General features: G+C 70.4%; 109 protein-coding genes and 7 pseudogenes (1 of these 116 cut by a window edge). 49 read left to right on the top strand and 67 right to left on the bottom strand.

Features of this window, described 5'->3' with window-relative positions:
* On the top strand, window positions 1-129 hold the end of the coding sequence (locus G4G93_RS07770; RefSeq protein ID WP_165082841.1) for a tautomerase family protein. It extends 252 nt beyond the left edge of the window; only the last 129 of its 381 coding nucleotides appear in the window; its start codon lies off the left edge, out of view; its stop codon occupies window positions 127-129.
* A 180-nt stretch (window positions 130-309) separates the two neighbouring features.
* Here the strand turns inward: G4G93_RS07770 and G4G93_RS07765 are convergent, their stop codons facing one another.
* Window positions 310-2,181, bottom strand: coding sequence for a sigma-54-dependent Fis family transcriptional regulator (locus tag G4G93_RS07765; RefSeq protein WP_165082839.1), 1,872 nt, complete (start codon window positions 2,179-2,181; stop codon window positions 310-312).
* A gap of 272 nt (window positions 2,182-2,453) precedes the next feature.
* Here G4G93_RS07765 and adh point away from each other — a divergent pair, with 272 nt between their 5' ends.
* The 4 genes from adh to glp all read left to right on the top strand — a co-directional run bounded on the left by adh (window position 2,454) and on the right by glp (window position 6,277).
* Window positions 2,454-3,977 carry an aldehyde dehydrogenase gene (gene adh, locus G4G93_RS07760; RefSeq protein ID WP_165082837.1) on the top strand — a complete coding sequence of 508 codons (1,524 nt, stop codon included), beginning with the start codon at window positions 2,454-2,456 and terminating at the stop codon, window positions 3,975-3,977.
* Between the two features lie 122 nt (window positions 3,978-4,099).
* Entirely contained in the window at window positions 4,100-4,465 is a 366-nt protein-coding gene (locus G4G93_RS07755; RefSeq protein WP_165082835.1) for a DUF779 domain-containing protein, read from the top strand.
* Window positions 4,466-4,526: 61 nt separating this feature from the next.
* Entirely contained in the window at window positions 4,527-5,045 is a 519-nt protein-coding gene (gene moaC / locus G4G93_RS07750) for a cyclic pyranopterin monophosphate synthase MoaC (protein ID WP_165082833.1), read from the top strand.
* Window positions 5,042-6,277, top strand: coding sequence for a gephyrin-like molybdotransferase Glp (gene glp / locus G4G93_RS07745; protein ID WP_165082831.1), 1,236 nt, complete (start codon window positions 5,042-5,044; stop codon window positions 6,275-6,277). Before moaC ends, glp begins: the two co-directional genes overlap by 4 nt.
* A gap of 33 nt (window positions 6,278-6,310) precedes the next feature.
* Here glp and G4G93_RS07740 read toward each other — a convergent pair whose 3' ends face one another.
* A complete protein-coding gene (locus G4G93_RS07740) occupies window positions 6,311-6,607 on the bottom strand; it encodes a hypothetical protein (RefSeq protein WP_312891790.1) in 297 nt (98 codons plus the stop codon).
* 373 nt (window positions 6,608-6,980) lie between these two features.
* Between G4G93_RS07740 and G4G93_RS07735 the strand changes: the two genes are divergently transcribed.
* From G4G93_RS07735 to G4G93_RS07725, 3 genes are all read left to right on the top strand, one after another.
* Complete coding sequence (locus G4G93_RS07735) at window positions 6,981-7,244, top strand: NepR family anti-sigma factor (protein WP_165082829.1); 264 nt, start codon at window positions 6,981-6,983, stop codon at window positions 7,242-7,244.
* Between the two features lie 8 nt (window positions 7,245-7,252).
* Window positions 7,253-7,798, top strand: a complete 546-nt coding sequence (locus G4G93_RS07730; RefSeq protein ID WP_165083220.1) for a sigma-70 family RNA polymerase sigma factor — start codon at window positions 7,253-7,255, stop codon at window positions 7,796-7,798.
* A gap of 179 nt (window positions 7,799-7,977) precedes the next feature.
* A complete protein-coding gene (locus G4G93_RS07725) occupies window positions 7,978-8,214 on the top strand; it encodes a hypothetical protein (protein WP_165082718.1) in 237 nt (78 codons plus the stop codon).
* Window positions 8,215-8,358: 144 nt separating this feature from the next.
* Here the strand turns inward: G4G93_RS07725 and G4G93_RS07720 are convergent, their stop codons facing one another.
* From G4G93_RS07720 to G4G93_RS07685, 8 genes are all read right to left on the bottom strand, one after another.
* Window positions 8,359-11,445, bottom strand: a complete 3,087-nt coding sequence (locus G4G93_RS07720) for a glycosyltransferase (protein ID WP_165082827.1) — start codon at window positions 11,443-11,445, stop codon at window positions 8,359-8,361.
* A gap of 98 nt (window positions 11,446-11,543) precedes the next feature.
* Window positions 11,544-12,539 (bottom strand): alpha/beta fold hydrolase, encoded by a 996-nt coding sequence (locus G4G93_RS07715; protein ID WP_165082825.1) that lies wholly within the window; start codon window positions 12,537-12,539, stop codon window positions 11,544-11,546.
* Window positions 12,540-12,892: 353 nt separating this feature from the next.
* Window positions 12,893-13,309 (bottom strand): CsbD family protein, encoded by a 417-nt coding sequence (locus G4G93_RS07710; protein ID WP_165082823.1) that lies wholly within the window; start codon window positions 13,307-13,309, stop codon window positions 12,893-12,895.
* Between the two features lie 64 nt (window positions 13,310-13,373).
* Window positions 13,374-13,577: a CsbD family protein gene (locus tag G4G93_RS07705; protein ID WP_165082821.1), complete on the bottom strand. Its 204-nt coding sequence runs from the start codon at window positions 13,575-13,577 to the stop codon at window positions 13,374-13,376.
* Window positions 13,578-13,649: 72 nt separating this feature from the next.
* Window positions 13,650-14,564 (bottom strand): PhnA-like protein, encoded by a 915-nt coding sequence (locus G4G93_RS07700; RefSeq protein ID WP_165082819.1) that lies wholly within the window; start codon window positions 14,562-14,564, stop codon window positions 13,650-13,652.
* A 138-nt stretch (window positions 14,565-14,702) separates the two neighbouring features.
* Window positions 14,703-15,104 (bottom strand): CsbD family protein, encoded by a 402-nt coding sequence (locus G4G93_RS07695; RefSeq protein WP_165082817.1) that lies wholly within the window; start codon window positions 15,102-15,104, stop codon window positions 14,703-14,705.
* 68 nt (window positions 15,105-15,172) lie between these two features.
* Window positions 15,173-15,331: a CsbD family protein gene (locus G4G93_RS07690; protein WP_165082815.1), complete on the bottom strand. Its 159-nt coding sequence runs from the start codon at window positions 15,329-15,331 to the stop codon at window positions 15,173-15,175.
* Window positions 15,332-15,426: 95 nt separating this feature from the next.
* Window positions 15,427-16,887 carry a helix-turn-helix transcriptional regulator gene (locus G4G93_RS07685; RefSeq protein WP_165082813.1) on the bottom strand — a complete coding sequence of 487 codons (1,461 nt, stop codon included), beginning with the start codon at window positions 16,885-16,887 and terminating at the stop codon, window positions 15,427-15,429.
* A gap of 264 nt (window positions 16,888-17,151) precedes the next feature.
* On the opposite strand from G4G93_RS07685, the gene G4G93_RS07680 reads away from it, so the two are divergent.
* The 4 genes from G4G93_RS07680 (at window position 17,152) to G4G93_RS07665 (ending at window position 19,239) form a co-directional block, all read left to right on the top strand.
* A complete protein-coding gene (locus tag G4G93_RS07680) occupies window positions 17,152-17,838 on the top strand; it encodes a sigma-70 family RNA polymerase sigma factor (protein ID WP_312891787.1) in 687 nt (228 codons plus the stop codon).
* 158 nt (window positions 17,839-17,996) lie between these two features.
* On the top strand, window positions 17,997-18,422 hold the full coding sequence (locus tag G4G93_RS07675) for a hypothetical protein (protein WP_165082811.1): 426 nt from the start codon (window positions 17,997-17,999) through the stop codon (window positions 18,420-18,422).
* 143 nt (window positions 18,423-18,565) lie between these two features.
* Entirely contained in the window at window positions 18,566-18,787 is a 222-nt protein-coding gene (locus G4G93_RS07670; protein WP_165082809.1) for a hypothetical protein, read from the top strand.
* 122 nt (window positions 18,788-18,909) lie between these two features.
* Window positions 18,910-19,239, top strand: coding sequence for a hypothetical protein (locus G4G93_RS07665; protein ID WP_165082807.1), 330 nt, complete (start codon window positions 18,910-18,912; stop codon window positions 19,237-19,239).
* 315 nt (window positions 19,240-19,554) lie between these two features.
* Here the strand turns inward: G4G93_RS07665 and G4G93_RS07660 are convergent, their stop codons facing one another.
* The 9 genes from G4G93_RS07660 to G4G93_RS07620 form a co-directional block, all read right to left on the bottom strand.
* Complete coding sequence (locus tag G4G93_RS07660) at window positions 19,555-21,987, bottom strand: PAS domain S-box protein (RefSeq protein WP_206289611.1); 2,433 nt, start codon at window positions 21,985-21,987, stop codon at window positions 19,555-19,557.
* A gap of 131 nt (window positions 21,988-22,118) precedes the next feature.
* Window positions 22,119-22,913 carry an IclR family transcriptional regulator gene (locus G4G93_RS07655; protein WP_165082805.1) on the bottom strand — a complete coding sequence of 265 codons (795 nt, stop codon included), beginning with the start codon at window positions 22,911-22,913 and terminating at the stop codon, window positions 22,119-22,121.
* A 25-nt stretch (window positions 22,914-22,938) separates the two neighbouring features.
* Window positions 22,939-23,685 carry an SDR family NAD(P)-dependent oxidoreductase gene (locus G4G93_RS07650; RefSeq protein WP_165082803.1) on the bottom strand — a complete coding sequence of 249 codons (747 nt, stop codon included), beginning with the start codon at window positions 23,683-23,685 and terminating at the stop codon, window positions 22,939-22,941.
* The gene (locus tag G4G93_RS07645; RefSeq protein ID WP_165082801.1) at window positions 23,682-23,948 is read right to left on the bottom strand and encodes a hypothetical protein; all 267 of its coding nucleotides are present in this window, start codon (window positions 23,946-23,948) and stop codon (window positions 23,682-23,684) included. The genes G4G93_RS07650 and G4G93_RS07645 overlap by 4 nt, the downstream gene beginning before the upstream one ends.
* Window positions 23,949-24,138: 190 nt before the next feature.
* Window positions 24,139-24,696 (bottom strand): 2,4'-dihydroxyacetophenone dioxygenase family protein, encoded by a 558-nt coding sequence (locus tag G4G93_RS07640; protein WP_165082799.1) that lies wholly within the window; start codon window positions 24,694-24,696, stop codon window positions 24,139-24,141.
* Window positions 24,697-25,034: 338 nt separating this feature from the next.
* On the bottom strand, window positions 25,035-25,805 hold the full coding sequence (locus tag G4G93_RS07635; RefSeq protein WP_395413692.1) for a Crp/Fnr family transcriptional regulator: 771 nt from the start codon (window positions 25,803-25,805) through the stop codon (window positions 25,035-25,037).
* A gap of 800 nt (window positions 25,806-26,605) precedes the next feature.
* Window positions 26,606-27,430: a NepR family anti-sigma factor gene (locus G4G93_RS07630; protein ID WP_165082795.1), complete on the bottom strand. Its 825-nt coding sequence runs from the start codon at window positions 27,428-27,430 to the stop codon at window positions 26,606-26,608.
* Between the two features lie 566 nt (window positions 27,431-27,996).
* A complete protein-coding gene (locus tag G4G93_RS07625; protein WP_165082793.1) occupies window positions 27,997-28,368 on the bottom strand; it encodes a CsbD family protein in 372 nt (123 codons plus the stop codon).
* Window positions 28,369-28,482: 114 nt separating this feature from the next.
* Window positions 28,483-28,686 carry a CsbD family protein gene (locus tag G4G93_RS07620; RefSeq protein ID WP_048430992.1) on the bottom strand — a complete coding sequence of 68 codons (204 nt, stop codon included), beginning with the start codon at window positions 28,684-28,686 and terminating at the stop codon, window positions 28,483-28,485.
* 168 nt (window positions 28,687-28,854) lie between these two features.
* Between G4G93_RS07620 and G4G93_RS07615 the strand changes: the two genes are divergently transcribed.
* Window positions 28,855-30,102, top strand: a complete 1,248-nt coding sequence (locus G4G93_RS07615) for an Hsp70 family protein (RefSeq protein ID WP_165082791.1) — start codon at window positions 28,855-28,857, stop codon at window positions 30,100-30,102.
* 119 nt (window positions 30,103-30,221) lie between these two features.
* Here the strand turns inward: G4G93_RS07615 and G4G93_RS07610 are convergent, their stop codons facing one another.
* From G4G93_RS07610 to G4G93_RS07585, 6 genes are all read right to left on the bottom strand, one after another.
* Entirely contained in the window at window positions 30,222-31,142 is a 921-nt protein-coding gene (locus G4G93_RS07610) for a MurR/RpiR family transcriptional regulator (RefSeq protein WP_165082789.1), read from the bottom strand.
* Complete coding sequence (locus tag G4G93_RS07605; protein ID WP_395411382.1) at window positions 31,142-32,116, bottom strand: ABC transporter ATP-binding protein; 975 nt, start codon at window positions 32,114-32,116, stop codon at window positions 31,142-31,144. Before G4G93_RS07605 ends, G4G93_RS07610 begins: the two co-directional genes overlap by 1 nt.
* Window positions 32,113-33,114, bottom strand: a complete 1,002-nt coding sequence (locus tag G4G93_RS07600) for an ABC transporter ATP-binding protein (RefSeq protein ID WP_165082784.1) — start codon at window positions 33,112-33,114, stop codon at window positions 32,113-32,115. Before G4G93_RS07600 ends, G4G93_RS07605 begins: the two co-directional genes overlap by 4 nt.
* A 16-nt stretch (window positions 33,115-33,130) precedes the next feature.
* A complete protein-coding gene (locus G4G93_RS07595) occupies window positions 33,131-34,024 on the bottom strand; it encodes an ABC transporter permease (RefSeq protein WP_165082781.1) in 894 nt (297 codons plus the stop codon).
* Window positions 34,021-34,962, bottom strand: a complete 942-nt coding sequence (locus tag G4G93_RS07590) for an ABC transporter permease (RefSeq protein WP_165082779.1) — start codon at window positions 34,960-34,962, stop codon at window positions 34,021-34,023. Before G4G93_RS07590 ends, G4G93_RS07595 begins: the two co-directional genes overlap by 4 nt.
* 136 nt (window positions 34,963-35,098) lie before the next feature.
* Window positions 35,099-36,670, bottom strand: a complete 1,572-nt coding sequence (locus G4G93_RS07585; RefSeq protein ID WP_165082777.1) for an ABC transporter substrate-binding protein — start codon at window positions 36,668-36,670, stop codon at window positions 35,099-35,101.
* A gap of 176 nt (window positions 36,671-36,846) precedes the next feature.
* Between G4G93_RS07585 and G4G93_RS07580 the strand changes: the two genes are divergently transcribed.
* The 6 genes and pseudogenes from G4G93_RS07580 (at window position 36,847) to G4G93_RS07555 (ending at window position 43,956) form a co-directional block, all read left to right on the top strand.
* On the top strand, window positions 36,847-37,983 hold the full coding sequence (locus G4G93_RS07580) for an amidohydrolase/deacetylase family metallohydrolase (protein WP_165082775.1): 1,137 nt from the start codon (window positions 36,847-36,849) through the stop codon (window positions 37,981-37,983).
* A gap of 11 nt (window positions 37,984-37,994) precedes the next feature.
* Window positions 37,995-38,456 carry a RidA family protein gene (locus tag G4G93_RS07575; RefSeq protein WP_165082773.1) on the top strand — a complete coding sequence of 154 codons (462 nt, stop codon included), beginning with the start codon at window positions 37,995-37,997 and terminating at the stop codon, window positions 38,454-38,456.
* A gap of 1,208 nt (window positions 38,457-39,664) precedes the next feature.
* On the top strand, window positions 39,665-40,018 hold the full coding sequence (locus G4G93_RS07570; protein WP_099956066.1) for a hypothetical protein: 354 nt from the start codon (window positions 39,665-39,667) through the stop codon (window positions 40,016-40,018).
* Between the two features lie 306 nt (window positions 40,019-40,324).
* A pseudogene (locus G4G93_RS07565) lies at window positions 40,325-41,190 on the top strand (IS5 family transposase).
* A gap of 250 nt (window positions 41,191-41,440) precedes the next feature.
* The gene (locus tag G4G93_RS07560) at window positions 41,441-42,823 is read left to right on the top strand and encodes a transposase (protein WP_099956064.1); all 1,383 of its coding nucleotides are present in this window, start codon (window positions 41,441-41,443) and stop codon (window positions 42,821-42,823) included.
* 659 nt (window positions 42,824-43,482) lie between these two features.
* Window positions 43,483-43,956 (top strand): hypothetical protein, encoded by a 474-nt coding sequence (locus tag G4G93_RS07555; RefSeq protein ID WP_165082771.1) that lies wholly within the window; start codon window positions 43,483-43,485, stop codon window positions 43,954-43,956.
* Window positions 43,957-44,218: 262 nt separating this feature from the next.
* On the opposite strand, the gene G4G93_RS07550 is transcribed toward G4G93_RS07555, so the two are convergent.
* Genes G4G93_RS07550 through G4G93_RS07540 form a run of 3 tightly spaced genes read right to left on the bottom strand, consistent with a single transcriptional unit; the run spans window position 44,219 to window position 45,705 of the window.
* Window positions 44,219-44,797 carry a hypothetical protein gene (locus tag G4G93_RS07550; RefSeq protein ID WP_165082769.1) on the bottom strand — a complete coding sequence of 193 codons (579 nt, stop codon included), beginning with the start codon at window positions 44,795-44,797 and terminating at the stop codon, window positions 44,219-44,221.
* Window positions 44,794-45,201, bottom strand: a complete 408-nt coding sequence (locus G4G93_RS07545; protein WP_099956062.1) for a hypothetical protein — start codon at window positions 45,199-45,201, stop codon at window positions 44,794-44,796. The genes G4G93_RS07550 and G4G93_RS07545 overlap by 4 nt, the downstream gene beginning before the upstream one ends.
* A gap of 3 nt (window positions 45,202-45,204) precedes the next feature.
* Entirely contained in the window at window positions 45,205-45,705 is a 501-nt protein-coding gene (locus G4G93_RS07540) for a hypothetical protein (RefSeq protein WP_099956061.1), read from the bottom strand.
* 161 nt (window positions 45,706-45,866) lie between these two features.
* Between G4G93_RS07540 and G4G93_RS07535 the strand changes: the two genes are divergently transcribed.
* From G4G93_RS07535 to G4G93_RS07490, 10 genes are all read left to right on the top strand, one after another.
* A complete protein-coding gene (locus G4G93_RS07535) occupies window positions 45,867-46,769 on the top strand; it encodes a hypothetical protein (RefSeq protein WP_099956060.1) in 903 nt (300 codons plus the stop codon).
* A gap of 11 nt (window positions 46,770-46,780) precedes the next feature.
* A complete protein-coding gene (locus G4G93_RS07530; RefSeq protein ID WP_099956059.1) occupies window positions 46,781-47,032 on the top strand; it encodes a hypothetical protein in 252 nt (83 codons plus the stop codon).
* 108 nt (window positions 47,033-47,140) lie between these two features.
* Window positions 47,141-47,623, top strand: coding sequence for a hypothetical protein (locus tag G4G93_RS07525; protein ID WP_099956058.1), 483 nt, complete (start codon window positions 47,141-47,143; stop codon window positions 47,621-47,623).
* Between the two features lie 92 nt (window positions 47,624-47,715).
* Entirely contained in the window at window positions 47,716-48,255 is a 540-nt protein-coding gene (locus G4G93_RS07520; protein ID WP_244936416.1) for a hypothetical protein, read from the top strand.
* Window positions 48,256-48,328: 73 nt separating this feature from the next.
* On the top strand, window positions 48,329-49,948 hold the full coding sequence (locus G4G93_RS07515; protein ID WP_099956057.1) for an AAA family ATPase: 1,620 nt from the start codon (window positions 48,329-48,331) through the stop codon (window positions 49,946-49,948).
* 12 nt (window positions 49,949-49,960) lie between these two features.
* Window positions 49,961-50,206, top strand: coding sequence for a hypothetical protein (locus G4G93_RS07510; protein WP_099956056.1), 246 nt, complete (start codon window positions 49,961-49,963; stop codon window positions 50,204-50,206).
* Window positions 50,203-50,541 carry a hypothetical protein gene (locus G4G93_RS07505; RefSeq protein ID WP_099956055.1) on the top strand — a complete coding sequence of 113 codons (339 nt, stop codon included), beginning with the start codon at window positions 50,203-50,205 and terminating at the stop codon, window positions 50,539-50,541. Before G4G93_RS07510 ends, G4G93_RS07505 begins: the two co-directional genes overlap by 4 nt.
* Complete coding sequence (locus G4G93_RS07500; RefSeq protein ID WP_099956054.1) at window positions 50,523-50,933, top strand: hypothetical protein; 411 nt, start codon at window positions 50,523-50,525, stop codon at window positions 50,931-50,933. The genes G4G93_RS07505 and G4G93_RS07500 overlap by 19 nt, the downstream gene beginning before the upstream one ends.
* Before the next feature lie 19 nt (window positions 50,934-50,952).
* Window positions 50,953-51,471: a hypothetical protein gene (locus G4G93_RS07495; RefSeq protein ID WP_165082767.1), complete on the top strand. Its 519-nt coding sequence runs from the start codon at window positions 50,953-50,955 to the stop codon at window positions 51,469-51,471.
* A 542-nt stretch (window positions 51,472-52,013) separates the two neighbouring features.
* Window positions 52,014-54,197, top strand: a complete 2,184-nt coding sequence (locus G4G93_RS07490; RefSeq protein ID WP_099956052.1) for a hypothetical protein — start codon at window positions 52,014-52,016, stop codon at window positions 54,195-54,197.
* Between the two features lie 246 nt (window positions 54,198-54,443).
* On the opposite strand, the gene G4G93_RS07485 is transcribed toward G4G93_RS07490, so the two are convergent.
* The 5 genes and pseudogenes from G4G93_RS07485 to G4G93_RS07465 all read right to left on the bottom strand — a co-directional run bounded on the left by G4G93_RS07485 (window position 54,444) and on the right by G4G93_RS07465 (window position 59,849).
* Window positions 54,444-55,511, bottom strand: coding sequence for a Cj0069 family protein (locus G4G93_RS07485; protein WP_099956051.1), 1,068 nt, complete (start codon window positions 55,509-55,511; stop codon window positions 54,444-54,446).
* A gap of 5 nt (window positions 55,512-55,516) precedes the next feature.
* Window positions 55,517-56,473 (bottom strand): annotated as a pseudogene (locus G4G93_RS07480) (DUF1259 domain-containing protein).
* A 382-nt stretch (window positions 56,474-56,855) separates the two neighbouring features.
* Window positions 56,856-58,265: pseudogene (chrA, locus tag G4G93_RS07475) on the bottom strand (chromate efflux transporter).
* Window positions 58,266-58,267: 2 nt separating this feature from the next.
* A pseudogene (locus G4G93_RS07470) lies at window positions 58,268-58,414 on the bottom strand (sulfurtransferase); the annotation flags it as partial.
* 517 nt (window positions 58,415-58,931) lie between these two features.
* On the bottom strand, window positions 58,932-59,849 hold the full coding sequence (locus tag G4G93_RS07465; RefSeq protein ID WP_164712506.1) for a hypothetical protein: 918 nt from the start codon (window positions 59,847-59,849) through the stop codon (window positions 58,932-58,934).
* Between G4G93_RS07465 and G4G93_RS36720 the strand changes: the two genes are divergently transcribed.
* A complete protein-coding gene (locus G4G93_RS36720; protein WP_395411361.1) occupies window positions 59,839-60,153 on the top strand; it encodes a transposase in 315 nt (104 codons plus the stop codon). The two genes, G4G93_RS07465 and G4G93_RS36720, sit on opposite strands and share 11 nt — an antisense overlap.
* Window positions 60,054-60,677 carry an RNA-guided endonuclease InsQ/TnpB family protein gene (locus G4G93_RS36715; protein WP_123834466.1) on the top strand — a complete coding sequence of 208 codons (624 nt, stop codon included), beginning with the start codon at window positions 60,054-60,056 and terminating at the stop codon, window positions 60,675-60,677. Before G4G93_RS36720 ends, G4G93_RS36715 begins: the two co-directional genes overlap by 100 nt.
* On the opposite strand, the gene G4G93_RS07450 is transcribed toward G4G93_RS36715, so the two are convergent.
* The 14 genes and pseudogenes from G4G93_RS07450 to G4G93_RS07385 form a co-directional block, all read right to left on the bottom strand.
* The gene (locus tag G4G93_RS07450; protein ID WP_099956047.1) at window positions 60,613-61,392 is read right to left on the bottom strand and encodes a hypothetical protein; all 780 of its coding nucleotides are present in this window, start codon (window positions 61,390-61,392) and stop codon (window positions 60,613-60,615) included. The two genes, G4G93_RS36715 and G4G93_RS07450, sit on opposite strands and share 65 nt — an antisense overlap.
* A 30-nt stretch (window positions 61,393-61,422) precedes the next feature.
* Window positions 61,423-62,205, bottom strand: a complete 783-nt coding sequence (locus tag G4G93_RS07445) for a hypothetical protein (protein WP_099956046.1) — start codon at window positions 62,203-62,205, stop codon at window positions 61,423-61,425.
* Between the two features lie 29 nt (window positions 62,206-62,234).
* The gene (locus G4G93_RS07440; RefSeq protein ID WP_099956045.1) at window positions 62,235-62,642 is read right to left on the bottom strand and encodes a histidine kinase; all 408 of its coding nucleotides are present in this window, start codon (window positions 62,640-62,642) and stop codon (window positions 62,235-62,237) included.
* Window positions 62,643-62,710: 68 nt separating this feature from the next.
* Window positions 62,711-63,487, bottom strand: coding sequence for a hypothetical protein (locus G4G93_RS07435; protein ID WP_099956044.1), 777 nt, complete (start codon window positions 63,485-63,487; stop codon window positions 62,711-62,713).
* 92 nt (window positions 63,488-63,579) lie between these two features.
* Complete coding sequence (locus G4G93_RS07430) at window positions 63,580-64,875, bottom strand: sensor histidine kinase (RefSeq protein ID WP_099956043.1); 1,296 nt, start codon at window positions 64,873-64,875, stop codon at window positions 63,580-63,582.
* Window positions 64,872-65,531 carry a response regulator transcription factor gene (locus G4G93_RS07425; protein WP_099956042.1) on the bottom strand — a complete coding sequence of 220 codons (660 nt, stop codon included), beginning with the start codon at window positions 65,529-65,531 and terminating at the stop codon, window positions 64,872-64,874. Before G4G93_RS07425 ends, G4G93_RS07430 begins: the two co-directional genes overlap by 4 nt.
* Before the next feature lie 67 nt (window positions 65,532-65,598).
* Window positions 65,599-66,036: an EamA family transporter gene (locus tag G4G93_RS07420; RefSeq protein ID WP_165082764.1), complete on the bottom strand. Its 438-nt coding sequence runs from the start codon at window positions 66,034-66,036 to the stop codon at window positions 65,599-65,601.
* 130 nt (window positions 66,037-66,166) lie between these two features.
* Window positions 66,167-66,806, bottom strand: a pseudogene (locus G4G93_RS07415) (MFS transporter); the annotation flags it as partial.
* Between the two features lie 151 nt (window positions 66,807-66,957).
* Window positions 66,958-67,236, bottom strand: a complete 279-nt coding sequence (locus G4G93_RS07410) for a hypothetical protein (RefSeq protein WP_165082762.1) — start codon at window positions 67,234-67,236, stop codon at window positions 66,958-66,960.
* 225 nt (window positions 67,237-67,461) lie between these two features.
* Entirely contained in the window at window positions 67,462-68,379 is a 918-nt protein-coding gene (locus G4G93_RS07405; protein WP_165082760.1) for a cation diffusion facilitator family transporter, read from the bottom strand.
* A gap of 40 nt (window positions 68,380-68,419) precedes the next feature.
* Complete coding sequence (locus G4G93_RS07400; RefSeq protein ID WP_165082758.1) at window positions 68,420-68,977, bottom strand: threonyl-trna synthetase; 558 nt, start codon at window positions 68,975-68,977, stop codon at window positions 68,420-68,422.
* A 5-nt stretch (window positions 68,978-68,982) separates the two neighbouring features.
* Window positions 68,983-72,231, bottom strand: a complete 3,249-nt coding sequence (locus tag G4G93_RS07395) for an efflux RND transporter permease subunit (RefSeq protein WP_091887227.1) — start codon at window positions 72,229-72,231, stop codon at window positions 68,983-68,985.
* Window positions 72,232-72,242: 11 nt separating this feature from the next.
* Entirely contained in the window at window positions 72,243-73,595 is a 1,353-nt protein-coding gene (locus G4G93_RS07390) for an efflux RND transporter periplasmic adaptor subunit (protein ID WP_165082756.1), read from the bottom strand.
* Between the two features lie 120 nt (window positions 73,596-73,715).
* Entirely contained in the window at window positions 73,716-74,087 is a 372-nt protein-coding gene (locus G4G93_RS07385; RefSeq protein WP_165082754.1) for a hypothetical protein, read from the bottom strand.
* A 230-nt stretch (window positions 74,088-74,317) separates the two neighbouring features.
* On the opposite strand from G4G93_RS07385, the gene G4G93_RS07380 reads away from it, so the two are divergent.
* Together G4G93_RS07380 and G4G93_RS07375 are read left to right on the top strand one after the other, a co-directional pair.
* The gene (locus tag G4G93_RS07380; RefSeq protein ID WP_165082752.1) at window positions 74,318-74,548 is read left to right on the top strand and encodes a hypothetical protein; all 231 of its coding nucleotides are present in this window, start codon (window positions 74,318-74,320) and stop codon (window positions 74,546-74,548) included.
* Between the two features lie 172 nt (window positions 74,549-74,720).
* Complete coding sequence (locus tag G4G93_RS07375) at window positions 74,721-74,972, top strand: hypothetical protein (RefSeq protein WP_060850467.1); 252 nt, start codon at window positions 74,721-74,723, stop codon at window positions 74,970-74,972.
* 169 nt (window positions 74,973-75,141) lie between these two features.
* On the opposite strand, the gene G4G93_RS07370 is transcribed toward G4G93_RS07375, so the two are convergent.
* From G4G93_RS07370 to G4G93_RS07345, 6 genes are all read right to left on the bottom strand, one after another.
* Window positions 75,142-75,405: a hypothetical protein gene (locus G4G93_RS07370; RefSeq protein ID WP_165082750.1), complete on the bottom strand. Its 264-nt coding sequence runs from the start codon at window positions 75,403-75,405 to the stop codon at window positions 75,142-75,144.
* Window positions 75,406-75,504: 99 nt separating this feature from the next.
* On the bottom strand, window positions 75,505-76,839 hold the full coding sequence (locus G4G93_RS07365) for an ATP-binding protein (protein WP_165082748.1): 1,335 nt from the start codon (window positions 76,837-76,839) through the stop codon (window positions 75,505-75,507).
* Window positions 76,836-77,582, bottom strand: coding sequence for a response regulator transcription factor (locus G4G93_RS07360; RefSeq protein ID WP_165082746.1), 747 nt, complete (start codon window positions 77,580-77,582; stop codon window positions 76,836-76,838). The genes G4G93_RS07365 and G4G93_RS07360 overlap by 4 nt, the downstream gene beginning before the upstream one ends.
* A gap of 12 nt (window positions 77,583-77,594) precedes the next feature.
* The gene (locus G4G93_RS07355) at window positions 77,595-78,281 is read right to left on the bottom strand and encodes a transporter (protein ID WP_091887245.1); all 687 of its coding nucleotides are present in this window, start codon (window positions 78,279-78,281) and stop codon (window positions 77,595-77,597) included.
* 7 nt (window positions 78,282-78,288) lie between these two features.
* Entirely contained in the window at window positions 78,289-79,275 is a 987-nt protein-coding gene (locus tag G4G93_RS07350; protein WP_165082744.1) for a cation diffusion facilitator family transporter, read from the bottom strand.
* A 47-nt stretch (window positions 79,276-79,322) separates the two neighbouring features.
* Entirely contained in the window at window positions 79,323-80,072 is a 750-nt protein-coding gene (locus G4G93_RS07345) for a cation transporter (protein WP_165082742.1), read from the bottom strand.
* 66 nt (window positions 80,073-80,138) lie between these two features.
* Between G4G93_RS07345 and G4G93_RS07340 the strand changes: the two genes are divergently transcribed.
* Window positions 80,139-80,558 (top strand): MerR family transcriptional regulator, encoded by a 420-nt coding sequence (locus tag G4G93_RS07340; RefSeq protein ID WP_165082740.1) that lies wholly within the window; start codon window positions 80,139-80,141, stop codon window positions 80,556-80,558.
* A 21-nt stretch (window positions 80,559-80,579) separates the two neighbouring features.
* On the opposite strand, the pseudogene G4G93_RS07335 reads toward G4G93_RS07340, so the two are convergent.
* Both G4G93_RS07335 and G4G93_RS35780 read right to left on the bottom strand, forming a co-directional pair.
* Window positions 80,580-80,951, bottom strand: a pseudogene (locus tag G4G93_RS07335) (YnfA family protein).
* A gap of 100 nt (window positions 80,952-81,051) precedes the next feature.
* Window positions 81,052-81,192 (bottom strand): annotated as a pseudogene (locus G4G93_RS35780) (DUF1289 domain-containing protein); the annotation flags it as partial.
* An 87-nt stretch (window positions 81,193-81,279) separates the two neighbouring features.
* On the opposite strand from G4G93_RS35780, the gene G4G93_RS07325 reads away from it, so the two are divergent.
* Window positions 81,280-81,558: a metal/formaldehyde-sensitive transcriptional repressor gene (locus G4G93_RS07325; protein ID WP_091887251.1), complete on the top strand. Its 279-nt coding sequence runs from the start codon at window positions 81,280-81,282 to the stop codon at window positions 81,556-81,558.
* A gap of 31 nt (window positions 81,559-81,589) precedes the next feature.
* Here the strand turns inward: G4G93_RS07325 and G4G93_RS07320 are convergent, their stop codons facing one another.
* Complete coding sequence (locus G4G93_RS07320) at window positions 81,590-82,801, bottom strand: RNA-guided endonuclease TnpB family protein (RefSeq protein ID WP_165082738.1); 1,212 nt, start codon at window positions 82,799-82,801, stop codon at window positions 81,590-81,592.
* 36 nt (window positions 82,802-82,837) lie between these two features.
* Between G4G93_RS07320 and tnpA the strand changes: the two genes are divergently transcribed.
* Window positions 82,838-83,269, top strand: coding sequence for an IS200/IS605 family transposase (tnpA, locus tag G4G93_RS07315; RefSeq protein WP_165082736.1), 432 nt, complete (start codon window positions 82,838-82,840; stop codon window positions 83,267-83,269).
* 500 nt (window positions 83,270-83,769) lie between these two features.
* On the opposite strand, the gene G4G93_RS07310 is transcribed toward tnpA, so the two are convergent.
* Both G4G93_RS07310 and G4G93_RS07305 read right to left on the bottom strand, forming a co-directional pair.
* Window positions 83,770-84,363 carry a hypothetical protein gene (locus tag G4G93_RS07310; protein ID WP_091887253.1) on the bottom strand — a complete coding sequence of 198 codons (594 nt, stop codon included), beginning with the start codon at window positions 84,361-84,363 and terminating at the stop codon, window positions 83,770-83,772.
* Window positions 84,364-84,370: 7 nt separating this feature from the next.
* Window positions 84,371-84,898: a hypothetical protein gene (locus G4G93_RS07305; RefSeq protein ID WP_165082734.1), complete on the bottom strand. Its 528-nt coding sequence runs from the start codon at window positions 84,896-84,898 to the stop codon at window positions 84,371-84,373.
* A gap of 204 nt (window positions 84,899-85,102) precedes the next feature.
* Here G4G93_RS07305 and G4G93_RS07300 point away from each other — a divergent pair, with 204 nt between their 5' ends.
* The gene (locus G4G93_RS07300) at window positions 85,103-86,254 is read left to right on the top strand and encodes a nucleoside triphosphate pyrophosphohydrolase family protein (RefSeq protein WP_165082732.1); all 1,152 of its coding nucleotides are present in this window, start codon (window positions 85,103-85,105) and stop codon (window positions 86,252-86,254) included.
* Complete coding sequence (locus tag G4G93_RS07295; RefSeq protein ID WP_165082730.1) at window positions 86,251-86,919, top strand: uracil-DNA glycosylase; 669 nt, start codon at window positions 86,251-86,253, stop codon at window positions 86,917-86,919. The genes G4G93_RS07300 and G4G93_RS07295 overlap by 4 nt, the downstream gene beginning before the upstream one ends.
* Window positions 86,920-87,404: 485 nt before the next feature.
* Here G4G93_RS07295 and G4G93_RS07290 read toward each other — a convergent pair whose 3' ends face one another.
* Entirely contained in the window at window positions 87,405-87,914 is a 510-nt protein-coding gene (locus G4G93_RS07290; RefSeq protein ID WP_206289610.1) for a MerR family transcriptional regulator, read from the bottom strand.
* Window positions 87,915-88,044: 130 nt separating this feature from the next.
* Between G4G93_RS07290 and G4G93_RS07285 the strand changes: the two genes are divergently transcribed.
* A complete protein-coding gene (locus G4G93_RS07285; RefSeq protein ID WP_164712504.1) occupies window positions 88,045-88,692 on the top strand; it encodes a class I SAM-dependent methyltransferase in 648 nt (215 codons plus the stop codon).
* 610 nt (window positions 88,693-89,302) lie between these two features.
* Here the strand turns inward: G4G93_RS07285 and G4G93_RS07280 are convergent.
* The 3 genes from G4G93_RS07280 to G4G93_RS07270 all read right to left on the bottom strand — a co-directional run bounded on the left by G4G93_RS07280 (window position 89,303) and on the right by G4G93_RS07270 (window position 92,311).
* Entirely contained in the window at window positions 89,303-90,151 is an 849-nt protein-coding gene (locus G4G93_RS07280) for a transporter (protein ID WP_099956036.1), read from the bottom strand.
* 29 nt (window positions 90,152-90,180) lie between these two features.
* Window positions 90,181-91,542, bottom strand: a complete 1,362-nt coding sequence (locus G4G93_RS07275; RefSeq protein WP_165082726.1) for a hypothetical protein — start codon at window positions 91,540-91,542, stop codon at window positions 90,181-90,183.
* A 466-nt stretch (window positions 91,543-92,008) separates the two neighbouring features.
* Complete coding sequence (locus tag G4G93_RS07270; RefSeq protein ID WP_165082724.1) at window positions 92,009-92,311, bottom strand: metal-sensitive transcriptional regulator; 303 nt, start codon at window positions 92,309-92,311, stop codon at window positions 92,009-92,011.
* Window positions 92,312-92,473: 162 nt separating this feature from the next.
* Between G4G93_RS07270 and G4G93_RS07265 the strand changes: the two genes are divergently transcribed.
* The 10 genes from G4G93_RS07265 (at window position 92,474) to G4G93_RS07220 (ending at window position 104,709) form a co-directional block, all read left to right on the top strand.
* Window positions 92,474-92,806 (top strand): four-helix bundle copper-binding protein, encoded by a 333-nt coding sequence (locus tag G4G93_RS07265; RefSeq protein ID WP_091887265.1) that lies wholly within the window; start codon window positions 92,474-92,476, stop codon window positions 92,804-92,806.
* 930 nt (window positions 92,807-93,736) lie between these two features.
* On the top strand, window positions 93,737-95,029 hold the full coding sequence (locus G4G93_RS07260) for a type II restriction endonuclease (RefSeq protein ID WP_099956035.1): 1,293 nt from the start codon (window positions 93,737-93,739) through the stop codon (window positions 95,027-95,029).
* A 558-nt stretch (window positions 95,030-95,587) separates the two neighbouring features.
* Entirely contained in the window at window positions 95,588-97,015 is a 1,428-nt protein-coding gene (locus tag G4G93_RS07255; RefSeq protein ID WP_099956034.1) for a calcium-binding protein, read from the top strand.
* 424 nt (window positions 97,016-97,439) lie between these two features.
* A complete protein-coding gene (locus G4G93_RS07250) occupies window positions 97,440-97,784 on the top strand; it encodes an NADH-quinone oxidoreductase subunit A (protein ID WP_091887272.1) in 345 nt (114 codons plus the stop codon).
* An 8-nt stretch (window positions 97,785-97,792) separates the two neighbouring features.
* Window positions 97,793-98,677, top strand: coding sequence for an NADH-quinone oxidoreductase subunit H (locus tag G4G93_RS07245; protein WP_236012532.1), 885 nt, complete (start codon window positions 97,793-97,795; stop codon window positions 98,675-98,677).
* Complete coding sequence (locus G4G93_RS07240; protein WP_091887277.1) at window positions 98,674-99,612, top strand: NADH-quinone oxidoreductase subunit J; 939 nt, start codon at window positions 98,674-98,676, stop codon at window positions 99,610-99,612. Before G4G93_RS07245 ends, G4G93_RS07240 begins: the two co-directional genes overlap by 4 nt.
* Complete coding sequence (gene nuoK / locus G4G93_RS07235; protein ID WP_060850433.1) at window positions 99,609-99,920, top strand: NADH-quinone oxidoreductase subunit NuoK; 312 nt, start codon at window positions 99,609-99,611, stop codon at window positions 99,918-99,920. Before G4G93_RS07240 ends, nuoK begins: the two co-directional genes overlap by 4 nt.
* On the top strand, window positions 99,917-101,767 hold the full coding sequence (locus G4G93_RS07230; RefSeq protein ID WP_091887279.1) for an NADH-quinone oxidoreductase subunit L: 1,851 nt from the start codon (window positions 99,917-99,919) through the stop codon (window positions 101,765-101,767). Before nuoK ends, G4G93_RS07230 begins: the two co-directional genes overlap by 4 nt.
* A 15-nt stretch (window positions 101,768-101,782) precedes the next feature.
* Window positions 101,783-103,258, top strand: coding sequence for a NuoM family protein (locus G4G93_RS07225; protein WP_091887281.1), 1,476 nt, complete (start codon window positions 101,783-101,785; stop codon window positions 103,256-103,258).
* Window positions 103,255-104,709: an NADH-quinone oxidoreductase subunit N gene (locus tag G4G93_RS07220; RefSeq protein WP_091887283.1), complete on the top strand. Its 1,455-nt coding sequence runs from the start codon at window positions 103,255-103,257 to the stop codon at window positions 104,707-104,709. The genes G4G93_RS07225 and G4G93_RS07220 overlap by 4 nt, the downstream gene beginning before the upstream one ends.
* Window positions 104,710-104,830: 121 nt before the next feature.
* Here G4G93_RS07220 and G4G93_RS07215 read toward each other — a convergent pair whose 3' ends face one another.
* The 5 genes from G4G93_RS07215 to G4G93_RS07195 all read right to left on the bottom strand — a co-directional run.
* Window positions 104,831-106,120 (bottom strand): multidrug ABC transporter ATPase, encoded by a 1,290-nt coding sequence (locus G4G93_RS07215; protein WP_091887284.1) that lies wholly within the window; start codon window positions 106,118-106,120, stop codon window positions 104,831-104,833.
* A 262-nt stretch (window positions 106,121-106,382) separates the two neighbouring features.
* Window positions 106,383-107,198, bottom strand: coding sequence for an aminoglycoside adenylyltransferase domain-containing protein (locus G4G93_RS07210; RefSeq protein ID WP_175540102.1), 816 nt, complete (start codon window positions 107,196-107,198; stop codon window positions 106,383-106,385).
* 135 nt (window positions 107,199-107,333) lie between these two features.
* Window positions 107,334-109,694 carry a heavy metal translocating P-type ATPase gene (locus tag G4G93_RS07205; RefSeq protein WP_099956033.1) on the bottom strand — a complete coding sequence of 787 codons (2,361 nt, stop codon included), beginning with the start codon at window positions 109,692-109,694 and terminating at the stop codon, window positions 107,334-107,336.
* 82 nt (window positions 109,695-109,776) lie between these two features.
* The gene (locus G4G93_RS07200) at window positions 109,777-110,310 is read right to left on the bottom strand and encodes a lytic transglycosylase domain-containing protein (RefSeq protein ID WP_395411332.1); all 534 of its coding nucleotides are present in this window, start codon (window positions 110,308-110,310) and stop codon (window positions 109,777-109,779) included.
* Between the two features lie 388 nt (window positions 110,311-110,698).
* Window positions 110,699-111,049: hypothetical protein (locus G4G93_RS07195; protein ID WP_409513819.1), on the bottom strand; the 351-nt coding region annotated here is incomplete at its 5' end.

Raw genomic sequence — 111,049 nt, 5'->3', positions numbered from 1 at the left:
CTGTACCGCCGAATCGTCGAAAATCTTGGTGCGAATCCCGGACTACGTGAGGAGGATGTGTTCATCAACATCGTCGAGGGTGCCAGGGAGAACTGGTCCCTCGGTCGCGGCCTTGCGCAATATGCGTAATACCGACGGCCGTTGAAAACGACTTTTGGTATTGGTCTCGAATTTTCGACGCCCCGCCTCTGGCTCGGGGCTGGAATTCGAGATGGCTTACTAAGGACCCTGTCGATCTCGGGCCTGCCCGAGATCGAATAGATGCATCAGCATCTCGGTCCGTTAGTATAAGGCGAATCGAAGAGAGGGCTAGGCCGTTGCCCGCTCCGTCAGGCACCGCCGATACAGCGTGCTCCTGCTGATCCCGAGGCTGCGCGCCGCCCGGCTGACATTGCCGCCATGGGCGGCCAACGCCGCCCGCATCGCCTCCTGCGCGAGGGTGTCGAGGCGGCCGGCCTCTTCTCGCTCCCGCCGGGGCGCCGGGGCGGGCACGGGGCGGCAGGCCACTCCCTCGGGCAGGTCCTCCGGCCCCAGCACCTCCCCCGCCTCGGCCAAAGCCGCCAGCGCCTTCAGGCACGCCGCGAGCTGGCGCAGGTTGCCGGGCCAGGCGGCCTCGGCGAGCGCCGCTTCGCAGGCCGGCGACAGGGTCACGGCGCGGGACGGGCCGTCGGAGCGGGCCCACAGGCCGCGCACCAGGGCGAGGCGGTCCGGCCGCTCGCGAAGAGCCGGCAGCCGCACCCGGTAGGGGGCGATGCGGTAGAAGAGGTCGGCCCGAAAGGCGCCGTCCTCGACCATGCGGGACAGGTCGCGGTGGGTGGCGCAGATCAGGGCGAAATCGACCGGGATCGGGCGGGTGCCGCCGACGGGCAGCACCTCGCGCTCCTGCAGGGCCCGCAGCAGGCGCGATTGCAGGGCGAGCGGCATGTCGCCGATCTCGTCGAGGAAGAGCAGGCCTCCTTCCGCCTGGCGCAGCAGGCCCTTGGCGCCGTGGCGCGCCGCCCCCGTGAAGGCGCCGGGCTCGTAGCCGAACAGCTCGGCCTCGATCAGCGTCTCGGGCAGCGCCGCGCAATTCACCGCCACGAAGGCTTTTTGCGAACGCGCGCAGGCCGCGTGGGCGGCGCGGGAAAACACCTCCTTGCCGGTGCCCGTCTCGCCCTCGACCACCACCGGGATGCCGGCATCGATCAGCCGTACGGCCCGGGCGAGAAGCTTTTCGGAGGTGGGATCGAGGATCGGTGCGTCGGGATCCGGCGCTTCGGGGGGCTGGCGGGTCGGCTCGGCCGGCAGCCGGCGCCGCATCGGCGCCGGCGCGCCCTGGAGCCGGCCGAAGAGCGGCGCGCCGCCGGCATCCGTCAGGGAGAGCGGTCCGGGCGCGAGGCCGCCGCCATGGCTGCCCGCGTGCTCGGCGCCGAGGTCGCCCCAGGACAGGCCGAGCAGCGCCAGCCCGTGCCGGTTGGCGCCGACGAGGCGACGGCCCTCGAAGACCAGCACGCCCTCGCGCGGGGTGCCGAGGAGCCCCGCGTCGCGGTGGAGCCGCAGCACCTCGCAGCCGGCCGGCACCGTCTCGAACAGGCGATGCTCGATGGCGGCGACCGCGAGCCCGACGAGGCCGAGGGCGTGGCCCTGGTGGATCGCCGCCGGTCCCGTCAGGTCGAGGACGCCCAGCACCGTGCCGTCCGGGCCGAGGATCGGCATCGCCGCGCAGCTCAGGATGCGGTGCGGCTCGAAGTAATGCTCGGACCCCCGCACCTCGACCGGGCGACGCTCGATCAGCGCCGTGCCGATGGCGTTGGTGCCGGTCAGGCTCTCGTTCCAGGGCACGCCGGGGCGGAGCGCGACCTGCGCGGCGCGGCCGGCGAAGGAATCGCTGCCGAGGGTGTCGAGGATCAGCCCGTCGGCATCGGTGAGGATGACCAGGCTCCCGGTCGCCCGCGCCTCGGCGTGCAGCGCCTCGATCTCGGGCCGGCAGCGTTGGCGCAGGGCCTCGCTGCGGTCGAAGGCGGCCCGCATCTCGACGGCACTCAGCGGCTCGACCCTGGGGCGCTGCCCGAAATCGAGCCCGAGGGCGGCGCAGCGCTCCCAGGAGCGCAGGATCGGCGGCGGCGGCTCCGCCGCCCCCGGCCCGAAGGCCTGACGTCGCGCGGCGAGCAAGGTGCGGGGCGTGGTCACACGGCTCTGCATGCGCGGCTCGCCTCCCTGTGTGCCGACGCCCGGGCGGGGTGTCGCTGTTTGCGACAAGTGTCGCAGGTGTCGCGCGCCGGATCCAGCGCGGCGGCGGCCGGGCGGGGGCGGAATTTGGTCGAAGGCCGCAGGGCGGGGCGGCGAAACCCGATCGCGATCAAGGGCTTGCCGGAATCCGGCCGGCCCCGGGGCGGGGATCGTCCCCCGGCTGGCACGCTGGCTGCCGAGTGATTGCCGCCACGCCCCGCGAACGGGATCAGTGGGAGGAACGCATGAACAAGCCGGAAATCTTCGCCGAGGCCAAGACCAAGTCGCCGTTCTCGGCCCGCTACGACAACTTCATCGGCGGCCAGTGGGTGGCGCCGGTGGCGGGCCGTTACTTCGAGAACACATCGCCGATCACCGGCGGCGTGATCTGCGAGGTCGCCCGCTCGGACGCGCAGGACATCGAGCGGGCGCTCGACGCCGCCCACGCCGCCAAGGAGGCCTGGGGCCGCACGGCGCCGGCCGAGCGCGCCCGCATCCTGCTCAAGATCGCCGACCGGATGGAGGACAACCTCGACCTGATCGCGCTCGCCGAGACCTGGGACAACGGCAAGCCGATCCGCGAGACCACCCACGCCGACATCCCGCTCGCCATCGACCATTTCCGCTATTTCGCCGGCTGCGTCCGGGCGCAGGAGGGCTCGCTCTCGGAGATCGACCACGACACCGTGGCGTATCACTTCCACGAGCCGCTCGGGGTCGTCGGCCAGATCATCCCGTGGAACTTCCCGATCCTGATGGCGGTCTGGAAGCTGGCGCCGGCGCTCGCCGCCGGCAATTGCGTGGTGCTCAAGCCCGCCGAGCAGACCCCGGCCTCGGTGCTGCTGCTCGCCGAGCTGATCGGCGACCTGCTGCCGCCGGGCGTGCTCAACATCGTCAACGGCTTCGGCCTGGAAGCGGGCAAGCCGCTCGCCTCCTCGCCCCGCATCGCCAAGATCGCGTTCACCGGCGAGACGACCACCGGTCGCCTCATCATGCAATACGCCTCGCAGAACCTGATCCCGGTGACGCTGGAGCTGGGCGGCAAGTCGCCGAACATCTTCTTCTCGGACGTGGCGGCCGAGGACGACGACTTCCTCGACAAGGCGCTCGAGGGCTTCACCATGTTCGCCCTCAACCAGGGCGAGGTCTGCACCTGCCCGAGCCGGGCGCTGGTGCACGAATCGATCTACGACCGCTTCATGGAGCGGGCGATCAAGCGCGTCGAGGCGATCACCCAGGGCTCGCCGCTCGATCCCGCCACGATGATCGGCGCCCAGGCCTCCTCCGAGCAGCTGGAGAAGATCCTCAGCTACGTCGATATCGGCAAGCAGGAGGGCGCCGAATGCCTGACGGGCGGCGCCCGCGCCGTGAAGGAGGGCGAGCTCGCCGGCGGCTACTACATGCAGCCGACGGTGTTCCGCGGCCATAACCGGATGCGGATCTTCCAGGAGGAGATCTTCGGCCCGGTCCTGTCGGTCACGACCTTCAAGGACGATGCGGAGGCGCTCTCCATCGCCAACGACACCCTCTACGGCCTCGGCGCCGGGGTGTGGACCCGCGACGGCAGCCGCGCCTACCGCTTCGGCCGGGCGATCCAGGCCGGGCGCGTCTGGACCAACTGCTACCACGCCTATCCGGCCCATGCCGCCTTCGGCGGCTACAAGCAGTCCGGCATCGGCCGCGAGACCCACAAGATGATGCTGGATCATTACCAGCAGACCAAGAACCTGCTGGTCAGCTACTCGCCGAAGAAGCTCGGGTTCTTCTAAAAGACCTGAGAAACGATGCAGGCGCGGGATCCCCTCTCCCGCACCGGGGAGGGGAGACCCGCGCCGATATCGTCATGGTCATTCTCTCATCGCTCCGCGTCTCCTCGCGCCAAGGACGCCCCATGACCGTACCCCCACCCCGCGTCGCCGCCACCCCGGCCGCCCTCGACCTGATCGCGAGCTTGCGCGCCACGCACGGCGCGATCCTGTTCCATCAATCCGGCGGCTGCTGCGACGGCTCGGCGCCGATGTGCTTTGCCGTCGGCGATTTCCTCATCGGCGACGGCGACGTGCATCTCGGGGCGATCGGCGGGGCGGAGTTCTACATCGGTGCTCCGCAATACGAGGTCTGGAAGCATACCCAGCTCATCGTCGACGTGGTGCCGGGCCGCGGCGGCATGTTCTCGCTGGAGAACGGCTCCGGGCACCGCTTCCTCCTGCGCTCGCGGGTGTTCAGCGAGGCCGAGCGCGCGGTCCTGACGGCGTGAGGCCGTGGCGGGGCCGGCTCGCCCCGTGCTAAGCGCGGGGCAGTTCACCCGGAGCCAGGCCATGCCGACCCTGACCCATCTCGACGCCGCCGGCGCCGCCAACATGGTCGACGTCACCGACAAGGCCGCGACCGACCGCGCCGCCCGCGCCGAGGGCCTGGTGGTGATGAACCGCGAGACCCTGCGGCTGATCCGCGAGGGCGACGCCAAGAAGGGCGACGTGCTCGGCACCGCGCGGCTCGCCGGCATCATGGCGGCCAAGCGCACCCACGAGCTGATCCCGCTCTGCCACCCGCTGCTCCTGACCAAGGTGCGGGTCGAGTGCGAGCCCGACGAGACCCTGCCGGGGATCCGGATCACCGCGGAGGTGCGGGTGCAGGGCCCGACCGGGGTCGAGATGGAGGCGCTGACCGCCGTCTCGGTGGCGTGCCTCACCGTCTACGACATGGTCAAGGCGGCCGACCGCTTCATGCGGGTCGAGGGAATCCGGCTCCTGCACAAGAGCGGCGGCCGCTCGGGCGTGTGGCAGGCGGATCCCCAAATGGATCCCCGCGCGGAGTCCCCGGAGGCGGGCCGGTGAGCGCGCTCCTCCCCGTCTCCGAGGCGCTGGCGCGCATCCTGGCGGGCGCGACGCCCGTCGAGCCCGAGACCGTCGCGATCACGAAAGCCGCCGGCCGCACCCTGGCCGAGGACGTGCGGGCCCTGCGCACCCAGCCGCCCTTCGCCACCTCGGCGATGGACGGCTACGCCGTGCGCGCCGCCGACGTCGCCGGGGCCTCGCCCGAGGCGCCGGTCCGGCTCACCGTCACCGCCACCAGCGCCGCCGGCCACGGCGCGAGCGGGCCGGTGGGGCCCGGCGAGGCGATCCGCATCTTCACCGGCGCGCCGCTGCCCGAGGGCGCCGACACGGTGGTGATCCAGGAGGATACCGACCGCGAGGGCGACGCGGTGCTGGCGAAGGCCGGCAACCCGCCGGGCCGCCACATCCGCGGCAGCGGCCTCGATTTCCGCGAGGGCGACCGGCTGCTGGGCGCCGGCGAGCGCCTCGACGGCTGGCGGGTGGCGCTGGCCGCCGCCGGCGGCCATCCCACCCTCAGCGTCCGGCGCCGGCCCCGCGTCGCGGTGCTCGCCACCGGCGACGAGCTGGTGCGCCCGGGCGAGCCGGCTGCCTGGGACCAGATCGTCGCCTCGAACGGGCTGGCGCTCGCCGCCATGGCCGAGGAGGCCGGGGCCGAGGCGATCGATCTCGGCATCGCGGGCGACAGCTTCGCGGCCCTCGAGGCGGCGATCACCCGCGCCCGCGATGCCGAGGCCGACCTTCTCGTGACGCTCGGCGGGGCCTCGGTCGGCGACCACGACCTCGTCCAGTCGGCGCTCGGCCGGCAGGGGCTCGATCTCGGCTTCTGGCGCATCGCGCTCCGGCCCGGCAAGCCGCTGATGCACGGCCGCCTCGGGCCGATGGCGGTGCTGGGGCTGCCCGGCAACCCGGTCTCGTCGGTGGTCTGCGGACTGCTCTTCGTCCAGCCGCTGATCCGGGCGCTGCTGGGCGATCCCGAGGCCGGGGCCGACCGCAGCGAGCCTGGGTTGCTCGGGCGCGACCTGCCGGCCAATGACGGCCGCCAGGACTACATGCGCGCCGCCCTCGACACCGCCCCGGACCGGCTCCCGGTCGTCCACCCGGCCGAGCGCCAGGATTCCTCGATGCTCTCGGTGCTCGCCCGCTCCGAGGCGCTGCTGATCCGCACGCCCCACGCGCCGGCGGCCCGGGCCGGCGATCCCTGCCGCATCCTGCGGCTCGACAGGGGACTGTAGCCGGTCCCCTGCGGCCTCGTCGCGCGTCCGCGGTCAGTCGTCCGACGGCTTGCCGCCGGTCTTGCGGTCATAGGCGGTGATCGCCGCCCGGCACTGGGGCGAGAGCCTGGCGCGGTTGCGCGCGAAGCAGCGCTCGACCTCCGGGCTGTCCGGGTCGGCCCCGGCGCAGAGCTTGAAGTAGTCGCCGGCACAATTCATCTGCAGGCCCTGATCGTCCCGCTGGGCGAGGGCCGGCGTCACCGCCAGGATCGTCAGGAAGGCCGCGGTGGCGGCGGGCGCACGAAGCGACTTCGGGTTCAAAGCGTCATCCCCGCTGGAGAAGAGAACCACCTAGGTTAGGTGTCCCGGGCCGGCGGACAAGCGCGGCCAGGTCACACAGGCGAGGGGAGTCGCGCAGGGGGTGGACGCGCGCCGGCCGGACCCCGCATCGCTTGCCTCGCGAACCGTGGATCCCGGGCGGTCCCGCGGAGGTTCCGACCGAGGGCGAATGAGCGTGCGATGCGATCTGGTATAGTCAAGCTGGTGCTATACCGCCGCGCTCGGATTAAAGTTCGCTGAATACCGTTTTCAGATCGCATTAAAATCCACGGCTTTATTGCGGCGCCAACGAAGCAAGAGGCGGCTCACGATCGGGCGCGCCGCGGCTCCGGCAGGCATTCCGTCCGCCGGGGCGCGGCCCCGTCAGCCGCGAGGCAAGGCGGCGATGCGCGACGACGAGATCGACACCGACGCTCCGGCCGGACCGGAGCCGAGATCCCGCGGGCGGCCCGACGCCCGGGGCGAGCTCGATGCCGGCACCCGGCGCCGCCTCGGCCGGGCGTTGCGCGCCCACTATGCCGACCTTCTGAGCGCTCCGGTGCCCGAGCGCTTCGCCGCGCTCATCGCCGGGCTGGAAGCCGCATCGGCGGCGGACGCCGCCCCGGCCGAGAGCCCCGACGCCACCCCCGGATTGGAGGATGCGCGATGACCGGCATGATGAAACCTGTCGATCCCGAGATGCGCGTCCTGCTGCTGGGCGCGATCCCGGCGTTACGCGCCTTCGCGTTCTCGCTGACCCGCGACCTCGACCGAAGCGACGACCTGGTGCAGGAGACCCTGGTGCGGGCCTGGACCAAGGCCGACAGCTTCACCCCCGGCACCAACCTCTACGCCTGGCTGTTCACCATCCTGCGCAACCTGTTCTACTCCGAGCAGCGCAAGCGTAGGCGCGAGGTCGAGGATGCCGACGGGGTGATGGCCGGTCGCCTCACCGCCCTGCCGGACCAGGAGGCGCGGGTCGAGCTCTCGGCGTTCCAGGAGGCGCTGAGCACCCTGCCGGCGAGCCAGCGCGAGGCGCTGGTGCTGGTGGGGGCGCAGAACTTCACCTACGAGGAGGCGGCCGAGATCTGCGGCGTCGCCGTCGGCACGATCAAGAGCCGGGTCAGCCGGGCCCGGGTCCGCCTGATCGAGCTACTCGGCATGACCGGTCCGGACGACATCGGCAGCGACGGCGCGACGCTCGCGGCCATGAGCCATCTCTGATGGGCCACCCGTGTTGGGGCGCGGGCGGCCCGGGATGGGGCGGCGCGGGCCGCGCCGCCCCATCCCGATGCCGCAGCCCTGGAACCGTCCTTCGCCCCACGGGGTTTCGATGACCCAGCGGTAAACCGGCCCCGCCGCCGGCCGCGCCGCGCCGCCGTCGCGTGATGGAGTTGGTCCCGATGCCCCGCCCCTACGAAACCGTCGCGGACGCGATCCGCACCGCCCGCGCCATCGTGATGCAGGAAGGCAGCGCCCTCGCCGTGGCGGCGCGGGCCGGGGACGACGCCGCGGTCGATGCCGCGAGCTGCGACCTCGTCAGCCGCATCGCCCAGGCGATCCTCGACGCCGAGACCGAGGCCATGGCCCGCGCCCTCGTGGCGAGCGACGCCGTCCCGATGCGGCGGCTGAGTGCGTGAGGCCGCGGCCGCGACGCTTACCCGTTCTCGGCGACGCTGGCACCCTCCGACACCACCCCGGGGTTCCGCTGAGCGGCCCCGGGATGAGGGGGAGAGGTTGAGCTGTGACAGCCGGATCAATCCGCTCCGGCGATCCGCTCCGTCCTACGGACCCGCGCCCGTCACCCCCGCCCCCGCGGCGATCGCCGCCTCGTAGGCCGCGAGGCTCGGGGCCGTCGCCGGCAGGGCCGGGATCGCCACGTCGGCGAGCTGGCCGCGGGCGGCCACGAGCGCGTCGAGCAGGAGCGCGGTGTCGCGGGTGAACGGCAGCACGAGGCCGCCGCCGTCGGTGCGGATGCGCTCGGCCGGGGCGCCGGTGTCGAGGGCGACGACCGGGTAGCCGGCCGACCACGCCTCCGACAGCACGTAGGAATAGGTCTCGGGCCAGACGCTCGACAGGAACACGTAGTCCGGATCGGCCTCGGCGAGCAGGCGCGGCAGCTCCTCCGGACGGTACGCGCCGGTCACCGTCAGGGTGCCGAGCCCCTCGATCCGCTTCCGGTCGGCGACGCTGCCGATCACCGTGAAGGCGATTGGCCGGCGTTCCCGGGCCGCCCGCTCGGCCAAGGCCACGACGAGCTCGAAGCCCTTATGGGTGCCGATGCCGCCGACCAGCGCCACCCGGACGGCGCCCTTGCGCGGCCGGCGCGGCCGCCCGGGGGCGGCGTCCGGCGCGACGTCCGGATGCGGCACCACCGCGATGCCGGTGAGGCCGAGGCGGCGGGCGTAGCGCGCCGCGGTGTCGTGCGAGGGCGCGACGAGGTGCCGGGCGCCGCGCAGGATGCGCTCGTTCGTCGCCAGCCAGCCGTCGAGGCCACCGCCCATGAGCGCGTTCTGGTCGCCGTAATCGTAGGTGACCCCTCGCGTCGTGCAGTGGCGGCAGACGTCCGGCGGCGGCTCCTCGCAGTAGAAGTCGCGCCCGTCGACCAGGTGCACCTTCGGACAGTACCATTGGTAGTCGTGGAGCGTGACGACGTAGGGCCAGCGGCCGGAGAGCAGCCGGTCGAGGAAGGCCGAGTCGTAGCCGAAGCGCGCATCGAGATGGAGGTCGACGGCGACGCCCCGCGCCTCCAGCGCCTCGAGGAGCCCGAACAGTTCGTCCGGCTGCAGGGACAGGCGCGCGCCGGCGGCGTCGAGGGCGAGCGTCAGGTCGCTCGTCGGGCTCCCGGCCAAAGCCGGTGCGAGGGTGCCGATCTCGTGGTCCGGCGCCCGGGCGAGGCCGGCGACCTGATCGACGTAGCGCGCCGCGCCGCCGCCGAGCCCGTGGCCGACATGCAGGGTCAGGCGCCGCAGGCGCCCGGCGAGCAGGTCGCCGAGGACGGCGTTGCGCAGCGGGCGCAGCGGGTCGGCGGCGATGAAGGCGTCGACCTCGTCCTGGTACTCGGGATACAGGGCGACGAGCCGGTCGTGGTTGTGCTCCAGGATCGCCAGCCGCTCGGTCTTGCCGAACGAGACCGAGCCCTCGTGCTCGACGTAGGTGTCGGTGGCGGCGACGTGGATCCAGCCGAGGTCTCGGGCCGTCAGGCACCAATCGACCTCCTCGCAATAGCCCCGGCCCCATTCGGGCGAGAGCGCGCCGACCTCGTCGAGGGCCTGCCGGTTCAGGTAGAGGCAGAAGCCGACCCCCGTCGGCAGCGTGACGGGCAGCGGTGCCGCCGCTTCGAGGGCGGCGTCGATCGCCGCCGGCCCGAGGCCGAGGAGGGGCGCTTGCGCCTCCGGCATGCCCGGGAAGCCCAGGATGGTGGCGTTGTTCGACAGCGGCGTGGCGCTGGCGATGCCGGGCCCGCGGTGGCAGGCGCGGGCCAGCTTCTCCAGCGCGCGGGGCGCCAGCACCGTGTCGGCATTGACGAGGACGCAATCCTCACCCGGCTCCAGCAGGGCGAGGCCGCCATTGACCGTGCCGATGAAGCCGAGATTCTCGCGGTTGCGCAGGACCGTCAGGCCCGGATGCCCGGCCGCCGCGAGGTCGTCGAGGTACCGGGTGACCTCCCGGTCCGGCGAGGCGTCGTCGATCACGAGCGCCCGCATCCGGCCGGGGCTGAGCTGCGGCAGGAGCGAGGCGAGGCAGGCCTTGAGGTCGGACAGCCCGTTATAGACCGGCACGATCGCGCAGGCCGGGGGCGGCGTGCGGCCGGTCTCGGGAAGCGGCTCGGGCGCCGCCGGCTCGGCGACGACGAGGCGCGCGCCACCGCCGGGCCGGACCGCCGCGACGAGCCGGTCGCGCAGGGCCCGGCGCTCGCCGAGCGACGCCGACGGCGCGTTGGGCAGCAGCAGTGCGCGGGCCTCGGCCCGGGCGAGCTCGATAGTGCCGCGCAGGTGGCCGATCACCTCGCCCGCGCCGACCGGGCCGACCGCCAGGTCGGTGCCCGGCTTGAGGAGCCCGGGCGGGAAGGCGAAGGCTGCCGAGCGGCGGCCGAACCGCTCCAGCAGGTCGGAGCGCGGATGGGTCTCGACCTGCGCCACCTCCCGGCCGTTGCGGACCGCCCGGATGGTGGTCGGCCGGTCCGGCCCGGCGGCGTCGAACACCCAGCCGGTCACGCGGCTCGGCGCCTCGACGTGGAGGCTGGCGCGCAGCCGCGGGGCGTAGGCCCCCAGGCTGACGACGGTATCCCCGGCCCGCACGCCGATCGTGTGGGGCTGCCCGTCGAGGGCCCAGGCCGGCAGGGTGAGGCGGAAGCCGTTCCAGCCGCCCTCGCGCCCGCCGAAGCGCAGCTCCGGCCGGTAGATCCCGGGCCGGACCGGATCGCCCTCCAGGCCGTCGACGACGAGGTGCACGGCCGGCAGCGGCGCGGACGACAGCGACGAGACCCAGCCCGCCAGCACGCCGCCGACGATGCCGTCGAGGTGGATCGCGTGATGGCCCGGTCCGATCGCGATCCGCTGCTGCTCGGCGCGGCCCGGCTCGGTCACCGTCAGCCGCAAGCTCGCGGTCGTGTCGAACAGGGCCGGATCGAGGGGCGCGTGGAGGTAGGGGGTGCCGTCCTCCATGAAGCGGCGGTCGAAGGAGAGATCGTGCTCGCGCTCCCCGCCCTGGGCCAGGGTGAGCCCGGCCGCGTCCGGATCGGCCTCCGGATTGAGGGCGACCAGGATGCCGCAATTGTAGGCCCGGGCCCAGGCGACCGGGCCCGGGGGGGGCACGAACCACTGGCGCCCCGTCTCGGCGAGGCGCCGCGCGCGTTTGAGGATCGTCACGTCGCTATTGACCGCACACAGGAGGGAGCCGCCGGCGCTGGCCGGAGGCCTTTCTTCCTCCTAGCCGAGACCGGGGCCGTCTGCGAAGAACCGCGGCGTCACAGCGACGACCATCTTTCGCAGGGGGCGGCGGCGATGGCGGCGAGCACCCTGCCGGGGGCGATCTGGTGCAGCATGTGGCCAGCCCCTTCGACCGCGACGAGGCGGCTGCCCGGGATGCGGTGATGGAGCGCCACCGCCTGGTCGGCATGGGAGAGCAGGCGGTCGCCGGTGCCGGACAGGATCGTCACCGGCATCCGCAGCTCGGCGTAATGCGGCCGGAGCGCGAAGGCGTCCGGCACCAGCAACGCCGATTCCGCCGCCGCGCTGCGCAACTGCGTGGGCCGCAGCACCATCTCGACCGGGAAGTCGCGGGCGAAGCGCTCCGGCACCGGGGCCGGGCCGAACAGGCGATCGAGGATCCGCGGCCAGAGGAGCCGGCTCGCCACCGGCGCGATCGTGTGGCTGAGGAGGTCGCCGAGGCCCGGCAGGGCTTGCGGGCCGAAGAGCAGGCCGTCGATCCGGGGCGAGGGGAAGTAGTAGCCGGATTCGAGGATGAGCGCCCGCACCCGCGCCGGGTCCTGGAGCGCCAGCGCGATCGCCACCTGCGCGCCCCAGGAATGGCCGAGCACGACGGCGTCCACCACCCCGAGGCTGTGCAGGGCGCCGCGGATCAGCCCGGCCTGCATCGCCGGCGTCCAGATCCGGCTGCGCGGCCGTTCGCTGTAGCCGAAGCCCGGCCGGTCGATCGCGATGACCCGGTGCGTCTCGGCCGCCCGGTCGACGAGGCCGCTGACGAGCCAGTCCTGAATCAGGCTGCCATTGCCGTGCAGCAGCACCAGCGCCGGCCCGCTTCCGCGCTCGAAGACGTGCAGCCTAGTGCCGCCGACCTCGACGAAGCGCCCGACCGGCGGCGTCGCCCGTTCCGCCGCACGGGCGCGGCGGCCATTCTCGATCGCGCCGGCCCCCAGCAGGGCTGCCCCCGCCAGGGCGAGGCCGGCGGCCGGGGAGAGGGTGGGCGAGGACGGGGTGGGAGAGTGGGGCTGTGCCGTCATGTTGGCACAACCGCGGGGGAGGGGGGATGGTTCGGTGGAAGCGGACGGGCAAGCCGCCGTCCGTTCGTGTCAGGCGTCCGAGGAGATGGACGATACGGCTCGGAACAAGGGCGTGGGATCCTCTCTCCCACAGCTTGCAGCGGTACCGGGCAAGCCCGGCCTTGCCTGGAGAGGGGAGACCCGCGCCTCGCAGGGCCTCGGTCGGATCTCCCCGGCCCGGATCAGTACGTCCGGCCCGGCCGCGGACGGGAGCCGCGCCGGCTCAGATAGGCGATCAGCTTCGGCAGGACGAAGAGGGTGAAGATTTTGCGCAGCATCAGCAGGTCTCCTGTCGGGTCGGGTCGGCGCGGTGGTCAGCGCGAGCGGCGGATGAGCCAGCCCGCCGCGAAGGCGAGGGCGGCCAGGCCGATGAGGGTGTTGGTGCGGTGCCCCTCGGCATAACGCACGGCCTGCCGGCCGTATGCCTGCCCGCGGCGATGGACCGCGCGGGCGGCGTGGCGCCCGTCCTCGGCGAGGGCGTCGGCCCGCTTGCGGGCGATCTTCGCCGCTTCCCCGGCCCGCTCGCGGGCCTCGTGGGCGAGGTGGCGGCCGTCGTCGAGGAGGTCGTCCGCCTGGTCGCGGGCGCGGCCATAGGCGTACTGCGCGCCGCCGGCGACCTGGTTGGCGGCACCGCGCACCTGCCTGACGGGGTCTCCGGTCAGGCCGCCGAGGGCGGTCTGGACGCGGCCCTTCAGGTGACGCGACGCGCCACGGAACTGATCCCGGTTCATGCTGTCCTCCTGAGTTCTCGGGACGAAGGGGCGGCGGGACGGCCCCGCCGCCGTGACACGGGCCTTAGCGGCGGCCCGTGAGGGTGTCGGCGACGCTCTTCGCGCCGTCCTTGACCTCGCCGACGGTGCGCTGGGCCTCGCCCTTCAGCTCCTGGGCCTTGCCCTCGGCGACGAGGCGGTCGTTGCCGGTGACCTGGCCGAGGCCCTGCTTGACGTTGCCGACGGCCTCGTTGGCGATGCCCTTGAGCTTGTCGGTGGTGCTGCTCATCGAAATCTCTCCTTGGTTCGAGGGGGATCGGAGAAGGGGGCTCCCACCCGGAGGCGGGAGCCGGCTTTCGCCTCAGACGCGGCGGGCGGTGTAGTCGGCGCCGACCAGCTTCGGGGCGCCGAGGCGGCCGCCGAAGAACGCGGCGGCGGCACCGAGCAGCAGGGCGATCGCGGCGTAGAAGGCACCCTGCGTCGCGGCCGACTTGGCGGCGACCGTCGCGGCCTCGGCCTTCTGCTTGGCGGTGGCGACCGCCTGCTGGTACTGCTTCTGGTACTCGTCGATCTGCGCCTTGGCCTGGTCGGGCGAGATGTTCTGGGCCTTGGCCAGCGCGTCGGCGGCGCGGGTCTTGGCCTGCTCCTGCTGGGCGGCGTCACCGGTCAGCACGGCGCGCACGGCGGCCACCGCGGCGTCGCGGGCGGCCTGCGGGTCCTGGCCGGCGGCCTGCTGGCGCACCTTGTCCTCGATGCCCTCGAGCGGGTTCTGGACCTTCGACAGCGACGGGGCCGCGGCCTGGGCGGCGGTCTGCACCGTGCCGCCGACGAGGTTGCCGGCGCTGCCGAGCGCGCTCGACACGGTGCTCAGCGTGCCGCCGACGAGGCCGCTCGCCGCCGAGGTGATCAGGTAGATCACCACCAGGGTCGTCACCGCCCAGGAGACGAGCCCGTGCAGGGCGGCCGCGCCGGGCAGCGGCTTGCCGGAGAGCCGGCCCGCGATGGCGCCGCCGACGAGGGAGGCGACGATGCCGGAGATCACGAACCACAGGCCTGCGCCCATCGACACGGTCGAGGCGGCCGGGTTGTCGCCGGCATTCACGCCGACCGAGGACAGGCCGACGCCGACGCCGACGAGGTTGAGGATCACCTGCGTCACCAGGGCGGTCACGGCGCCGGCGAAGATGGCGCCCCAGGAGACCTGGTTGAGCAGGACCGCGCGGGTATCGGCCTGGGCCGTGGCTGCGAGCGGGGAGATGGGGGTCTGGAGGGTCACGTCGTTACTCCGGGTCGTTCAGGTATCGTAGGGTCTGTCGCGGAGTGGATCCTGGGCGGGACGGTCCCGGCTCCCGGCGCTCTCCTGCGCCGGGGCCGGGATGCGCGGTGTCCGTCCGCGCCGGGATCGGCTGCGCGGTCAGTCGCGGTTGGCGTTGACGAGGAGGCCGACGCCGAAGCCGACGAGGCCGGCGATCACCAGCGAGGCGAGCGGGTACTCGGCGACCTGATGGCTGACCTGGCGGGTGCCGCGGCGCAGGTAGTGGCTGCCGCGCTCGTAGGCGTCCTCGGCGTAGTCCCGGGCGTCCTCGGCGTAATCCTGAGCCCGATCGGCGGCGTGGCCCGCGTAGTCCTGGGCCCGATCCGCGGCGTGGCGGACGGAGTCCTTGGCCTGGCCGTAGGCGTTCTCCGCCGCGCCCTGCGCCTCGCGGAAGCGGCCCTCGGCGGAATCGCGGTGCGAGCCGGTCAGGTCGCCGACGGCGCCCTGGATCTTGCCGCCGAGCTCGCGGGCGGCGCCGGTGAGGCGATCGGTGTCGGCCATGGGAAGTCTCCTTCGTGTTCGTGGGGAGGATGCGGCGCCCCGCGCGGGGCGCCGGTTGACGTGTCGCGTCAGTCCTCGCGAGGCCCGGTCCCCCGTGGGGGTTTCGCCTCGTCCTTCTGACGCCGGCCCTCGGTCTCGACCCGGACGTCGCCGGTGAGCTTGCCGATGGCCTCCTTCACCGAGCCCTTGACCTGCTCGGTGGAAGTCTTTGGCGCGCGCTTGGTCATGAGCACCTCGTGACGACTGAGAAAACTCCGACCGACGCGAAAATGTGAGCCCTTCTCTCGTATTCAATGGTAGGAAAATACCGGTATGCTGAAATTCAGCTACCAGAAGACTGAAGCGGGAACCCGTGCTCGCGGCCCCACAGGATCACCTCCGTGCGGCGGTGCACGCCGAGCTTGCGGTAGAGGGCAGCGCCGTGGTTGCGCACCGTGTTGCGCGACAGGCCGAGCTTGCGGGCGATGCCGTCGTCGTCGAGCCCGCTGCAGATCAGGTTGAGGATCTGCCGCTCGCGCAGCGTCAGGTCGGGCACCGCGGCGCCCGGCGCCTCGCGGCCCGGCCGACGCAGGTTGGCGAGTTTCTCGATCAGGCCGCGGCTGAACCACGAGGTGTCGGCCATCACCGTCTCGATCGCGTCGAACAGCTCGCGCTCGGTGTGCTTGCGCTCGGTGATGTCCTGCAGGACCAGCAGCATGAACTCCGCGTCGTTGATGGTGACGCGCTCGGCCGAGACCAGGCAGTCGAGGTCGGCGCCTTTCTCGTGGCGCAGGCACACTTCCAGCCCGAGCACGTAGCCGGTGCGTGTCAAAGCCGCCTCGAAGCGCCGGCGCTGCTCGTCCGAGACCCAGAGCCCGAACTCGACCGGCGTGCGGCCGACCACCCGGTCCTCGCCGAAGCCGAAGACCCGGCCGAAGGCCTCGTTGACGCTGGTGACCTGGAAATCCTCGGCCCGGGCCAGCATCGTCGGGACCGGCGTGAGCCGGAACGCCTTGGCGAAGCGCTCCTCGCTCTGGCGCAGGGCCGTCTCGGCCTTCCGCCGCAATTCCAGGTCGGCGAAGGTGAACAGCATGCAGGGCTCGTCACCCATCTCCATCGGCTGGCCGGCGACGATGACGAAGCGGCCGGCGCCGTCGGGGAGCTCGAGCCGCGCCTCCATCTGCGGGATCGTGCCGCCCTCATTGAGCCGCGACACCGCGAGGTCGCGGTTGCGGGCATTGGCCAGCACGTCGACCTCGTAGACGCTGCGGCCGATCACGGCGTCGCGGGTGTAGCCGGTCATCTCGAGGAAGCCGGCATTGACCTTGACATGGCGCAGGTCGGAGAGCCGGGTGATGACGGCCGGGGCCGGGTTGGCGTTGAAGGTGCGCTCGAAGCGCTCCTCGGCCTCGAACTGGTCCGACACGTCCTTGAGGATCAGCGCCAGGCAGCTCGGCTTGCCCTCTCGGTCGGTGGCGACGAGGCTGCGCAGGGAGTGGACGAAGCCGACATCCGGCTTGTCGGTCCGCGTCACCTCGACCACCACGTCGTGGAAGCGCTCGCCGGCGACAACCCGCTCGATCGGGTAGTTCTCCGGCGCCCGGTGGTTGCGGTAGCGCAGCGCGAAGCGCTCCCGGTAGGCGTCGACCGTCGGGCCGATCTCGTCCAGGCTCTCGGCCCCGTGCATCGCCAGGGCGGCCTCGTTGGCGTAGGCGATGGTCTGGTCGGGCTCGACCAGGATCACGCCTTCGCTGAGGCCGGCGATGATCTGCCGGAGTTCATGCCTGTCGACGCCTGCTGTCACGGCTCGCGCAGTCCCTTCACGCTCGGCGGGCCGCCGGGATGGCGGCCTCGTCGCCGCCTCTCGGGCAGCGGAGCACAAACGGATCGCGCGCTAACGGGTTCCCGCGCGCCGGCGAGATTCACCGGTAAAATCGTATCATTGACGTAATTGGCAGCGACCAGAAATAAGTCGCACCATCGCCAGACCGGCGCGTTGCCCCACGGGATCAGCCTGTTAGGGCAATCGGTCTAATCCGAATTGAGTACCGTATGCGGGCCTCCTTCCGTGCGAACAGACGACGAGCTGCGCGAACCGGCCGCCGCATCGGACGCGGTCATCGCCCTGATGCGCTCGCATCTCGGCCACCTCCTGCGGCAGCACTATGCCGAGGTCGTCGATCTCGATGCCGGCTCGCGCCTCCGCCAGGTCCTCGCCCGGCTGACCCGGGCCCTCGATGCCGCCGAGGCCGGGCACGAAGTGTCGGCCGGCTTCAAGGCCGAACTCATCGACGCGGTGCCGCGGCTGCGCCGCTACGCCCAGTCGCTGGCCCAGCACGGTGCCGATGCTGACGACCTGGTCCAGCACACGCTGCTCAAGGCCTGGGAGCACCGGCGCCAGTTTGTTCCCGGCTCGAACCTCCCGGCCTGGCTGTTCACGATCCTGCGCAACGGCTTCTTCAACGGCCGCCGCAAGCACCGCCTGGAGGTGCCCGATCCCGACGGCGCCCACGCCGCCGGCCTCGCCAGCGCCGCCGAGCAGGAACACAAGGCCGGCTTGCGCGACCTGCAGGCAGCCCTCGACCGGCTCGAACCGGCGCATCGCGAGGCCCTGGTGCTGGTTGCCGTCGAGGGCATGACCTACGAGGCCGCCGCCGGCGTGATCGGCTGCCCTGCCGGTACCGTGAAGAGCCGGGTCAGCCGCGCCCGCGACCGGCTGGCCCTGGACCTCGACCACGCCTTCGGCGGCGTCTGACCGCGCATTCCCGTCCTTCTCATCCCCCCGATAGCCCGGTCCGGGCTTCCCCATCGTTCCGGCGCTATCCCCCGAAGCGTCCGGAACGGTCGCGGGCCGGGCACGGCACGGCTTCCCCCGTCCGTGCCCGGTCCCGTCGCTGCCGTACAGAGGAGACCATGACCCAGTTCCGCCGACAGGCCATCGCACCGATCCACGGCCTCGCGCAGCGTTTCGGGTTCGGGCCGATTCTCGGGTTCGCCTTGGCTGCTCCCGCCTTGGCCGCTCCCGCCGTGGCGGCCCCGGCGGCGAACCGCTTCGACGGCGCCTGGTCGGTGGTCGCGACGGCCGAGTCCGGGAGCTGTACCGGCCCCTACCGGTACCCGATCGTGATTCGGGACGGCATCGTCGACGATGCCGGGGGTAGCGGCGTCGACGCCTCCGGGCGGGCCGGGCCGGACGGCCGCATCGCCGGCACGATCCGCAGCGGGCTCGCCAGCGTCGCGGTCACCGGCCGCCTCCGCGGCGGCGCGGGCAGTGGGCGCTGGAGCCTGTCCGGGATCAGTCCCTGCGCCGGGCGCTGGACCGCCCGGCGCACGAGCTGACGGATCCTGTCGCATCATCCCGTCCAGTCGCCGCGGGCGCTTGTCGACTCCTTAACCATCCGACTTGAGCATTCGGTGCCGCCGATGCTCCGGTTCCGGGACGCGGGCGCGAGCAGGACGCCGCCCGGGCGCGAGGTCCACCGATGCCGGCATACCGATTGCGTGGGGCGGTCCGCGCCCCGGACGGAGAGATCGGCCCCCCGCTGATCGACGAGGTCATCACCGCCGCGGACCGGGCGGAGGCGGTGCGCCTCGCCAATGCCCGCGAGACGACGCCGCCGGACGAGCAGGTGAACGCCCTCTGGCTGGTCGACGAGAGCGACAACCTCGTCTGGTCGCTGCGCCTCGCCGACCGCGAGGGGTAGAGTTCGGCAAGCCGCCACTTCGGCATGCGTCGGACCCGCTCCGAAATAGGCAATCTCCTCCCTCTTGGCTTCCAGGCCGACCCCATGGATGCTTGGGCGGCGGAGCAACAGGGCGCGGGAGAATGCTGGACCAGCTCAAGGAGCCGACGACGGTCGGCGAGCCTCCCCGTCATATCCTTCCTGCCGCCAGCACGATGATCGGCATCAGCACGACGCTGATTGGGCTCGTGAAGCTGTTCGAGACGCACGATGGGCCGAGCCACGTGGATCAGTGCGCGGGTGTCGCGGCGGTGCTCTTCCTGTTCAGCGCCGTCACATCCCACGTCTCGGTCCGCGTGGAGAAGCGGACGAGGCTGACCCGGCTGCTCGAGCAGATCGCCGACAACCTGTTTCCGATCGGCCTCGTCACCATCACGGGCATCGCGGTGTTCTTCGCGTACGAGATGATCTGAGGACAAGATGGTCCTCGTGCGCCGGCGCACCACGAAAAGATTCGCCTCGCCGCACAACACACGCACGCAATCACCGACGGGTAAGAGCTCGCGCAACGCCGGCTGAATGCAGTCGCCCGGGAGGCTCGCATGGTCACGTCGAACCAGTTCCGCCGCATGGCCGTCGCCGCTTTCGTTCTCGGCCCGGCGCTGGCACCGGTGCTCAACCCGCTGCTGCCCTGATCGGGCGGCGCCACCGTTGCCGGGTCGCGCGGTCCGGCGAGGGTACGGCCACGACCGGATGCCACGGCTCGACCTTCGTCGTCGCGACGGGGTCTAACCCCGCCGCGCCCGTTCCCGTCCCGCCTCGATGATCGAGCGGATCCGGGCGGCCATGGTCTCGATGGAGAAGGGCTTGGTCAGGACCGCCATGCCGGGGCTCAAGGTTCCGTTGCCGAGGATCGCGGTCTCGGCGTAGCCGGTGATCAGCAGCACCTTGAGGTCCGACCGGGTCTCCCGCGCGGCTTCCGCCATCTGGCGGCCGTTCATGCCGCCGGGCAGGCCGACATCGGTCACCAGGAGGTCGATCTGCACGTCGGAGCGCAGCACGCGCAGGCCCGCCGCGCTGTCGCCGGCCTCGATCGCCGTGTAGCCGAGATCGTCCAGGATGTCGGTGACGAGCATCCGCACGGTCGGCTCGTCGTCGACCACCAGCACGGTCGCGCCCTCGTCCGAGCGCGGCAGGTCGAGGACGGTGCCGCCCTCGCGCTCCTCCGGCACCGCGCCGACGTGGCGCGGCAGGTAGAGGCTGACCGCGGTGCCTTCGCCGACGCGCGAGGCGATGCGCACCTGCCCTCCGGATTGCTGCGCGAAGCCGTAGATCATCGACAGGCCGAGGCCCGTGCCCGCGCCGATCGGCTTCGTGGTGAAGAACGGCTCGAACACCCGGGCGATCACCTCGGGCGGCATGCCGGTGCCGGTATCGGTGACGCGCAGGCGCAGGTACTCGCCCACCGGCATGTCGTGGCGGCGGGCGGCCCCCGCGTCGATCGTCCGGTTCGCGGTCTCGACCGTGATGCGGCCGCCGTCGGGCATCGCGTCGCGGGCGTTGAGGCAGAGGTTGAGCAGCGCGTTCTCGAGCTGCGAGGGGTCGACCAGGGCCGGCCAGGCGCCGGGACCGCCGATCACCTCGATGGCGATGCCGGGGCCGACGGTGCGCTGGACGAGCTCCTGCATGTCCCGCACCAGCCGGTCGACGTCGGTCGGCCGCGGGTCGAGGGTCTGGCGCCGCGAGAAGGCGAGCAGGCGGTGGGTCAGCGCCGCGGCGCGCTTGGCCGCCCCTTGCGCCGCCGCCATGTAGCGCTCGACGTCCTTGAAGCGGCCTTGGCTCATCCGGGTCTGCATCAGGTCGAGCGAGCCCGAGATGCCGGCGAGCAGGTTGTTGAAGTCGTGGGCGAGGCCGCCGGTGAGCTGGCCCACCGCCTCCATCTTCTGCGACTGGCGCAGGGCCTCCTGGGTCGCCGCGAGTTCCGTCTCCGCCCGCAGCCGGTCGGAGATGTCCTTGGCGAAGTGGAAGGCGCCGATCACCCGGCCGCTGCCGTCGCGCAGCGGCGAGTACGAGACCTCCCAGGCGGGCTTCGCCAGGTCGGGATCGCCGAACTCCTCGGTCACCGTGTAGGTTTCGCCGGTGAGCGCCCGGGCCATGAAGCCGCGCATCACCGGTGCCTGGTCCGGCGGGAAGAGATCGGGGAACACCTCGCCGATCTGCACGCGATGGCCGAAGATCCGGTAGAACTCGTCGCTGTGGGCCTGGTTGAAGGCGATGAGCCGGTAGGCGGTGTCGAAGGCGCAGATCGGGTCGGCGCTCGACTGGATGATGTCGCCGTAGAGGCGCAGCTCCGCCGTGCGGTCGGCGACCTGCCGGCCCAGCGAGACGGTGAGATCGTGCGAGGCAGCCTCGGCCCGCTTGCGCTCGGTGATGTCTGTGGCGGCGCCGTACCATTCGGTGATGCGGCCCTCCCCGTCGAGCACCGGCACGGCGCGGGACGAGGCCCAGCCGACCGAGCCGTCGGCGAGATGGACCCGGTGCTCCAGGCTGTAGGAGGTCTTGGTACGGATCGCGCGCTCGATCTCGGCCCGCAGGGCCGGCCGGTCCTCGGCCGGGATGTAGGTCTCGATCCAGTCGGAGGACGCCGAGGTCGTGTCGGCCAGGAAGTTGCCGCCGGAGAGCTGGTACAGCCGGCTCCAGTCGGCGCTGATCCGGTAGCGCACCTCGGAGGACGAGCGCACCAGGGCGTCGAGCATCTGCTCGCGCCGGCGCAAGGCCTCGCCGAGGTTGTGCAGGTGCTCGCGCTCCAGCGTGACGTCGAACTGCGAGGCGAAGAAATAGGTGAGCGCACCGTCCTCGTCGAAGACCGGCGAGATCAGCAGGCGGTTCCAGAACCGTTCGCCGTTCTTCTTGTGGTTGAGAAGCTCGATCTCGATCGCCACGCGCCGCTCGATCGCGTCGCGGATCTTCGCCACGTCGGCGCGGTCGGTCTCCGGCCCCTGCAGGAAGCGGCAATTCCGGCCCATGATCTCGGCGCGGGTATAGCCGGTCAGCTTGGTGAAGGCGGCGTTGGCGAAGATGATCGGGTTGTCGGACTGGCTCGGGTCGGTGATCAGCATCGGCATCCGCGTCGCGCGCACGGCGGCGGCGAAGGGATCGTGGCTCGGGGAGAGGCGGCCGATCTCGGCGTCGATCCGGTCGGTTTCGCGGCGATCAGTCACTGTCCGTCGCCCTCACTCGCGATCGTCCGGCGGCAGGCTCCCGCCGCCCCGGCCGCGCCCTACCACAGCGTGACAGGTTCGTGCACGATCCTGTTCGTGCTGCGGCGATCCGCGCGCGGCGCGCCATGCGGTCAGCCGGCACCCGCGACGACCCGCGCCACGCCCCCGGCGCAGGCCGTCATCGCCCGCAGGACCGTCTCGGGGGACAGCGTCTCGAACCGGTAGCGCGGCAGGCTGACGCTGATGCAGCCGAGCACCCGGCCGCGCGCCCCGCGGAGCGCCATGCCGTAGCAGCAGATGTCGAGCTCGTTCTCCTGCAGGTCGAGGGAATGGCCGCGTTCCCGCGTCTCGACGACCGCGCGGCGCAGGGCTTCGGGGTCGGTGAGGCTGTGGGGCGTTCGCACCGGCAGGGTCAGCCGGGCGAGGAGGGCGTCGAGCTCCGGCTCGGGCAGGGTCGCGAGCCAGGCCTTGCCGACGGCGCTGGTATGCAGGGCCACCCGGGTGCCGATGCGCGAGGCCATCCGCACGGTGCGGTGGCTCTCGAGCTTGTCGATATAGACCATCTCGCCGTGATCCGGCACCGCGAGGTGGACCGTCTCGTCGAGGTCGTCGCGCAGCCGCGCCAGGGGCTCCCGTGCCGCCTGGCGCAGGAGCGAGCCGTCGAAGGCACGGAAGGCCAGGCTGACGAGGCGCGGGCCGAGGCGCAGCACCCCGTCCTCGTCGGTCACGAGGCCTTCCGCCGCGAGCGCCGCCGCGATCCGGTGCACGGTCGGCCGCGGCAGGGCCGTGCGTTTCGCCAGCCCGGCGACCGTCGCCGCCTCGGGCGCGTCGGCCACCGCCTGCAGCACCCGCATGAACTTGCCGAAGGCGGCGGTGCCGGGGATCTCGGGGCGCAGCCCCGTCGGGTCGGCATCGTCTGGGCCCATGCGGCGGCCGATCCTCTTCGCGGGGTCAGGCGACGAGGTAGCCGCCGTCGACCGGCAGCACCACCCCGGTCATGAAGGCGGCGGCCGGGCTCACCAGGAAGGCCACCGCCGCCGCCACGTCCGAAGGAAGGCCCCAGCGGCCCAGCGGCGTGCGCGCCAGGATCGGGCCGGCCCGGGCGGGGTCGTCCTGCAGGGCTTGCGTGAGCGGCGTGGCGATCCAGCCCGGCGCCACCGCGTTCACCCGGATCCCGTCGGGAGCGTACGCGATGGCGAGGGATTTCGTCAGCTGCGCCACGCCGCCCTTGCTGGCGCTGTAGGCCGGCACCAGGCCGCCGCCGAAGAACGACAGCATCGAGGCGGTGTTGACGATGGTGCCGCCGGTCTCCGCCAGCTTCGGGCGGGCGGCGGCGCAGACCCGCATCGTGCCGGTGAGGTTGACCGCCAGCACCTCCTCGAACACCTCCGGCCGGTGCTCGTCGCCGCGCCGGATGATGCCGGCGCAGTTGACCACGATGTCGAGCCGGTCGCAGGCGCCGACGAGCGCGGAGACGGCATCCCCGTCGGTGACGTCGAGCTCGTGGGCGGTGAGCGCGAGGCCGTCGGGGATCGCGCAGGACGCGGCCCCGATCCCGGCGGCGATCACCCGGGCGCCGAGCCGGGCCAGGCCCTCCGCGATGCCGGCACCGATGCCGGAGGTGCCCCCCGTGACCAGGGCGGTGCGGCCGGCGAGCAGGCGAGGCGCGAAGGTACCGGCGAAGGTCTCGCAGGTCATGCCGTGCGCTCCGTCGGGATCAGGGTCTCGCCGCCGTCCAGCGGCTTGCCCACCGGCCGGTCGAGGAGCGCGCCGACCGTCAGTTGCGAGACGGCGGAGGCCGGCAGGACGGCTGAGAGCAGCCGGCCCATCCCGGCGGGCGAGAGTGCCGAACGGTCGAGGTCGTCGATGATCCCCGCCGTCGGGAAGGCGACGGCAACCCGCTGGATCCGGCGCGGGCGCGATGATTTGGCGAGCGATGATCTGGAGAGTGATGCGTTCATGAGTGGTGGTGTGCCGGACGCCATCGCGCTCCGGTCCTCCCGATTGTCATCAAGGCAGGGATTGGCGAGGTCGAACCGGCGGCTCCGCAGCGCTCCAGCGTCGTTCCGGGCTCCCCCGCACGGCACGGAATGACACGGAGGGTGAAAGCGTCGTCGAGCTGATCGCTATGGACCCGGATCGTCGATTTTCTCACCGGATGAACTGATCGACGTAATCCGCCCCCAGCCCGACCGCCTCGTAATGCGCCCGGCACAGGTCGATCTTGGTGAACACGTCCTCGTAGCCGGTATGCCGGCCCCACGGGTCGACGTAGTACATGCAGCCGTTGACCTGGAAATAGGTGATCATCTCCTCGACGCCCTCGTCGACCACGAGGGTGTGGGTCTCGCCCGGCGGCTCGAAGGCGTAGGCGCCTTCGCTCGCGACCCAGTCGTGCTCGAGGTAGCGCCAGCTGCCCTTGAGCACGAAGGCGTGGACCGGGCCGGGATGGCGGTGGCGGCTGAGAATGCCGGCCTTGCGGACCTTGAGGAGATTCATCCAGTAGCCGGCCGAGACGTTCAGGCAGAGCGGCCGGAACCACACGCTGTCGGCTTGGGGCACCCAGATCCGGTCGTCCTCGGGGATCGCCGGCGCCACCACCAGGTCGGGCCGGATCTCCGCCGGTTGCGGCCGCTGGTAGGGCATGCGCCGCAAGGTCGTGGCGTCGAGGCCGGCGACCGGGTCGTCCGCCGACGGGGCGCTCGTCATGGTATCCTCCCGATGTCCATATCATGGACTTATTGTCCGTCATGTGGATGGTCTTCGAAGGACGGCGCAGAGTCAAACCGTGGCTGCCGCATGTCAGCGTTGCAGCGGGACCCGCTCCGTTGCAGGGCTCGCCGGCATCGGGCATGTCGTCGCCGCATCGCCGGGCTGAGTTCCCCACGCGTTTCGGCCCCGTGCGTTTTCCAGGTTGATGGCTCGGCGAGTTGCGACCCACCGGCTCGCGCGGTGTGGACATCAGCGTCGCTCGAGCGTGCGGAGCCGAGCTCCGCCGTCGCGGTCTGACGATACGCTTTTGCGGAAGGGATCTTCCGGCGATGGTATCACTCGTGCCGTTGCGTCGGGTCGACGGCCACGATGGCGCCGTTCTCGGCGTAGACCGCCCCGAGCACGTTGCGGAAATGGTTCCGGACCTTGCCGTAGCACTCGCAGGCCGAGTGCTCGGCCTTGGTCCGGTCGAGGATGGTGATCTGGCCGCGGCGCACCGCGATCAGGCCGCGGCGCTGCAGCGCGCCGAGCACGCCGGTGAGGTAGGTGCGGCGCACGCCGAGCATCTCGGCCAGCATCTCCTGCGTCACCGGCAGGACCGGCGTGCCGAGCCGGTCCTGGAAAGTCAGCAGCCAGCGCAGGCAGCGCTCCTCGATCGGGTGGACGGCGTTGCAGGCCACCGATTGCAGCACCTGGGCGAGCAGGCAGTCCGAGTAGCGGACGAACAGGTCGCGCAAGGCTGGCGAGGCGGCCCGTGCCCGGGTCAGCCGCTCGGCGTCGAGGCGCAGCACGGCGCCGGTGACCTGCACCACCGCCTCGCTGAAGGCCGGCAGGTAGCCGTGGCTGACGACGCCCCCCACGGCGCCCTCGTGCCCCACCGTCGCGGTCTCGACCATGCGCCCGTCGCGCATGCGCGAGACCAGGGTCACGGTGGTCTGGTTCAGCGGGAAGGTGACGTGCGACACGTCCTCCCCGGCACGGAACAGCACGGTGCCGCGGACCCGGTGCCCGCGCTCCAGGTAGGGCGCCAGCAGGGCGCGGTCGTTCATATCGAGGGCCTCGAGCAGGAGGTTGCCCTCGAAAAGGCCGGTTTCTGGGGACCGCAACTCGTCCGGCGCATTCAAGGTCGTCGTCTCCGGAAAGCGGGGACTCGTCGCGGCAGATCCGGCCGGAGGGTGGCGGCCGCCCCGACGGCTGCCGAGCGCCGCGTGGGACATGGGATGGCACTTTTCGCGCCGTGCACCCTCGCAACCGGAGCGAGGCCTAATTTGATCTAACGGTTACGCACCGCGGTGTCTGTCCTGTTTCTGACATTGTGAGGCAGATTCAGGCCTATCCCGCATGGCCGAGTGCATGATCTCACTCGGCATTATATACTGCCCCCTACTATGTCATCATTCGAACTCATACAACTCTGTATCATTCTACTGGTGCAGGGGTCATCAACAATGTCTACTCTGCCTGTGCTTTTCCTCGAGCCGGCGGTAGGAACATCGTGACGATCTCTTATCAGGAAGTGGATTGCGCAATTGTGAGGCAGGTCGCAACAGATCGGGAGCATAGGAACGGGATCCGATCGTCGACAGCCTACCGTAGGGCAGTCGACCTCTACGGAGGTATGCGATCGACATTCCCAATCCGACCCGCCATCGTCAAGGTGCTTGACACTTACGCGAGAAATTAATTGACTTAAAGTAAGTGGCGCGCGGGCGGTGCGCTGCCAGATAGATCGAGCGCGCCAATCGATCTCGTGCAATTCAGACGAAGCGCAAAGGATTGCCTGCGTCCAATTCGCGCGCTGGCGCATCCGTGTGGATCGATATGCCGGCCCGTCCCGGGTCGGCTCCGGCAGGGCTCACGCGGGGGGCGACGCGGGCGTTCTCCGCCGACGGCGCCCGGCGCAACCTCAGCTGTCGAGTGCGAGAGCTCCGGAATGTCCCATCACCGAGCGGGTGAGCCGGTCGGCCCCGAGTTCCCCGCCGCTGTAACCCAGAAGCTCGGCGAGCTTGTCGCGGGCGCGGCAGACCCGGCTCTTCACCGTGCCGACCTTGCACTGCATCAGCGCGGCGGCGTCCTCGTAGGAGAGGTCGCCGACCGCGACGAGCATCAGGGCCTCGCGCTGCTCGGCCACCAGCTTGTTGAGCGCCGCCTGGAGATCCTGCACGTCGAGCCGGTCGCCCTGGTTGGGGGCGGAGGTCAGGCGGGCCGAGTACACGCCCTCGCCGTCCTCGACCTCCCGCGCACGCTTGCGGTGCTCCGAGTAGAAGGCGTTGCGCATGATCGTGAACAGCCAGGCGCTGAGATTGGTGCCGGCCTCGAACCGGTCGCGGTTCTGCCAGGCCTTCAGCATCGTGTCCTGCACCAGGTCGTCGGCGCGGACCGGGTTGGCGGTCAGGGTCAGGGCGAAGCGGCGCAACGCCGGCGCCGCTGCGAGCAGGTCCTCGCGGAACCGGTCCTTCTTCGGCGCGCCCATGATGGCGAGCGCCTGCTCGAGTCGCGCGAGCAGGTCGGCGAAGGCGGTGGGAGCCGGCTCCTCGGCGACCGCCGCGTAGTGGGCGCGCAGTCGCTCGCCGAGATGCTCCTGCACCGACAGGGGCAGGGCGGGGGCGGTCAGCGGCAGGGCGGGCCGGCCGCTCGCGCCCGGCGACGCGGCCCCGTGGGAGGCGATCTGGACGGAAGCAGTCTCGGCCGTGGCGGCGTCCGGTGGACCGGGGGGCGTGCTCTGGGTCATCAGGTCGTTCGGCTGGCGCGGGGATCGCGCCAAGCTAGACCATAAGCCACCCGGAGGCGAGGGCGAACCCGCTCCTCCAGCGGAAGAGCAATGATAGGCTTATGCGGTGTCGTGCAGGGTTGTGCCTCGCCGAGGGTCTCCCGCGCGGGATCGCACGGCCCTTTCCCCGGGCGGGCGGTCGCATGCCTCGACGACGGTCATGCACTCCTGGTCATACGCGGCAGATGAGCATGGCACGCGACGACTCATGCACCAATGAGTGCGGGAGAGTCCGCGTCGCGGGGCTGCATGGCACGCCCGAGCCAAGTGCAGGTCGAAACGGTCGCGACCGCTCCTCTGGCAGGCATCGATCACCATGTCGGCCGTCACGCTCGTCCCAGGGCTCGATCGCCGTGACTATCGCGAATGAGCGGCGGCCGGGTGATCTTTCGCTCAAGTCCGGCGCCCAAGCCCCGTTCGCCCACGGCCCGTTCGCCCAAGCCCTGCTCGCCCTCTCGCGGGATGAACGGCCACCCGGGTCGCGGCATGGCCGCCGCGGCCCGGGTGCGGCACGCTCCGGCACCGCGTCAGCGGCGGCCCTTCAGCAGCCAGCCGGCCAGGAAGGCGAGGCCGGCGACGGCCAGCACCGTCTCGGTCGGATGCGATTCGGCGCGGCGCAGGGCGGCGCGGCCGCGGTGATGCGCCTCGTCGTAGACCTCGCGGCCGCGGGCATAGGCGTGGCGGCCGCGCGTCTCGATCTGGTGGGCGAGGGCGGCGCCGTCATGCGTCAGCTCCTCGGCGACGCGGCGGCCGCGGCCATAGGCGTACTGAGCCCCGCCGACGACCTGGTTCAGCGCGCCCTCCGCCTGCGGCCGGACGCGCCCCGTCACGGCGCCGAACGCGGTCTGCCCGCGGCCCTTGATGTGGCGCAGGCCGCCCTCGATCTGGTCCCTGTTCATCGTGGTCTTCCGTCTCCGTTCGGCAAAAGAAAAAGCCGGCCTCCCGCATGAGGTGCAGGGGGACCGGCCCGATCGTTCGCTGGAGCGGGCCGGCGCGGCCGGCCCGCGCGCGGATCAGAGCTTGCTCTTCACCGTGTCGGCGGCGTTCTTGATGCCGTCCTTCACGTCGCCGGTGGTCTTCTGGGCCTCGCCCTTCAGCTCCTGGGCCTTGCCCTCGGCCTGCAGCTTGTCGTTGCCGGTGGCGCTGCCGATGCCCTGCTTGATGTTGCCGACCGCCTCGTTGGCGAGGCCCTTGATCTTGTCGGTGGTGCTGCTCATGGGAAGCTCCTCGTCTCGTGCAGTTCATCGCCTGCTCAGGTCTGACGAACCGCCGAAACGGCGCATTGTTCCGCTGCGACAGAGACCCTGCCCGGTTTCCGGGCTGGACCGCAGGGGAGGAACCCGCTAGGTCGCGCGCCCTCCCTTCAGCTCCGGCAGAGATTCGGCATGGCGGCCTGCGGCCTCGATTTCGGCACATCGAACACCACCCTCGGATTGACCGGGGCCGACGGGCTCGCGCTGGCGCGGCTGGAGGGCGAGGCGGTCACGATCCCGAGCGCGATCTTCTTCCCGCCCGTCGGCGACGAGGCGATCGGCCGGGCCGCCATGGCGGCCTATGTCGAGGGCACGCCCGGCCGGCTGATGCGCAGCCTGAAATCGGTGCTCGGCTCGTCGCTCCTGGAGGAGACGACCCCGGTCGGTCGCCGTCGGCTGTCGTTCCGGGCGGTGATCGCCCGCTACCTCGCCGCCGTGAAGGCCCGGGCGGAGGAGGAGGCGGGCGAGCCCCTGACCCGGGTGGTGCACGGCCGCCCGGTCCACTTCGTCGACGGCGATCCGGAAGGCGACCGCCGGGCCGAGGACGCGCTCGCCGCCATCGCCCGGGAGGTCGGCTTCGCCGAGGTGTCGTTCCAGTACGAGCCGATCGCCGCGGCGCTCGACTACGAGCGCGGGCTCGCCCGCGAGGAGGTGGCGCTGATCGCCGATATCGGCGGCGGCACCTCGGACTTCTCGGTGGTGCGCCTGAGCCCCGAGCGCCACCGGGCGGTGGAGCGGGCCGGCGACATCCTGGCCAATGACGGCGTCCGGATCGGCGGCACCGATTTCGACCGCACCCTCAGCGTCGGCGAGGTGATGCCGCTGCTCGGGCTCGGCAGCCCGATGCGCCGTCCGGGCCTCGATGTGCCCTCGGCCTATTACCACGACCTCGCCACCTGGTCGCAGATCAACCGGCTCTACGACGGCAAGACCCTGCGCGAGCTACGCTCCCTGCGCCGCGAGGTGGCGCGCCCCGAACTGATCGACCGCCTCGCCGCGGTGATCGAGGCCGAGCGCGGCCACACCCTGGCGATGGAGGTCGAGGACGCCAAGATCGCCCTGTCGGAGGTCGACCGGATCGGCCTGCCCCTCGGCTGGGTCGAGCCCGGCCTCACGGCCGAGATCGGCCGCCCCGACCTCGCCCGCCACTCCGCCGACCTCGCCCGGCGCATCGGCGCCTGCATCACGCGCTGCCTGCGCGAGGCCGGGGTGGCGCCGGACGGGATCGACGCCCTGTTCCTCACCGGCGGCTCGACCCGCCTCGCCCCGGTCCGCGCCGCCATCCTGGCGACGGCGCCGGAGGCCCGGGTGGTCGAGGGCGACACCTTCGGCTCGGTCGGCCTCGGGCTGACGGTCGAGGCGGCGCGGCGCTACGGGTGAGCGGGATCGCGGAACAGGGGGCCGGGGGCGGCGGCTCCTCGTGAGCCTCGCCCATTCCCGGCCGGCCGAGAGCCTGTCGTCGGTCTCTCCTCCGAGGAGGCCGTCGACGGGCGGCCCCGCTATGCTCCGCCCAGACTCGGCGCGTCGTCGCTGTCCAGCTGCTCGTTCTGCAGGAGGTCGTGCACGGCGGCGAGGCGGCGGGCGGCGCCGTCGCCGAGGGTGAGGCCGAGGCGCACGCTCAGGATCTCGATCACGATGATCTGCGCGATGATCGCGTCGGTGCCGACCCGCATCGTCGCGTCGCCCGGCACGTCCACCGCCAGCAGGATGTCGGCGGCCCGGTGCAGGGGCGTGCCGGTGCGGGTGATCGCCACCACCGTGGCGCCGGCCCGGCGCGCCACCGCGACGGTGCGCAGGAGCGCCGGCATGCGCCCGACATAGGAGATCGCCACCAGCACGTCGCCCGCCCCCAGGCACGAGGCCGCGGTCAGCTGGAGATGGGCGTCGGCGAAGGAGTTCGACGGGATGCCGAGCCGGAATAGGCGGGCGTGCAGGTCGTGGGCGAGGAAGTGCGAGGTCGCGCCGGTGCCGGCGGTGTCGACGCGCCCGGCCGCGCGGATCGCCGCCACCGCCGCCTCGATCCGGTCGGGGTCGAGGCCCGATTGCCACTCGGCCAGCATCGAGGTCACGCTGCCGACGACGTTGCGCACCACCTCCCCGGGGGCGTCGGTCGGCCGGACGCTGCGGTGGACGTAGGGCGTGCCGAGCGCCAGCGAGCCGGCGAGCTTCAGCTTCATGTCGCGCACGCCCTCGCAGCCGACGGCGCGGGCGAAGCGCACGATGGTCGGCGCGCTCACCCCGGCCCGCTCGGCGAGCAGCTCGACCCCGGTCTGGACCGCCCATTCGGGGTCGGCCACGATCATCCGGGCGATCCGGGCCTGGGTCTCGGGCAGCCCGTCGAGGGTGTCGCGAAGGCTGCGCAGCAGGTCGGAGGAGGACGCGGGCTCCGCCCCGCGGGTGTCCGGCGCCGCCTCCGCCATCACGCCGCCTCCCGCATCTCGGAGGCGTCGCGGAGGCAGGCGAAGCGGTGCCCGTCCCCGGCCTCGCGCAGCGGCGGGACTCCGTGCGCGCAGGCCTCGACGGCGAGCGGGCAGCGGGTGCGGAAGACGCAGCCCGACGGCGGCGCGATCGGGCTCGGGATGTCGCCCTTGAGCAGTCGCGCGATGCGGGCTGCGTCCGGATCGGCCTTCGGCGAGGCGGCGAGCAGCGCCCGCGTGTAGGGGTGACGCGGGCGCGCCGTCACCTCGGCGGTCGGCCCGATCTCCATGACGCGGCCGAGATAAAGCACCACCACCCGGTCGCAGAGTAGTTCGACCACGTCGAGGTCGTGCGAGATGAACAGCATCGCGAGGTTGAGCCGCGCCCGCAGGTCCTGGAGCAGGTTGAGCACCTGGGCCTGGACCGAGACGTCGAGGGCCGAGACCGGCTCGTCGGCGACGATCAGCGTCGGCTCGACGGCGAGCGCCCGGGCGATGCCGATGCGCTGGCGCTGGCCGCCGGAGAATTCGTGCGGGAAGCGGTCGAGATGCTCCGGCGGCAGGCCGACGAGGTCGAGGAGTTCGGCCATGCGCTCGCGGCGCCGGCCCCGGGCGAGGCCGTGCGCATCCAGCGCCTCGCCGAGGATGCCGGAGACCCGCAGGCGCGGGTTGAGGCTGGCATAGGGATCCTGGAAGATCATCTGCGCCCGGCGGCGCAGGGGCTTCAGGCGGCGCTCCGGCAGCGTCGAGACGTCCGCGCCGTCGAACCGGATCGTGCCGGCGGTCGGGTCGACGAGGCGCAGCGCCAGCCGCCCGATGGTCGACTTGCCGGAGCCCGATTCGCCGACGAGCCCGACGACCTCGCCGGGGGACACCGTGAAGCTCACCTCCTCCACCGCCCGCACCTGGGCCGGCGGGCGCCCGAAGCGCTTGGTCAGGCCTTCGACGGCCAGGATCGGCGCGTTGGGGATGCTCACATCTCCCTCCAGAACAGGCAGCGGGCGGCGCGGTCGGCGGCGATCGCCTCGAGCGGCGGCGGGGCGGTGCGGCATTCCTCGCGCACCCGCTCGCAGCGGGGCGAGAAGGCGCAGGCGTCGCGGATCGCCGCCGCCCGCCCGAGGCTGCCGGGAATCGAGCGGACGTGGCGGCGCCCGTCCGGGCCGCGGGCGGCCCGCGCCGGCAGCGACGCGAGCAGGCCGGCCGTGTAGGGATGGCGCGGATGGCGGAAGAGGTCGCCCACCGGCCCGGTCTCGACGATGCGGCCGGCATACATCACCGCCACCCGGTCGGCGATCTCCGCCACCACGCCGAGATTGTGTGTGATGAACAGGACCCCCATCCCGGTCTCGCGCCGCAGCCGGTCGATCAGCGCCAGGATCTGGGCCTGGATCGTCACGTCGAGGGCGGTCGTCGGCTCGTCGGCGATGAGGAGGCGCGGGTTGCACGCCATGGCCAGCGCGATCATCACCCGCTGGCGCATCCCGCCCGACATCTGGTGCGGGTAATCGTGCAGGCGCTTGGCGGCGGCCGGGATCTCGACCAGCTCCAGCATCTCCTGCGCCCGGCGCAGGGCCGCGCGCCGGTCGAGCTTCAGGTGGAGCCGCACCGATTCGGCGATCTGCTCCCCGGCGGTGAGCACCGGGTTGAGGCTCGTCATCGGCTCCTGGAAGATCATGGCGATCTCGGCGCCGCGTAAGCGCCGCACCCGGTCGGGCGGTGCCGCGGCGAGGTCGATCGTCTCGCCGGCCTTGCCCCGATAGAGGATGCGGCCCTTCGCGACCCGGCCGGCCGGGCGGGGCAGCAGCCCCATCACGGCGAGGCTCGTCACCGACTTGCCGGAGCCGGATTCGCCGACGAGCGCCACGGTCTCGGCCTGAGCGATCGCCACGTCGACCCCGGTCACGGGGGCGACCTCGCCGTCCTCGGTACTGAAGCGGACCTCGAGGCCCTCGATCGAGAGGAGCGGCTCGGTCATCTTGAGGGCTTTCGCATCACAAAGCCTTCCGCAGCTTCGGGTCGAGCATGTCGCGCAGGCCGTCGCCGAGGATCTGGAGCGAGAGGGCCGAGAGCACGATGGCGAGGCCCGGATAGAGGACGGTCCAGAAGGCCCGGTCGGCATATTGCTGGCCGGACGCGATCATGGTGCCCCAGGTCGGGATCTCCGGCGGCACGCCGGCGCCGAGGAACGACAGGCCGGCCTCGGCCAGGACCGCGTAGGCGAAGATGAAGGTCGCCTGGATGAGGATCGGCGAGGCGACGTTCAGCAGGATGTGCACCGTCAGGATCCGCGGCGTGCCGACGCCCAGCGCCCGGGCCGCCTCGACGAAGGGCAGCTCGCGCACGACCAGGGTCGAGGCGCGCACCACCCGCACCACCCGCGGCGTGTAGACGATGGCGAGCGCCAGCACGACGTTGCCGGCCGACGCCCCCAGCACCGCGACGAGGAAGATCGCGAGCAGGATGTCGGGGAGCGCCATCAGGGCGTCGACCACCCGCATGATCGGGCCGTCGAGCCGGCGGTCGTAGCCGGCCAGGATCCCGAACAGGGTGCCGGTGAGGCAGGAGGCGAGCACCACCGAGAACCCGATCCCGAGCGAGGCCCGGGCGCCGTAGATGATCCGCGAGAGCACGTCGCGGCCGAGCTCGTCCGTCCCGAGCCAATGCTCCGCCGAGGGCGGGCGCAGGCGGCGCACCACCCGCATCGCCCCCGGATCGAAGGGCGAGACCCACGGGGCGGCGAGCGCCACGATCACGATCGCGAGCAGCACCAGGGCGGCCAGCAGCACGAGCTTGCGCCGAAACAGGCGGCGCAGGAACAGGAGGGCGGGGGCGGACCGGGACGCCGTCCCGGGTGGGGCCACGGTGCCGGTCACGGGGCTGGTCATGCGGTCACCCGGGGATCGACGAGGCGGTAGATGACGTCGACCGCGAGGTTGATGAGGACGTAGAGGCCCGCCACCAGGACGAGCGCCCCCTGGATGACCGGATAGTCGCGCCGCAGCACCGCCGAGACCACGAGGTTGCCGATGCCGGGCAGGCCGAACACCGTCTCGGTGACGATGGCGCCGCCGATCAGGAGCGCGACCGTCAGGCCGAGCACCGTCACGATCGGCACCAGCGCCGTCCCGAAGCCGTGGCGCAGGACCACTCGGCTCTCCGGCAGGCCCTTGGAGCGGGCGGTGCGCACGTAGTCGTTCGACAGCACGTCGAGCATCGAGGCGCGGGTGAAGCGGGTGATCAGCGCCGAGTTGACGATGCCGAGGACGAGGGACGGCAGGACGAGGTGTTCCAGGCGTTCGCCGAGGCTCGCGCCGGGCGCGCCGTAGCCCGCCACCGGGAACCAGCCGAGGCGCACCGCGAAGAGCTGGATCAGGATCAGGCCGAGCCAGAAGCTCGGCACGTTGGCGGCCAGCAGCGCCAGCCCGCTCACCACCTGATCGACCGCGCGCCCGCGCCAGACCGCCGAGACGATGCCCGCCGGCACGCCGACGAGGGTCGCGATCGTGACCGAGAACAGGGCGAGGAAGAAGGTCGGCTCGGCCCGGTCCCACAACACCGTGGTCACCGGCTGCTGCAGGAAGATCGAGCGGCCGAAATTGCCGGTGGCGATCTCCTTCAGCCATAAGCCGAACTGGACGAGGACCGGCCGGTCGAGGCCGAAGGTCGTCCGCAGGCGCGCGACGTCCTCCGGCGAGGCCTGGTCGCCCAGCATGATGGCGGCCGGGTCGCCGGGGGCGAGCCGGGTGAGGAAGAACACCAGGGTGGCGACCAGGAACAGCACCACCAGGAGGCCGCCGAGCCGGCGGGCGAGAGAGATCCACATCGGGCTGCCGCCTTTGTTCGATTCGACCGACGGAGGTGACATCCTCCATCGTCGTTCCGGGCTCCGCTGCGCGGCTCCGGAACGACGCGGCGGGTGTCAGGGCCGCTTGAGCCGATAAACGGCTCTCACCGCCGCCTTACGCCCCCTCGACGTTCCAGAAGGCCGGCCACGGCATCGGCGCGAAGCCCTTGAGCTTGCCCGAGAGGCCGGACAGGGCCGCGAAGTTGCCGACCCGGATATACGGGACCTCTTTATAGATGACCTCCTGCACCGGCCCCCACAGCGCGCCGCGCTTCGCGGGATCGGTCTCGGCGTTGAAGGCGGTGAGCGCGGCCTTCTTCGCCGGCGTGTCCCACCAGCCCGGGGCGCCGTCGCCGAGCTGCGGCGGCGTCAGCATCGGTTCCGGCAGGAAGGCCGAGTGCGTGATGTAGACGTCCCACAGGGCCGGATCGGCGCGGCGGGCGACCAGGGTCGCCCAGTCGACCACGTCGAGGGTCACCTTGAAGCCCGCGGCGCGCAGCTCCTCGGCCATGACGAGCGCGATGCGGTTGTGGAAATCGTACTGCTTCGAGTTGAGGATGCGGATCGGCGTGCCGTCGTAGCGGGCTTCCGCCAGCAGCGCCTTGGCGCCCTTGTCGTCGCCCTTGTCGTAGGCCTGGGTGCCGGCGGTGGAATAGAAGGGCGAGCCCTTCGGGAAGTGGCTGCCGGTCGCCTCGAAGAATTTCTCCTCGCCGAAGGCCGCCATCAGCAGCTCGGTGTCGCTCAAGGCCATCTGGAGCGCCTGGCGCACCTTGAGGTTGGCGCAGGGGCCCTGCCTGGTGTTCAGCACGAGGTAGGGGAAGCCGAACGGCATCGTCAGCACCGGCTTCACGCCCGGGCTCTTGGCGATGCGCCCGTTGCTCTCCACCGGCAGCTGGTCGGCGAAGTGGTACTGGCCGGCGACGACGCCCTCGACCCGGGTGTTGGCGTTCGGCACCGGGATGAAGCGCAGCTCCGGGATCGCGGCGGTGCGGCGCCCGGCATAGCCGCTCGGGGCCTCGCTGCGGGCGGCGTAAGAGTCGTGCCGGGTCAGCACCACGAACTGGTCGGGCCGGCGCTCCTTGAACCGGTAGGGGCCGGTGCCGACCAACTCGACGAGCGGGTTGGCGATCGCCTCCCGGGCCATGATGGCGGCGAGGCCAGAGGGCAGGGCGAGATGGGCCAGCAGCGCCGGGTTGACCGCCTTGAGGACGATCTCGACGGTGTGCGGGCCCTTCGCCGAGAGGCTTGCCAGCCCGGCGGCGATGCCCCGGCCGCGGGGCGTCATCTCCATCCAGCGCTTGAGCGAGGCGACCACGTCCTCCGCGTCGAGCGCCCGGCCGTTGTGGAGCGGCACGCCCTCGCGCAGGGCGATCGTGTAGGTCTTCCCGTCCGGGCTGATCGTCGGCAGGGACGCGGCCAGCATCGGCTGGACGGTCCAGTTCGCGTCGAACGTGTAGAGCGTCTCGAACACGTGCTGCATGATCGTGGCGACGAGGTCGGCCGTCGAGGTCATCGGGTCGAGGGATTGCGGCTCGCCCACCATCGCCAGGTTGACGCTGCCCATGGCGCCCCCTCCGGCGCCGCCGCCCTGTGCGAGGGCCCGCACCGGCACCAGCGGCCCGAGCGCGAGGCCGGTGGCGAGGGCGCGGCGGGTCAGGCCGGCGCGCGGGCGGTCGGTGGGGGCCATAAACGTCTCCTGCGATGCACTTTCTGTAAAATTATTTCACGTCGCAGGTGGGCGTCAAGCGGTCGGATCGCCGTCATCGCGACATAGGCTGGTTCGGAGTTGCGCCCTTCGCAGTGCTTGTGTAAATTTCTTTCGCAAATCCGACAGCCAGCAGATCCCGACAGCCAGCAGATTCCATGACCTTCGATCTCGTGCTCGCGGGCGGCCGCGTCGTCGACCCGTCCCAGTCCATCGACCGCGTCGCCGACGTCGCCTTCGCGGACGGCAAGGTGGCGGCCGTCGGCGAGGGCCTCCGCTCCTCCGCCCGGACGGTGCACGACTGCACCGGCCGCCTCGTCACCCCGGGTCTCATCGACCTGCACACCCACGTCTACTGGGGCGGCACGTCGCTCGGGGTCGACGCGCCGGCGCTCGCCCGGTCGAGCGCGGTGACGACCTTCGTCGATACCGGCAGCGCCGGCCCGGGCAACTTCCCGGGCTTTCGCCGCCACGTCGTCGAGCCGTCGCCGGTGCGTATCATCCCGCTGATGAGCGTGTCGTTCGCGGGCATCTACGCCTTCTCCAAGCGGGTGAATGTCGGCGAGAGCGGCGACCAGCGGCTCCTTTCGGCGCCCGCCGCCCTCGAGGTGGCGCTCGCGAACCGCGACGTGCTCGGCGGCCTCAAGGTCCGGGTCGGCCGCAATGCCGGCGGCACGTCGGGCATCGTGCCCCTCGACATCGCCCGGCAGGTCGCGGACGCGGCCGGCATGATGCTGATGGTCCATATCGACGAGCCGCCGCCGACGCTGGCCGACGTCCTGGAGCGGCTGCGCCCGGGCGATATCCTGACCCATGCCTTCCGGCCCTTCCCGAACACCCCGGTGACCGCCGACGGCCGGGTGCGCCCCGAGGTGCTGGAGGCCCGCGCCCGCGGCGTGGTGTTCGATATCGGCCACGGCATGGGCTCCTTCGCCTTCTCGGTCGGCCGCACGATGCTGGAGAACGGCTTCCTGCCGGACTGCATCTCGTCCGACGTGCACGCGCTGTGCATCGAGGGGCCGGCCTTCGACCTCCTGACCACGATGTCGAAGTTCCTCTGCCTCGGCATGCCGCTCGACGAGGTGATCCGCGCGGCCACCGACAACCCGGCTCGGGCGCTCACCCGCGCCGATCTCGGCACGTTCCGGGTCGGGGCGGCGGGCGATGCCTCGGTCCTGTCCCTCGAGACGGGCCGCTTCGACTACGTCGATTCGACCGGGGTGCATCTGTCCGGCGAGCAACGCCTGTCGGCCGCCGCGACGATCATCGACGGCGCCGTCTTCCACGCCCACTGAAGGACCGACTGATGACCCCCGAACAGAAGCTCGCCGAGCTCGGCCTGACCCTGCCCCAGGTGCCGGTGCCGGTCGCCAATTACGTGCCGTTCCGCATCGTCGGCGACCTGCTCTACCTCTCGGGCCAGGGCCCGAAGCGCCCCGACGGCACCTACCGCCCCGGCCGCCTCGGCCGCGACGCCACGATCGAGGAGGGCTACGCCGACGCGCAGCTCGCCGGCCTGCAGCTCCTGGCGGTCGCCAAGGCGGCCCTCGGCGACCTGTCGCGGATCGAGGCGGTGGTGAAGCTCTTGGGCATGGTCAATGCCGAGCCCGACTTCGCCGATCACCCGAAGGTCATCAACGGCTGCTCGGACCTCCTGGTGAATGTGCTGGGCGAGGCCGGCCGCCACGCCCGCTCGGCGGTCGGCATGGGCTCGCTGCCCAACGCCATGACGGTCGAGGTCGAGGCGATCCTCCAGATCGCGCCCTGACCCTTCGCGACGGGCGCCCCCGGAGGAGAGGCGCCCCTCGCCGGACCCCTGTGGACGACCGGCGAGGGGCCTGCTACCACCCTGACCGGCCAGGCCCCGTAGCTCAGCTGGATAGAGCAGCCGCCTTCTAAGCGGCTGATTGCAGGCTCCGCCGGACCCTTTTCCCCCTACGCGGAGCCGCCGCCGGACCGGCGGCCAAGCCCAACTCGGACGGCATTCGGACGGCCGGAACCGCGCCACAGGGCGCTCGGACGGCGTTGGGTGGCGTTTGGGGCGGTGGGCTAGCGGGACGTCGATTCGAGGGCGATCTTCGCTGCCGGCAGGTCCGGGCGCAGGCGAGGGCCGAGGCCCCTAGCGAACGTCGTGAGGCTTGTCGGGACCCCCTACGCCCACGGGCTGAGGCACCCAGCATAAGACACCGGCCACCCATGCCGTCGACCGCCAGCGTCAGGATCCCCGGCAGCCGCCTTGTCCGGCCGGGGCACCTCAAGGGCGGGAGCGCCGCGGCGGCGCCCGGGGACGTTCGCGAGCCCCTCGTCGCCTCTGTGTCGAACTCCGGCGCCCCCGCGCGAAGGATAGGTGGTGACCCTCCGGAGGCCGCCATGCCCGCCAACGCCTACCTCTCAGCCTGACCTCGCTCTCCCGGACGCGGCCGCATGCCGTCCCCGACGACGTGCGGGGATTCCGCCGCGAGGACCCCGCCGGCCGGTGCGCGGCCTGCCGCCACCATGCCCGCATCGAGGGACCGGCGCCGGCGACGCGCTACACGGGGGAGGCCGCGGTCGCGGACGTCTGCCTGGCGTTCCGGCGTGAGCTTCTCGTCGCCCGGCCGACGACGCGGCGGTGCGGGCGGTTCGAGGCGTTGCCGGCGCCCGCACTCCTTAACGGGGTCCGCCCGCACGGGGCGGGGGCGGACGGCCCGGGGCGCCGTCGAGGCCGCCGTCCATGAAAAAATCTGCGCCCTCAAAAGTTAACGTCGGGCCTCGGGCGGGGCGCCAGAATGTATTTTATACGAGTCATTTCGGAGAACGGACCGAGAACATGACTTACACAGAAGGCATTAATTCTTGGGATTTTATGGACTGCATTAATATTTCCAAGTGGTAAACGCAGATTATTGAGCATTGCGTCGAATTTTATGAAATCTATTCAACTAAACGTGATGCGCCCGTCGGCACGATATCATCATCAAGGGACGGGGGAGCACGATGCAGCGGACTATCCTGAAGGGCATGACCGAGGCCGAGATGGCCAAGCACATCGCCGAGGGCATCGAAAACCGCATGGCCATCGACGCCGCGCCGGACCGCACGGCCAAGCTGGCCGAGATCATCGCCCGCGGGGATCTCGTTTGGGCTGTTTGGCCCGAGACGGACAAGAGGAAGCCGAAGATCGCCGGCCACGCCCTCGCCTTGCTGAAGGGACGTCCCATTCTGAAGTACATGTCGGATAACAAGTCCAGCGGATACTTGGAGCAGATCACCATCATGCTCAACAGCCATTCGTCCGCGTGCGGGGCCTGCGGCCTGTACGGTGACGAGGCCGAGCCCAAGGCGTCTTAATCGGCCTTGGCCTTCCCCGCCCGCCGCTCGGCATCCCGCCGGGCGTAGCGGGCGCCCGCCTCGGCGGCATCGCGAGGCGGCCCCTCCTGACAGGGGGCCGCCTCGCGCAGCGTTTGGGCGAACCGCGGCGCGAAGGGGGGATGACCGGTCGGGGCGGCGGCCTCACAATTCCCCTCCGTCCTGCCCAGCGAACCCCCGACATTCAGGCGGACATGGGTGATGCCTGTTTACGCCCACACCACGTACACCCCGATATAAGAGTCCGTTGGGAAAGGGTGACAACAGTATATTTCAAGGTTATGCGGAATGGCAGCACGTCGTGAATGGCTTGATGGCTCGACCGTGGCTTGGACCAAAGAGAACAGGGCGCGGTACGATCGCCGCAATTAGAGATATCCGAGTGATTTGACACCCGACGAATGGCGCGAATTGGAACCCCTCCTGCCCGTCGCTCAAAGGATCGGCCGGCCACGGACCTACAGTCTTCAGGAGGTCATCAATGGCATCCTCTACGTGCAGCGGTACGGCATCCCATGGGATGCTTTGCCCAAAGATCTACCGCCGTCCAGCATCTGTTATGACTACTGGACTACTGGCGAGTTCTGGTCGATGGCGGCCATCTGGAACGCATCAATCATCATCTCGTGATGCGTGACCGTGAGAAAGACGGGCGCGAGGCCAGCCCGACACTCGCGATCATCGATGCTCAGTCGGTCAAGTGCGATGCCCCCCAAGGCGAGCGCGGCTATGACGCGGGCAAGAAAGTGTTCGGCCGCAAGCGACACCTGGTGGTCGACAGCGGCGGGCGTCTGTTGGCCGTCAGTGTGACACCGGCCAACGTCCAGGATCAGGATGGAGGCCTCGCCTTGGTCAAGCGTCTGGTGCGCCTTTATCCCTGGGTGGAGACCATTGTCGTCGATGGCGGGTACAAGAAACGGTTCATTGATGCCGTTCAATCCGGGTTGAGGCGTGCGGTCGAGGTCGTCCTTCGACCGGAGGGGGCGAAGGGCTTTGTTCTTCTGCCAAAGCGGTGGAAGGTCGAGCAGAGCATAGGTGCTCTCACGGGCTCGCGGCGCCTCAAGACGGACTACGAAACGTTCCTCCATGTCTCGGCAGGTGCGATGCTGTTCGCATCAATCGGCCGACTCCTCGCGTCAATTACTATGGATTAATTCTTTCCTAACGGACTCTAAGGATAGCTGCTCTCCCGAGAGGCTATCGATCCCAACCTAGAGGGGGAGCTTGCGACATCGCTCCGGAGTTTGCCGCGTGCTGTGTTGACCCGTGCTTTTGACCCAAAGCGGCTCCTCGCAAGCTCTGTCGGGAATGTCCGGTCGCGAGTAGATTGTGTTGAAAAACTCGGCTGTTGCGGCGGCGGGTGCGGGGTGATTCACTCTCGTTGTGAGGCGAGGATTGACGCAGATGATGGGTCCGCGGCAGGTCGAGCAGGGCGCTCTGTTCTACGAGTTCTCCCTCGATACACACGTTCCAGCCGATCACCTCCTGCGCGCCATCGACCGCTTCGTCGACTTGAGCAACCTGCGGCGGGACCTGGCGCCCTTCTATGCCTCAACGGGCCGGCCCTCGATCGACCCCGAGCTCATGATCCGCATGCTGCTCATCGGCTACTGCCTCGGCATACGCTCCGAGCGACGGTTGTGCGAGGAGGTCCACCTCAACCTTGCTTATCGCTGGTTCTGCCGGCTCGGCCTTGACGGCCGGGTGCCGGACCACTCGACGTTCTCGAAGAACCGGCACGGTCGGTTCCGTGACAGCGATCTGCTGCGCGAGGTGTTCGAGGTCACCGTGCAACGCTGCATCGAGGAGGGGCTCGTCGGGGGCGAGGGTTTTGCGGTCGATGCCAGCCTGATCCGGGCCGATGCCAACAAGCAGCGCTCTGCCGACGCCTCGGAGACCGTTGACTGGACCGATCTCGCCCGGACCCGCCGGTCAGTGCGCGAGTACCTCGACACCCTCGACGAAGCCGCCTGGGGAGCAGCGAGCGAGACCCAGCCGAAGTTTGTCTCCCGCTCCGACCCGGCGGCGCAGTGGACGGGCGCGCTGAAAGGTCATGCCTTCTTTGCCTACGCCACCAACTACCTGATCGACCTCGACCACGCCGTGATCGTCGATGTCGAGGCCAGCCGCGCCATCCGGCAGGCGGAAGTCGGGGCAGCCCGCACCATGATCGCGCGGACGCAAGATCGCTTTGGGCTGTGGCCAGCCCGGCTTGCGGCCGACAGTGCCTACGGGTCGGCTGAGCACCTCGCTTGGCTCGTGCACGAGCGCGGGATCGAGCCGCACATCCCGGTCTTCGACAAGTCCGAGCGCCGCGATGGCACCTTCAGCCGGTCAGCCTTCAGCTACGACCCTGCAGCTGATGCCTACACCTGCCCAGCTGGCCATCAGTTGCGGCCACGCCAGAAGGTCTATCGGACGCCGTTCCCGCTCGTCGATGACGATGGGATGATGCGCTACCGGGCGAGCCAGCGCGACTGCGAGCCCTGCACGCTGAAGCCGCGATGCTGCCCCAACACACCCGCCCGCAAGGTCCCACGCTCGATCCATGAAGGCGCCCGGCAGATGGCGCGCGACATCTGCGCCTCGGACGAGGGCCGCACCTCACGGCGTGAGCGCAAGAAGGTCGAGATGTTGTTTGCCCACCTCAAGCGGATCCTGAAGCTGGATCGGCTTCGGCTGCGGGGACCGAACGGCGCTCGGGACGAGTTCCACCTCGCCGCAGCAGCCCAGAACCTCCGGAAGCTCGCTAAGCTGATCCCGCTCCAGCAGCTGAGCCCGGCCTGATCGGCCGGGACCGCCCCCACGTGGGAGCGGTCTGCTCAGCCGATTGGTGCCCGATCCAGATCGGCCGCGAGTTTTTCAACAAAATCGGCGCGAAGCCGAAACAGGCGATGGTGAACTCCCGTGCCTTTCGGGCTGCCATGGCGACTCCTCCGAAGGCTCGCATGGGGCAAATGACCCTGTTCCGCTGCGATAACGTCACGGTCATCGTGCGGCGGCTGATTTCACGGATAGACAGGGGAGGGGAACCGATACCAATCAGAGAAGATAGGCTGACGGACTACGACCCGCTGCCTCTCAGGGAAGGGGAGGGGACAGTGGGCCGGTCGCGTCAACATCTGATTTTATTAGCTGGCAGGATGCTGCGCAGCCTACAATCCCCGCTCTGGAATAAAGCCTGCTCGGATCTGCTTAGGTATAGCTGGCCAGTGTGCGTACCAGGCGCCAAAAGCGCACTCTCGGCCGCCATAGGCGGCCCGGCATAGCCGAGCTATTTGCTTACCGGTCAGGCGCCCGCGCTGCATAAGCGCATCGGCTACAGCCTTGATAGCAGCGGCCCCCGGCTTAGACTGAACAAGGGCGGTGGCCCTTGCTTGGGACAGCTGTAAGATCTCCCGCTGTTCTTCGTGTGGCAAATCCCAGGCATCGACCAGAAACTGGGCATGTTTCATGTCCTGTATGCCGCCTGCCAACATACAGGCGCTTACCGACGCATGTCGGTAGTGTGCTTCAGCTATAAAGCCTGCGAAGCAATTAACAAGCTCCATATCTCGGTTGATGGCACGGAGATAATCGGCGCGATCCTGCTCCTCTGCAGATCCTGCGGTCGGTATACGCCCATACGGATAACCGTGGATATCATATCCCTCGACTATACCCTCGCAGCCGACGACTACTATGCCCTTACGATTTTTAAAGACCTTGCCGGCGCGAACCTCGTCAACGGTAAGGACCAAGGCGCGATCCGTTTTATGTCCGAAATACCATCGCGCAAGCGCGTGTCCGGCTTCGTGATGGCAGGTCAACCGGCGACGACCTTTCGTCCTTACCATTCGCCTAAATGCTCCTCGCGGGTGGCGTTCCGGCGCATGCGGAATGAGATGCCCTTGCTTCAACATCATATCGGAGCAACTTAAGCCTGCGTAGATGGATTTGGCACCCCTTGATTTGTTGATTATGGTAAATGTCTTATCAGCAGCACTGAATACCAAATTTGTTGCCGCTTGCTTTGCTGCCGTGAGTACATGTTGAGTCGTGAATGCGTTTCTGTTGAAATTTTATTTATAGTATCGGTCAACATCTAATTTAGCGGCGATACTGTGGTTGAAGAAAGGGGCCCTTCCCGGTGATGGACGGCGCGGCGTCCTCAAAGGGCTCGCGGGTGACACGGTCCACCGGTCAGGTTCTCTCGTTAGGGTAGGCGAGCGCACGGCCGGCGGCCGCGAGGATGGCGCAGGGCTCCCGGTGAGGGCCGTCGGCATGGGGCAGTTCTTCGTGCCAGCCGACCTCGGCCACGCCGTCCCGGGGCCATTCCCTGAGGAGGCGCTCGCCGTCGGGGCCGCCGTAGTCCGGGCCGACGGAGGCGTGCCCGAACCGCGCGCAGGAACCCGAGACGAGGAAGAAGCCGGGCAGCGTGCGGGCGACGAAGGCCCGGGCGGCATCGAGGCTGGTGATGTAGGGCGGGACGTCGCGCAGGGCGGTGGCGCTGTCGCGTATGCATCCGCCGTGCGCCAGGACCTCCAGGACCGCGTCGAGGACAAAGGCGGCGGTCTCGTCGCTCGCCGGGGCCACGAGCTCGATCTCGACGCGGCGGAGGTCGCTGGCGCGGCAGGCGCGCGCGGTCGCGGCCGCCTCGCCCCCGGAGAGGGCGAGGCCGACGAACAGGTCGTCGTTGGCAGCGCCCCGGGCGGTCTCGGGATTCCCGCGGGCCAGGAGCGCGCGGTACTGCTCGATGGCGGGGAAAGCGACGACGTTCACGGGCGGCTCCGTGCGCGCTCGGCGGCTCGGCGCTGCTGACGGGTCACTTTGTCGGTGGACGGATATGGGCGCTGACGATCCAGCCGTGCAGCAAATGCCCTCGCGTCGGCCGCGATGCCCGCCACCCATTCCGGTTCTGACGCCGGGGGCGGTCCCTTCGTCGCGGTCGCCCGGAACATGGCGGCCAGCTCGGGCGTGCACAGGAAGACGGCCTGTCCGTCGAGGAGCCAGCCGCTCGGCGTCGCGGTCATCTCACGGCTCCGGACGCGGGCGCCGCGGCGAAGCTGCGCCAGGGCCGCCTGGTCCTCGCAGTAGATGCCCGGCCGCAGCGCGTCGGCGCGGATCTCGCCGTCGGCGTCGCGGTCGGCGGCGGTCCAGCCGGGCTTGTGCCAGAAGGTGCCCATGGCTCAGGCCCCCAGCGGAAGCATGGCGGGGCGGCCGCCGATGGCCGAGGCAGCGGCGATGAAGGACCAGTAGACGCGGGTCGCCTCGTCGGCCGGCACGCCGGCGGCGGGCGTCAGGACGACGTCGGGGCGGGAGCCGAACGTCAGGACGACGGCGAAGCGCTGCTCGGGCTCCGCCTGTGCGGCGGCCTCGGGCTCGTCCTCGACGATGCCGAGGCAGAGGCTCTCGACGATGCTGTTAAGCTGGACCTTGAACCATTGGCGGTCACGCCGGACCCGCTCGAACGCGGTCAGCTTCTCCGGCGCTACCTTCCTCGGGATGTCGACGTCGAAACGCGCCCTGGCTCCGTCGTTGCGCGTCGCCGCGAGGGCAAATCCCGCCTCGTCGGAGCGCTCGATCTCCAGGAGGAAGCAGTAGCCGGCCCTCTTAAGGAGGGCGTCCTCCGCCGCGTTGAACGCGGCTTTGATGAAGGTCTCGTCCGGAACCCGAATGCCCGCGCCCATGTCCGCCTCGCGAATCCGCCACTCAGGGGAGGCTATCGATTCGCGACGCGAGGGACCTACCGGCCCGGCGGAGGGGACCTTGACGGCAGGTTAATGTCGCCCTACAAACGACATTGCGACGACGGCTTAGCCGCGTCATCCACGACGAGCGGGATCGAACCATGGCCACAGCCACCATACAGACGCAGCGCGTCGACCTTTCCGCGCTTTTCCGCGACGCCTGGCGCCTCGCGCGTGCCGGCGCCATTGCATCGGCGTGCTCGGTGCGCCTCTGCCTCGGCAACGGCCTCCGTATGGCCTGGGCCCGCGCCCGCGCCGCCCTGGCGCGCCGCGCTGCCGCCGCCGCTCTCCGCGAGCTCATCGCGGATAACGACCGCCTCATGCTGGAGACCCAGTCCGAGATCGACGCCGGGTGGGGGATTTTCGCTCCCTCGCCTGAGGAACTCCGCGCCCAACTCGCCCGCCTCCACGACCATGGCATTGCCATGCGGGACGAGCTCGCCGAGCTCGAAGGCGCCGCAGCGGCCCCGCAGCAGGCCGACGGCGGCGCGCCGGAGCCCGTCGAGCCGTCCGCGCCCGCTCCGGTGCAGCTATGCCTCATCGCGCATATCGCGAGCCTGCCGCCAGTGCCCCCGGCGCAGCGCGTCATTGAGGAGGCTCGCGAGGCCGAGCCCACGCCGGTCGTCCCGCAGCCCGAGCCCGCCCCGGCTCCCGAGCCTGACCTGTCCACCGTCGAGGGACTCGCTGCCGTCCTAGTTGGACGGCGGGTCGTCATGCCCCTCATGGGGTGGGACGCTCCTTACGAGGTCACCGGCGTCGAGCGATGGGAGTCCAATGACGGGAAGCTGGTCCGCGACTACGTGAACCTGGATGTCACCGGGGTGAAGCCGAGCAAGGGACCGGTGAAGCTCTACGTCGACCGTAAGGGCTGCGGTCGCGGACCGTTCCTCGACACGAAGGCGGGTCGAGCCTACTGGGCCTACGGCTTTTTGTGCAACAGCGGAAGCAAGCACTGCAACGCGGACGCTATCGTCCGCGAGATCCTCGCTCCCATCGCTCTTTGAGGGAGGCGGTCATGACGACCAAGATCTCTTTCGACAACGACTACTACACATACGACGACGGCCTGCGCCTCATGACCGAGGGCGAGGTCCGCTACAATGGGCGCTTCGTCTGCCGCGTCGGCGTCTACCGCCGCAGCGAGTACGACCGGGCCTACGTCCGCGAGGCCACGGTCCTCGTCCCGACCGGGCCGACCGCCCGCTCGATGACGGCCGAGAAGCTCCGCACCGCGGTCGAGCGCCGGCTCGACGCCATCGACGCCTAAGCGCGACGCTGCCTTCTCCCCCGTCGTAGCCCGGCGGGGGAGCGGGGAGCGCCGACGAGCACTCCGTCGCCACGGTTTCCGGGCGTCCTGACGAGAGGGATCACGACAATGAGCCAACTTGATACCGCCCTGCTCACCGTGCAGCAGGCCGAGACCGTGTGGTGCCCCGAGGCCCGCAGCCCCGACACCGAGCAGGCCGATACGCCAGTTGCCGGGGTCAACCGCACGTTCAGGGGAGGCGCGGACAGCGGCTCCACCTGCCTCGGCGATTTCTGCGCCTTCTGGCGTTGGCACGACAGCGGCAGGCGCCACCAGGCGCATCTCGCCCGGGTGAAGGCCAAGTGGATCGAGGACGCGGTGATCGGCATCGGCGCCGGCGGGCATGAGACGGTCGGCGGCGCGTGGGGAGGGATGCCCGGGGATAACCGGGACTGGCACCTCGATGAGGACGAGGGCGAGTGGTACCTGCCGGCCCCCTCGCTTCCGCCCCGGGGCTACTGCGGCAAGGCGGGGCATCCCCGTCAGGCAGCGCTCATCGAGATGCAGACAGAGCTCCTGCAGCACCAGCTCAACGAGGCCCGCCGGGCCTGAGGTCCCTCGCTCCCGCGAGTGCTAACATCCGAGGGGCGGTCCTGACCGGGGCCGCCCCTCATCGATTCCCACCCCCCGCAGGATTTCCCGCCGTGAAGATCGTCTTGAAGCCCATGCCCCAGCCCGACGACGGCGTCTGCATCGGGACGCTCGACGGCGTCCCCCTGACGTATCGGGACCAAGACCTCTACGCAGGAGAACGCCACGTCACGATGGCGGAGGTTGGATCCGCCTTCGTCGATGCCGTCAACGAGGCGGCGACAGCAGTGCTCGGCCATGAGTGGGTCTCGTCGCTCGCCCGCCTAATGCAACTCAACAAGAGGACGACGAGCCGGGACCGCATCGCGAAATTCGGACTCCCCGAATACGTCTGTCTCTTCCTCGGCCAGGCCGCCGCGCATTCCCATCCCCGCGCCCTCGGGCATGCGCTCATGTGCGTCGAAGAGATCCAGGAAGCGAATACTGTCGAGCGCTATCACACAGGTCGACCGTCGCAGATCGACATCATCGGCCGGGACATGGACGCGAAGGAAACGCTGCGGCGTGCCCTGGCCGCCGTCGACGAAGTGCTCGCCGAGCGCGAGGCATTCCGGTTGGGGAAACGGAGCTCGTCGTCGTTAACTAGCGAGTAAGACATGCCGGGGTACACCGGCGTTTGAACTGCGCGCCCACGGCATCCGGGGCGTACGGCCATGGAGACCGATCATGACGAGCACCCCCCTTGATGAGGGGGCGCGGGCTTGCGCCGTCGAGAGATATCTCTCGGGCGAAGCCGAGGCGCCCCGCCGCGGCAGCTTCCCGTTCGCGCCTGCCGCCCTCCTTCTCGCCGCCCGCTACGGCCGGCACATCCCTTCGCTCCGGAACGCGGCCGCGTTCGGCGAGGACATCCGCGTCGTCGGCATCTACCGCGCCCTGCGGTTGTCGTTCGATTCGTACGCCCATGACGTGAAGCGGGACCGTCGGGAAGCCGAGCAAACTCTGGCCGTCCAGGTCTGCGCGGCGTTCGACACCGTCACCGGCTGGCTGCGCGAGAGCAGTTTCTCCGCAGATTTCGGTTTCGACTACTCGGACGAGCAACAGGACGTCGACGAGCACCTCCGCCTGCTCGCGGGCGTCCTGGCGCTCTGCCTCTGGGAATGCGGCCATCCTCCGGCGCGCGAGTACATCCGCGGGCTGCTGCCGGACCTGCTCGGCGGGCCCGACGGGTACCGCTATGTCCGGGCGAGCGTTGGCATGGCCGAGGACGTCCACGCCGCGCTAGATTGGAGGCCCGGCCGCGGGGCGATGGGGGCCTTGCTGATCACGCTCGCCCGCGGCGGCCGCCTCGTCGGGGACGCGTCCCGGGGGGCGCCCGAGACCGAGCCGGCATTGGTGACTGAGGCCCGCGAGAAGGCCGCCGCGAAGGTGGCGAAGACGGCGCTGGAGACGGGGCCGAGCTTGCTGGTGCTGGCCGGCGTCGAGCATTTGCCGGGCCTGGCGAAGGCGGGCGAGAGCCGGCCCGGCGGGGCGACGGGTTCGACGCCGAGGAACGAATGGGCCCCGATTGCCGGCCGGCGGCTCCGCCTGGTCCCTGTCCCGGACCTCGCCGCGGCGCGGGCGACGCTCGCCGCCGAGTTCCCGGACGACACGGCGGTCATCGACGCGATCCTTCGACCGCTCGCCGGGCGGGCCTTCGTCGCCATCCCGCCGACGCTGCTGCTGGGGCCGCCCGGCACCGGCAAGAGCCGTTTCGCCCGGCGGCTCGGCGAGGTTCTCGGGCTGAACGTCACGGTCTACGGGTGCGCCGGGGTCAGCGATTCCTCGTTCATCGGCACGTCGAGGCAGTGGTCGACCGGCCGCGCCTGCGTGCCCCTGCAGGCCATCCGGCGGGCCGAGGCTGCGAGCGTCCTCGTCGTCCTCGACGAGCTCTCCCGCGCCGGGACGCGAGCGGACAACGGCAAGCTCGTCGACGGCGTCCTAGCCCTGACCGAACGGGAGACCGCGCGGGCGTACCAGGACCCCTACCTCGAATGCCCGGTGGATCTCAGCGCCGTCTCCTACATCGCGACGGCGAACACCCGCGTCGGCCTCGACGCGGCGCTGCTCTCGCGGTTCCGGGTGCTGGAGATGGGGCCGCGCACGTCTGCCTCGCTCCCGGCCCTAACGCGCGCGATCTTCGCGGACATCCGGGCCGAGCGCGGCCTCGACGACGCGTGGCTGCCCGGACCCGATCCGGAGGAGGAAGCCGTCCTCGCCGCGCATTGGCGGGACGGCAGCGTGCGGACGCTCCGTCAGCTCGCCGAGGGAATCGTCGCCGCGCGCGACGCCCTCGCGACGCGCATGTGACGGGAGGCGACTATGTGCTGCCCCTCCGCCCGCCTCGACACCGTCCCGTCCGAGATCTCCGACGCGGCCGCACGCATCCAGGCTCTCTGGGAGTCCGGCCGCGTCTGCCCGCACACCGGCCGCGGCCTGCGGGACCGCGTCCTCGAAGCAGGCCGCCTCGCCGCGGCCGGGCACGTGTCGGCCGACGACGCCCGCCGCGTGGCCTACGAGGCCGAGAACGTCGCGGCGGCGTTCGGCCCGCTCCGGAGGGCGTCATGACCGTCGACGTCTACTGGAACCGGCGCCTGCGCCCGCGCGCGTGGTCCGTCCGGGATGGCGGCCGCGTCTCCCGGTACGTCCGGGAGATCACCCTCATGAACGTGCGCTTCGTCGTCCATCCCGCCGCCGTCGCCCGCGTGCAGCGCCTGCGCCAGCGCGCCGTCTGCGCCTACGCCAGGGGGATTCCCTGCGAGGCCCCCCGGTACCCGTCGGCCATCCGCGTGCGCTTCGACCCCTACGACGGCCCCCACTTCGTCACCCCGGACGGCTTCGTCGTCCTGAAGGCTTCCCTCGTCCACTTCCTGGAGAACGGCCAATGCTACGCGGTGCTCTGATCCTCGCCCTGGCGCTCGCCGCGGCCCCGGCCGCCGCGGTGGAGCCCGCCCGTTTCCCGCAGCCCGACGACCGGTGGCTCTACGACGTGCGTGTGCCCGCCGGACCCCACAGGGTGCGGTTCTCCCGCGTCGACGCGGTCCCCGGGCCGGCGCAGGGCTGGCGCGTGACGGTGACGTGCGGCCTCATCGACACGCGCACGGACCGCGAGACGACGCAGCTCACCGCACGCGGCGAGGCTGGCCGCGGGCGCATGGTCGCCATTGGCGGCGGGTGGGATTCGCCTAAGCCGGGCGCGAGCTTCATCATCGACGAGCGCACCGAGGCGCGGAAGAGCCAGTTCACCGACGCGCGCTGCGCCTCCGGACCGGGCGACCTTTCATCCGGCGACTGACCCCCCATGCAGGTGACCTATGACTAAGATCCCTTTCCCAAAGCTTCCCGGCCCCGACCCGTACACGGGGTTCGATACGACAGACCTAAAGACTAGACAGCGCATCGCTGGATTGCAGAAACTTCGCAATTATCTCTATGACCTGTGCGTCAAGGAAATGCACCCCCGCGATGGGTATGCCATCATGGAGCTCGTTGATAAGCGCATCGCAGTCTTAGAGGATCTCGACCGCGAGGAGCAGGAGGCCGCCGCGTACTGCACGTATGCGCGCCCGGAGGACCATGCCGATTTAATGGCGGATCTCCCCGCTGCTGGCGAACGCCTGCACGCTGCCTGGGAGGCTGGGCTTCTGCCGGACTTTATGGGGCGCGGCGGCAGAAAGATTATGCTGCAATTCCAGGATGCCCTCAGGCGGGGCGTGCTGACGGTGTGGAAGGTTGACGATCTGCGGCGCTGGATTGCCGAGATTGACGAAGCATACGCTCGCATCCCCGCCAAGGGTTCCAAGATGTCGACGAAGACCATGCAAGAAGGTTGACATGGCTTGCAGCTTGCGCCTGCCGCAGGGCACCCCACGAGTCGTCGACGCATCCCCCAGGCAACATCCGAAAGGCCAATCGACGGCGGGGGCGTGACAACCTGAACCAGAGCTCTTCCAAGAGAAACGGGGTCCCCTGTGCGGATGGGTCTATATAAGGGTCGGGGCGAAATTGGTCCTTTCGGGGCGGCGGGGTTCCGGTTTTCGTACCGGTGCCTCATCAGGCCACGCAGGAGGTGGGCTTGGCAACTGGCGTGACAACTCGAACAGGGATGTTGACGAGGGGAGCGGGGCGCCTTGTGCGGATGGGTCTATATAAGGGTCGGGATAAGGCATGGTCGGTCGGAGACCCGCGGGTCGGGGTTGCCCCTGTCCGGTTCCGTCTAGCCTCGCGGCGAGGCGCTCCGGCGACCCGGCGTGACAACCTCGAACCCCGAAAACCTGCTCTTTGCGAAGACGAAATACGTGTCTCAGAGTTGTGGTGTGCGGATCGGTTCATATAATGGTCGGTGGGGAATGGTCCCCGGAGCCCCGTCCTCTCCGTGTCGGCGTCAACCGAGATCTTCGAAACTCTTCGCCGTGAGGCCGCGGGCTTCACGCGCCACGTCCACCGGACGACGGGCGCGCCGGTCACGCCCCAGGCCGTGACGATGTTCCTTGGCGAGGCCGTGAAGCGGTACGTGTCCGCCGGTGGCGTTTCCGAGTTGACCGACGCGGTCATCGCGGACACGTGCCGCAGCATCGCCGCGTTCTCCGTCCGCCAGCCGGTGCGGGTCTACAGCGACGCGCGTCAGAGGCTTTTCCGGGCGATATGCCCGAAGGCGAAGGCATGGGCCACGGCGAACCTTCGTGCCCAGTGTGCGGCAGGACGGGACGTGCAGGTCGTGGAGGTCGACCGCGTCGGGCTCGGGGCCTACGTCGAGCGCGAGACCACTGCCTTCGTGGCGGTCCCCGGGCAGGCGTGCAGCGACAAGGAGCGCGAGGCCGTTTGCGCTGCACTGACCAAGTACTTCGGGCGGATGAAGCCGGGCCAACAACGCCCGGTCGTCCGTCCGAACCGGACGACCGCAGGGATGCAGGAGACGTCCTACCAGGTTGAGACCGTCGTGGGCTACGAGGACGCCTTGGCGGCGGAAGACGGGAGGGCGGCCCGCCTACTCTCTATCGATGCCATCCTGGCCCGGTTGCAGTCGGACCACATCGTCATGTCGGGCGGAACGACGCCCGAAGGCTTGATCGATGTAACGACAATGGTGGGCTTGAAGGGCGTCACGCGGGCATCGGTCCGCGGCGCCGTCGAGCGCCTAAGGGGCCAGCCCCGCCGCACCGCCGCCATCGACCGCCTGAACCCCACCGCCAGGGACCTGGCCGGCGCCCTCGAAGCTGAGCTTCCGCAAGGGCACGTCTCGGTCGTGGAGGTCGACGCCGTCTGCCAGAAGCTGTGGGCACCGTCGCGGACGCCGGAGGGACGTCGCCAGCACGTCCGCCGCCTGCGCGTCGCCGCCGAGGCCATCGAGACCGCCGACGTCGGCCTGCACATCGCCGTAGTCGGATCGCACGTCGTCGTCGGGCGCGGCCGCCGACTCCCCGAGGCCGAGGAGCTCAAGGGCTTCGTCGACAGGGCCGTCGCGCACCGGCGCGGAAGGAAGGGCGTCACCGTCCTGTCCCGCGGCCTCGTGCCGTCCCGGCAGGGACTGTGGGGCACGGTCGAGGGCGAGGTCGCCAAGAGCGTGTGCCGCGTCTCCGCGTCCCAGGCAGGTCACGACGACGTTTGGACCACCCTCGCCGCCGTCGGCAAGACCGGGGCAGCGCAAGATTTTTCGACGGTCTGGGATGCCGCCGGCGAGCCCGTCCAGGCCGATTCCCTCGTCCTCGCTGACGCGGTCGAGAAGGCGGCGCGGAGCGACGTCTACGGACGGCTCTCGAAACAGGCGCAAAGCGGTGTCGATCTCGTCCGCACCGTCGTCAACCACGCTCGCGAGGTCGGGCTCGATCAGGCCTGGGCGCTCTATGCCGCCAAGGGCGAAATGGCCGCCCGCCTCCGCGATACGCGGCACGCCGGTGCACGCGAGCGTATCCGTCGCATCGGGGCGGCGCTCAGCAAGGCCCCGTGTGTCGAGGCATGGGAAGCGGCGATTTTGGTCGATGCCTACGCATCCCGGCCTGGTCGTCGCCACCGCCATCCGGTCGTCGTCATGCCCCGCGCCCCCAAACCCGTCGCCGCCCCGGCGCCCGCCCCCAAGCCCCAGTTCTACCCAACATACGTCGCGGACGCGGTCCTCAGCCTTGAGATGGCGGAGGAGGTCTCAATGCACTGGTCCCGGAACCGGGTGAGGGAGGCGTTCCGCGCCCTCCACTCGGTCTACCTGGGCTACGACGTCGAAGACACGAAGCTCGTCGTTCTCGACGACCTGCCGCGCCCTTCAACAGTCGAAGAGGTCACCGAGGGCATGCGGCGCATCCTGCGTTGGTGGAAGGCCTCCGAGTTCGTCATGGTGGCGCGCGTCGACCAGGACCTGCATGGCGCCATACAGGCAGCCATCATGGCCGCCGGCCTTGCCCTGCGCGAGCACGGCGCCTGCGCCCTCTACCATGCCGCCAGCACGCTTTCGACGATCTGCATCTACTCCTCCAGCGTGGAGGCCCTGCAGGGCCTGCCGCGCCGCCTGTCGCACATCCAGCAGCACCTGCGCTGGTCGCTCGCGCAGGCTCCCTCGGCGGCCTGATGCCCCAATGGGGGTTGTCCGCTGCATGACGGGGCAGCCCCGATGCCGGAGCCATGCGCCTCGCCACAGCCTTCCTCGACGCGCTCCCAGCCGCTACTGCCACATGGCGACCCGATGCCATCGTCAGCACCTATTCCCCGTTCCAGCCGATGTAGGCGCCTTGGGGGACCGTGGCTGCCTCTTGCCTTTCTCGATGCAGAGGGGTCTGCCACCGTGGAGCCCCCTTGTCCTGCTCGCCCGCGAGCCTCAAGGGTTGGGAGCATGCAGCATCGCCTTGGACCGGCCGGCGCGGGCCTCGGTCAGTCGTCGCAACGTCGTCGTAGCGAGGGCGTCGTGCGCCTCGTCGGGGATGGGGTACACCGAGCTCGCGTTGATCTCGCAGAGCACGTAGGTGTCCTCGCCGGCCGCATCCTTCGGCCCGAGCAGGAAGTCGGCGTCCCAGACGGCCGGCAGGTCGTCCGGCCCCAACACCAGCCGTTCCGCCATCTCGGGTATCCACGCCGCTTCCATCAGGCCGCGCAGGCGCTGGAACCGACCGTCGTCCGGTCCCGAGTAGAGGCGTGGCGGCGCGCGCCCGTGCTCCGGCGGGGCGAGCGCGGTCACGTGCTGGGCACCGAATCCCGCGACCCGCGTGCCGCTCACGTAGCAGCGGACCATCCCCTCCAGGTGCCGCGCCTGGAACGGCTGGTCCACGAGGGTGCCGCCGGCCCCGAAGTCGGCGGCGCGCTCGGCCAGGAACGCGTCGAGCGTCACCGTGCGCCGGGTCCGGTCGCGCGCTTCCTGTGCCAGGACGTCGGGGCCCGCGGCGCGCTCGACCTTCCAGACGCCGATGCCGCCGTTGCCGCGGCTGCGCTTCAACACCCGCGGCCCCTCGGCCACGCGCCCGGGAAACCCCGCCGCGAGGGCGGCTTGGCTCGCGTAGAGGTGCGTGTCCGTCCCCCAGCCCATCTCCCGCGTCCGGACCAGCACCTCCTTGGTGCCGATCCGGTCGACCACGTCAGGGTGGCCGCTGACCAGGACGCAGGCGGCGGCCACCTCCCGCAGCACAGCGTCCAGGGCGGCGCGGCCCTCGCCGGTGTCCTCCGCCACCGGGTTCACCCAGACCAGCGCCGCGTCCGTCGTCAGGAGCTGGGCCCGGAAGGCGTCGGCCTGCCCCTCGGCCCAGACGGCGGGCTCGGCGGCGAGCCCGTGCCGCTTTAGGGCGGCGAAGACCGCCGCGAACCGGCTGGTCTCGGGGCGAGCCTCGGCGCGGGCCTGCGCATCGCCCCGCCAGACGACTGCGACCTTGAAGGGAGGGGAGCCGGAGTTCGCCATCCGCGTCAGCCCTTCGCAACCTTCACTCGGTCGAGGGCGTCCCGCAGGCCCTTGGCCAGCTTGCCCGTGTCGTCGTTCGCTCAGAAGTGCATGAAGAACAGCCGCGGCTCGTCGTCGAGCATGTGGTTGTGCAGCGCCGTCACCTCGATGCCGCTCGCCCGCAGCGCCTTGATCACCGGGTTCACCTCGTCGGCGGTGAGCACGAAGTCGCCGGTGACGGCCGCCTTGCCGCCGCCGGTCGGCTGGAAGTTGATGGCGATGGCCGATCCCATGGCCTCGGGGACCACCATGCCATGGTCCTTCGGCGTCTCGGACCGCGGCACGCTCACGGCGTAGACGCCGCCGTTGACCTTGCCCTTGCGCCCGATGGCAGCGTCGATGGCAACGGTGTCGAGGTCCGGGTCCGGCGCGGTCGCCTTCGCCGGCACCGGTCCCTCGCCGGCCGAGGCCGGTTCAGTTTTCCCGGAAGGCGGGGAGCCGCCTGCGGTCTCGCCGCCGATGGGTGTCCGGCTGGCCCCGAGCGCCCCGGCCAGGACCGTGGCGAGCTTGCCGGGCTCGCCGTGCCCCGAGACGTGCATGTAGAGGGTGCTCGGCGAGGCCCGCAGCAGGTGGTTGTGAATGGCGGTGATCTCGACCCCGTTCTCGACGAGGCGCCTCATCACCGGGCTCACCTCGTCCTCGGTCAGGACGAGGTCGCCCATCACCATCACCTCGTTCCCGCCCCCGTGCCGCACGAAGGCGAGCCAGGAATCCAGGGCGAAGGACGGTTTTAGTTGCATACCGTCGAGGGTGACGTTCAGGTCGGGCCGGGGCAGGCCGACGCAGTAGACCCCGCCCGGCATGGCGATGCCGGGCTTGCCGAGCCCGGTGGCGATGGCGTTTTGCCAGGGTTCGCCCGCCGACGCGGCGAACGCGAGCGAGACCGTGCCCAGCACGGCGAGGGATGCAAGCAAGCGGCGCATGGTTGTCTCCTCTCTGGGTTTCGCGTTCCCCAGCGCCGGCTGGCCGGCGCCTGCAGCACACCCTCCTCGGGCAAGGTCCCTTCGCCGTGCCTTAATTCGATGCAGTCCCCGGCCATCCAGACCTCAACGCAGGGCTGGCTATCGAGGCAGAGCCCGTCGCCGTCGATCCGCCACCGCGCGGCGCGGGTCCGCCCGAGCGACACCACGCGCAAGCCGCCTCGCTCGAAGGCATAGGCCCAGTGCACGTCGTCCGTGACCTCCTTGCCGACGAGACGAGCCCGGATCTCGGAGCCGGACAAGCGCCGGAACGTCTCGCCGGCGAACGCCGGGCCTTCCATGACGACGAGTATGACGGCCAAAGCAGTGACGCGTCCGGCGCCCATCAGACCAACCCCGCCAGGTGCAGGGCCACTCCGGCCACGGCGCAGGCCGCTAACGTTGGGACCATGCCGACCTTGAAGCGGAACACCGCCAGCACCGCCGCGGCCGCCAGGGCGAGCGCCCACGGGTTCAGGCTCGACGGCACCGGCACGTCGAACCGGATCGGCCCGGTCGTGAACGGCCGGGTCTCGGCGAAGGCGGTGTGCAGGGCGAACCAGACCGCGAGGTTGAGGATCACGCCGACAGCCGCCGCGGTGATGGCCGAGAGCGCGCCGGCCAAGGCCCGGTTGCCGCGCAGGCGCTCGACGTAAGGGGCGCCGACGAAGATCCAGAGGAAGCAGGGCGCGAAGGTCACCCAGGTGGTCAGCAGACCGCCCAAGGTCCCGGCAAGCAGGGGCGGCATCACGCCCGGGGACCGCTAGGCGGCAAGGAATCCCACGAACTGCGTGACCATGATGAGCGGGCCTGGTGTGGTCTCGGCCATGCCGAGGCCATCCAGCATCTCGCCGGGCTTGAGCCAGCCGTAGTGCTCCACCGCCTGCTGGGCGACGTAGGAGAGCACCGCGTAGGCGCCCCCGAAGGTCACCATCGCCATCTTGGAGAAGAACACCGCGACCTGGGCGAAGACGTCGTCCGAGCCGAGGGCGAGCAGGATGGCCGCGACGGGAACCAGCCAGATCGCTCCCCAGACGAGTAGCATCCGCAAGGTGTGCCCGGCGGCGGCCCGCTCTCGGGGGAGTTCGTGGTCGTCGAGCAGGAAGGGGCCCGCCACCGCCTTGCCGCCGGCCCCGTGCCCGCCGGCCTTGAACTGCGGCAGGCCGGCCCGGCCGCCGAGGTAGCCGATGACCCCGGCCGTCAGCACGATCAGCGGGAACGGCACGCCGATGAAGAAGATGCCCACGAACGCGGCAGCCGCGAGCTCGACCATGACGGGGGCCCTAAGCGCGCGCTTGCCGATGCGTATCACGGCCTGGAGCACGATGGCGAGCACCGCCGCCTTCAGACCGAAGAACAGGCCGGCGACGAGGCCGACGTTGCCGTAGAGCGCATAGACCCAACTCAGCGCCATGATGGCGAGGACGCCCGGTAGGACGAACAGGCCGCCGGCGACGAGGCCGCCGCGGGTGCCGTGCATCAGCCAGCCCACGTAGGTCGCAAGTTGCTGCGCCTCCGGCCCCGGCAGGAGGGTGCAGAAAGTCAGGGCGTGCAGGAAGCGGTTCTCTGAGATCCAGCGCCTCTCCTCGACGAGGACGCGGTGCATCACCGCGATCTGCCCGGCCGGGCCGCCGAAGGAGAGCGCGGCGATGCGGGCCCAGACCGGCAAGGCTTGCGCCAGTGTCACAGGCGGCGGCGCGCCCTGGGTGATCACGCCCGGCCCGGGAGCGGTCTGGATGCGAGCAGTACCGGCCATGGTCACGCCTTCCCCTTGGTGCGGTCGCGTTCCCAGGAATGGCGCTCCGCCGTCGCGTCCCGGCACCAGCGATAGAAGGCGTCGTAGAGAAGCATCCCGGCGTCGAGCTGCTCCAGGTCGTCCGCGTGTATGCGCGACAGTCCAAGTCTGCCTGTACGCATAACAGCTCCAGTTTGACCCAATTGGGCTACAACGGGAGCTGTTTTTCACCCAAAAGGCCCATCCATTCGCTAGTTTACACCCATATTGCTTAGGACCCGTCTGGTTGCCGCTGCTGAGCGGCTCGCTTCCGAGTTGCAGCACAACGGCCTCCGCAGCAAGGACCATCCGAATAATTTCGGCTATCGGGAAATTTAGGGTGATACCCGTGTTTCACGACTCTCCGTCGCGGCGGCCGTCCCGGGGTGAGCCGGGCGCTTCACCGCCGTCGGCCGGAGCACGAGCCCCGGTCGACGGCGGTGGCCGAGGCGCGACACCGCGTGGCCCGGCCCGCTGACGCTGGACGTGCCATCGGACCCAGAGGTGACCTCCGGGTGCGGTCGGCGGACGCCAAGGGCCGCCGATTTGATTTCCCGATGAACCGCCCGCCACGTCCCCACCTGTCGCAACCGCGCGAGCGCGGCCGCATTGGGCACGCCCGAATCCTTCCACAGGCTCGAGAACGCCTCAGAGCATGGGAATGGCAGGAGATCCTTCTCCACCCCGCCCTTGGGCAGGGAGCCGTTCAGGCGCGCCGCGCGGGTGCGCGCGCCAGTCCAGTTCGGCCAGGCCGCGCTGCCCGATCTCGGCGGTCGCCGCGCAGGCCTCCGGGAGGGCGAAGGTCACGTTGCCGATGGTTGTCGAGTAGCCGGCCCACACGGTCACCAGCGACGCCTCGCGCAGGCCCAGCCTGTGCTCCAGCATCGCCTTCAGCCGGTTCCGGTCCCACGAGTTGAGCTTGTGGTTCAGCGAGCGCGAACGCCCGCCGGAGCGGAGCTTTCCGAGCCCCTCTTCCATCGCGACCAAGCCGACGCCGTGCACCTCGCACAGGCCCACGGCCAGGCCCGCGACCTTCGCCAGCGCCTCGGTGACGAGCTCGGGCGAGGCGCCGCGCGGCAGGTCGAGACTGACCAGGCGATGGTCGATGACATGGGTGGCGGGGAGGCTGCGCAGGTCGCCGCGGTTCTTGACGACGATGAGGCCGATCAAGCCCGGGTTGAGGTCGATGCCGAGGCAGCGGCCAGGCAGTGCCGTGATGGCTTGCCCCCACTCGGGGTGGACGGGGCGGCGGACGTCCGCCCAGCGGAACGGAGGCGGCTTCCAGCCCTCGCCGCGCGGCCGGCCGCGGGGCTTGTGCCCCTTGGCGGCGAGGCGGGCGTCGTCGTCCTGCTGGAGCGTGACGCCGGCCGGCAGGCGGCGCAGGTCGGCGGGGTCAAAGATCACCGACAGCCTGTCGTGACCGAGCCTGAACTCGACGTTGATCTCGCCGGCGGCGGCGGCGAGCGCGGCGACGGCGCGGAGGAGCTCGCCGCGCTTGCCGCGCATCTCCGGCAGGGCCAGGACGACCGCGTTCACCGTCGAGACGACCGAGGTCGTGGTGATCACGCCGCCCGTCGGAGAGGCGGTGGGCGGCGACCTGGGCGTGGAGGCGCTGCTGACGCTGTCCACCGGCGAGCGCATCCCGAACGTCCGTCCCGCCTCGCGGCGCGAGCGCGAGATCCGCGTCTCCCGCCGGGCGCTGGCACGCTGCCGCAAGGGGTCGAACCGGCGGCGCAGGTCAAGGCGCGGCTGGCGCGGCAGCTTCGCGCCGTGGCCAACACCCGCGACCAGCATCTCCACCGCATCTCGGCGCGGCTGGCGCGCGAGCACCCGCTCGTCGTGCTGGAGGACTTGCGCATCCGGAACATGACTCGCTCGGCCGCGGGAACGGTCGAGGAGCCGGGGACGAACGTCGCACAGAAGAGGGGGTTGAACAGGTCCATCCTGGACGCGGGATGGGGCAAGCTCGTGCAGTTCGTCCGCTACAAGGCTGCCAGGGCCGGTGGCGAGTTGGTCTGCGTCGATGCTCGGAATTCGTCGCAGGAGTGCCGGCGGTGCAAGGCGGTGGCGGCGAAGCCGCTGTCGCTGCGCCGGCACGTCTGCCCGTGCGGGCTGGACGAGCACCGCGACGTGAACTCGGCCGGGGTGATCCGGGACCGAGGTCTTGCGGTCAAGGCCGCAAGCGAGGGGGGGTCAGCCCCTCGGGGACGCCGACGTGGGCCGTCGGGCCGTGCGTCGTGCCGGGACGCTCCTCGCCGCCTGAGGGCAGCGCTGGAGAACGTTAGGAGGGGTCATCAACCCCGAATGACGAATGACCGAAATTTCCGGGTCATTGAGACGCCTGTACGCCCTCTCCCGGGTGCCGACCGGCCCGTTGCGGTAGCAGGACGATGAGCGCCACGATGAAGGCCGCGATCACGGCGGAAGCGAGCGGCCGGCTCAAGTTCAGCCCGCCGTTGGCGACCGGCTTGTCAAGGAAATCGCCCACCGTGGCCCCGAGCGGGCGGGTCAGGATGAACGCCGCCCAGAAGAGCGTGACGCGCGAAACCGAGGTTCGGTAGTACAGGGCGATGACGACCGCGAGCGCCGCCGCGAAGACGAGGGCGCCGCCCTCGTAGCCGAGGCCGCCGGTGTCTGCGAGCCAGTCGCCGAGCGCGGTGCCCAACGTCTGCGAGAAGGTGATCGCCCCCCAATAGAACGCTTTGACCCGCGGGGTCGAAACAGTGTCCACCGACACGGTGCCCTCGGTCGCGTACCAAAGCCCGAGCACGGCCGCGAGGCAGGCGAGGAGCAGGGTCGACCCGCCGGTGTATCCGATGCCGAGCGACCGGTCGGCGAAGTCCGCCATCGTCGTACCGAAGGTGGTCGAGGCGACGATCGTGGACCAGTACAGGACTGGGTGGAACCGCTTCGCCATGACCTGTGCGACCACGAGGCCGACCAGCACCAGGGCGAATAGGACGGTTCCGGCGAGGTAACCCCAGGCGAGGGTCATGGTGACGGTGTCGCCGCCGGTCTCGCCGAGCGTGGTGGCCAGGATCTTGATGACCCAGAAGCCGAGCGTGACCTCGGGTACCTTGCTTAAGGCGCGTTCACGGACGTCGTTCATCGGGTTGGATCCTTGGGCTGGAGGTGGGCCTCAAGCGGCATCGGACCCGACCGCATGGCGACCGGCCCGCTGCGGTACGAGGAGCACGAGCGCCACCATGGCGAGCGCGAGCACGCCGGAGATCGTGATGTCGTCGGTGCCCAGGCCGCCCGATGCAGCGGGCTTGTCGAGCGAATTGGCGAGGGTGGCGCCGAGCGGCCGCGTCAGGACGAACGCCGTCCAGAACAGTATCGGCCTGGAAACGCGCGTTCGCAGGTAGAGGGCCGTGACCACGGCCAGCGCGACGAGGATGAGGAGCGCGCTCCCGTTGTACCCGAGCCCGCTGCTGTCAGCCATCCAGTCGCCCAACGCGGTGCCGAGCGTCTGGGAGAACATGACCGTGGCCCAGTAGAAACCTTCGGCCTGCGGGGATCGCACCGTCTCGACGGCGACCGTGCCGAGCGTGCGCTTCCACAGGATCAGGGTCGCGACGACCGATCCGAGCAACACCAGGGACCCGCCCGCGTAGCCGATGCCGAGGGACCGGTCGCAGAAGTCGGCGAGGGTCGTGCCTGCGAGCGTCGTCGCGGTGACCACGGCCCAGTACAGGAGCGGCTGGAAGCGGTCCGCCCGGACCTGTGCGGCGAGCAGCACCGCCAGGGCGGCTCCGAAGATCGCCGTGCCGGCGAGATAGCCGAGGCCGAGCGTCAACGTGACGGCGTTGCCGCCGACCTCGCCCAGGGTCGTGGCCACGATCTTGATGGCCCAGAACCCGGCGGTGGCTTCTGGCACCTTGGCGGGTTCGACGTGTCCGGGTCGCTCGGTCGGTTGCATCGGGCTGCCGTGGGAAAGCGAGGGCTGGCTCACGCGGTGTGGGTCTGGTCGATGATGGCGAGCAGGTCGTCGACCGCGCGACGGCAGGCGGCCGGATCGGGGTTCGACGCCCGCAGCGCGTCGAGGGCGCGGTCGATGGCCTTGTCCACGACGTGCCAGTCGGCGGCGGCTCGCGGCTTCAGGCCGGCCTCGGACGCGTCCCAGGACAATTCCAGGTCCTTGATGCGGGTCTTGGCGGCGGCGAGGTCGCCCCGGTCGGTCATCGTCTTCACGTCGACGACGATGGTCCGGAACTTGGAGAGGTCGCCTAGCTTCGAGGCCGCCATCGCCTCGGGCGTCGCTCCGACGGCGGCGTCCTGCATCGCCAGCAGGCCCAGGGGGGCGGCCGTGGCACCGATGACCGTCGCGGCGATGGCGGCGAGGAGGATGTTTCGCATGGTCGTTCGCTCCGTGTCGTGCGGCGTTGGAAGGACTGGAGGATGGCGATGCGGGAGGCGGCGGACGGTCAGGCCCGCCGCTGTCCGGCCGGCTCGCCAGGGCGGCCGGAGACAAGGCTCAGGGACGTAACCAGGGCGACGATGACGGCGAAGAAGGCGAGGCTGGTGGAGGCCGTGCCGAACCCGAGGCCGCCGTATTCCCGTGCCTGCGACAGCAGATCGCCCAGCGATGCGCCAAGGGGGCGCGTGACGATGTAGGCGAGCCAGAAGGTCGTCACCGGGTTCGCGCCGAGGCGCCAGGCGAGGGCGAGGGCGGCCAGGATCGTGCCGAAGATGACGACGCCGAGATTGAAGCCGAGCCCCAGCGCCTCCGTGGCCAGGTCGCCCGCGGCTGTGCCGAGCGCGAAGGTCAGGAGTATGGCGAGCCAGTAGAACGCCTCGCGGCGCCGGGTCACGATGGCGTGGATCGAGAGCGTCCGCTCGGTCGCGTACCATAGGGCGAACACGGCGGCGAGGGCGGCCGCGAACACGCCGGTGCTGACGAAGAGGCTCACGCCGAGCTTGTCGGTCAGGATGTCGGTGACCTGCGTGCCGACCACGCTGACGAGGACGACGGTCGACCAATAGGTCCAGGGCACGTAGCGCCGCTCGCGCACCTGCAGGGCGAGGACGGCCGCGAGGAGGCCGGCCGTGATGGTGGCGGTAACGGCGGCACCCAGGCCGACGTTCACCGCGAGGTAGTCAGCGCCGGTCTCGCCGACGGTCGTGGAGAGAATCTTGATGACCCAGAAGGCCGCGGTGACCTCCGGTACCTTGTTCAAGGCCTGGCGCTGGATCTCGCTCATCCCCGTCTCCCGTCCGTCATGGTCGGGCACGGTGATAGCGCGCCAGAATGAGGGCAGAATGAGCTTCGTCCGGAGGAGCCGCGGGCTCGGCCTCAGGCCGGCAGCCTGACGGTTGCGAGGGTTCCCTGCCCGCCACGTCGGTTTTCAACCGTCAGGCCGAGATCATTGCGCTCCGCGATGCGGCGGGCGATGGCGAGCCCGAGCCCCGTGCCTTCGACATCCGGTGGCGCGGCCCGGAAGAAGCGCTCGAACAGGCGGCCCTCGCTTCCCGGCGGCAGCCCGCAGCCGGTGTCCCGAACCGTGACGACGCACGCACCGTCCCGGTTCAGCAGACGGACGTCGACCTGGCCTCCCGACGGCGTGTAGCGCAGGGCGTTGTCGACCAGGTTGGCGAACAGGACGCGGACTTCGTCCTCCGACGCGTGAAGCGTCGCGGGTGTCTCGATATGCACGCCCAGGTCGATGTCCTTGCGCTGGGCGACCTCGACGTGGTCGGCGACGCAATCGAGCAGCAGCTGGCCGAGGTCGACGGATGCAGGACGGGCTTCGGCACCGTCGTCGAGCCGGGCGAGACGGAGTAGTTGATCCACCAGCCGGTTCACCCTCCGGAGGCCGTCCGCCAGCGCCATACGCCGCTCATAGCTCCCGCCACCGGCCAGCCCGCCGAGGGAGTCGAGTTGGATCTGCATCGCGGCGAGCGGCGTACGCAGTTCGTGCGCGGCGTCGGCGACGAACCGCTTCTGGGCGGCGAGAGCGGCTTGTAGACGCAGGATGAGCCCGTTCATGGCCTCGACGAGAGGCGCCACCTCCGTCGGCACGCCGCGGGTCGGCAGGGGGCCTTGGGCGGCGGCACCGCGCCCGGCGAGGTCATGCACCAAGCCGTCGAGCCGCCCGAGCGCCCGGTTCATCGCCCAGCCGACGACGATCCAAGACAGCGGGACGAGGAGCAGCAGGGGGGCCACGGCACCGAGCGCCGCATTGCGTGCGAACTCCGCCCTCACGACGTCGCGCTGGGCGACCCGGACCGTCGTTGTGCCGTTGGCGGTCGTGTAGGTGCGCCAGAGCTCGCCGCCCATGACGACGTTCGCGTATCCCGTGCGGCCGGGGTGGCGGACGTCGACGCCGCGGTCGTCGCGCAGGACCTGCCCGTCCTTCCAGATGGTGACGGCGAGTTGGTCCTCCGGGTCCTGGTCGGCGGCGGGCGGCGCGTCCGCGTCCGTTAGCCCGGGACCGGCGTTGAGGGCGACTTGCCGCAACTGCCCGTCGAGGAAATCGGCCGCCTCGATCCGCGCGAGGGCATAAGCCGCGACCATCGCGGCCAAGCCGATTCCGGCAAGCAGGGCGGTCATCCAGCCGAGCGTCGTGCGGCGCAGGGAGGCGGCCCTCATGGCTTGGGCACCATCCAGCCTGCGCCGCGGACGTTGAGGATCACGCCCTTGCCGACCTTGCGGCGGACCGTAAGGATCAAGGCGTCCACCGCGTTGCTCTCGACCTCCTCGCCCCACCCGTAGATGCGTTCCTCGATCTGCGCACGAGAGAGGATGCGCCCCGGTCGCTCCATCAGGGCGTGCATGAGGGCGTATTCGCGCGCCGACAGGACCGCGACGGTCCCGGCGTGGGACAGGACGTGGCTTTCCGTGTCGAGTTCGGTCTCGGCGGCCACGAGCCGCGCGCTCGCCTGCCCGGCCCGACGGCGCAGGATGGCCCGCATCCGGGCGAGCAGCTCGCGCAACTCGAACGGCTTGACCAGGTAATCGTCCGCCCCGAGGTCGAGGCCTGCGACGCGGCTTTCGAGGCCGTCCCGCGCCGTGATGATGAGCACCGACGTGTCGATCCCGGCCGCCCGGGCGGATCGAAGCACCCGAAGTCCGTCCCCGCCCGGCAGGCCGAGGTCGAGCAGCGCGAGCGCGTGGCCGCCGTTGAGCAGGGCCGTCTCGGCCTCGCCGCCGTCGCGGACCCAATCGACGGAATAGCCCTCGGCCGAGAGGCCGTTCGACAGCCCTTCGCCGATCATCCGGTCGTCCTCGATCAACAGCACGCGCATCGGTCGGTCCGTCCGGTTTCGAGCCCTCGCCCTGGACTGCGCCGCGACGCATCCCTTCCCGCCGGCTTCATCCTAGATAGGCGACGAGCACGGCCCCGGCGGCGATGAGGGCGACGCCGAGCCAGTTCGGCGGAGATAGACGTTCGCCGAGGAAGACAACCCCGAAGACGGCCACCAGCACGACGCTGAGCTTGTCGACCGGGGCCACGCGGCTGGCCTCGCCGAGCTTGAGGGCGCGGAAGTAGCAGATCCATGAGCCGCCGGTGGCGAGGCCCGAGAGCACCAGGAACACGTAGGTCCTGGCCGAGACCGACCCGACCGGTACCCACTGGCCCGTGCCGACCAGGATGGCGCCGAGGGCGCAGAGTATGACGACCGTGCGGATGAAGGTAGCGAAGTCGGAATTGACGTTCTCGATGCCGACCTTGGCGAAGATCGCGGTCAACGCCGCGAAGGCGGCAGAAAGCAGCGCCCACAGCTGCCAGGATCCGAGCAACGTTCTCATGCCGTGTTCCCCTCGATGCGGACCTGCCGCGACGCAATCCTCACGGCCCCCGACAGACCATCGGATGAGGGATGTCCGGCACCCGACGCCCCCCCTGAGCGTCGCCGTTCCAACGCTCGCCGTGTGGTTCCTAATTCGCCGTGGACGGCCATTGCCGATGCAGGTCGTCGATGACGAAAGCATGCTCGTGCCGGCCCTGACCGATCCCCCGCACGTGGGGGTGGGACGGGTCAAGGTCCGCGTGGGCATGTGCGACGACGTCCGGGTCGGATGCAGGCCAAAGCATGGCCGCCGCCGCGACGCCCGCGACGGTCAGGGCGCCGAGTGCCGCCAGGGTCGCGGGCATCCCGACGGCGGCGCCGAGGCAGCCCGCCAGCGGGTAAGTGAGGAGCCACGACGCGTGCGAGAGCGCGAACTGGGCGGCGGAGTAGCAGATCCCAAGGACGAGCCAGGTCCCGAGCAGTACCGGCCAGCCGATGGCCCCGCACCAGGTCAGGGCAGCGACCCCGACGAGGACGACTCCGAGGAAGGCCGCGGACGGCAGCATCACACCCCTGTCGGACAGGCGGTCCAGGACCCGCGGTAGGACCAGGGCGGCGGCCATCGAGCCCGCGCCGAAGGGTCCAAGGGCAAGGGCGACGTCGTGCTGGGGGCGTCCGAGCAGCGCCTGGACGATTCACGGTATTGACGATGACCATGGCGCCGGCCGCCGCGACGGCGAAATTCAGGGCGAGCAACCCGCGCAGGCGCGGTGTCGCCAGGAAGATCCGCCATGCCCAGTTGGCACTCGATACGGAGACGCCTAAGCCTCAGTGACGGGCCGGGCACCGAGCACAGAAAAGGCGTCGGGCGCGCCAGGTCCGCGGGACCTCTGCTCTCCGTCACCAACACTCGATAACTGATAAATGGTCGCATCGGACTTCAACCAAGAGATCTACGCAAATCTTGGACGAATGCCTTCGCGAGCGCCGGCGCCTCGGCCACCACCTCTTCATAGAATTTGGCCCCCACGGAGTTTGCCTGAAAATAATCCGGGGGCAACTCACCGATTGTCGCCGCGATCTCCGCGAAAACCTCCTCCCGTTCAGGGGCTGAAAGTTTTTGCATGAGAAGGATCATCATGGCGATGGTCGATGTTCTCAGAACCGCGAGCATCGCCGCTGTCGTCACAGCAAAATGGTGCGTCTGTAGATCATTCATCGAAAAAATCTTGCATATTCAAGCATCATTACTCAGGCCTCACTTCATGAGGCGCTTGAAGTATTGGAGAAACAATACGGCCAGAGGCAATCCGATACAGATCGCTATCATCATTCGATCCGCGGCTTTGCGGACGTATGGCCTGACCCGTCGCTTGCGCCGAGGATTTGGCGCCCACTCGGTCTGTAGCCGCGCCGATTTCTTGCTCATGCCGGATGCTCGCCGTCACACCGGCAGGCGCGCGGCCTCGGCCGAGAGCGCCTCGTCCTCGACCTGGACGGTGACGTGCTCGATACCGTGTCGCTCCTTCACCAGACGCCGGACCGCGCGGATGAGGTCGGGTCCGGCGGCGACGTCGTCCATGACCACGTGGCCGCTCATCGCGTCGAAGCCGGAGGTCAGCGTCCAGGCATGAAGGTCGTAGGCGCGCCGCACGCCAGGCATCGCCTCGATCTCCGTTCGTAGCGCGGCAAGATCGACACCCGGAGGCGTTCCCTCCAGCAGGATGTGAAGCGCCTCGCTCAACAGGCGCCAGGTGCGCGGCACGATGAACAGGCCGATGCCGGCGCCGACCAGCGGATCGACCCATCGCCAGCCCGTCGCCATCACCACGAGGGCCGCGGCGATGACGCCGACCGAACCCAGCATGTCGGAGAAGACCTCGAAGTAGGCGCCCTTAACGTTGAGGCTTTCCGACGATCCGCCCGCGAGGAGCCTCATGCTGGCGAGGTTCACCCCGAGGCCGACGAACGCGACCAGCATCATCGGCCAGCCGAGGATCTCGGTCGGCTCGAAGAAGCGCCGGTAGGCCTCGTACAGAATGTAGGCCGTCACCCCGAGCAGCACGACGGCGTTGGCGAGGGCCGCCAGGATCTCGAAGCGCATGTAGCCGAAGCTCTTGCCCGGCGACGGCGCCTTGGCCGCGTAGTGGATGGCGAGCAGCGACAGCGCGAGGCCGCCGGCATCCGTGACCATGTGGGCGGCATCGGCAAGCAGCGCGAGGCTGCCGGTGAGCAGGCCGCCGACGACCTCCGCGGCCATGTAGGTCAGCGTCAGGGCGAGCGCCCAGGCGAGGCGCCCCTTGTTCCTGCCCGCCGACGAGCCCGCGGGTATGCCGCCGCCGTGCGCGTGTCCGTGTCCCATGTCGCTCCCAGTCTTTCGTTGCCGTCCCGGACCGGCCGCCTCAGGGGCCGGAGGAGCCGATGAGCGCGGCCACGTGCGCGCCGGCGGGGTGTCCGGTCGCGGCGAGGTGGGCGGCCGAGCAGGCCGCGTAGCCGGGACCGAACGCCGCCATGACGAGCTCGTGCCGCCCGTCCGGAGCCTCGCGGCTGGCCAGGAGAGCCCGACCGCCGGGCCAGAGCTCGGAAGCGGCCGATGGCCCCGGTGTCGGCTCGCCGTAGCGGCGCACCCCTTCGTCGTGGATGGCGCGGCGCACGCGCGCGAGTTCCTCGCCCGCCAGGGGGAGCCCCACCCAGACGACCTCCTGCAGACCCTCCTCGCGGCAGACCACCAGCACGACCTCGGCCGTTGCCGACCCGACGGCCGGCCGCCAGCCACGCGGGTAGTACAGCGCGGTCAGGTTGGCCTCGCGGTCGGCCTTGAGCGGGCGCGGCACGTCGGCGACGGGCCCCCACGCGAGGCCGAACGGAGCCTCGCCGACGCCTCCGTCCGCGCCCGGAGCCGCACCCGTCAGCGCGAAGAAGGCGAAAGGAGCCGCCAACCAGGTCGGGACGCGTCGCATCTCGTCTACTCCGCCGCCTTGAGGTGTCGTGGCCCCGGCTCCCGCGGCCGCTCCGCGACCTTCGGGACGACAACCTTGCCGAACCGGGCGTACAGGGCCGGCAGCACGATCAGGGTCAGCAGGGTGGCGCTGATCAGGCCACCGATGACCACGGTGGCGAGCGGCCGCTGGATCTCGGCGCCGGTCTCGGTGGCGATGGCCATGGGCACGAAGCCGAGCGAGGCGACCAGCGCCGTCATCGCCACCGGCCGCAACCGGGTCATGGCGCCCTCCAGGATGGCCTCGCGCTTCGGCCGGCCCTCCGCCACGAGCTGCTTGATGAAGGTCAGCATGACGAGGCCGTTGAGGACCGCAACGCCCGAGAGCGCGATGAACCCGACCGCCGCCGGTACCGAGACCGGCATGCCGCGCAGCCAAAGCGCGAAGATGCCCCCGGTGAGGGCAAGCGGCACCGCGCTGAACACCAGCAGCGCGTCCCGCGGCGAGCCCAGGGCCGAGTACAGCAACAGGAAGATCAGGAAGAAGCAGACCGGTACCACCACCATCAGCCGCCGCTTGGCCGAGGCGAGGTTCTCGAACTGCCCGCCCCAGGTGAGGTAGGAACCCGGCGGCAGCTGCACCTGGCTTCCAACCTTCGCCTGCGCCTCCGCGACGAGCGAGCCGATGTCCCGCCCGCGCACGTTGGCCGTGACCACGACCCGCCGCTTGCCGTTCTCGCGCGAGATCTGGTTCGGTCCCTCGGTGACCGAAAAGCTCGCAACCTGCTTGAGCAGGACCGAGCTCGCCCGGCCGTTCGGGCCAGCCGGCAGCGGCACCGGGATGTTCTCCAGGGCCTCCCGGTCCTCACGGACCTTGTCGGTCAGGCGCACGACGATGGGGAAGCGACGGTCGCCCTCGAACACGACGCCGGCGTCCCGTCCCCCGATGGCCGCGCCGATGACCTCCTGGATCGCCCCGGTGCTCAGGCCGTAGCGCGCCGCCTCGGCCTTGTTGATCTTGATCTCCAGGAACGGCAGGCCCGCCGTCTGCTCGACCTTGACGTCCTCGGCGCCGTCGATGCCCTTCAGGACCGCCGCGACCTGGTTGGCCGCCTTCAGCATCGGCTCGAACTCGTCGCCGAACACCTTCACGGCGAGGTCGCCCCGGGTGCCGGCGAGCAGCTCGTTGAAGCGTAGCTGGATCGGCTGGGAGAACTCGTAGACGTTGCCGGCGAGCGCCCCGACCGCCTTCTCGATCTGCTCCTGCAACTCGGCCTTGGACAGGCTCGGCTCGGGCCACTCCTCCTGGGGTTTCAGGATGACGAAGGTGTCTGAGGAGTTAGGCGGCATCGGGTCGGAGGCGACCTCGGCGGTGCCGGTCTTCGAGAAGACGTAGGCCACCTGCGGGAACTTCGAGACCACCTTCTCGACCTTGAGCTGCATCGCCTGCGACTGGGTGAGGGAGGTCGATGGGATTCGGGTGGCGTTGAGGGCGATGCTCTTCTCGTCGAGCTGCGGGATGAACTCGGTCCCGAGGCGGGTGAACAGGATGCCCGCCCCGACGAGCAGCAGGAGCGCCGCGCCGACGAAGACGAACGGCGCCCGGACCGCCGCGCCGAGCACCGGGCGGTAAGCGGCCTTGAGCGCCCGGATGATGAGGTTGTCCTTCTCCGTGACCTTGCCGGTGATGACGATGGCGATGAGCGCCGGCACGAAGGTCAGCGACAGCACGAAGGCCGCCACGAGCGCGATGATCACGGTCAGCGCCATCGGCTCGAACATCTTGCCCTCGACCCCCGTGAAGGTCAGGAGCGGGACGTAGACCAGGATGATGATCGCCTGCCCGTACAGGGACGGCTTGATCATCTCCTCGGCCGAGGCGCGGACCGTCTGGAGGCGCTCCTCGGTGTCGAGCCCCCTGCCCAGCTCCTGCTGCTTCTCTGCGAGGTGGCGCAGGGCGTTCTCGGTGATGATCACCGCCCCGTCGACGATCAGCCCGAAATCGAGGGCGCCGAGGCTCATCAGGTTGGCCGAGATCTTCGCCTCGACCATGCCGGTCATGGTCATCAGCATGGCGACCGGGATGACCAGGGCCGTGATGATGGCGGCCCGGATGTTGCCGAGCAGCAGGAACAGGATGACGATGACGAGAGCCGCGCCCTCGGACAGGTTCTTCACCACCGTCTTCACGGTCGCCTCGACGAGCCGGGTCCGGTCGAGGACGGTCTGGACCTCGACGCCGGGCGGCAGGCTCTTGCGGATCTGTTCCATGCGCGCGTCGACAGCGGCCGCCACCGTGCGGCTGTTCTCGCCGATCAGCATCAGGGCGGTGCCGACGACGACCTCCTGGCCGTCCTCGCTGCCCGAGCCCGTGCGCAGGTCGCGCCCGATGCGGACCTCGGCGATGTCCTTGATCCGCACCGGCACGCCGCCCCGGGTGGCGACGACCACGTCGCCGATCTCGTCCATGCTCTCCAGGCGGCCGGCGGCGCGCACGACGTAGCCCTCGCCGTTGTCCTCCAGGTAGCGGGCGCCCTGGTTGGCGTTGTTGGCCTCCAGCGCCCGGGCGACGTCCGAGAAGGACAGGTCGAGGGACGCGAGCCGCGTCGGGTCGGGCTGGACGTGGTACTGCTTCTCGAAGCCGCCGATGCCGTCGACCCCGGCCACGCCGGGCACGGTCTTGACCAGGGGGCGGATGATCCAGTCCTGGACGGTGCGCAGGTAGGCGGTCTGCTCCAGTTCGGTCTTCAGGCGCTGGCCCTCGGGGGTCAGGTAGCTGCCATCGGGCTGCCAGCCGGGCTTGCCCGCCTTCGAGACCGTGCGCTCGCCGGGCTTCGCGTAATGGATCGACCACATGTAGATCTCGCCCAGCCCGGTCGAGATCGGCCCCATGCTGGGCTCGGTGCCGGGCGGCAGGTCCCGCCTCACCTGCGCGAGGCGCTCGGCGACCTGCTGGCGGGCGAAGTAGATGTCGAGCTTCTCCGCGAAGACCGCGGTGACCTGCGAGAAGCCGTTGCGCGAGAGCGAGCGGGTGTACTCAAGGCCCTTGATGCCCGCGAGCGCCGTCTCGACCGGGTAGGTGACCTGCTTCTCGATGTCGACGGGGGAGAGCGACGGCGCCGTCGTGTTGATCTGCACCTGGTTGTTGGTGATGTCGGGCACCGCGTCTATCGGCAGCTTGGTGACCGAGTAGCCGCCGAAGCCGGCGGCCAGCAGCGACAGCAGCAGAACCAGCCAGCGCTGGTGCACGGAGAAGTCGAGGATACGGCTGATCATGTCGGGCTTCCTCAATGGTCGTGGTCGGCTTCGCTCTTCCCGAGCTCGGCCTTGAGGAGGAAGGTGTTGGCCACCGCGATGGTCTCGCCGGGCTTCAGGCCCGAGACGACCTCGAAGCCTTCGTCGTCGGAGCGCCCGAGCTCGACCTCGCGCTTCTCGAAGCCCTCGTCCGTGCGGACAAAGACGACGCGCTTGCCCTCAACGGTCTGGAGCGCCGACTTGGCGACCCGCACCGGCACTTGGTCCGTCGCGGTCTCGACCTCGGCGGTGACGTAGGTGCCAGGCCGCCAGGCCATGTCCTTGTTGGGCAGCGAGACCACGACCCGGGCGGACCGGGTGTCGGCGTTCAGCAGCGGGCTGACGAACACCACCTTGCCCTGCTCGCTGCGGCCGCCGCGGTTCACGGTGACCCGCGCGCCCTCCCGGACCTCGGCGAGGTCGGAGGTCGGTACCGCGAGCTCGATCCAGACGGTCGAGAGGTCGGCGACGGTGTAGACGTCGGCCGGGTCGCCCTCCTTGCCCACCGCCGTGCCGACATCGACCTTGCGCTCCACGATGCGGCCGGCGATGGGCGCCCGCAGCTCGTACTGGCGCAGCGTCGAGGCGTTCGGCGTCGCCTCGTCGCGTTTCTGCGCGGCGGCGACCTCGGCGGCGTTCAGGCCCAGCGCCGAGAGCTTCTGGCGGGCGAGGTCGACGCGCAGCTGGTTCTCCTGGAACACGGCCTTTGCGTTGTCGAACGCCGCCTGGGATGCCGCCGCCGACGCCACGAGTTTCTGCTGGCGCTCGAAGTTGATCTTCTGGAGGTCGGACTGGACCATCGCGGTGAGGTACTCGCTCTTGGCGTCGGCGACTTCCCGGCTGTCGAGGAGGGCGACCACCTCGCCCTTCCTGACGTCGTCGCCCAGGCGCTTGCGCATCTCTGACACCGTACCGACGACGCGGGCGGGGACGCGGGCGATCCGGTCCGTGTCGGGCGTGATGGTGCCGGGCACCAGGACGTGTCGCGAGAGCGTCCCACCCTCGGCCTTGGCGACGCCGATGTCCTGCCCCTCGACCTGCTCGGCCGTCATCTTGACGTGGCCTTCCTCGCCCTCCGCCTCGGAATGCTCGTGCTCGCCGTGAGCGTGGGCTCCCTTGACCTTCGGCGCGGCGGCCTTGCCGTGGTCGTGGCCGTCGCCTTCGGCATGGTCGGCCTCGTCGTTCGGCGTCTTCCCGCCAGGGGGCGGGCCGGCGGCGAAGGTGAGGATGGCCGGCGGCAGCCCGGCCGATGTCAGGAGGCCGCGGACGAACGCAGATACGGCGGGGACGGCGGCGCCGACGACGACGCCGGCGGCCACGAGGACCGCGGTGATGAGGATGCGCATGAGACCTGCTCGGCCGGGATCGGGCGCCGTATGGACGGACGCGGCAGTCCCGCTTATGTGGCGTGAGGAATGGCCCGGAGCGCGGGCTCCGGGTTCGGGACGCGCCTCTGCGGCGTCACCTCAGGCGCGGGGGGGCCTCGGCAGGCGGTCCGGCGAGACGGAGGAGACCGTCTGGCTCAGGTGCGCATAGGCCGGCCGGCCGACTCCGAAGACCGGCTCCGAGAAGTCCGCCACGGCGGGTGCCGCCTGGTGGCAGCCACAATGGAGGTGGCAGGCCATGCCGGGGTCGGTCGCGCCGGTGTCAAGCGCGGCCTCAAGGCTCGCGATCTCCGTGACGTGCCTGACGCCGCCATCGTGGTACGCGACGTCGGCGGCGAGGCCGGCGGCGGGCGCGACGAGAGACAGCGCGAGGGCGAGGGAGAGCAGGCGTGCGGCGAACGCCCACCATCCCCGTGCCGCCCACCGGCGGCTATGCCCGCGAACTGAACCCATCTCCGGCCTTATGTGCGATTCACCCCGGATCAGGCAAGGCATCGCCCTGGCCCCTTGACCCCGGTCTGAGCAGAATTTGTCGCCGCCATGCGAGGTCTGCCGCGGTCACGACGCGAAAGCGGCCAAGCCGTTTCTCGCTCGGCCGACACGAATACCGAGCGGTAAAATCCGGGGACGGTTTCGTGGTAGGCCGCATTCCCGGCACGACCACGAAACATGGAGATCCTCGGATGAAGATCACGCTCGCCGCCGCTGCCGCCGTCGCCCTGGCGCCGGTCGGTGCGCTCGCCCGGCACGTGGACGTCGGCCCCGGCGGGGTCGGGGTTCACGGCGACGGCCACCACCGCGATGTCGACCATACGCACACCAGCGTCGAGGAGTACCATCGCGACCGGCCGGTCGTGCACGAACACCATGACGACCATCACGAGAAGACCGTCGTGGAAGTGCACCGCCACTGAGCGCCTGACATCACGACGGGGCCGGGCCGGCGGGCGGTGACCTCCGGACCGGTCCCTCGCGTTTTAGGACGTTGGCGAACCTGGAGTGACGGCTTCCTGAACGGCGGTCTCAGGACCTGTTCAACCGCCGCCGCGCAAACCGCTGCATTAGGACCCCCCGGAGGAGACAGCGATGCGACGGCACCTTGCAGGCTTGATGGCGGCGGCCATCCTCCTCGCCCCGGCCGCGGCCTCGGCCCAGTATTACGAGCGCGGCTACGGCTACGGCTACGGCTATGGCGAGCGGCGGCCGCACGACCATGTCGACGTCTACCGCTACGGCAACCATGACGACGTCGTGGTCCGGCACCATCACCCGCGCCGCGAGGATTACGGGCCTGGCCGGTTCGAGCAACACCATCACCATCACGACTTCGACGACTGAGGTCGCCGCTTGGCGTCGTGATGCGCGAGGGGTCGGCGCATCGTGAACGACGTGCCGGGCAGGCTCGGCGAGCGCGTAGCCGATCCCCGCGGCCAGGAGCGCGAAGACGACGAGCAGGGGCAGCATCCGCATGTCCGCGCCTCCCGCCCCCGCGGCCTGCCCGGCGAGCTCACTTCTTGCCGGGCTTGTCGTGGCTGTGCCCGTGGGCATGCCCGTCGTTGTCCGAATGCGCCGGCTTGCCGTCGGGCCGCTTCTCACGGGCCTCGCTGACGCGCGGGTCGTCGCGATGGGCCGGGCCGCCCGACACGCCACCGGTGTTCGGGACGGCGCGCTCGGGGTTCGAGGCATTGCCGTGGCCGTCCACGGCGAAGGCGGACCCCGTGGCCGCGGCCAGCATCCCGGCGGCGAGGACGGCGGCGAGCGTGCGCTTCATCTGTCGGTCTCCTGTTCGGCGCCGACCGCGTCGGCCGCTTCGAAGACCGAGATAGCCAAGCCGTTTGTCTCCGGGACGCCGCGTTCGTGACGAAGTGTGTCAGCCGCCGCGCCCAGCCCGGGGCACGCGGATCTCGGCCCGCAATCCGCCCTCCGGCCTCGTGGTCAGGATGAGCGTGCCTCCCTCCGCTTCCACGGCCCGCCGCGCGATGGTCAGGCCAAGGCCGGTCCCGCCCGAGTTTCGGTTGCGCGACCCCTCCAGGCGGGTGAAGGGTTCGAAGGCGCGGGCGACGTCGCATGCCGGGATGCCGGGCCCGTCGTCGTCGATGCGCATGACCAGCGCTGTCTCCTCGGCCGCCAGGGCGATGCGCACCCGCGCGCCGTAGCGCACGCCGTTGTCGACGAGGTTCTCCAGCGCCCGCCGGAAGGCGACCGGGCGCACCGTCGCCAGGGCCCGGCCGGGTCCTCCGTATGCGACCGCCCGGCCGGCATCCGCGGAGGCGTCGGCGACCCCCATCAGGATGCTCGCGACGTTGGTGACCTGCCGCGGCTCCGGGTCGGCGTCGCCCCCCAGGTAGGCCAGCGTCGCGTCGACCATCGCCTGCATGTCGTCGAGGTCGGAGGCCATGGCGCGGCGCCAGGCCGGGGCCTCGACGTGGTCGAGGCGCAGGCGGAGTCGGGCGATGGGCGTTCGCAGGTCATGGGACACGGCGGCGAGCGCCTGCGTCCGCTCGCCGACCAGCCGGTGGATGCGCTCCTGCATCGCGTTGAGGGCACGGCCGATCCCTCGGGTCTCGTCGGGACCGATCTCGGGAACCCGGACGGAGGCGCCGTGCCCGATCCGTCCGGTGGCCCGGGTCAGCTCCCGCAAGGGGCCGGCGATCCGGTGCATCAGGACGACCGCGGCCACCCCGACGAGGATGGCCATGGCGGTGGCGAGCGAGGCCCAGGGCGCGACGGGAACGAGGCTCGGGGCGTGCGCGGACCGGAAGGTCAGCGCGCTCCCGTCCGGAAGCGGGATGATCCCGCGCAGGTCCTGCCGGTGGAGCGGCTCGTCCGGCGCCTCCAGGTTCAGGGCGAGCCCCGCCCCGAGGACCGGTTCGAGGGCGAGGAGGCGGTCGCGCAGGTCCCGGAGCGCGGGATCGGTCGCCCCCGGGGGGCGAGCCGGCGCCGGGGCGTCCCAGCCGATCTCGAAATGGTTCGACGAGAGGGCCTCGGCCTCGTCGGCCCGCTCCTCCGGCGGGCGCCGCGACACGGCCTCGCGCGCGATGACGAGTTGGCGGGCGACCTCGGTGGCGAAGGCCTCGTCGGCGGCGGCCGCCGCCGAGAGGCGGTAGATCGCCAGCGCGCCGCCATGGACGAGGAGCACGGCCAGGAGCAGGACGACGACGGTGCGCCCCTCCAGGCTGCGGGCGAGGCCGAGGACGCCCCTCATGTCCGCTCGACCTTGGCGGCCAGCATGTAGCCGGTGCCCCGCACCGTCTTGATGACGGGGGCCGTCCCCGCGGGCGGTTCGAGCTTGCGCCGCAGCCGGCTGACCAGCGTGTCGACGCTGCGGTCCGACGGCGCGGCGAGCCGCCCGCGGCCCATCTCCAGGATCTGCTCGCGGCCGAGCACCCGGCCCGGGTGTTCCAGGAACACCAGCAGCAGGTCGTGCTCGGCGCCCGACAGGTCGACGGCGGCGCCTTCGGGATCGGTCAGGGCGCGGCTGCGCAGGTCGAGCCGCCAGCCGGCGAAGGCGAGGGATTCCGGCCGCGACGCCGCGCTCGGCACCGGCGCGAGGGTCGACCGGCGGAGCACCGCCCGGATCCGGGCGAGGAGTTCCGGGCGCCCGAACGGCTTGGCGACGTAGTCGTCGGCGCCCAGTTCCAGGCCGAGCACCCGGTCCGCCTCCTCGTTGCGGGCGCTCAGCATGATGACCGGGACGGTGCCCTTCGCCCGCAGGGCCCTGAGCAGGTCGAACCCGGACGCGCCCGGCAGCATGACGTCGAGGAGGACGAGGTCAACCGGCGTGTCGGGCAGGAGCGACCACATCTCGGCGCCGCCGCGGCAGCCCGTGACCCGGAAGCCGCTCTCCCGCAGGATGCGGCCGACGAGCACGCGCATGCCGTCGTCGTCCTCGACGAGCAGGATGTGGGCCTCGTCCGGGAGGGACCTGGTTTCGCCCGCGGCAAGCATTCCGGATCCAGCCTAGCCGATCATCCCGTCGAGCAGGAGCAGCAGCAGGAAGCCCGCGAAGAACATCGCCGTCACCCAGGGGCGGTCCTCGGTCTCGTGCGCCTCGACGAGGAGTTCCTCGGTCACGAGGTACAGCAAGGCGATCAGGCCGAAGGAGAGGAAGCCGGCCTGGACGGCGGCGGGCAGCGAGCCGACGGGCCCGCCGAGCAGGGCTCCGAGCGGGAGCAGCAGCACGAGGGCGGCCGTCAGGCCGACCACCTTGCCCTTCGACGCGCCGCCCTCGCCGAGCTCGTTCGCCACGGTCAGTCCCAGGAACAGCACCTCGATGGTCAGCGCGACGGTGAGCAGGATGCCGGCCTTCGCCCCGGCCGCGAAGGCGATGCCGAGGACGAGGCCGTCCACCAGGATGTCGATGCCGGTGACCGACATCAGCCCGGCCGGCCCCTTCACCCGCTTCTCCAGGATGCGGACGAGGAGCATCGCGGCGACGCCGAGCGCGCCCCCGGCCAGCATGGCCCAGGGCGATCCGGCATGCTTGAGGTCTGGCAGGATCTCGCCCGCGGCCGCCGCGAAGACGACGCCCGCGGCGAAGTGCTGGATGGCGCTGACCAGGACGGGGCCCGGCCGCAGGTTGACCGCCGCCGCCGCGCCGACGACGGCGGCCGCGGCGGGGATCAGGGTATAGGACCAGGCTTGCATGCCGCGCTCAGACCACGTGGTCCGGAGCCAGGGCGCAGGCGGTGGCCTCGCTCGTCTCCACCTGGAGGGTCGTGTGGCCGATGCCGAACCGCTCCCTGATGCCGGTGGCCGCCGCCATCAGGAAGGCGTCGTCGGGACGGCCGCCGGGCATAAGGAGGTGCGCCGTGAGGCAGGTCTCCGTGGTGCTCATCGCCCAGATGTGCAGGTCGTGCAGGGCCGCGACGCCGGGCAGCCCTTCGAGGTGGCGGCGGACGGCGACCGGGTCGATGCCCGGCGGGACGGCGGCGAGGGACAGCGTAAGACTGTCGCGAAGGAGTCCCCACGTGCCCCAGACGATGACGGCCACGATGGCGAGGCTCACCACCGGATCGAGCCACGTCCATCCGGTGTAGAGGATGACGAGGCCGGCGATGACCACCCCGGCCGAGACGGCGGCGTCGGCCGCCATGTGCAGGAACGCCCCGCGGATGTTGATGTCGCCCTTGGCCCCGGAGGCGAACAGCCACGCGGTGATGCCATTCACCAGGATGCCGATTGCGGCCACGACCATCACGGTCTTGCCTGCGACCGGGACGGGCTCGCCGAACCTCTGGATCGCCTCCCACGCGATGGCGCCGACGGCGACCAGCAGGAACACGGCGTTGAAAAGGGCCGCCAGGATCGACGAGCCCTTCATCCCATAGGTAAACCGCGCGCTCGGGGCGCGCCTGGCCAGCACCGTCGCGATCCAGGCCACGATGAGGCCGAGCACGTCCGAGAGGTTGTGGCCGGCATCGGCGAGCAGGGCCACCGAGTTCGCCAGGACCCCGTAGGTCGCCTCGACGGCCACGAAGCCGACGTTGAGCGCGATGCCGATGGCGAATGCCTTCCCGAAGCTTGCGGGGGCATGGCTGTGCCCTGGCCCATGGGAATGCCCGGCATGGTCGTGACCCGCCTCGCCGTCGTGGTCATGCGATCCGTGGTCATGTCCTGCGCGTGCGTCGTGCGATGTCATGGTCGTCCCTGTATCCGTCTTGGTCTGTCCGCGGATGGGTGCGCACCTTATCCGGACGCCGCGGTTCGCGTCGTGACGGCGCCTTCGCGATACTCCGCCCAGGCCTGCCGCAGGATCTGCACCGACGAGGTCAGGAAGATGCCGGCCATCACCGCCGCGACGGCGAGGTCGGGCCAAGCCGACGCGGCCCCCCAAACACCGAGCGCAGCCACCATCACCACGACGTTGCCGATGGCGTCGTTGCGCGAGCACAGCCAGACCGAGCGCACGTTGGCGTCGCCGTCCTTGTAGGGGCGCAGCAGCAGTACCGAGCCGAGGTTGGCTGCCAGGGCCATCAGCCCGATGACGCCCATGACCTCGGCCTTGGGCACCCCAAGCACCAGGACGTGGTAGGCAGTCGAGCCGAAGACCCAGACCGCCATCACGCTTAGGGACAGCCCCTTGGCGAGCGCCGCCGTGGCCCGAGCCCTGAGGGACGCTCCGATGACCGCGAGGCTCAGGCCGTAGGTGACCGTGTCGCCCAGGAAGTCGAGGGCGTCGGCCTGTAGCGCCTGCGAGCCGGCGAGGTGCCCGGCGGCCATCTCGGTCAGGAACATGGCGCCGTTGACGGCGATGACCGTCCACAGCACGCGCTTGTAGCGCAGGTCGACCCCGTCGAAGACCGGCACGCCGCCCGAGCAGGCGCAGGTGCCTCCGGCGTCGCCGTTGGCGTCGGACCGGGCCGGTTCCACGTCCGGTGAGTGGGGTGCCTCGTGCGCCTTGTGGTCGTGGCCCGTGCCGCAGCAGTGGTCGGCCATGGTCCCTCCTTCCGGAAACATCGGAAGCTCCTACTTCCTCTAGCGGCTAGAGGAGCAAGGCCGAGAATGGATTTCCCGATAGGCGAGCTGTCGCGGCGAGCCGGCGTGCTGGTCCCGACCGTGCGCTACTACGAGCAGGTGGGTTTGCTGCCGCCGGCGCCGCGGACGGAGGGCGGCCGCCGCCGCTACGGGCAGGCGGACGTCGAGCGGCTGGCCTTCATCCGGCACGCACGCGAGCTTGGATTCGGGATAGAGGCCATACGGGAGTTGTTGGCGCTCGTCGCGCAGCCTGACCGCCCGTGTGCCGAGGTGGATGGGATCGCCCGGCGCCACCTCGTCGGGGTCGAGCGCCGGATCGCGCGGCTCACCGCGCTGAAGGCCGAACTGTCGCGCATGATCGGGGAATGCGGCCATGGGCGCGTCGGCGAGTGTCGGGTCATCGAAGTGCTCTCGGACCACGGCCTTTGCGTCGACGACCGCCATTGACGGCTTGCCCTGGTGGGCCGCCTAGGCTCCCCGGGGCGCGAACAGGATTAGGCAGCTTCCCACCAGGCACACCAAACCGCCGATGAAGTCCCATCGGTCGGGTCGGTGGCCCTCGAAGCCCCATAGCCAGAGGATGGCGGCGACGATTTAGATGCCGCCGTAGGCCGCGTAGGCGCGCCCCGCCGCCTCGGTCTCCACGAAGGTCAGCAGGTAGGCGAACAGCGCGAGCGAGGCCATGCCCGGAATGAGCCACCATGGGGACTTGTCGAGGCGCAGCCACGCCCAGGAGGCGAAGCAGCCGGCGATCTTGGCCAGGGCGGCCGCTGCAAAGGCGGGATAGGTGAACCTGGGTGCTTGTGCGCATGGCCCGTACGCGCCGCCAAACGGTGACAGCGGCAGGCGTCGCCGGTACTGGCCATCGCGCATCGGCCCGGTCTTTCGCCGGATCGGCCTCGGCGTGCGTGACCGCAATTTGGCGTACCCGACGCGGGAGCTCGCGCGCGAGGGCAGTCTTCCGATAGGGCGTCATCTTCCGCCATGCGCGGATCTCCGGGACCGTGCGGCCGCAGCCGAGGCACCAGCCGGTACGCCCGTCCCACTGGCAAACCCCGGTGCAGGGATCGTCCTTCCTCATGCTAGGGCCTCCCCGCCACGCGACGCATCGGCCGCTGGACGTAGATAGGATACCCCCCTATGTATTGCGAGGACGAGGACGCCATTCATGGCCCACACGATCAAGGACAGGACCAAGCTGCTGGCGCGGGTGCGCCGGATCAAGGGTCAGGCGGAGGCCGTCGAGCGGGCCCTGGAGGCCGAGCACGGCTGCGCCGACGTGCTGATGCTGGTCGCCTCGGTGCGCGGGGCCATCAACGGTCTGACCGCCGAGCTGATGGAAGACCACATCCGCCACCACGTCGTGAACCCGGACGCCGAGCCTGACGCCGAGCGCGCCCGGGGCGCGGCCGAGCTGATCGAGGTGGTGCGGACCTACCTCAAATGACGAGAGCCGCCCCTTAACATCTTCCCCGCCCTCAAGGACGGGGATTTTCGGAGACTGTGAGATCTCGTCCAGTTGACGCTTCATAGGGCCGCTGATGCAAACCCTCCACGTCCAGCAACGCGCTGTTCGCACGCCGTTTGATGACGATGGCGGCATTGATGTCGGCGTGGTCGGTGTGACCACAACTGACACAGACGAAGCGCGCTTGGCTCTCACGGCTCCGAGCGTCAACGACATCACATGCGGCGCAGGTTTGGGATGTGAACCGGGCGGGGACGGTCACGACCTGTCCACCCCTCTCCTCCATCTTGTAGGCCAGGATCGTCGCGAACTGATGCCAGCTCGCGTTCAGGATCACACGATTGAGGCCCGCCTTCTGGCGCACTTTGCGGCCGGGCTCATCCACCGTCCCGCGAGCCGAAGCTGTCATCCCGCGGGTGTTGAGATCTTCGAGCACGGCGACGCCGAACCGGCGCGCGATGTCGAGCGCGACGCGATGGTGGAAGTCGCGTCGGATGCGAGCCTGCCGAGCCTGGAGACGGGAGACGCGGGCCTGCGCCCGACGACGACGGTTCGAGCCACGCTTGCGCCGGGCAACGACCTTCTGCGCCTTTCGCTTATGAAGCTCGATCCGCTCCAAGGTCTCAGGGAATCGCAACATCTCGCCGGTCGAGAGGGCAAGGGCCGTCGCCACACCTCGGTCAATGCCGACCCTCCCAGGGCACGGAGCCCGAGCGTCATGCGCGATCTCACGCGCGAAGCTGACGTGCCAGCCGGTCGCGTCGAGGCTCACCGTGGCGTTCTTCAGCGTACCCTGCATGGGCCGGGTATCGCGGAACTTGACCCACCCGAGCTTCGGCAGGCGGACGGCGGACCACTTGGCGTTCAGGCGCTTCGTCTCGACCTCGCGGCCGGGGAAGCGGAAGCTGTCGTTGAGGCCGCGCTTGCGGGGCTGCGGATAGCTCGCCCGGCCCGCGAAGAAGTTCTGGAAGGCTTGGTCGAGGTCGCGCAGCGCTTGCTGCTGGCACGACACATAGACCGCCCTGATCCAGTCGAACTCGGCCCGCAGGCGGGTGAGTTCGGCGGCTTGCCCGACGTAGCCGATCCGGTGCTTCCGGTCCCACGTCGCGCGTTGCTCCAGAGCGAGGTTGTAGACGAGGCGGCAGACGCCTGCGAACTGCCGGAGCAGAGCATCCTGCTCGGGCGTCGGGTCCAGCTTGAAGCGGAAGCCGCGGGCGATCATCCCGAGAAATTACAGGTTGGTCTCAGGAGCCGCAACATGGAAATCCGTGAGGGCCGACACGTCGTGTATGCCCTCCATGCGCACTTGGTCTTTGTCACGAAATACCGCCGCGACGTGCTCTCGGCTCTGGCGATCCGCGACCTGACGGCGATCTTCGCCAAGGTGTGCGGCGACTTTGGGGCCGAGCTTGTCGAGTGCTCGGGTGAGGACGATCACGTCCACCTGCTCGTCACCTATCCACCGACCGTCACGCTATCGAAACTCGTTAACAGTCTGAAGGGTGTGTCGAGCCGCAGGCTTCGCGACACGCGCCCCGAGATCTCGGGTCGCTACCACCAGGGCGTTCTCTGGTCTCCGTCGTATTTCGTGACGTCTTGTGGCGGCGCACCGCTTTCTGTGGTCGCCCAATACGTCCGACAGCAGCGAGAGAATGCGCGGCCTCCCCGGCCTGAAGGCCGAGGTTTCTAGGATATTTTGATGAGAATGTGTCCTGCGCAGACGCGCGCATGGATCGGCATCACCGAGGCTGCCCGGGCCGAACGAGACGGCGCCCACGCGGCGGGACGGCGTAACCCGATGCGTGCCGCCGCCATTCAAAGCCTTTGGGAACGCCCAGTCTCGGATCGCGTCCCGCCACCGTGGCTCGACGGATCGAAGCCAGATCCAGGTCCACATACAGCTGTCCGCCCGGACTTCCGACCGGCTCGGATGAAAGGTCGCCGCCCGGCGGCCTCATCAAAGGACCCTGGGCATCGCACGGGGCACGTCGGTGGTAGAGACTGCTGAGCCAGGCTCATTTCGGCAGGCGCCGCGCCTTCCGAGCCGCCCGTCGGGGGCAGCCGGCGCGCGGCGTCGATGTCTCCGAAGGACCGGGGCGAGGCCACCTCGCCGCGGGTCACGCCCATGGCCTCGTGGCCGGGTTCGCCGGCCGTCCTCGCCGGCGGTGGGGCCGCCGGGGCGCTCGGCTCTCAGGCTGGCCAGTTCGCTGGGCGACCCAGGAAGCCGCGGCCCGGCATGCCGCGGAGCCATGTCACGAAGGCGCTCACCCGCTCGGGCGTGAACTGGTTTCGATGGCCCTGCGTGCTGTGCACGAGATCGCGCAGTTCCTGGGGGACCAGCGGGCCCGACCCGCCCCAGTAGGCGTATTCGCGCCCGAGAAGCACCCTGTCCGTCCGACCGGTGTCGCGCACCAGGTTCGGCAGGCTGGTGACGCCCCCGGGCTCGCTATGGAAGGAATCCGCCTGGACGAAGGTGCCGTCGGCCGAGCGGCGATAGATGTTGTCGCCGTAGATCTGCATGCGGCTGCCGGACATCACGGGTCGCTTCGCGCCGAAGCGAGCGTCGTCCCAATACTGGTCGAAGGTGAGGATCTCGTCGACCCGCATCCAGTAGACGACACGGTCCTTGATCCCGTTCGGGATCGAGCCAGTTCCGACCACGAAGTCCCCGACGCTCGCGTGCTGCCGGATCAGCGGTTTGCACGCGCTCAGCGTGCAAACCCGGTGAAACGGATTGGGCGCGAACCCGAGGTCGTGGTCGATCACGTAGGAGTGGACGCGCACGCCGGCCTCAGCACTTGTTCCGCTTGGTCTGGCGCTCCGCCCGCGGCTGGGCGTCGGGCTTCAACCACTCGGGCTTCGCGTTCCTCCGCGGGAAGGCGCCCCGCAGGCTGCCTGCATCCCAGGGAACGGTATCCCCGCCGTAATCCTCGAACGCGCGCGGCAGCGTCTCGTCCTGGGTTCCAGGAGGCCAGATCCCGATGACGCGACGACCCAGGGCGGCGGCCCGCTGCATCACGCGCGCCAGCTCCTCGTCCGCCAGGCAATCGGGAGACAGCACGATCACCCCCAAGTCCTCGTCCGGCGTCTCGGCGTGACCGGCCGCAACCTCGTCATCCGCGGGTGCGGGCTCGCCGTCTTCCGGCGCAACGGGATCCTCGACGTGCTCGCCGTCTTCCCCCTCGTCGTCCTCCCCTTCGTCGGGCTCGACGACGGCGACCTCCTCGTCCACGACCTCGCAGCCCGCCTCGGCCAAGAGCTTGAGCAGGGCCGTGCGTTCCTCGTCATCGACAGGACCGAGCACGCAAACCTTCGGCATGTGCGGCTTCTCCCCGGTGCCCAGGTCCTTCCGTCGCGCATTCCGCCCGGGAGCCTGGCTCAGTAAAGCTTAGGTGGTCAGCCGCGGTCGGTATGGCAAGGGTGCGTCCGCCGCGTGTGTGGGAACAGGCAACCCTGGACTGAGCGCCGGAAAGGGCCGACGATGGCAACCTGAGGATATGCCAACCCGGAGCGGGGAGGGGACATGGATACGGCGCCGCTTAGCCTGAACGGTTATCAAGCCGGGGCGGTCCGGACAGACCGGACGCAAGGGAAGGGCACCGGCCTCGACCTGGCCGTGCTCGGCCTCTTCGGCGAGACGGGCAGCCTGCTGAGCGAGACCAAGAAGAAGCAGCGCGACGCGCGGTCCTATCTCGGCTACGAGGCGAGCGTCGTCGAGGAGATGGGCGACGCGCTCTGGTACCTGGCCGTGATCGCCGATCACGCCGGGCTGCGCTTGGGGGATCTCGCCGGCCGGGACCTCGCCGGGGGACCCGAGCCGACCTTCGCGGACGTGCAGCCGCAGCGTGCCTTGCCTTTGCACGTCCCGACCGTCGCCTTCGAGCACACCCTGCTACAGCTGGCCGGGGCCGTCGGCCGGCTGGCCGCGCTGGGGGCGCGGGGCGACCTCGCGGGAAGCCCGGACCTCCTGGAGCGTCTCTCGGCAGTGTTCGGCCTTCTCGTCGCGGCCGCGAACGAGGCCGGCGTCACCCTGGAGCAGGCCGCCATGCGCAACCTCGCGAAGGCCGAGGACCGTTGGCCGGCGACGCGCGTGGCCCCGCCGCTGTTCGACGAGGCGTTCCCGGACGAGGAGCGCCTGCCCCGCGCGTTGACCATCGACATCTTCGAGCGCACCGGCGGCAACGACAGGCGGTACGTCGTGCAGCGATGCAACGGCATCTTCATCGGCGACCGCCTGACCGACAACATCATGAAGCCGGACGATTACCGGTTCCACGACGCCTTCCACTATGCCTACGCCGCCGTCCTCGGCTGGTCGCCGGTGACGCGCGCGCTGTTCCGCCTGAAGAGGAAAAGCGAGGCCCGCGTCGACGAGGGGCAGGACGGAGCGCGCGCGATCCTGATCGAGGAGGGCGTGGCGACCTTCGTCTTCGGTGAGGCGAAGCAGCTCGGCTTCTTCGAAGGGCAGCGCCCGGGCGACCTGGGCTTCGCCTTCCTGAAATCGGTGAGGCAATTCGTGCGCGGCTACGAGGTCGAGGCCTGCCCGCTCTGGCTTTGGGAAGAGGCCATCCTCGCCGGTAACGAAGCGTTTCGTTTCTTGCGGGAGAAGCGCCGCGGGCGCCTTCAGCTCGATCTGGTCGGGCGGAAGATGCTGGTCGAGGACCTGCCGACATGACACCTGGCGCCTTCATCGATGCCCTCGCGGCGCTGCGCTTCCGGGACACCTTCAACCCTTACGCCGAGGCCTGCCCGGACCACGACGGCGTCGATGCGCCCCAGGTCCGGCGTGAGAACCTTCGCCTCGTCCTGGAGGCGGCCCTCGCCGGAGGCGTCGACTCGATCTGGATCGCGCGCGACCTCGGGTACCGTGGCGGGCGGCGCACGGGCCTGGCGCTCACGGACGAGGCCCACCTCTCCGCCCATGCCGGCCTCTACGGTCAATTGCCGCTGGCGCGGGCAACCCGCGGCCCCGCGATGACCGAGCGCACGGCGACGGTGATCTGGCAGGTTCTCCGGGACCTGCGGCGCCCGGTCTTCCTCTGGAACGTCTTCCCGCTCCATCCGCACGCGGCCGGCGACCCGCTGTCCAACCGCTGCCATACCCGTCGGGAACGGCAGGCGTCCCGCCACCTCCTCGAATGGCTGGTGTCGGAATTGCGGCCCCGGGTCTTGGTCGCCATCGGGAGGGATGCCGAGGCAGCGTTGGCGGACTTGGGTATGGCGGCCGAGCGGGTCCGGCATCCCAGCTACGGAGGGCAAACCGAGTTCGTCGCCCGCATGGGCGAGCTGTACGGCCTACCCCTCAAGGTGTCTCACGAGGTGCAACTCACGCTGAGCTGAGAGAACCGGGAACCGCATCTCCGGGTCGTCGACGGCTGGCGCCCCTGGGCATGATGCACCGTCCCTCGCTTCGCGGACCGGCCTGGGATCACGCATCGGAGCCCATGATTTGCCGGGACGATCTCGCGGGCCCATGCGGTCGTGGATCGCCGGGCTCGATGCGCTGATGCACCCACGGTCCTGGCAGGAAACGCCGAAGCGCCACACTCCACCTTGGGTTTGACGCCTATCTAGTCTCCGCGCGGGGAAGGGGACGTGCGACAAGGTTCGATTTGATTGCGGTGTTCGTGCGCGCCTGCTCTCCGACGCCGGAGCCAGGCGCCTCGTCATGCTCCATGGCGCAGGCCCTGCGCCGCCACTCCGCTGAGACCGATGCCTTCCTTCCGTGTGCCCCGCGCGGACCGGGTGGGACGGGCTGCCCGCTTGGGAGCACCGGGGCAGGGGCGGAGCCCCTGGTCCTTCGGAATGCCCGTGCGCCAAGACGGTCAGCGTTCGCCATCCGCGATATCCGGTTGCGCAATCACCTCAAGGAGACGCCCTCCATGGAGACGTCCACGGCCGTATTCGGCCGCAAGACGCCCAAGCTCGGACCGGAGTGCCGTGAGCAGGGCGATCCGCCGGTCCGTTTCGTCCCTGTGGCGCAGGGCCAGCCTGGCAGCTTCCTCGGGCGAGCCACTATGCCCTGTTCCCAGTTCGAGGAGTTCGCGGATCGCATCGACCTCCAATCCGAGTTCTCTGGCCTGTCGGACGAAGCTCAACCGAACGACGTCCTCCTCAGTGTAGCGTCGCTGCTGGCCCTCGGTTCGAGCCGGGGCCGAAATGAGGCGGTTCTGCTCATAGTACCTTATCGTAGGTATCCGCACGCCCGAGCGTCGCGACAGTTCACCGATTGAAATCGTCACCCGAAGGCCTCTCCCACTTCCGAGTGCGTGGACCTTAGCGCATGAGGTGGGTGGAGGACATGGTCCGAGTTCTCCGCTTGCGGTGAGTGCCATGTACCCTTACCCTGTAGCGGTACACCCATGGCCAAAAGCGGCTATGGTCGGAATGGCCGCCGTCACCCTGAGGCCGACACGCCCCAGGCCGACGTCGCCAGTGGCGTCGATCCGAACGGTTTCTTCGGCAATGGCCCTCATCCTTGGCGCGCGCCGGTGGATTGCCAGGCGCGGCTTCGAGCGGACCTATCCCGTCCTGATGCGGGACCCGGCCTGCACCGAGCCTCTTATAGCCGCCCTTGCTCCCGAGGCCGGAGAGCGCATCCTCTATGTCAGGGGGCCGCAGGCCGAACCCGTGCTCGGGCTCGCGAAGAGGTTTCCGGGTACCAAATTCGTCGGCTTGGAAGCGGACGCAGAGCGCGCCGCCGCGACCCGGGCCGATGCGGCGGCGGCGGGCCTCACGAACGTGAAGGCGTTCGCGTACGAGGCCCACGGTCGCTTGCCGTTCCCTCCCGCCTCCTTCGACAAGGCGGCTTCGGTGATGGCCCTGCATTCCGAGCCACCGGAAGGAAAGCTTCGGATCGCGCGCGAGTTGTTGCGCGTCCTGCGGCGGCAAGGAAGCCTGCTCGCCTCGGATCTTGATGCGGCGCGTGGGGCGCAGGAAGGCGCCTTGGTCAAAGTCGCGTCCATGATGCTCGGCGAGCCGCGTCTCCAACCACACACGGACGGAACGTGGCCCGACATCCTTTCCGAAGCTGGCTTCGCGCGCGTCAAGCGCCTCGGCTCGCATTCGGTGCTCGTCGCAAGAGTGGCCCTGGTCCGGGCATCCAGGCGCTGAGACGCTGCCATCATGCCACCGTTGATGCCGGGCGCCTGCACCTTGACGGAATGTCACGCACGAGGCGCTGGAGATCATCGGTCGAACAGAGCGCGGGGCCCGCCCGAAGGCGTTCGCAGTTGCTGGCCAATGGCCGTCATCATCCGTCTACCGCTTGCCAGGACGCTCTCGCAACCAGGTTCCCGACCCGAGCGGTGACAGCACAGCGTTCTACGCCTAGGTCCGTTTGACTTGCTGAACGCGGGTCCCGGGCGGCGCCTCATGGGCCTTTGCCCTTTGGGCAAGGTGACGGCCATCGACCGCATCCGGCTGCCGGAGCGCACGGCGCATGCAAGGTCAGACGCCGGCCCGCTCAGTGCCCCACAACCCGTTCGGCCTGTTGCATTGCGAGGCTACGGCGATGGCCTCCCGCTCCACGGAGGCGAGCTTCTCGGGAGGCTTGGCGACGAAGCTGCGACGCAGGCTCTTCTGGTACCGGAATCGGCTTGCGTGATGGCCAGGGTCGGCGCTTTCGTCCTCTTCACGATGGCTCCGGCGTTGGGCGAAGGCGACCCGGTACGTAGGGCCGAGCCGATCCCGCGGTGGGCGGAACTCGTACCGGCGCGGCCGCTCATCGGGGCGGGTCGAAGCTGAACGGGTAGCTCAGCGTGTGCTGGATTCCGGCCACGAACCGGAAATCCTGGTTGCGGTCGCCGCCGAACCCGACGCCGGCGCTGCCCGAGAGGACGGTTTGGGGCGTCAGCAGGTAGCGGACACCGACCTCGGCCATGTTCGACGCGCGCCTGCGGTCCCTGTCCGTCTCACGGTAGACATCCGCGACGACGACCAACTCGTTCGTCACGGGCTGGCTGTAGGCCACGCCGACGCGGTAGCGGTCCGTCCTCTCGGCATCGCGACCCGTGAGCGGGTCGAAGTTGTGGAACCAAGACGCGTTGAAGTGGATCTGACGCGGCACGTAGGAGAATGGCGACGTTCCTTCGGGGTCCGGCGTTCCCAGCGACTTCGTCGCGAGGAACTTCAGCTCGGTCTCGGTCCCGCCGTTCCGATACCCATAGGGTCGGCTCACGCCGGCCGCCACCGCGAAGGCCGGCAGATAGAGGCTTTCCGTGTTGAGGTTGTAGAGGCCCTGAACCGTGGCGGCACCCTGCTTCGTCTCGCTCGCATCGCCAACCGCGTATGGCGTCTCGACTGACAGTTGGAAGTTCTTGGTCGCGCCCCACTCCACGCGCGGGACCACGAACAGGCGACTCCGGCCGTCAGGGTCACTCCGGGGAACCCTGTCGTAGCGGAGGTACCCCTGGATCTCCAGGCCGTTCTCCTTGATCGGGTAGGCATCCTCGATGACGACGGGCAGGCCCTGTTCGAGGTTCGTATGGTCGGCGGCTCGCACCGGGAGGGCGTCGCAGGCAATGATGGCGAACGCGGCGGCCCCGGCGGCCAGGCGCACGTGATGCTTCATGACGGAGTTCCTGTCGGGCGTCGGGGCAGTCAGCGGGAGGCGACGCGGGCGGCGCCCAGCGAGGGCTCGACGCCCATGTCGATGGGAGCGATGTCGGGCATGCGCTCGGCCTTCCGTCGCCAGTTCGCCTCCATCGTCTCGGTCATCATCCGCGGCGTCTCGCCCGGTTCGGTCGCGCCGGGCATCATCCTCATCCCGGGCGCGACACGCATTATGGCGTCGTGCAGAGAGCCCGGGATCTCGCCCGGCTCAATGCCGAGCCGCCCGTTCTTCATCATCTGCTGCATGACGGCGGACTTCTCCGCCTTGGATAGCCCCCCAGGGTACATCATGGGCAGCATCTCCATAAGCATGTCCATCATGATCATGCCCATGGCGCCCTGTGGCGAACGCACCCAGTTCGGGTAGGTGCGCGGGTCGTATGCGGGATGGGGCTCGCCGAACTTGCGGGCGTAAGCCTCGTCCCCCGGTTGGTACCCCATGGCCTGGATGACGCGGTACATCTCGGCCCGCTTCTCCTCGACGGACCAGCCCTTGTAGGCGAGGATCGAATAGGCGATGCCGTGGAGCATGTGCAGATTGTCGAAGATGTTCGCGCTCTCCGGGGTCATGCGAGAGTAGCGCGGCATGATCTCGCGCGAGAGCACCATCCGGCCCGGGCGGTTCGGGATGACCTCGCGATGCATGACGTCCTCCACGCCCTTGATGGCGGCCTCCTGGTCCTGGTTGCCCGAGATCATCTGCGCCTCGTAAACCGCCGGGTGCCACCAGTGCGCGACGTAGAATAGGCTTTGGTCGAGCGGATAAAAATTCCGGAAGTAATTGAAGTAGGGCTTCATCATGATGCCCGCGCGCCGCATCGTCAGCTCCAATGGCGCCGGACTACGCGGGACACCCTCGGTCTGCATGGTCAAGTAATACTTGACCGCACGATCTGTCCAAGCCTTCTTCTCGGCCCACGGGATCTCACGAAAGGCCATCACGTCGTAAGTCTGCTCGTGGTGCATATGCGTCCAGTCGATGGTCCGAAACAGCGTGTGCATCGCCCGGTCGACATAGGACGAGTAGTACGGCATCTCCGGCTCGGTCGCCGGCGGGTTGAGCAGCCACTCCAGAGCTTCCTGGTCGAAGCGCGCATCGACCGCGGCGTGGTCCTCGAAGCGCGTCAACTGCAGCAGGTCGTGTTGCTTCGAGTGGAAGAAGTGCATGCCGGCCCCGATGCGGTAGGCCAGGTTGTGCCGGTAGAAGAATGCCAGGTTGTAGGGGCCTCGCAGGAAGTCGACGCCGTTGCGCTGTTCGAGCGCGAACGCCCGCCTCGCGCCCGCTCCTTGCGCCGCCAGTGCGACCGCGGATGCCGCGGCGCCACCCAGGAACGCTCTCCGCGTCGCCATCCTCATTTGTCCCCTCCAAGATTATACCCCAATGGGGTAAAACCGTCGGGAACCGGGGTCAAAGGCTATTCACCCGTGATCCCTTGGGCGGTTCTCATCGGGCCGAAGTGTTGCCTCACCGCCACTCTTGAGGGCGAGGGACAGGGCGGGCCTTGTCGGCCATGCGCCGGCTTCCGCCGCCTGGAGGTGTGCCGGGACCGATCCCCCCAGTCCGCGGCGGCTGGTCGGCCTGCCAGGACCGAGCCGACCATCGCTATGCATGGCCCAAGGCCCGCGGCCGTTCCAGGGCCGCATCGCGCTTGGACGCCAGGGGGCGTACAGGTTGTGCCGCCCGCGGTCCCGCGGCGCCGGTCGGCCTTCGGGACCGCGCATGCGTCCGGGCCGCAACGCCGGGATGCGGCACGAGGGGCGACCCGGTCGTGGCAGGGCGCTCGCAGCGCCTGACATCCGACAGTCCTGCCCTCGGCTACACGATCCTGCCGATAAGGCTGCCGATCTCGTCGGCCAGGCGCTGCCGCTCCTCCTGCGAGAGGTTGCTCGCGACGGAGGCTTGCACCAACCCGTGCATATGGTCGCGGATCATGTCGGACTGCACTCGGCGCAACGCGGCGATGACGGCATCGATCTGGTGCGCGACGTCGACGCAGTATCGCTCCGTCTCGATCATTTGCTGGATGCCACGCACCTGCCCTTCGATGCGACGCAGCCGGGGGAGTTGCTGCTTGTGGTTGACCGTGATCCCACCGTGGTCCTTTTCGGAACCCGACATGCTGCCTTGCGCCTCTGATGGGACGGGCGGCCGCCGGCCCAGGGTTTTGGAACCATACCCTGCCAGGGTATGTTGCCTCTTCGTCGTGGGCCCGCTCCGCGCGGGCGGGCCCACGCAGCCATAGTAAGGCTTGGCCGAACGTCCAACAATGCGAGCGACACAATGCACCAGATGAGACCGGACATGCAGGCATGCATCGACGAGTGCCTGCGCTGCTACCAGACCTGCCTCGGCATGGCATCCAACCACTGCCTGCCCGCCGGCGGGAAGCACGTCGAGGCGGAGCATCTTCGCCTCATGCTCGCCTGCGCCGAGATCTGCCGCACCTCGGCGCACTTCATGCTCCTCGGCACGAGCCATCATAAGCACACCTGCCGCGAGTGCGCCGACGTGTGCGAGGATTGCGCGCGGAGCTGCGAGCAGGTGGGCGATATGCAGCACTGCGTCGACCAGTGCCGCCGCTGCGCGGAAAGCTGTCGGAAGATGGCGGCCTGAACCGCTCGTCCGGGGCGGCTCAGGACACGGCCGCTCGGCGGCATTCCCTGCGCGCCGCCTCGTCCCGGTTGTCCCGCCGGCCCTTCTGACCGATGCCCTGCCCGGGCCGGCTTGGGAGGTGTCAGGTGCAATCGCTTCGGGCCTCATGGCACATATCACTGCTCCCGCGCCCGGACAGCCGAGCCGGCCAGTCCGCCGGAGGGATCCACCAGGCTTCGCGGCGAGTTCATCGGTTCGTCGGACGCCATCCTTGTCGGGGCCGGGCTGGCCCCGGGCTGCGCCAGGCTCTCCGGCATCCCAGAGGCTCCCCGCTCGCCTTCATGGGCGTGGAGGAATTGCGAGGAAGGCCGACCAGCTCGTGCCGCGTGCCGCTGGGACCACTGGCGGCGCAGCGTCCTCGAACGGCGTCGCCACGGCCAGCGCACCGCCGGCCCGCGCGGGGCGAGATCCCCGCATGCCGACGATGCACGTACAGGCACGGTGCCGGACCGTCAGCGCCCGGGCCCAGAACATGCGGATGGGCGGGACCAATCGGCGCGGCGGGACCGCCTCGCCTGCGTGGCGGTCGCCGTGGGCGGCCCCCGGGTCTCGCGCCGTCGGCCCCGGCCTTGATGCGCAACGGACGCAGGCCGCAGTGCGCCCGTCACCTTGCGCCGCGGACTCGCCCACGGCAGTCCGCTTCTCATGTGTGCGGGACCGCCGGTTAGGAAAAGCTTCACGGGATGAGCCGCGGCACTGATCTCCGGGAGCTGCTATCGGCATGCCGCCTGGGCGCGTGCGCCCCGCCATCACCGACGCCTCTCGCATCTGTTGCACGGTTGCGACACCCTCCCGCCATCATCGGAAACCCTGCCTGCGCGTCCACGGCCCTGTGGTGCCTGATACCCCGACCAGGCATATTCGGGAGCCACGACCACCAAGCCCCCGAATATGACGAACGTGAACGACGCCTGGATCGGCAATCTCATCCGGCACTGGCGCGAGGACCCAGGCGCCTCCTACAGAACGTGGTTCCTGTGGGAGGAGCGCATCAAGAACTTCCGCTCGATCCGGCGCGGCATCCAGGCGGTCATAGACGAGATCCGGTCCGACACCTTCGGCAACGCCTACCGCGGCTCCTCGCTGGAGACCATCGTCTCCTCCATCGCCGAGCAGCGCCAGGTGTTCAAGGGCGCCGACCATGCCTTCCTCTGGAAGCCCAAGCTTCGCATCCCTGACATCTACGAGGATCGGGCCAACCAGCTGGCCTTTGGGCGCTTCCTCGACGCCTGCCTTTGCTGCAACGCCGAGGCGCAGGTCCTGGCGGCCATCCGAACGCTCGACCAGTCGCGCATTAAAGGGCTTGGCCCGGCCGCGGCGAACCTGCTGTACTTCCTGCATCCGACCGTGGCCTCCCCGTTCAACACCGCCATCGTCAAGGGCTTCAACGCGCTCATGGGCGCCAACGTGAAGCTCGGCAGGTGGGACGAGTACCTCGCGATGCGCCAAGGCATCCTTGCCCTCAACGCCGCCCACCGGACGCTCCTGTCGAACGACCTCGGCGCCGTGGCCGGCTTCCTGTTCGACGTCGGGTCGGGGCGCTACCCGCTTCCCGAGCGGGATGCCACCGGGGCGCTGGAGCGATGGCGGGAGGATCTCGAACGCGTGCGGGCGGAGGCGGCCGGCGCCGCCTCGAAGGCGGCCCAGGCCGCAAGCGAGGCCGACCATACCCACACCGAGATCCAGGGCTGGCTCCGGGACCTCGGGCTCGCGCTCGGTTTCGACGTCTGGGTCGCCTCGAATGACGGGGGCCGTCCTTACGCAGGCGGCAGGCTGTCCGACGGCTGCCTCGACCGGTTACCCGAACGGCTCACCGCCAACGGAACGGCCGAAACGGTCCGGCTCATCGACGTGATCTGGCTCGAAAAGGCGAGCAGGGACGTGGCGGCGGCCTTCGAGGTCGAGCATACGACGAGCATATACTCCGGGATCGTGCGGATGCTCGACTTGGCGCTCGGCGTCGAGGGCGGGACGGCCCGCAACCTCTTCCTCGTCGCGCCCGACAACAGGGAGGAGGACGTCCGGGCGCAGTTCGCCAGACCTGCCTTCTCGCGTGTGAGCGAGCTGGATCTTCGTTACCTGCCGTACAGCGAGCTGCGGGGGCATCGCGAGACCATCGCGCGCTTCGGAACCGGCCTCAAGGGAGTGCTGGCCATCGCACGGCCGGTCGGCGCGCCCAGGTGATGTCCAGGCCGCGCGGCCCCTCTCTCCGGCCTAGTGAGACATCACGAGCGTTCGTGCCGGCCGCGCCGGCCAAAGCCGACTCGGGCACCCCGTCCCCTCGACGACGCTGACTTACGCTTGGCCCCGGCTGCTTCGTAAGGCGCATCCGGGCAAATCGCGGGGGATGCGGACAACTACCGCCTTGGGCCGGTGGCCACCTTTCCGCGGTCAACCTGATCGGGCATCCACCCCGGTGGTCGACGCCGTCAGCACCCCGCCGCGACGAAGGGCCCACTCAAGAGTGGGATATACCCCGAGGGGGTTCGGGACACGTATTCCGAACACCTGCCCGTTTCCTGGAACCAGGTGTCAAGGCGTCCGGAGCGGCGGGACCGTGGCAATCCGTTCCGACGCGGAGCGCACGGCGGGGCCTGCGTCAAACCGCCCCGCGCCGCGGTAGGGATGAAACAGCTTCGCGGGCGGGGTGTTGGAAGCCTGCCTACCCCGATGGGGTATAGGCGGATGCGCAACCCGGGCGGGTTGGCTTCCGATTCTTGGCTCATCGGCAGGAGATCCCTCATGTCGCATCGCTCGCACCACCAAGTCCCTGCGAACGACCACAACGTTCAGGAGGACTTCGGCGACTACCGATTGCTCATCGGAGAGCGAGATCCCGACGCCTACCCCGGCACCGGCCGGATGGACATCGCCTTCGGCCGAGGCGGGAGCGACTATCTCGCCGGCCGAGGCCAAGACGATGACCTGCAGGGCGGCAAGGGCAACGACGTCCTCCTGGGGGGCGCCGGCATGGACCACCTCGACGGCGGCAAGGGAAACGACGTCCTGATCGGCGGCGGGGCCGCGGACGCATTGCGTGGCGCCGAAGGGAACGACTATCTCAACGAGGGCGTCGGACACGGCGATCTTGAGGGCGGTCCCGGCAACGACATCCTGACAGGCGGTCCGGGAGGCGATGCCTTCGTCATCTCGCCCGACAGCGGCAACGACGTCATCACCGACTTCTCCGCCGGTCCCGGCATCCTGGACCACCTCGCGGTACGGGACCTCGCGCCCGAGGACCTCAGATTCCAAGACACTTCCGCCGGTGTGAAGATCAGCTGGGACGTGACCGGGGGCGAGGGCTCGGTCCTGCTGGCGGGCGTCCGGAAGACGGACCTCGCGCAGGACGATTTCATGTTCACGGACGACAGGATGCTCATTCAGCCGACGAGCGCGGACGCGGACCACGTCACCGCCTTGAGCTACGCGAAGGACGAGGGCTTCAACCTCGGTGCCCCGAACCCGGGGAGTGACACCGGTTCCGCAAACACGTTCCGCTTCGACGAGTTCAACGTAAGGGAAGGCTCCAGCCAAGCCGATACGTTCCAAGGCACCGGCGAGCGGGACTACTACTTTGGCCTAGGCGGGAACGACCTGCTGTTCGGGGCTGCCGGGGACGACGATCTACGCGGCGATGCCGGCGACGACGTCCTCGACGGCGGTGCGGGCCAGGACGACCTCAGGGGCGGCGCCGGCTCGGACCGGTTGTACGGCGGCGATCAGGCCGACAACCTCATGGGCGAGGACGGCAACGACAAGCTCTACGCCGGCGCCGGCCACGACATGCTCGACGGCGGCAAGGGGAACGACGAGCTGAACGGCGGCGACGGCGCCGACGCCTTCATCGTGGGACCCGATACCGGGAACGACGTCGTCACCGGCGGCTTCGACGCCGGCCCGGGCGCCTTCGACCATATCGCATTCCGGGACATCCTGCCGAGCCAAGTCACCGTTGCCGACGGGGTCTCGGCGCACGACGACGGGCACACCGGCGTCCTGGTCAGCTGGCAGACGGACCAGGGCAACGGGTCGATCTTCCTTGAAGGCCTGACGAAGAGCCAGATGGCCCAGGACGATTTCATGTTCAACGCGGACGACGGACGGGCAGGCGCCTTCGTGAACGACCCGGCCATCACGTCGGTCGGCTCCCAGCTCATCTTTCAATAGCCGGCGATACCTGCGGCTGGCGAGCCTCACCTGCCACGGTGTCTGAGGCAGGATGGTGCCCGCGGCACGGCCGCGAGCGCCCGACCATTTCCCCAAGCCGCCGGACCGTGCGTTCCCACGCCGGCCTAGATCCCCGGACCACCCCGTAGCAGGGCCGCCACGATGAGCCGCATCGAGAGTTCGTCCACCCCCGGGGGTGCCGAGGTCGGGGAGGAGGGGGGAAGGCCCGCTCCGCGGGGCCGAAGCCGCGCTTCCCGCGGTCGGTCTGCTCAGCGCCTTCGCCAACCTCCTCCGCCTGTCGACGACCATGCGGGGCGGGCGTTCGCGGAGGATTGACGCCGTCGACATGCGGGCCACGTCGCCTAGGCGTCCCAGGCCACGGAGGGGCCCTGCCTCGGGTGGGGGCGGTCAGCAGGAGAAGGGAATGGAGCGGATGCCGGCGCAAAGCCCAGTCCTGGGTGATTTCGGGTTCGTGGCCCTCGTGCTGCTCATGGCCATGGGCCTTGCGCTGCTAGCCGTGGCCGCGTTCGCGCGCGCGCCAACGCGGACCGTCCGCGCTCCCCCCGCGTGGGCGCAGTTCCGCTTCGGTTACGCGGTCTACGCGCTGATCTTCCTCGCCTTCGACATGGAGATGATCTTCATGTACCCGTGGGCGGTCGTCTTCGCCGACATCGGCATGAGCGCCTTCCTCGACATGCTGGTCTTCATCGCGCTCCTGTCGGCTGGCATCGCCTACGCCTGGGGCATGGGCGGGCTGCGATGGGAGTAGCGGCGGCCTTGGCGGTCCTGGGCGCCCTGCTCGGGGGGGCTGCCCTGACGCTCGCGGTCGAGCACGCGTTCGTTCGCATCGACCAGGAGGCCGGCCCGGCGCGGCACACCGAGCTGCGGCACAACCTCCAACTGCCCAACGCCGACCGATGGCTGCTGCCGGCCGGTCCGGTCGTGGCGCTCGCGGGCGTCGCGCTCGCCATGGTCGTGCTGCCCCTCGGCCCCGGGTTGATCGGGAGGGACCTCGGCATCGGCCTCTTCTACGTCATCGTCGTCGTGGATTTCGTGGTGCTGGGCCTGGCTCTCGCCGGCTGGGGCGCGAATACCCCCGAGGGGGTCGAGGCATGCTACCGCATCGTCGCCCAGCTCGTGGCGTACGTCGTGCCGCTCGGGCTCGCCTACGTCGGCGTGATCATGATGGCCCGTTCGTTGTCGACCGTAGTGGTGGTCGACGCGCAGCGCGGCCTCTGGTTCGTCGTCCTACAACCCTTGGGCTTCCTGCTCTACGTCGTCACCGGGCTGATGCAGTCGTATCGCGCCCCGTTCCTGGAGCCGTTCGCGGCCTCGCTGGGCGGCGGCGTGCTCGGTGTCGTGGGCGGCTGGTCCGCGCTCGTGTGGCGGGTCGCACTCGCCGGCGTGCTCCTGGTCGTCGCCGCGGTCGGGGCGGTGCTCTATCTGGGAGGTCCCTCGGGTCCCTGGCTCCCGGGATGGGCCTGGATGCTCGCCAAGACGTACGGCCTGATGGCGCTGATGCTCGGGCTCGGGCGCCTCGTTCGCCCGCTCTCGACGGCGGAGACGCTGGCCCTCTCCTGGAAGATCCTGATCCCACTCGGCCTCGTCAACGTGCTCCTCGTCGGCGGCCTGATCCTCCTCGGGGTGGGGCCCGGCGCATGATGGCCGCCTTCGATATCCTTGCCTTCGGGGCCTGCTCCTTCGTCGCCGTCGCCGGCGCGCTCGGCATGGCGACGACGATGAGTATGTTCCGCTCCGGCATCTTCCTGATGGCCTCGTTCATCGGCGTCGCCGGCCTGTTCATCCTGCTGTCGGCCGACCTGATCGGGCTGCTCCAGGTCATGATGTACATCGGGGGCTTCCTCGTCATGATCCTGTTCATGGTGCTGGTCATGCACGATCCCGGCGGGGCGATGATGGCCGGCATGGAGCTGTCCCCGCTGGAGCGCTGGTTCAGCAAGGGCCTGGTGCCGCGCGACGAGGCCACAAGCGCGGGACAGGACGACCCTGCGAGCGGCGAGGGCCGCAGCCACGCCGGGAACCGGCACGAGGGCCATGCCATGCCGCACGGCGAGGGACGGCACGGCCACGCGCGCGACCACGGGGGCGGTGCCATGCCACACGGCGCCCACGGCGGACATGCGGAGCACCGGCACGCAGACCACCAGCACGGGGATGGCGGCCACGGCGGAATGGACATGTCCATGGTGACGCCCGTGCGCCCCCTCGCGGCCTGGCTCGCAGCCGCCGCCGGGGTCGTCCTAGTGGGCATGCTGTTCCTGCGGCCGGCTTGGCCCGTGACCGACGCGGTACCGGATCCCGACTCGGCCCGGCGGGTCGGCAACCTTCTCATGGACAAGTACATGGTCGCTTTCGAGGGCGCAGGCTTCCTGATCCTGATTGGCATCTTCGGCGCCGTGCTGCTTGCCCGGCCCTCGACCCACCCGGACGACCCCTCGCGCGCCGCAAAGGCCGCCGTCGACGCGAAGCCGGAGGCCATCCGGGACGACCGATTGGCTCCGCTCGCGGAAGCGGGCGGCGCGCCCGAACCGGAGCACCACGGGAGCCACCACGGACACGAGGACCACGTCGGATGACCGTGCCGCTGACCGCCTATCTCGTCGTCGCCGCGCTCCTGTTCGCCATCGGCGTCTACACTGTCGTCGCCCAGCGCTCGGCGGTCATGGTCCTGATGGGGGTCGAGGTGCTCCTCAACGCCATCGGCCTGAACGTCGTCGCGTTCTGGCGCTTCACCGCGCCGACCGACTACTCCGCGCAGGTCCTCGCCATCCTGGTCGTCACCGTGGGGGCTATCGAGATGGCCATCGGTCTCGCCCTCGTACTGCTGCTCTACCGGCAGCGCCGGACCGTCGAGGTCGACGCCTACACCGACCTGAACGGATGACGGCGCTCCTGGCCATCCCCCTCCTGCCGCTCCTCGCGGCAGTCACGGCCCTCGCCGCCGGCCGGCGCCTGCCATGGGGCGGCGGCGAACTCGTGGTCGCCGGGGTCGCCCTCTCCCTCGTCGCGCTCGCGCTGGTCCCAACCGGGGCAACGATGACCGTGAGCTGGTTCGAGAGCGGGGACTACCGGCTGACCGTCGGGCTCGCGGCGACCCCTCTCACCCGGTTCGTCGCGATGGTCGTCGCCGGCGTCGCCGTATGCGTCGCCACCTACGGGGTCGGATACATGGGCGGCCGCCCGGACCGGCCCCGCTTCTTCGCCGAACTCGGCCTGTTCGTAGGGGCCATGCTGGCCCTCGTCCTGGCGAACTCCCTCGCGCTCCTGTTCGCGGCCTGGGAGATGGTCGGTTTGGCGTCCTTCCTGCTGATCGGCTTCGAGCACGCCGCGCCGGGGGCCGCCGGTGCAGCCTCCAAGGCGTTCCTGATGACGAGGGCCGGCGACGTCGGCCTCCTGCTCGGATGGTTGCTGGCGCTCGCAGCCACGGGGACCACGGACGTCGACGCGCTCGCCGGGGCCGTCGAGGCGGGCAGGGTCGCTCCCGGCGCGGTGACCGCGATGGCGCTCCTCATGCTCGCCGGCGCGCTCGGCAAGAGCGCCCAGCTGCCGTTCTCCGCGTGGCTCCCCGACGCCATGGTCGGGCCCACCCCGGTCTCGGCCCTGCTGCACTCGGCCACCATGGTCGCCGCCGGCGTGTTCCTCGTCCTTCGCCTCGACGCGGTCTTCGCCGCGGCCCCGCTCGCGATGGCTGCCCTGTTCTGGGTCGGTGCGGTCACGGCGGTCTTCGCGGCGCTCGTCGCGACCGCCGAGGCGGACCTGAAGCGGGTGCTCGCCTGGTCCACCTGCTCCCAACTCGGCGAGATGATGGTCGCGCTCGGCCTCGGCGGCGCCCGCGCCGCGGCCTTCCACCTCGCGGTGCATGCGGCCTTCAAGTCAACCCTGTTCCTGGCGGCAGGCATCGTGCAGGAGCGGGCGGGCACGCGCGCGCTCGACCGCCTGGGCGGTTTCCTCCGCGCCCTGCCCCTCGCGGGAGCCGCCTTCCTCGTCGCGGCCCTCGCACTCGCCGGCGTTCCGCCGCTCTCCGGATTCTGGAGCGAGGAGGGCATCCTCGCCGTCGCGTCGCAACACGGTCCGGGGGCGGGGGCGCTCGTCGTGCTGCTCGTCCTTCTCGGCGGGACCTACATCGGTCGCGCGGGGACCGCAGCCTTCCTAGGCCGGCGCCGAGACCGGGCCGGGACCGGCAAGACCGCCTGGACGATGCGCGCGGGCACGCTCGCGCTGGCGCTCGCCGCGGCGGTACTCGGCTGGCTGCTGGCCGGCAGCCTCGGCGCCCTCCTGCCGTTCGAGGCCGACCCCGGGGCGGAGGTCTCCTTGCGGAACCTCGGCATCGCGGCCGGCCTCCTCGGCCTCGGCATCGGGGTTGCCAGGGGAAGGGGCGGATCACCCGCGCTCGGCCCGTGGCCGGCTCGGCTCGCCGCCGGGCTTTCGGCGGCCACGGCGGCCCCGGCACGCTGGACGACGCAGCTCGCCCGGCGCCTCGGACCCCTTGAGGACGCGCTCGACGCGGCGGCCCGACGCGTCGCCGGGTGGACCTGGGGCGCCGGCGAGGCGGCCGGTCGCATCGAGGTGCGCGGCTTCGCACGCCTGGGGGACGGGCTCGCGGCTTGGCTGGCCGCCGGGGGCGAGCGGCTCCGCGCGCTCCAAGCCGGCCGCCTCTACCTCTACACGCTCGGCCTGTTCGCCTGGGCCACGGCCGCCCTGGCGGCCGGCGCCCTCCTGCTCTGGCCCTGAACCCGAGTTGACCCGATGCTCACGGCGACGATCTTCCTCCCCCTCCTGACGGGCCTCGTCGTGCTGGCGTTGCCGCGCGGCCGCCCGGGTCTCGCGCGTCACGTCGCTCTCGGCGGCGCGATCCTGACGCTCGCCGCGGCGCTGGCGCTCTGGGCCGGATTCGAGCCAGGGGGAGGCCTGCAATGGCGGGCGACCCTGCCGTGGATCCCGTCGGTCGGGGCGGCGTACGACGTCGCCGTCGGCGGCCTCTCCCTGTCGCTGATCCTGCTCACCGCCCTCCTGCTCACGGTGGTGATGGTCTACGTGCTGGGCGAGCACGACCGGGCGCACGCCCACGCCTTCCTCTTCCTCCTGCTCGCGACCGGGCTGATCGGATTGTTCGCGGCGCAGGACCTGCTGCTGTTCTACCTGTTCTTCGAGGTCGGCCTGGTGCCGATGTACTTCATCGTCGGCATCTGGGGCGGGGAGCGGCGGCGGTACGCGGCGCTCAAGTTCTTCCTCTACACCCGCGCCGGCAGCCTCGCCATGCTGCTCGGCTTCCTCGCCCTCTACCTCGCCATGGAGCCCCACACCTTCTCGCTTCCAGCCATCGTCCAGGCGCGGCCGCTGGACCGGACCCCGCTCGCGGGCGGCCTCGTCTTCCTGGCCCTCCTCCTCGGGTTCGGGGTGAAGCTCCCGGTGGTGCCGCTGCACAACTGGTTGCCCGACGCGCATGTCGAGGCGCCGACCGAGGGCAGCGTCGTGCTGGCCGGTCTCCAGCTCAAGATGGGCGGCTACGGCATGCTCGCCGTGCTGCTGCCGACCCTGCCGGACACGGTCGCACGGTTCGGCTGGCTTCTCGTCGCGCTGGCGTTGGCCTCGCTCCTCTACGGGGCCCTGGCGGCGCTGGCGCAGTCCGACATGAAGCGGCTCGTCGCCTACACCTCCGTCAACCACATGGGCTTCGTCACGCTCGGCGTCGCGGTGGCGGCGCTGGCCGGCAACGAGGGCGTGCGCCGGCTGGCGCTCAACGGCGCCGCCGTGCAGATGGTCAGCCACGGCTTCCTGACCGGCGGCATGTTCCTGCTCGTGGGAATGCTCCAGCACCGCGCCGGCACGCGGGAACTCGCCCGCTTCGGCGGCCTGATCGGCGCGATGCCGGCCTTCAGCGGGCTGTTCGGCCTGCTCGCCTTCGGCTCGCTCGGGCTCCCGGGCCTGTCCGGCTTCATCGCGGAGTTCCAGGCCATCGGCGCCGCCCTGCAGCTCTCCGCCTGGGTCGCCGCGCTCGCCGTCCTCGCGCTCGTCGTGACGACCGCGGTCTACCTCCGGTTGATGACGGGCCTGCTGATGGGTCGGGCGCCGCCCGACATGCCGGCGCTGCCGCCCCTCACGGCGGCCGAGGCGGGCGCGGCGGGGGCGCTCGCGGCCCTGGCGGTCGGCATCGGCGTCCTGCCGGCCGTCCTCGTCGCGCTGCTCGACGGCACGACCGCAGCCCTGGCGCACCTTCCATGACCGGCGGGCAGACGATGGGCGGCTGCATGGATCTCGGCGCCGTCGCGCCCGAGATGGTCCTGGCGGGAAGCGCCCTCGCGCTGGTCCCGGTTGCCGGCTGGGTCCGGGGCCGGTGGCGCCGCCTGCCCGCCGCCGTCGCGCTCCTCGCCCTGCTCGTCGCGATGGGCCTGACCGCGCCGATGCTGACGGCCCCGCCGCGCGAGGCCTTCTGCGGCACATACGCCGTCGATCCGTTCCGGGGCTTCTACCAGTTGGTCATCGAGGCCGGCGCCCTGGTGAGCCTGCTCGCGCTCGGGTCCCACTTCCGCGGGAGCGAGCAGGAACCGCACCACCCGGTCGCGCTGCTCATGGCGACCGTCGGTGGCATGGGGCTCACGGCGGCGACGGATCTCGGCCTCATCATCCTGTTCCTGCAGATGGTGAGCTTCCCCTCCTACCTGCTCGTCCTGCTCGTGCGGAGCGACGGACCGGCCCAGGAGGCGACGCTCAAGTACTTCCTCTACGGCGCCGCCGCGCTGGCGGTGATGGCCTACGGCCTCACCTTCCTGTTCGGCCTCACCGGCAGCCTGAACCTGCGGGCCATCGGGGCGGGGTTGGCCGGCGCCGACCGGGCCTGGGTGGCGCTGGCCTTCGGCTTGGTCCTCGTCGGCTACGGCTTCGAGATGACGCTGGTGCCGTTCCACGTCTGGGCCCCGGACGTGTTCCAGGGCGGGACGGCCCCCGCCTCGGGCTTCGTCTCGGTCGTGCCGAAGGTGGCAGCCTTCGCCGGCCTCATCCGCTTCCTGCTGGCGGCGATGCCGGACGGCCTCGCCGCCTGGCCGACCGTGCTCGCGCTCCTGGCCGCCGCGACGATGACCTTCGGCAACCTGGTGGCCCTCCGCCAGGCGAGCCTGAAGCGCCTGCTGGCCTATTCGAGCATCGCCCAGGCCGGCTACGTGCTGATGGGGGTTGCGGTGGCCGGGCAGGCCCCGGACGCCCTGCCGGCCATAGGCTATTACCTCGCGGCCTATCTCCTGATGAACCTCTCGGCGTTTGCGGTGGTCGCGCAGGTCGAGCGCATGACCGGGAGCGACGCCCTCGCCGCGATCCGCGGCCTCGGACGGCGGGCGCCGGGGCCAGCGGCGGCGCTGGCGCTCGCCCTCCTGTCGCTCGCGGGCGTCCCGCCGTTGGCGGGCTTCGCCGGCAAGGTCTTCCTGCTCGTGGCCGCCATCGAGGGCGGCTTCGCTTGGCTGGCCGTGGTGGCCGCCGCCAACATGGCGGTGGCGCTGTTCTACTACGCGGCCGTCATCGCGGAGACGTACTTCAGGGACCCGGACCGTGCCGAGGGGCCGGCATCCGGCTCCGGCTACGCATGGGCGCTCGGCTTGTGCACGGCAGGGACGCTGGGCCTCGGCATCGCGCCGGGCCTGGGGCGCGGGCTGGCACAGCTCGGCGCGACGCTGCTGCGGTAGGAGCGGCCGTGCCGGAGGGTGAGGGAGGTGCCGCCTCCCAGGGGCGCCCGGCCATGCGGGATGGCGTCGTCGCGCGGGGCCGGACGCCATCTCGCGAGGCTCCGGCGCTCGCCGGCTTCGCTCAGGCCGCCCGAACGGTCCGGTCGCGCGCTGACCTCTCCGTCGCGCGATCCCCATGCCCCGCCGGCCCGAGGGCCTTGGTGACCTCCTCGAAGCGCGCGCTCGCGTCGGACCAGGCTTGGGCGAAGTCGAACAGCTCGCGCATGGCCGGGGCGATCTCCTTGTAGGCGGCCAGGGCTGCGACGAGCGCGCCGAGCGAGAGCTGACCCTGCACGACGAGGTAGCCGCCGATCGAGAAGAAGAAGAACGGGGTGAGGTTTGAGGTGTAGTTGTAGAGGCCCTTGAGCCGGCCCTTCAGGTCGTTGATCTCGATGCGCACCCCCTCAAGCTTCCGGGCCTGCCGCATCTGCCGGCTCAGGTCGGAGGGCTCGCACGCCTCGCGGCCGGCCTGCCGCGCGAGCGCGGGAGCGGTGAGGAGCGCCCCCAGCTCCCGCGTGGCATGCACCCTTTGCCGGACCTTCGCGTTCAACCGCCCCTGCAACCGCGGCAGGATACTCAGCTGGACCGGCAGCATGATCAGGGCTGCCATGGCCAGGGCGGCGTTCTGCAGGAGGAGGAACACGATGCTGGTCACGAGCGTGCCACCTTGGACGAGCGGCACCACCACTAGGCTGCCGCCGAAGTAGCCGATGGGCTCGATCTCCTGGACCGCGACGGCGGCTAGCGTGGCCCCCCGTTCGGGGGAGCGCTCGCCGCGCGCGCGACGGACGACGGCGAGGCGGAGGCGGCGCACGAGGCGCTCGTTCACGCGCCCCCGGACCCGACTGACCGCGTACTTGGCGAGACCGCTGAGCGTGAGCACGGCCAGGTAGCTGGCGCACAGCGCGAACAGCAGCTCGATGCGGCCCAGATGGAGGCCGACGAAGGCCATCTTCGGGTGACCGTCGCCCGCGTCATCGGCAAGCGCGTGGTTGATGATGTGCTTGGGGATCTCAAGGAGGAGCCAGGCCGCCGGCAGCGTCAGGACGGAGAGGAGCACGAGACGGACCTGCAGCCGCGACGTCGCACGCACGACGTAGGACTCCAGCCGCGCCGCCACGGCCGGACGAGAGCTCGGCCGTCCCGGCTCGTCCATGGCCGCGGCGGGTGGCGGAAGCGCCGCCATCCCGCGGGTGCGATGCCACCGGGCGGCGGCCCAGCGCAGGCCCGACCGGGCAGCGAGCCAAGCGGTCCAGCCAGGCGCCACGACGAGGACCAGGACGGTGACGAGGTCCACCCACCAGTGGGTGCGGGTGTGGTCGAGGCCCAACGTCTGATGGATCAGGTCGTGGATGATCGGCGGGGTAAGCAACGGGTACTCCTGGCGACAAGGCTCTGGCGGTTGTCCGGGCAGAAGGGCGCAGCGCGCCTAGCCCGAATACCTCCGAATAGGCTAAGGCCTGCCTCTCCCGGGACCGCCGGAGGGGCGTCCGGCAGAACGAAGGCCGATCACGTTGGCTCCCTTTCCGCGGCCCGCCCGCATGCCTGGCGTAACGGCCAAGCTCTGGACGGCGTAGGCTACCGCGAACCGCAGCGCGGCCGTTCCCGACCGGGCGATTTGGGGACCAGCCCCTTCAGCCCGGTCTTGAACCGCCAGGACTGACGACGAGCGTTCGTGCATCGTCCGCGACGATGCGGACAACAGCCAACGCGTCGCGGCCGCGCTCTCCAAGCGTCCCGTAGAGGCCGGCCACCTCGGGCTCCCTACGGACGCGTAGGGCTTCGTCGATGATGCGATGCCACTCCGGCTGGAAAGTGATCAACCCATACAGGCCGGCGTTGCTCTTCGAGGGTACGACCTCGGTTGCGAGTACGTAATGGAGCCGGCACATACCGAGGACGAACCGTTCGACCCCGTCCGCCGCGAGGAGTGTTTCGTCCGCCGTATCGGGTCCGAGCCATATGCCCCAGCATCCATTGGCGCTGGCCAGGGCCCATCGTTCGAGATGGGCCGCACCACGCCAGAGCCCGGTGCCCGCGCAGAGTGGACCGCGAACGGTGACTGCGCTGGCCCTTAGGACGCTCCAAGTGAGCGGATGCTGGTCGTGGCACCCGGACTCGAAAAGTCGCCCCCGCTGGACGCAGGGGCTGTTCGGGACGGCAAGCGGGCCGGCCCGCAGGTCGTTCCAGGTCAGGTAGATGCCGTCGAGCGCCGGGGCCGGCCAACCGAGCGCGAGGTCGGCGTGGGCCTCGGCGAGGGCGGCCAGCTCCCCCCGCCCCGGGCGAGCCAGGGACACCGCCACGAAATTCACGTCGCTGAGCGGGGGCCGGAAGTCGCCCATGGCGGCGGAACCGACGAGGTACAAGGTCTCGACGAACTCCGGGACGACGGCATCGACCAGGGCGAGGTAGGCGTCCGCGACGCCGAGTGCGAGCGGGTGCGTGGTCACGGTCTCCACGGGCTCATGCGGTTGCTCGGAGGGGGAGGGGGCACGTCCCCGGCTTCGACTGCGCCGGGCCTGCACGCCGCGGGTTGGGCGAGGTCCGTCGGCGAAGGATGGCGATGCGCAGGTCACGGCCGCGTCTCAGCCGAACCGCGCCGCGCGCAGGCGCAGGGCGTTGCCGATCACGCTGACCGACGAGAGCGCCATCGCGGCCGCCGCGATGACCGGCGAGAGAAGGATGCCGAGGAACGGGTAGAGCAGTCCGGCGGCGACCGGCACGCCCAGCGCGTTGTAGATGAAGGCGAAGAACAGGTTCTGGCGGATGTTGCGCATCGTTGCCCGGGACAGGCCCCGGGCCCTGACGATGCCGAACAGGTCCCCGCGGAGCAGCGTAACGCCCGCGCTCTCGATGGCCACGTCGGCGCCGCCGCCCATCGCTATGCCCACGTCCGCCGCGGCTAGGGCCGGCGCGTCGTTGACTCCGTCACCAGCCATCGCCACGACCGCGCCGTGACCCTGGAGCGTCCTGACCACCTCCGCCTTGCGGTCGGGAAGAATCTCGGCCTCGACCTCGTCGATGCCGAGCGCCTTGGCGACGAACTCGGCCGTCGTCCGGCTGTCGCCGGTCAACATGACGATGCGCAACCCTTCCTCCCGAAGCCGTCGGAGGGCCTCGAACGTGCTCGTCTTGATGGGGTCCTCGATGGCGATGACGCCGGCCGGCTTCCCGCCCACGGCGACGAGGACCGCCGTCGCGCCTCGGCTCCGCACCTTCTCGGCCCGCGCCTGGAGAAGCGCCACGTCCGTCGCATGCTCCTCTAGGAAACGCGCGTTGCCGATGGCTACGCGACGCCCCTCGACCGTGCCGAGCGCCCCCTTGCCGGTCGGTGCCTCGAAGTCGGACGCCACGGCGCCCGGGACGACGCGCGCGTCCGCGGCCCGGACGATGGCGAGGGCCAGGGGATGCTCGCTCGCGCGTTCGACCGCGGCGGCGAGGCGCAGCACGTCGGCGTCCGTGAAACCGGGGGCCGGGAGCACGCCGGTGACCTTGGGCCTGCCCTCGGTTAGGGTCCCGGTCTTGTCGATGACGAGCGTGTCGACCTTCTCCAACCGCTCCAGGGCCTCGGCGTTCTTGACCAGCACCCCGTCCCGGGCGCCGCGACCGACCCCGACCATGATCGACATCGGCGTCGCCAGGCCGAGGGCGCAGGGGCAGGCGATGATGAGGACCGCGACCGCCCCGAGGAGCGCGTAGGTGAAGCGTGGCTCCGGCCCGAAGGCCATCCAGGCGACGAAGGCGAAGGCGGCGACGGAGATGACCACGGGGACGAACCAGGCCGCCGCATCGTCCACCAGGCGCTGGACGGGCGCGCGCGAGCGCTGGGCCTCGGCGACCATCGCGACGATGCGGGCCAGCGTGGTCTCGGACCCGACTCGCGTTGCGCGCATGACGAAGCCCCCGGTCGTGTTCAGGCTCCCGCCCACCACGAGGGAACCGGGCTCCACCGAGACGGGGAGAGGCTCGCCGCTGATCATCGACTCCTCCACCGCCGAGCGCCCTTCGACGACCTCGCCGTCGACCGGCACCTTCTCGCCGGGCCGGACGCGCAGGTGGTCCCCGACAGCCACCGCCGAGACGAGCACCTCCTCGTCGGCCCCTCCCGTCCCGAGACGCAGGGCCTTCTGCGGGGCGAGGTCGAGCAGCGCCCGGATCGCGCCCGAGGTGCGCTCGCGGGCCCCGTGTTCCAGCACCTGCCCGAGCAGCACCAGGACGGTGATGACCGCCGCGGCCTCGAAGTAGGCCGGCACCGCCCCGTCATGGCCGCGCAGGCCTTCGGGGAAGAGCCCCGGCGCCACGGTCGCGGCGACGCTGTAGAGGTAGGCCGCGCCGGTCCCGAGGGCGATGAGGGTGAACATGTTGAGGCGGCGGTTCACCAGCGACTGCCAGCCCCGCTCGAAGAACGGCCACCCCGCCCAGAGGACGACCGGCGAGGCGAGCAGCAACTGGACCCAGTTCGAGGTTTGCAGGCCGAGGCGGTCGACGAGGCCGGTCAGATGTCCCCCCATCTCCAGGGCGAAGACGGGCAGGGTCAGGACGAGGCCGACCCAGAAGCGGCGGCTCATGTCCTTGAGCTCGGCGTTCTCGACCGGACCGCTCGTCGGCGTGAGCGGCTCCAGCGCCATCCCGCAGATCGGGCAGCTGCCCGGTCGGTCGCGGCGGATCTCCGGGTGCATCGGACAGGTGTAGATCGCCCCGCCAGGGGCTTCCGGTGGCCCTTTGTCAGCCGCCAGGTAGCGTGCCGGCTCGGCCACGAACTTCGCGCGGCAGCCCGCCGAGCAGAAGTGGTAGGTCGCGTGCTCGTGCTCGGCATGGTGGGGCGTGACCGAAGGGTCGACCTGCATGCCGCAGACGGGGTCCGTCGCGGTTTCCCCGGCAGCGCACGCCGCGCCGTGGCCGTGACGGTTCCCGTGGGCATGGTGCGCATGGTGGGCGTGGGCCATGGGTTCAGACCTCCAAGCTGCCGCCGACGGCGGGCGGGACCGGGCTGGAGCGGACGTTCACGTGGCTTGCTCCGACAGGTTCTCAGCCGCCGCGCATGATGCGGTCGATGCGCGCCCCGATGCCGCGGACACGCGCCGCATGCTCGGCCCACAGGCGCCGAGCGATTGCCGAACGGGGATCGCTTTCCGTGAGGCGTGCCGCGGAAACCCCGCGGACGCTCCCCCGGAAGGAGGGTGAGGCGGTCCCGGCGAGGGAAGCGTCGGTCGCCGCGAGGCGGACCCGCACCCGCTGGCAGTACGTGGCGGAGCGCGGGCTCATCCGCTCCTCGCCGTGACCGGCCCTGTACTTCATCAGCGTGCGGCAGAGATCGCCCTTCGTGAGCTTCCAAGCTTGTGCGAGGTAGGCGACGCCGAAGCGGACGTTGGTCGCGGGATCGAGGAGGGCCCCGGCGGGACCCGTGTGACCGAGCATGGCCGCGGTCGTCGGCCGGACCTGCATCAGTCCGAGCTCGCCGACCCCGCCGACCGCGCCGGCATCGTACCCGCTCTCCACGTACGCGACGGCATCGGCGATGGCCGGGGGCACTCCGCGCGCTTCGGCCTCGCGCGCGAGCATCCGCCGATAGCTGGCCTGATCCGACGCCGTGCGAGCCGCATCGCCCGCGGATGACGTTACGGTAGGGGCGGACGCGCCCGCGGGCGCGTCCCCGACGGCGACCGCCGGGGATGAAAGGAGGAGTGCCGCGCACGGGACGAGGAACAGCCGGGGACGAGGCAGGACGAGGGCGCTCGGCACCCCCCCTCGCATGCCGGCGGCCGCTTCCGCGGACAGGGACGCCGCCCTCGTCGGGGATGATTGCCTCATCGCGGCTTCCGGAAGCGCGCGACCCCGAAGGGCGGCAGCTTCATCTCGGACATCGAGCGCATGCCGGTCGCGGTCATCCGTGGGTTCCCTTTGGGGGTGAGTCCGTGGGCGGGCGGGGTTTGGTTACAGGGCTCGCGCATCACCGCCCTCCCGTGTCGCGCTTGCCGCCCATGCCGGGCATGGTCATGCTGGGCATGCGGGAGTGGTCCATGCCCTCCATGCCGCCCGAGCCGGACCTCGGTGTCACGGCGCGGTTGAGCTCGCGCCAGTCCTTGGGATCGACCACGTCGTAGCGCGTCACGCCCGCGGTGACCGCGGAGTAGCGCGGCGCGCGCACGGCGGCGGCGGGGTTGGCCGGGGCAACCAGCCAGTCCGGCGCGGCGGTGGGCACGCAGGCCGCGAGCGGCAAGGCCGTGAGCGCCACGGCCGGCCTGAGGAAGGTGAGCATCGCTTCGGATCCCGAACGGGGGCTGGCGGCCGCGCTCAGGGG

This window comes from Methylobacterium sp. DB0501 (genome assembly GCF_011043735.1).
Lineage (GTDB): Bacteria > Pseudomonadota > Alphaproteobacteria > Rhizobiales > Beijerinckiaceae > Methylobacterium > Methylobacterium alsaeris.
The sequence above is the reverse complement of the archived record's forward strand: the minus strand, read 5'-3'. Positions and strand labels throughout refer to the sequence as shown.

Excerpts from the sequence above, each read along its gene's own strand:
- G4G93_RS07620 (WP_048430992.1), bottom strand. The coding sequence starts at position 28,686 with ATGAGCAGCACCACCGACAAGATCAAGGGCCTCGCCAACGAGGCGGTC.
- G4G93_RS07340 (WP_165082740.1), top strand. The coding sequence starts at position 80,139 with ATGGATTTCCCGATAGGCGAGCTGTCGCGGCGAGCCGGCGTGCTGGTC.
- G4G93_RS07420 (WP_165082764.1), bottom strand. The coding sequence starts at position 66,036 with ATGAGAACGTTGCTCGGATCCTGGCAGCTGTGGGCGCTGCTTTCTGCC.
- G4G93_RS07285 (WP_164712504.1), top strand. The coding sequence starts at position 88,045 with ATGGCCCTCATCCTTGGCGCGCGCCGGTGGATTGCCAGGCGCGGCTTC.
- G4G93_RS07385 (WP_165082754.1), bottom strand. The coding sequence starts at position 74,087 with ATGGGTTCAGTTCGCGGGCATAGCCGCCGGTGGGCGGCACGGGGATGG.
- adh (WP_165082837.1), top strand. The coding sequence starts at position 2,454 with ATGAACAAGCCGGAAATCTTCGCCGAGGCCAAGACCAAGTCGCCGTTC.
- G4G93_RS07485 (WP_099956051.1), bottom strand. The coding sequence starts at position 55,511 with ATGGCGAACTCCGGCTCCCCTCCCTTCAAGGTCGCAGTCGTCTGGCGG.
- G4G93_RS07545 (WP_099956062.1), bottom strand. The coding sequence starts at position 45,201 with ATGGGCACCTTCTGGCACAAGCCCGGCTGGACCGCCGCCGACCGCGAC.
- G4G93_RS07755 (WP_165082835.1), top strand. The coding sequence starts at position 4,100 with ATGACCGTACCCCCACCCCGCGTCGCCGCCACCCCGGCCGCCCTCGAC.
- G4G93_RS07665 (WP_165082807.1), top strand. The coding sequence starts at position 18,910 with ATGCTGGACCAGCTCAAGGAGCCGACGACGGTCGGCGAGCCTCCCCGT.
- G4G93_RS07430 (WP_099956043.1), bottom strand. The coding sequence starts at position 64,875 with ATGAGGGCCGCCTCCCTGCGCCGCACGACGCTCGGCTGGATGACCGCC.
- G4G93_RS07675 (WP_165082811.1), top strand. The coding sequence starts at position 17,997 with ATGACCCAGTTCCGCCGACAGGCCATCGCACCGATCCACGGCCTCGCG.
- G4G93_RS07530 (WP_099956059.1), top strand. The coding sequence starts at position 46,781 with ATGACGACCAAGATCTCTTTCGACAACGACTACTACACATACGACGAC.
- G4G93_RS07615 (WP_165082791.1), top strand. The coding sequence starts at position 28,855 with ATGGCGGCCTGCGGCCTCGATTTCGGCACATCGAACACCACCCTCGGA.
- G4G93_RS07575 (WP_165082773.1), top strand. The coding sequence starts at position 37,995 with ATGACCCCCGAACAGAAGCTCGCCGAGCTCGGCCTGACCCTGCCCCAG.
- G4G93_RS07445 (WP_099956046.1), bottom strand. The coding sequence starts at position 62,205 with ATGCAACCGACCGAGCGACCCGGACACGTCGAACCCGCCAAGGTGCCA.
- G4G93_RS07710 (WP_165082823.1), bottom strand. The coding sequence starts at position 13,309 with ATGAACCGGGATCAGTTCCGTGGCGCGTCGCGTCACCTGAAGGGCCGC.
- G4G93_RS07495 (WP_165082767.1), top strand. The coding sequence starts at position 50,953 with ATGACTAAGATCCCTTTCCCAAAGCTTCCCGGCCCCGACCCGTACACG.
- G4G93_RS07375 (WP_060850467.1), top strand. The coding sequence starts at position 74,721 with ATGCGACGGCACCTTGCAGGCTTGATGGCGGCGGCCATCCTCCTCGCC.
- moaC (WP_165082833.1), top strand. The coding sequence starts at position 4,527 with ATGCCGACCCTGACCCATCTCGACGCCGCCGGCGCCGCCAACATGGTC.
- G4G93_RS07295 (WP_165082730.1), top strand. The coding sequence starts at position 86,251 with ATGACACCTGGCGCCTTCATCGATGCCCTCGCGGCGCTGCGCTTCCGG.
- G4G93_RS07590 (WP_165082779.1), bottom strand. The coding sequence starts at position 34,962 with ATGTGGATCTCTCTCGCCCGCCGGCTCGGCGGCCTCCTGGTGGTGCTG.
- G4G93_RS07410 (WP_165082762.1), bottom strand. The coding sequence starts at position 67,236 with ATGAATGATCTACAGACGCACCATTTTGCTGTGACGACAGCGGCGATG.
- G4G93_RS07730 (WP_165083220.1), top strand. The coding sequence starts at position 7,253 with ATGAAACCTGTCGATCCCGAGATGCGCGTCCTGCTGCTGGGCGCGATC.
- G4G93_RS07200 (WP_395411332.1), bottom strand. The coding sequence starts at position 110,310 with ATGCTCGCGCGCGAGGCCGAAGCGCGCGGAGTGCCCCCGGCCATCGCC.
- G4G93_RS07305 (WP_165082734.1), bottom strand. The coding sequence starts at position 84,898 with ATGCCGAAGGTTTGCGTGCTCGGTCCTGTCGATGACGAGGAACGCACG.
- G4G93_RS07570 (WP_099956066.1), top strand. The coding sequence starts at position 39,665 with ATGCAGCGGACTATCCTGAAGGGCATGACCGAGGCCGAGATGGCCAAG.
- G4G93_RS07250 (WP_091887272.1), top strand. The coding sequence starts at position 97,440 with ATGGAGCGGATGCCGGCGCAAAGCCCAGTCCTGGGTGATTTCGGGTTC.
- G4G93_RS07610 (WP_165082789.1), bottom strand. The coding sequence starts at position 31,142 with ATGGCGGAGGCGGCGCCGGACACCCGCGGGGCGGAGCCCGCGTCCTCC.
- G4G93_RS07595 (WP_165082781.1), bottom strand. The coding sequence starts at position 34,024 with ATGACCAGCCCCGTGACCGGCACCGTGGCCCCACCCGGGACGGCGTCC.
- G4G93_RS07560 (WP_099956064.1), top strand. The coding sequence starts at position 41,441 with ATGATGGGTCCGCGGCAGGTCGAGCAGGGCGCTCTGTTCTACGAGTTC.
- G4G93_RS07205 (WP_099956033.1), bottom strand. The coding sequence starts at position 109,694 with ATGGCCCACGCCCACCATGCGCACCATGCCCACGGGAACCGTCACGGC.
- G4G93_RS07695 (WP_165082817.1), bottom strand. The coding sequence starts at position 15,104 with ATGGCCGACACCGATCGCCTCACCGGCGCCGCCCGCGAGCTCGGCGGC.
- tnpA (WP_165082736.1), top strand. The coding sequence starts at position 82,838 with ATGGAAATCCGTGAGGGCCGACACGTCGTGTATGCCCTCCATGCGCAC.
- G4G93_RS07670 (WP_165082809.1), top strand. The coding sequence starts at position 18,566 with ATGCCGGCATACCGATTGCGTGGGGCGGTCCGCGCCCCGGACGGAGAG.
- G4G93_RS07580 (WP_165082775.1), top strand. The coding sequence starts at position 36,847 with ATGACCTTCGATCTCGTGCTCGCGGGCGGCCGCGTCGTCGACCCGTCC.
- G4G93_RS07515 (WP_099956057.1), top strand. The coding sequence starts at position 48,329 with ATGACGAGCACCCCCCTTGATGAGGGGGCGCGGGCTTGCGCCGTCGAG.
- G4G93_RS07280 (WP_099956036.1), bottom strand. The coding sequence starts at position 90,151 with ATGAAGCATCACGTGCGCCTGGCCGCCGGGGCCGCCGCGTTCGCCATC.
- G4G93_RS07535 (WP_099956060.1), top strand. The coding sequence starts at position 45,867 with ATGGCCACAGCCACCATACAGACGCAGCGCGTCGACCTTTCCGCGCTT.
- G4G93_RS07630 (WP_165082795.1), bottom strand. The coding sequence starts at position 27,430 with ATGACCCAGAGCACGCCCCCCGGTCCACCGGACGCCGCCACGGCCGAG.
- G4G93_RS07690 (WP_165082815.1), bottom strand. The coding sequence starts at position 15,331 with ATGACCAAGCGCGCGCCAAAGACTTCCACCGAGCAGGTCAAGGGCTCG.
- G4G93_RS07230 (WP_091887279.1), top strand. The coding sequence starts at position 99,917 with ATGACGGCGCTCCTGGCCATCCCCCTCCTGCCGCTCCTCGCGGCAGTC.
- G4G93_RS07400 (WP_165082758.1), bottom strand. The coding sequence starts at position 68,977 with ATGCGACGCGTCCCGACCTGGTTGGCGGCTCCTTTCGCCTTCTTCGCG.
- G4G93_RS07265 (WP_091887265.1), top strand. The coding sequence starts at position 92,474 with ATGCACCAGATGAGACCGGACATGCAGGCATGCATCGACGAGTGCCTG.
- G4G93_RS07540 (WP_099956061.1), bottom strand. The coding sequence starts at position 45,705 with ATGGGCGCGGGCATTCGGGTTCCGGACGAGACCTTCATCAAAGCCGCG.
- G4G93_RS07650 (WP_165082803.1), bottom strand. The coding sequence starts at position 23,685 with ATGACCTGCGAGACCTTCGCCGGTACCTTCGCGCCTCGCCTGCTCGCC.
- G4G93_RS07220 (WP_091887283.1), top strand. The coding sequence starts at position 103,255 with ATGACCGGCGGGCAGACGATGGGCGGCTGCATGGATCTCGGCGCCGTC.
- G4G93_RS07350 (WP_165082744.1), bottom strand. The coding sequence starts at position 79,275 with ATGACATCGCACGACGCACGCGCAGGACATGACCACGGATCGCATGAC.
- G4G93_RS07450 (WP_099956047.1), bottom strand. The coding sequence starts at position 61,392 with ATGAACGACGTCCGTGAACGCGCCTTAAGCAAGGTACCCGAGGTCACG.
- G4G93_RS07355 (WP_091887245.1), bottom strand. The coding sequence starts at position 78,281 with ATGCAAGCCTGGTCCTATACCCTGATCCCCGCCGCGGCCGCCGTCGTC.
- G4G93_RS07585 (WP_165082777.1), bottom strand. The coding sequence starts at position 36,670 with ATGGCCCCCACCGACCGCCCGCGCGCCGGCCTGACCCGCCGCGCCCTC.
- G4G93_RS07360 (WP_165082746.1), bottom strand. The coding sequence starts at position 77,582 with ATGCTTGCCGCGGGCGAAACCAGGTCCCTCCCGGACGAGGCCCACATC.
- G4G93_RS07300 (WP_165082732.1), top strand. The coding sequence starts at position 85,103 with ATGGATACGGCGCCGCTTAGCCTGAACGGTTATCAAGCCGGGGCGGTC.
- G4G93_RS07765 (WP_165082839.1), bottom strand. The coding sequence starts at position 2,181 with ATGCAGAGCCGTGTGACCACGCCCCGCACCTTGCTCGCCGCGCGACGT.
- G4G93_RS07625 (WP_165082793.1), bottom strand. The coding sequence starts at position 28,368 with ATGAACAGGGACCAGATCGAGGGCGGCCTGCGCCACATCAAGGGCCGC.
- G4G93_RS07255 (WP_099956034.1), top strand. The coding sequence starts at position 95,588 with ATGTCGCATCGCTCGCACCACCAAGTCCCTGCGAACGACCACAACGTT.
- G4G93_RS07390 (WP_165082756.1), bottom strand. The coding sequence starts at position 73,595 with ATGCGCATCCTCATCACCGCGGTCCTCGTGGCCGCCGGCGTCGTCGTC.
- G4G93_RS07505 (WP_099956055.1), top strand. The coding sequence starts at position 50,203 with ATGACCGTCGACGTCTACTGGAACCGGCGCCTGCGCCCGCGCGCGTGG.
- G4G93_RS07405 (WP_165082760.1), bottom strand. The coding sequence starts at position 68,379 with ATGGGACACGGACACGCGCACGGCGGCGGCATACCCGCGGGCTCGTCG.
- G4G93_RS07345 (WP_165082742.1), bottom strand. The coding sequence starts at position 80,072 with ATGGCCGACCACTGCTGCGGCACGGGCCACGACCACAAGGCGCACGAG.
- G4G93_RS07725 (WP_165082718.1), top strand. The coding sequence starts at position 7,978 with ATGCCCCGCCCCTACGAAACCGTCGCGGACGCGATCCGCACCGCCCGC.
- G4G93_RS07370 (WP_165082750.1), bottom strand. The coding sequence starts at position 75,405 with ATGAAGCGCACGCTCGCCGCCGTCCTCGCCGCCGGGATGCTGGCCGCG.
- G4G93_RS07260 (WP_099956035.1), top strand. The coding sequence starts at position 93,737 with ATGACGAACGTGAACGACGCCTGGATCGGCAATCTCATCCGGCACTGG.
- G4G93_RS07435 (WP_099956044.1), bottom strand. The coding sequence starts at position 63,487 with ATGAGCGAGATCCAGCGCCAGGCCTTGAACAAGGTACCGGAGGTCACC.
- G4G93_RS07440 (WP_099956045.1), bottom strand. The coding sequence starts at position 62,642 with ATGCGAAACATCCTCCTCGCCGCCATCGCCGCGACGGTCATCGGTGCC.
- G4G93_RS07380 (WP_165082752.1), top strand. The coding sequence starts at position 74,318 with ATGAAGATCACGCTCGCCGCCGCTGCCGCCGTCGCCCTGGCGCCGGTC.
- G4G93_RS07555 (WP_165082771.1), top strand. The coding sequence starts at position 43,483 with ATGTTTCATGTCCTGTATGCCGCCTGCCAACATACAGGCGCTTACCGA.
- G4G93_RS07225 (WP_091887281.1), top strand. The coding sequence starts at position 101,783 with ATGCTCACGGCGACGATCTTCCTCCCCCTCCTGACGGGCCTCGTCGTG.
- G4G93_RS07510 (WP_099956056.1), top strand. The coding sequence starts at position 49,961 with ATGTGCTGCCCCTCCGCCCGCCTCGACACCGTCCCGTCCGAGATCTCC.
- G4G93_RS07275 (WP_165082726.1), bottom strand. The coding sequence starts at position 91,542 with ATGGCGACGCGGAGAGCGTTCCTGGGTGGCGCCGCGGCATCCGCGGTC.
- G4G93_RS07600 (WP_165082784.1), bottom strand. The coding sequence starts at position 33,114 with ATGACCGAGCCGCTCCTCTCGATCGAGGGCCTCGAGGTCCGCTTCAGT.
- nuoK (WP_060850433.1), top strand. The coding sequence starts at position 99,609 with ATGACCGTGCCGCTGACCGCCTATCTCGTCGTCGCCGCGCTCCTGTTC.
- G4G93_RS07500 (WP_099956054.1), top strand. The coding sequence starts at position 50,523 with ATGCTACGCGGTGCTCTGATCCTCGCCCTGGCGCTCGCCGCGGCCCCG.
- G4G93_RS07290 (WP_206289610.1), bottom strand. The coding sequence starts at position 87,914 with ATGGCACTCACCGCAAGCGGAGAACTCGGACCATGTCCTCCACCCACC.
- G4G93_RS07735 (WP_165082829.1), top strand. The coding sequence starts at position 6,981 with ATGCGCGACGACGAGATCGACACCGACGCTCCGGCCGGACCGGAGCCG.
- G4G93_RS07270 (WP_165082724.1), bottom strand. The coding sequence starts at position 92,311 with ATGTCGGGTTCCGAAAAGGACCACGGTGGGATCACGGTCAACCACAAG.
- G4G93_RS07320 (WP_165082738.1), bottom strand. The coding sequence starts at position 82,801 with ATGATCGCCCGCGGCTTCCGCTTCAAGCTGGACCCGACGCCCGAGCAG.
- G4G93_RS07655 (WP_165082805.1), bottom strand. The coding sequence starts at position 22,913 with ATGGGCCCAGACGATGCCGACCCGACGGGGCTGCGCCCCGAGATCCCC.
- G4G93_RS07395 (WP_091887227.1), bottom strand. The coding sequence starts at position 72,231 with ATGATCAGCCGTATCCTCGACTTCTCCGTGCACCAGCGCTGGCTGGTT.
- G4G93_RS07525 (WP_099956058.1), top strand. The coding sequence starts at position 47,141 with ATGAGCCAACTTGATACCGCCCTGCTCACCGTGCAGCAGGCCGAGACC.
- G4G93_RS07240 (WP_091887277.1), top strand. The coding sequence starts at position 98,674 with ATGATGGCCGCCTTCGATATCCTTGCCTTCGGGGCCTGCTCCTTCGTC.
- G4G93_RS07715 (WP_165082825.1), bottom strand. The coding sequence starts at position 12,539 with ATGACGGCACAGCCCCACTCTCCCACCCCGTCCTCGCCCACCCTCTCC.
- G4G93_RS07365 (WP_165082748.1), bottom strand. The coding sequence starts at position 76,839 with ATGAGGGGCGTCCTCGGCCTCGCCCGCAGCCTGGAGGGGCGCACCGTC.
- G4G93_RS07640 (WP_165082799.1), bottom strand. The coding sequence starts at position 24,696 with ATGACGAGCGCCCCGTCGGCGGACGACCCGGTCGCCGGCCTCGACGCC.
- G4G93_RS07645 (WP_165082801.1), bottom strand. The coding sequence starts at position 23,948 with ATGAACGCATCACTCTCCAGATCATCGCTCGCCAAATCATCGCGCCCG.
- G4G93_RS07425 (WP_099956042.1), bottom strand. The coding sequence starts at position 65,531 with ATGCGCGTGCTGTTGATCGAGGACGACCGGATGATCGGCGAAGGGCTG.
- G4G93_RS07705 (WP_165082821.1), bottom strand. The coding sequence starts at position 13,577 with ATGAGCAGCACCACCGACAAGCTCAAGGGCATCGCCAACGAGGCCGTC.
- G4G93_RS07325 (WP_091887251.1), top strand. The coding sequence starts at position 81,280 with ATGGCCCACACGATCAAGGACAGGACCAAGCTGCTGGCGCGGGTGCGC.